General features: G+C 69.2%; 98 protein-coding genes and 1 other RNA gene (2 of these 99 running past the window's edge). 31 read left to right on the forward strand and 68 right to left on the reverse strand.

Features of this window, described 5'->3' with window-relative positions:
• The 4 genes from rsmH to OOT46_RS05845 form a co-directional block, all read right to left on the reverse strand.
• A protein-coding gene (gene rsmH / locus OOT46_RS05830; protein ID WP_265402652.1) for a 16S rRNA (cytosine(1402)-N(4))-methyltransferase RsmH crosses the window boundary here: on the reverse strand, positions 1-47 show its beginning. Its footprint begins 892 nt before the window's first position; 47 of the gene's 939 nt are visible here — the first part of the coding sequence; its start codon is at positions 45-47; its stop codon lies beyond the left edge, outside the window.
• Positions 48-50: 3 nt separating this feature from the next.
• Positions 51-491, reverse strand: coding sequence for a division/cell wall cluster transcriptional repressor MraZ (mraZ, locus tag OOT46_RS05835; RefSeq protein ID WP_265402653.1), 441 nt, complete (start codon positions 489-491; stop codon positions 51-53).
• 540 nt (positions 492-1,031) lie between these two features.
• Positions 1,032-1,781, reverse strand: a complete 750-nt coding sequence (locus tag OOT46_RS05840) for an alpha/beta fold hydrolase (protein WP_265402654.1) — start codon at positions 1,779-1,781, stop codon at positions 1,032-1,034.
• An 82-nt stretch (positions 1,782-1,863) separates the two neighbouring features.
• Entirely contained in the window at positions 1,864-2,589 is a 726-nt protein-coding gene (locus tag OOT46_RS05845) for an acyltransferase (protein WP_322114233.1), read from the reverse strand.
• A gap of 524 nt (positions 2,590-3,113) precedes the next feature.
• Here OOT46_RS05845 and OOT46_RS05850 point away from each other — a divergent pair.
• Together OOT46_RS05850 and OOT46_RS05855 are read left to right on the forward strand one after the other, a co-directional pair.
• Positions 3,114-3,476 (forward strand): helix-turn-helix domain-containing protein, encoded by a 363-nt coding sequence (locus tag OOT46_RS05850; RefSeq protein WP_265402655.1) that lies wholly within the window; start codon positions 3,114-3,116, stop codon positions 3,474-3,476.
• A gap of 162 nt (positions 3,477-3,638) precedes the next feature.
• Positions 3,639-5,753 carry an ATP-binding protein gene (locus tag OOT46_RS05855; RefSeq protein ID WP_265402656.1) on the forward strand — a complete coding sequence of 705 codons (2,115 nt, stop codon included), beginning with the start codon at positions 3,639-3,641 and terminating at the stop codon, positions 5,751-5,753.
• A gap of 116 nt (positions 5,754-5,869) precedes the next feature.
• Here the strand turns inward: OOT46_RS05855 and OOT46_RS05860 are convergent, their stop codons facing one another.
• Positions 5,870-8,467, reverse strand: a complete 2,598-nt coding sequence (locus tag OOT46_RS05860) for an EAL domain-containing protein (RefSeq protein ID WP_265402657.1) — start codon at positions 8,465-8,467, stop codon at positions 5,870-5,872.
• A gap of 292 nt (positions 8,468-8,759) precedes the next feature.
• Here OOT46_RS05860 and OOT46_RS05865 point away from each other — a divergent pair, with 292 nt between their 5' ends.
• The gene (locus OOT46_RS05865) at positions 8,760-9,227 is read left to right on the forward strand and encodes a cache domain-containing protein (protein ID WP_265402658.1); all 468 of its coding nucleotides are present in this window, start codon (positions 8,760-8,762) and stop codon (positions 9,225-9,227) included.
• Positions 9,228-9,327: 100 nt separating this feature from the next.
• Complete coding sequence (locus OOT46_RS05870; protein WP_265402659.1) at positions 9,328-10,887, forward strand: methyl-accepting chemotaxis protein; 1,560 nt, start codon at positions 9,328-9,330, stop codon at positions 10,885-10,887.
• Here OOT46_RS05870 and OOT46_RS05875 read toward each other — a convergent pair.
• A complete protein-coding gene (locus tag OOT46_RS05875) occupies positions 10,867-11,979 on the reverse strand; it encodes a PepSY-associated TM helix domain-containing protein (protein WP_322114234.1) in 1,113 nt (370 codons plus the stop codon). The two genes, OOT46_RS05870 and OOT46_RS05875, sit on opposite strands and share 21 nt — an antisense overlap.
• 10 nt (positions 11,980-11,989) lie before the next feature.
• The gene (locus tag OOT46_RS05880) at positions 11,990-13,999 is read right to left on the reverse strand and encodes a TonB-dependent siderophore receptor (protein WP_265402660.1); all 2,010 of its coding nucleotides are present in this window, start codon (positions 13,997-13,999) and stop codon (positions 11,990-11,992) included.
• Between the two features lie 312 nt (positions 14,000-14,311).
• On the opposite strand from OOT46_RS05880, the gene OOT46_RS05885 reads away from it, so the two are divergent.
• Together OOT46_RS05885 and OOT46_RS05890 are read left to right on the forward strand one after the other, a co-directional pair.
• On the forward strand, positions 14,312-15,415 hold the full coding sequence (locus OOT46_RS05885; RefSeq protein WP_265402661.1) for a patatin-like phospholipase family protein: 1,104 nt from the start codon (positions 14,312-14,314) through the stop codon (positions 15,413-15,415).
• Positions 15,416-15,423: 8 nt separating this feature from the next.
• Complete coding sequence (locus OOT46_RS05890; protein WP_265402662.1) at positions 15,424-17,130, forward strand: RecQ family ATP-dependent DNA helicase; 1,707 nt, start codon at positions 15,424-15,426, stop codon at positions 17,128-17,130.
• A gap of 6 nt (positions 17,131-17,136) precedes the next feature.
• On the opposite strand, the gene OOT46_RS05895 is transcribed toward OOT46_RS05890, so the two are convergent.
• From OOT46_RS05895 to OOT46_RS05940, 10 genes are all read right to left on the reverse strand, one after another.
• On the reverse strand, positions 17,137-17,943 hold the full coding sequence (locus OOT46_RS05895; protein WP_265402663.1) for an SIR2 family protein: 807 nt from the start codon (positions 17,941-17,943) through the stop codon (positions 17,137-17,139).
• A 29-nt stretch (positions 17,944-17,972) separates the two neighbouring features.
• Positions 17,973-20,669, reverse strand: a complete 2,697-nt coding sequence (cphA, locus tag OOT46_RS05900; RefSeq protein WP_265402664.1) for a cyanophycin synthetase — start codon at positions 20,667-20,669, stop codon at positions 17,973-17,975.
• Positions 20,666-21,586, reverse strand: a complete 921-nt coding sequence (locus tag OOT46_RS05905) for a cyanophycinase (protein WP_265402665.1) — start codon at positions 21,584-21,586, stop codon at positions 20,666-20,668. The genes cphA and OOT46_RS05905 overlap by 4 nt, the downstream gene beginning before the upstream one ends.
• 55 nt (positions 21,587-21,641) lie before the next feature.
• Positions 21,642-22,562: an isoaspartyl peptidase/L-asparaginase gene (locus OOT46_RS05910; protein ID WP_265402666.1), complete on the reverse strand. Its 921-nt coding sequence runs from the start codon at positions 22,560-22,562 to the stop codon at positions 21,642-21,644.
• Between the two features lie 221 nt (positions 22,563-22,783).
• Positions 22,784-23,281, reverse strand: a complete 498-nt coding sequence (locus OOT46_RS05915) for a DUF421 domain-containing protein (RefSeq protein ID WP_265402667.1) — start codon at positions 23,279-23,281, stop codon at positions 22,784-22,786.
• A 16-nt stretch (positions 23,282-23,297) separates the two neighbouring features.
• Positions 23,298-23,843, reverse strand: coding sequence for a hypothetical protein (locus tag OOT46_RS05920; protein WP_265402668.1), 546 nt, complete (start codon positions 23,841-23,843; stop codon positions 23,298-23,300).
• A gap of 74 nt (positions 23,844-23,917) precedes the next feature.
• Positions 23,918-25,813, reverse strand: a complete 1,896-nt coding sequence (locus OOT46_RS05925; protein ID WP_265402669.1) for an ATP-binding protein — start codon at positions 25,811-25,813, stop codon at positions 23,918-23,920.
• The gene (locus tag OOT46_RS05930) at positions 25,813-26,397 is read right to left on the reverse strand and encodes a YfiR family protein (RefSeq protein WP_265402670.1); all 585 of its coding nucleotides are present in this window, start codon (positions 26,395-26,397) and stop codon (positions 25,813-25,815) included. The genes OOT46_RS05925 and OOT46_RS05930 overlap by 1 nt, the downstream gene beginning before the upstream one ends.
• A 14-nt stretch (positions 26,398-26,411) precedes the next feature.
• Positions 26,412-28,364 (reverse strand): TonB-dependent receptor plug domain-containing protein, encoded by a 1,953-nt coding sequence (locus OOT46_RS05935; RefSeq protein WP_265402671.1) that lies wholly within the window; start codon positions 28,362-28,364, stop codon positions 26,412-26,414.
• 119 nt (positions 28,365-28,483) lie between these two features.
• Positions 28,484-29,029 (reverse strand): hypothetical protein, encoded by a 546-nt coding sequence (locus OOT46_RS05940; RefSeq protein ID WP_265402672.1) that lies wholly within the window; start codon positions 29,027-29,029, stop codon positions 28,484-28,486.
• A 103-nt stretch (positions 29,030-29,132) separates the two neighbouring features.
• On the opposite strand from OOT46_RS05940, the gene OOT46_RS05945 reads away from it, so the two are divergent.
• Positions 29,133-30,413 (forward strand): SDR family oxidoreductase, encoded by a 1,281-nt coding sequence (locus tag OOT46_RS05945; protein ID WP_265402673.1) that lies wholly within the window; start codon positions 29,133-29,135, stop codon positions 30,411-30,413.
• Positions 30,413-30,877, forward strand: coding sequence for a DUF2269 family protein (locus OOT46_RS05950; protein ID WP_265402674.1), 465 nt, complete (start codon positions 30,413-30,415; stop codon positions 30,875-30,877). The genes OOT46_RS05945 and OOT46_RS05950 overlap by 1 nt, the downstream gene beginning before the upstream one ends.
• A gap of 25 nt (positions 30,878-30,902) precedes the next feature.
• Here OOT46_RS05950 and OOT46_RS05955 read toward each other — a convergent pair whose 3' ends face one another.
• The 8 genes from OOT46_RS05955 to pyrC form a co-directional block, all read right to left on the reverse strand.
• Positions 30,903-31,481, reverse strand: coding sequence for a DUF4276 family protein (locus OOT46_RS05955; RefSeq protein ID WP_265402675.1), 579 nt, complete (start codon positions 31,479-31,481; stop codon positions 30,903-30,905).
• On the reverse strand, positions 31,478-32,680 hold the full coding sequence (locus tag OOT46_RS05960; protein ID WP_265402676.1) for an AAA family ATPase: 1,203 nt from the start codon (positions 32,678-32,680) through the stop codon (positions 31,478-31,480). The genes OOT46_RS05955 and OOT46_RS05960 overlap by 4 nt, the downstream gene beginning before the upstream one ends.
• A 269-nt stretch (positions 32,681-32,949) precedes the next feature.
• A complete protein-coding gene (locus tag OOT46_RS30765) occupies positions 32,950-34,551 on the reverse strand; it encodes a methyl-accepting chemotaxis protein (RefSeq protein ID WP_322114235.1) in 1,602 nt (533 codons plus the stop codon).
• Between the two features lie 143 nt (positions 34,552-34,694).
• Positions 34,695-37,208 (reverse strand): sensor histidine kinase, encoded by a 2,514-nt coding sequence (locus OOT46_RS05975; RefSeq protein WP_265402677.1) that lies wholly within the window; start codon positions 37,206-37,208, stop codon positions 34,695-34,697.
• A 150-nt stretch (positions 37,209-37,358) separates the two neighbouring features.
• Positions 37,359-38,600 (reverse strand): multidrug effflux MFS transporter, encoded by a 1,242-nt coding sequence (locus OOT46_RS05980; RefSeq protein ID WP_265402678.1) that lies wholly within the window; start codon positions 38,598-38,600, stop codon positions 37,359-37,361.
• A gap of 37 nt (positions 38,601-38,637) precedes the next feature.
• Positions 38,638-39,068: RNase P RNA component class A (rnpB, locus tag OOT46_RS05985), an RNA gene on the reverse strand.
• Positions 39,067-39,846, reverse strand: coding sequence for a DUF3025 domain-containing protein (locus OOT46_RS05990; RefSeq protein WP_265402679.1), 780 nt, complete (start codon positions 39,844-39,846; stop codon positions 39,067-39,069). Before OOT46_RS05990 ends, rnpB begins: the two co-directional genes overlap by 2 nt.
• 13 nt (positions 39,847-39,859) lie before the next feature.
• Entirely contained in the window at positions 39,860-40,891 is a 1,032-nt protein-coding gene (gene pyrC, locus OOT46_RS05995; protein ID WP_265402680.1) for a dihydroorotase, read from the reverse strand.
• 158 nt (positions 40,892-41,049) lie between these two features.
• On the opposite strand from pyrC, the gene OOT46_RS06000 reads away from it, so the two are divergent.
• Positions 41,050-41,487, forward strand: a complete 438-nt coding sequence (locus OOT46_RS06000) for a VOC family protein (RefSeq protein ID WP_265402681.1) — start codon at positions 41,050-41,052, stop codon at positions 41,485-41,487.
• Positions 41,488-41,491: 4 nt separating this feature from the next.
• Here the strand turns inward: OOT46_RS06000 and OOT46_RS06005 are convergent, their stop codons facing one another.
• The 4 genes from OOT46_RS06005 to OOT46_RS06020 all read right to left on the reverse strand — a co-directional run bounded on the left by OOT46_RS06005 (position 41,492) and on the right by OOT46_RS06020 (position 49,030).
• Positions 41,492-44,698: an error-prone DNA polymerase gene (locus tag OOT46_RS06005; protein ID WP_265402682.1), complete on the reverse strand. Its 3,207-nt coding sequence runs from the start codon at positions 44,696-44,698 to the stop codon at positions 41,492-41,494.
• Complete coding sequence (locus tag OOT46_RS06010) at positions 44,695-46,101, reverse strand: Y-family DNA polymerase (protein ID WP_265402683.1); 1,407 nt, start codon at positions 46,099-46,101, stop codon at positions 44,695-44,697. Before OOT46_RS06010 ends, OOT46_RS06005 begins: the two co-directional genes overlap by 4 nt.
• Positions 46,052-46,936: a translesion DNA synthesis-associated protein ImuA gene (imuA, locus tag OOT46_RS06015; RefSeq protein WP_265402684.1), complete on the reverse strand. Its 885-nt coding sequence runs from the start codon at positions 46,934-46,936 to the stop codon at positions 46,052-46,054. Before imuA ends, OOT46_RS06010 begins: the two co-directional genes overlap by 50 nt.
• A gap of 138 nt (positions 46,937-47,074) precedes the next feature.
• Complete coding sequence (locus OOT46_RS06020) at positions 47,075-49,030, reverse strand: M61 family metallopeptidase (RefSeq protein ID WP_265402685.1); 1,956 nt, start codon at positions 49,028-49,030, stop codon at positions 47,075-47,077.
• A gap of 300 nt (positions 49,031-49,330) precedes the next feature.
• On the opposite strand from OOT46_RS06020, the gene rpoH reads away from it, so the two are divergent.
• Positions 49,331-50,266, forward strand: a complete 936-nt coding sequence (gene rpoH, locus OOT46_RS06025; protein ID WP_265402770.1) for an RNA polymerase sigma factor RpoH — start codon at positions 49,331-49,333, stop codon at positions 50,264-50,266.
• Positions 50,267-50,333: 67 nt separating this feature from the next.
• Here rpoH and OOT46_RS06030 read toward each other — a convergent pair whose 3' ends face one another.
• From OOT46_RS06030 to OOT46_RS06050, 5 genes are read right to left on the reverse strand one after another with little or no spacing between them, the layout of a single operon-like run.
• On the reverse strand, positions 50,334-50,945 hold the full coding sequence (locus tag OOT46_RS06030) for an SCO family protein (protein ID WP_265402686.1): 612 nt from the start codon (positions 50,943-50,945) through the stop codon (positions 50,334-50,336).
• Positions 50,942-51,847, reverse strand: a complete 906-nt coding sequence (gene cyoE / locus OOT46_RS06035) for a heme o synthase (protein ID WP_416136155.1) — start codon at positions 51,845-51,847, stop codon at positions 50,942-50,944. The genes OOT46_RS06030 and cyoE overlap by 4 nt, the downstream gene beginning before the upstream one ends.
• Positions 51,848-51,852: 5 nt before the next feature.
• Positions 51,853-53,022, reverse strand: coding sequence for a COX15/CtaA family protein (locus OOT46_RS06040; RefSeq protein ID WP_265402688.1), 1,170 nt, complete (start codon positions 53,020-53,022; stop codon positions 51,853-51,855).
• A gap of 4 nt (positions 53,023-53,026) precedes the next feature.
• Positions 53,027-53,734, reverse strand: coding sequence for an SCO family protein (locus tag OOT46_RS06045; RefSeq protein WP_265402689.1), 708 nt, complete (start codon positions 53,732-53,734; stop codon positions 53,027-53,029).
• A complete protein-coding gene (locus OOT46_RS06050; RefSeq protein ID WP_265402690.1) occupies positions 53,688-54,428 on the reverse strand; it encodes an SURF1 family protein in 741 nt (246 codons plus the stop codon). The genes OOT46_RS06045 and OOT46_RS06050 overlap by 47 nt, the downstream gene beginning before the upstream one ends.
• Positions 54,429-54,467: 39 nt before the next feature.
• On the opposite strand from OOT46_RS06050, the gene OOT46_RS06055 reads away from it, so the two are divergent.
• The gene (locus OOT46_RS06055) at positions 54,468-54,689 is read left to right on the forward strand and encodes a twin transmembrane helix small protein (protein WP_265402691.1); all 222 of its coding nucleotides are present in this window, start codon (positions 54,468-54,470) and stop codon (positions 54,687-54,689) included.
• Between the two features lie 110 nt (positions 54,690-54,799).
• On the opposite strand, the gene OOT46_RS06060 is transcribed toward OOT46_RS06055, so the two are convergent.
• The 8 genes from OOT46_RS06060 to OOT46_RS06095 form a co-directional block, all read right to left on the reverse strand.
• On the reverse strand, positions 54,800-55,684 hold the full coding sequence (locus OOT46_RS06060) for a cytochrome c oxidase subunit 3 (RefSeq protein WP_265402692.1): 885 nt from the start codon (positions 55,682-55,684) through the stop codon (positions 54,800-54,802).
• Positions 55,685-55,752: 68 nt separating this feature from the next.
• Positions 55,753-56,001, reverse strand: a complete 249-nt coding sequence (locus tag OOT46_RS06065; RefSeq protein WP_265402693.1) for a DUF2970 domain-containing protein — start codon at positions 55,999-56,001, stop codon at positions 55,753-55,755.
• Entirely contained in the window at positions 55,998-56,624 is a 627-nt protein-coding gene (locus OOT46_RS06070; RefSeq protein WP_265402694.1) for a cytochrome c oxidase assembly protein, read from the reverse strand. Before OOT46_RS06070 ends, OOT46_RS06065 begins: the two co-directional genes overlap by 4 nt.
• A gap of 18 nt (positions 56,625-56,642) precedes the next feature.
• On the reverse strand, positions 56,643-56,756 hold the full coding sequence (locus OOT46_RS06075; protein ID WP_265402695.1) for a cytochrome oxidase small assembly protein: 114 nt from the start codon (positions 56,754-56,756) through the stop codon (positions 56,643-56,645).
• Positions 56,757-56,781: 25 nt separating this feature from the next.
• Entirely contained in the window at positions 56,782-58,413 is a 1,632-nt protein-coding gene (gene ctaD / locus OOT46_RS06080; RefSeq protein WP_265402696.1) for a cytochrome c oxidase subunit I, read from the reverse strand.
• Positions 58,414-58,442: 29 nt separating this feature from the next.
• Entirely contained in the window at positions 58,443-59,615 is a 1,173-nt protein-coding gene (gene coxB / locus OOT46_RS06085; protein ID WP_265402697.1) for a cytochrome c oxidase subunit II, read from the reverse strand.
• A 5-nt stretch (positions 59,616-59,620) separates the two neighbouring features.
• Positions 59,621-60,178, reverse strand: coding sequence for a DUF2244 domain-containing protein (locus tag OOT46_RS06090; protein ID WP_265402698.1), 558 nt, complete (start codon positions 60,176-60,178; stop codon positions 59,621-59,623).
• 286 nt (positions 60,179-60,464) lie between these two features.
• On the reverse strand, positions 60,465-61,247 hold the full coding sequence (locus OOT46_RS06095) for a biotin synthase (protein WP_265402699.1): 783 nt from the start codon (positions 61,245-61,247) through the stop codon (positions 60,465-60,467).
• Between the two features lie 132 nt (positions 61,248-61,379).
• On the opposite strand from OOT46_RS06095, the gene OOT46_RS06100 reads away from it, so the two are divergent.
• Together OOT46_RS06100 and trmL are read left to right on the forward strand one after the other, a co-directional pair.
• Positions 61,380-62,141, forward strand: a complete 762-nt coding sequence (locus OOT46_RS06100) for a ComF family protein (protein ID WP_265402700.1) — start codon at positions 61,380-61,382, stop codon at positions 62,139-62,141.
• Between the two features lie 8 nt (positions 62,142-62,149).
• Positions 62,150-62,620, forward strand: a complete 471-nt coding sequence (gene trmL / locus OOT46_RS06105) for a tRNA (uridine(34)/cytosine(34)/5-carboxymethylaminomethyluridine(34)-2'-O)-methyltransferase TrmL (RefSeq protein ID WP_265402701.1) — start codon at positions 62,150-62,152, stop codon at positions 62,618-62,620.
• Between the two features lie 19 nt (positions 62,621-62,639).
• Here trmL and OOT46_RS06110 read toward each other — a convergent pair whose 3' ends face one another.
• The 5 genes from OOT46_RS06110 to OOT46_RS06130 form a co-directional block, all read right to left on the reverse strand.
• Positions 62,640-63,614 carry a Bug family tripartite tricarboxylate transporter substrate binding protein gene (locus tag OOT46_RS06110; RefSeq protein ID WP_265402702.1) on the reverse strand — a complete coding sequence of 325 codons (975 nt, stop codon included), beginning with the start codon at positions 63,612-63,614 and terminating at the stop codon, positions 62,640-62,642.
• Between the two features lie 55 nt (positions 63,615-63,669).
• Positions 63,670-64,650, reverse strand: coding sequence for an NAD(P)H-dependent glycerol-3-phosphate dehydrogenase (locus OOT46_RS06115; RefSeq protein ID WP_265402703.1), 981 nt, complete (start codon positions 64,648-64,650; stop codon positions 63,670-63,672).
• A gap of 16 nt (positions 64,651-64,666) precedes the next feature.
• A complete protein-coding gene (secB, locus tag OOT46_RS06120; RefSeq protein ID WP_265402704.1) occupies positions 64,667-65,143 on the reverse strand; it encodes a protein-export chaperone SecB in 477 nt (158 codons plus the stop codon).
• Between the two features lie 164 nt (positions 65,144-65,307).
• Entirely contained in the window at positions 65,308-65,574 is a 267-nt protein-coding gene (gene grxC / locus OOT46_RS06125; RefSeq protein ID WP_265402705.1) for a glutaredoxin 3, read from the reverse strand.
• 34 nt (positions 65,575-65,608) lie between these two features.
• The gene (locus tag OOT46_RS06130; protein WP_265402771.1) at positions 65,609-66,025 is read right to left on the reverse strand and encodes a rhodanese-like domain-containing protein; all 417 of its coding nucleotides are present in this window, start codon (positions 66,023-66,025) and stop codon (positions 65,609-65,611) included.
• Between the two features lie 127 nt (positions 66,026-66,152).
• On the opposite strand from OOT46_RS06130, the gene gpmA reads away from it, so the two are divergent.
• Entirely contained in the window at positions 66,153-66,899 is a 747-nt protein-coding gene (gene gpmA / locus OOT46_RS06135) for a 2,3-diphosphoglycerate-dependent phosphoglycerate mutase (protein ID WP_265402706.1), read from the forward strand.
• Positions 66,900-66,968: 69 nt separating this feature from the next.
• Here gpmA and OOT46_RS06140 read toward each other — a convergent pair whose 3' ends face one another.
• The 6 genes from OOT46_RS06140 to OOT46_RS06165 form a co-directional block, all read right to left on the reverse strand.
• The gene (locus OOT46_RS06140; protein ID WP_265402707.1) at positions 66,969-67,703 is read right to left on the reverse strand and encodes a lysophospholipid acyltransferase family protein; all 735 of its coding nucleotides are present in this window, start codon (positions 67,701-67,703) and stop codon (positions 66,969-66,971) included.
• Positions 67,704-67,715: 12 nt separating this feature from the next.
• Positions 67,716-69,023 (reverse strand): dihydroorotase, encoded by a 1,308-nt coding sequence (locus OOT46_RS06145; protein ID WP_265402708.1) that lies wholly within the window; start codon positions 69,021-69,023, stop codon positions 67,716-67,718.
• 7 nt (positions 69,024-69,030) lie between these two features.
• Complete coding sequence (locus tag OOT46_RS06150) at positions 69,031-69,993, reverse strand: aspartate carbamoyltransferase catalytic subunit (RefSeq protein WP_265402709.1); 963 nt, start codon at positions 69,991-69,993, stop codon at positions 69,031-69,033.
• Positions 69,994-70,002: 9 nt separating this feature from the next.
• On the reverse strand, positions 70,003-70,509 hold the full coding sequence (gene pyrR / locus OOT46_RS06155; RefSeq protein ID WP_265402710.1) for a bifunctional pyr operon transcriptional regulator/uracil phosphoribosyltransferase PyrR: 507 nt from the start codon (positions 70,507-70,509) through the stop codon (positions 70,003-70,005).
• Positions 70,506-70,904 carry a Holliday junction resolvase RuvX gene (gene ruvX / locus OOT46_RS06160; RefSeq protein WP_265402711.1) on the reverse strand — a complete coding sequence of 133 codons (399 nt, stop codon included), beginning with the start codon at positions 70,902-70,904 and terminating at the stop codon, positions 70,506-70,508. Before ruvX ends, pyrR begins: the two co-directional genes overlap by 4 nt.
• A gap of 106 nt (positions 70,905-71,010) precedes the next feature.
• Positions 71,011-71,586 carry a YqgE/AlgH family protein gene (locus OOT46_RS06165; protein WP_265402712.1) on the reverse strand — a complete coding sequence of 192 codons (576 nt, stop codon included), beginning with the start codon at positions 71,584-71,586 and terminating at the stop codon, positions 71,011-71,013.
• A 120-nt stretch (positions 71,587-71,706) separates the two neighbouring features.
• On the opposite strand from OOT46_RS06165, the gene OOT46_RS06170 reads away from it, so the two are divergent.
• The gene (locus OOT46_RS06170; RefSeq protein ID WP_265402713.1) at positions 71,707-73,200 is read left to right on the forward strand and encodes a cryptochrome/photolyase family protein; all 1,494 of its coding nucleotides are present in this window, start codon (positions 71,707-71,709) and stop codon (positions 73,198-73,200) included.
• A 28-nt stretch (positions 73,201-73,228) separates the two neighbouring features.
• Here the strand turns inward: OOT46_RS06170 and OOT46_RS06175 are convergent, their stop codons facing one another.
• The 7 genes from OOT46_RS06175 to OOT46_RS06205 form a co-directional block, all read right to left on the reverse strand.
• Positions 73,229-74,260: a GGDEF domain-containing protein gene (locus tag OOT46_RS06175; RefSeq protein ID WP_265402714.1), complete on the reverse strand. Its 1,032-nt coding sequence runs from the start codon at positions 74,258-74,260 to the stop codon at positions 73,229-73,231.
• Positions 74,261-74,322: 62 nt separating this feature from the next.
• A complete protein-coding gene (locus OOT46_RS06180) occupies positions 74,323-80,958 on the reverse strand; it encodes an Hpt domain-containing protein (protein WP_265402715.1) in 6,636 nt (2,211 codons plus the stop codon).
• A 98-nt stretch (positions 80,959-81,056) separates the two neighbouring features.
• A complete protein-coding gene (locus OOT46_RS06185) occupies positions 81,057-83,381 on the reverse strand; it encodes a methyl-accepting chemotaxis protein (RefSeq protein ID WP_265402716.1) in 2,325 nt (774 codons plus the stop codon).
• Positions 83,382-83,435: 54 nt separating this feature from the next.
• Positions 83,436-83,975, reverse strand: coding sequence for a chemotaxis protein CheW (locus OOT46_RS06190; protein WP_265402717.1), 540 nt, complete (start codon positions 83,973-83,975; stop codon positions 83,436-83,438).
• A 60-nt stretch (positions 83,976-84,035) separates the two neighbouring features.
• Complete coding sequence (locus tag OOT46_RS06195; protein ID WP_265402718.1) at positions 84,036-84,401, reverse strand: response regulator; 366 nt, start codon at positions 84,399-84,401, stop codon at positions 84,036-84,038.
• 94 nt (positions 84,402-84,495) lie between these two features.
• Positions 84,496-84,897, reverse strand: a complete 402-nt coding sequence (locus OOT46_RS06200; RefSeq protein ID WP_322114236.1) for a response regulator — start codon at positions 84,895-84,897, stop codon at positions 84,496-84,498.
• Between the two features lie 42 nt (positions 84,898-84,939).
• Positions 84,940-85,092 carry a rubredoxin gene (locus OOT46_RS06205; RefSeq protein ID WP_265402719.1) on the reverse strand — a complete coding sequence of 51 codons (153 nt, stop codon included), beginning with the start codon at positions 85,090-85,092 and terminating at the stop codon, positions 84,940-84,942.
• A gap of 157 nt (positions 85,093-85,249) precedes the next feature.
• Between OOT46_RS06205 and thiD the strand changes: the two genes are divergently transcribed.
• The 3 genes from thiD (at position 85,250) to mpl (ending at position 89,361) form a co-directional block, all read left to right on the forward strand.
• A complete protein-coding gene (gene thiD, locus OOT46_RS06210) occupies positions 85,250-86,170 on the forward strand; it encodes a bifunctional hydroxymethylpyrimidine kinase/phosphomethylpyrimidine kinase (protein WP_265402720.1) in 921 nt (306 codons plus the stop codon).
• Positions 86,160-87,449, forward strand: coding sequence for a glutamate-1-semialdehyde 2,1-aminomutase (gene hemL, locus OOT46_RS06215; protein WP_265402721.1), 1,290 nt, complete (start codon positions 86,160-86,162; stop codon positions 87,447-87,449). The genes thiD and hemL overlap by 11 nt, the downstream gene beginning before the upstream one ends.
• Positions 87,450-88,014: 565 nt before the next feature.
• Positions 88,015-89,361: a UDP-N-acetylmuramate:L-alanyl-gamma-D-glutamyl-meso-diaminopimelate ligase gene (gene mpl, locus OOT46_RS06220; RefSeq protein ID WP_265402722.1), complete on the forward strand. Its 1,347-nt coding sequence runs from the start codon at positions 88,015-88,017 to the stop codon at positions 89,359-89,361.
• A 10-nt stretch (positions 89,362-89,371) separates the two neighbouring features.
• Here mpl and OOT46_RS06225 read toward each other — a convergent pair whose 3' ends face one another.
• A complete protein-coding gene (locus OOT46_RS06225; protein WP_265402723.1) occupies positions 89,372-92,050 on the reverse strand; it encodes a zinc-dependent metalloprotease in 2,679 nt (892 codons plus the stop codon).
• Between the two features lie 241 nt (positions 92,051-92,291).
• Between OOT46_RS06225 and OOT46_RS06230 the strand changes: the two genes are divergently transcribed.
• The 13 genes from OOT46_RS06230 to OOT46_RS06290 all read left to right on the forward strand — a co-directional run bounded on the left by OOT46_RS06230 (position 92,292) and on the right by OOT46_RS06290 (position 104,239).
• Positions 92,292-92,882 (forward strand): YqiA/YcfP family alpha/beta fold hydrolase, encoded by a 591-nt coding sequence (locus OOT46_RS06230; protein WP_265402724.1) that lies wholly within the window; start codon positions 92,292-92,294, stop codon positions 92,880-92,882.
• 45 nt (positions 92,883-92,927) lie between these two features.
• The gene (locus tag OOT46_RS06235; RefSeq protein WP_265402725.1) at positions 92,928-94,982 is read left to right on the forward strand and encodes a ribonuclease catalytic domain-containing protein; all 2,055 of its coding nucleotides are present in this window, start codon (positions 92,928-92,930) and stop codon (positions 94,980-94,982) included.
• Positions 94,982-95,833: an energy transducer TonB gene (locus OOT46_RS06240; protein WP_265402726.1), complete on the forward strand. Its 852-nt coding sequence runs from the start codon at positions 94,982-94,984 to the stop codon at positions 95,831-95,833. Before OOT46_RS06235 ends, OOT46_RS06240 begins: the two co-directional genes overlap by 1 nt.
• Positions 95,834-95,867: 34 nt before the next feature.
• Positions 95,868-96,695 (forward strand): shikimate dehydrogenase, encoded by an 828-nt coding sequence (gene aroE / locus OOT46_RS06245; protein ID WP_265402727.1) that lies wholly within the window; start codon positions 95,868-95,870, stop codon positions 96,693-96,695.
• A 27-nt stretch (positions 96,696-96,722) separates the two neighbouring features.
• Complete coding sequence (locus OOT46_RS06250; RefSeq protein WP_265402728.1) at positions 96,723-97,496, forward strand: transglycosylase domain-containing protein; 774 nt, start codon at positions 96,723-96,725, stop codon at positions 97,494-97,496.
• Positions 97,497-97,558: 62 nt separating this feature from the next.
• Positions 97,559-98,164: a hypothetical protein gene (locus tag OOT46_RS06255; protein WP_265402729.1), complete on the forward strand. Its 606-nt coding sequence runs from the start codon at positions 97,559-97,561 to the stop codon at positions 98,162-98,164.
• On the forward strand, positions 98,161-98,673 hold the full coding sequence (locus tag OOT46_RS06260) for a TlpA family protein disulfide reductase (RefSeq protein ID WP_265402730.1): 513 nt from the start codon (positions 98,161-98,163) through the stop codon (positions 98,671-98,673). The genes OOT46_RS06255 and OOT46_RS06260 overlap by 4 nt, the downstream gene beginning before the upstream one ends.
• Before the next feature lie 123 nt (positions 98,674-98,796).
• On the forward strand, positions 98,797-99,234 hold the full coding sequence (aroQ, locus tag OOT46_RS06265; RefSeq protein ID WP_265402731.1) for a type II 3-dehydroquinate dehydratase: 438 nt from the start codon (positions 98,797-98,799) through the stop codon (positions 99,232-99,234).
• Positions 99,235-99,335: 101 nt separating this feature from the next.
• On the forward strand, positions 99,336-99,806 hold the full coding sequence (gene accB / locus OOT46_RS06270) for an acetyl-CoA carboxylase biotin carboxyl carrier protein (protein ID WP_265402732.1): 471 nt from the start codon (positions 99,336-99,338) through the stop codon (positions 99,804-99,806).
• 94 nt (positions 99,807-99,900) lie between these two features.
• On the forward strand, positions 99,901-101,250 hold the full coding sequence (gene accC, locus OOT46_RS06275) for an acetyl-CoA carboxylase biotin carboxylase subunit (protein ID WP_265402733.1): 1,350 nt from the start codon (positions 99,901-99,903) through the stop codon (positions 101,248-101,250).
• Positions 101,251-101,261: 11 nt separating this feature from the next.
• Positions 101,262-102,167 (forward strand): 50S ribosomal protein L11 methyltransferase, encoded by a 906-nt coding sequence (prmA, locus tag OOT46_RS06280; protein ID WP_265402734.1) that lies wholly within the window; start codon positions 101,262-101,264, stop codon positions 102,165-102,167.
• A 36-nt stretch (positions 102,168-102,203) separates the two neighbouring features.
• Positions 102,204-103,298, forward strand: a complete 1,095-nt coding sequence (locus OOT46_RS06285) for a zinc-ribbon and DUF3426 domain-containing protein (RefSeq protein WP_265402735.1) — start codon at positions 102,204-102,206, stop codon at positions 103,296-103,298.
• Between the two features lie 32 nt (positions 103,299-103,330).
• A complete protein-coding gene (locus OOT46_RS06290; protein WP_265402736.1) occupies positions 103,331-104,239 on the forward strand; it encodes a carbohydrate kinase family protein in 909 nt (302 codons plus the stop codon).
• A 13-nt stretch (positions 104,240-104,252) separates the two neighbouring features.
• Here OOT46_RS06290 and OOT46_RS06295 read toward each other — a convergent pair whose 3' ends face one another.
• The 7 genes from OOT46_RS06295 to OOT46_RS06325 form a co-directional block, all read right to left on the reverse strand.
• Positions 104,253-104,564, reverse strand: coding sequence for a DUF167 domain-containing protein (locus OOT46_RS06295; protein WP_265402737.1), 312 nt, complete (start codon positions 104,562-104,564; stop codon positions 104,253-104,255).
• 59 nt (positions 104,565-104,623) lie between these two features.
• Positions 104,624-105,142 (reverse strand): histone H1-like DNA-binding protein, encoded by a 519-nt coding sequence (locus tag OOT46_RS06300; RefSeq protein WP_265402738.1) that lies wholly within the window; start codon positions 105,140-105,142, stop codon positions 104,624-104,626.
• Between the two features lie 207 nt (positions 105,143-105,349).
• Positions 105,350-106,486, reverse strand: a complete 1,137-nt coding sequence (locus OOT46_RS06305) for a ribonucleotide-diphosphate reductase subunit beta (protein ID WP_416136154.1) — start codon at positions 106,484-106,486, stop codon at positions 105,350-105,352.
• A gap of 436 nt (positions 106,487-106,922) precedes the next feature.
• Positions 106,923-109,835, reverse strand: a complete 2,913-nt coding sequence (locus OOT46_RS06310; RefSeq protein WP_265402740.1) for a ribonucleoside-diphosphate reductase subunit alpha — start codon at positions 109,833-109,835, stop codon at positions 106,923-106,925.
• A gap of 431 nt (positions 109,836-110,266) precedes the next feature.
• Positions 110,267-110,899: a 1,6-anhydro-N-acetylmuramyl-L-alanine amidase AmpD gene (gene ampD / locus OOT46_RS06315; protein ID WP_265402741.1), complete on the reverse strand. Its 633-nt coding sequence runs from the start codon at positions 110,897-110,899 to the stop codon at positions 110,267-110,269.
• A 35-nt stretch (positions 110,900-110,934) separates the two neighbouring features.
• Entirely contained in the window at positions 110,935-112,497 is a 1,563-nt protein-coding gene (locus OOT46_RS06320; protein ID WP_265402742.1) for a sigma-54-dependent transcriptional regulator, read from the reverse strand.
• 10 nt (positions 112,498-112,507) lie between these two features.
• Positions 112,508-114,329, reverse strand: the 3' portion of a protein-coding gene (locus tag OOT46_RS06325) for a sensor histidine kinase (protein ID WP_265402743.1). Its footprint extends 80 nt past the window's final position; only the last 1,822 of its 1,902 coding nucleotides appear in the window; its start codon lies beyond the right edge, outside the window; its stop codon occupies positions 112,508-112,510.

The raw sequence follows: 114,329 nt of genomic DNA on the forward strand, positions 1-114,329 counted from the left end.
TGCAACAGGACGGTGCGGTGCTGCCGGGTGCTGCCCTCAGCGCTCATGGCTCAAAAGGTGAAGTCTTTGAGCACGTCGGGCATGCCTTGCTGCATGACCTCGGCCTCGTGGGCGGTGTAGCGGGCGGCGTCCCACAACTCGAAGTGGCTGCCCATGCCGAGCAGCATCACGTCCTTGGAGAGACCGGCCGCGGCGCGCAGCTCGGGCGAGATGAGCACGCGCGAGGCCGAGTCGATCTCGACGTCCATCGCGTTGCCCAGAAAGATGCGCTTCCAGCCACTCGCGGACATGGGCAAGGCCGCGATCTTGTCGCGGAACGCCTCCCAGGCCGGGCGCGGAAACACCATCAAACAGCCCTCCGGGTGCTTGGTAATCGTCAGCTGTCCGCCGGCCATGGCGGCCAGCACGTCGCGATGGCGCGCAGGAACGGAAAGCCGCCCCTTTGCATCCAGCGACAACGCTGAGGCCCCTTGGAAGACGAAGTTCGACACAAACACCCACTAATCTGCACTTTGTCCCACTTTAACTTGGCGGTCCCGCCGGGTCAAGGCGAGACGTAAAAAATGTCTAATTAAATCAAGCACTTACAACCGGAGCCCGGACCCCCTAGTTTTAAAAATCCGTTCAAAAATAAGGACTTGCGCATTGCACTGAAAGTTTTCGGTGAAATGGCCGGCTCGGAAGCCAGGATCAGAAACGCGAACAAGTTGGCAGGCAAACGGTAAGAAAAAGAAACTGCTGCCAGCGGAAATCGCAGGTTGGAGCGACTTCCCAGGGCCCTGCCGCGTGCGGCGCCTGACACTGAATGTCTGAACAAGCGCGAATCACGACACGGGGGAGCGTTTCCAGCCGTGACATTCCCCAAGCCGGATGTGTTTGTGTGGAAGGTCGGATCCCGGCGGAGCGCGGGGATGGGCGGGCGGACCGGGCCTGTTGCCCGGGCTGCCCGGAGGCCGCGCAGCGAGGGCGGACACGCAGGGGTGCGCCCGAGAATGAGCAAGAGCAGGCCGGCAAGGCCGGCCCCACTCGGTTCAGGCCTCGATCGCGGCCTGAATGGCGGCACAGAAAGCCGCGGGCGCCTCCAGCATCATCATGTGTCCGGTCCCGGGAAGCACCGTGGCGCTGCGCGCCGCGGCCTTCACCCACCCCGGCACGTCCCAGCCGTCGACCGAGCGCTCCCCGGCCAGCAGGTGCAGCGGCGTGCCGCGCTCGACCACCTCCCGCACCCCTTCCAGGTAGCCGGGCAGCGCCGTTTCGCGGACCACCGCGCGCGCCATGCCCTGCACGGTCTCCGGCGGCTGGTTCTGCAGGATTTGTTCGGCCCACGACAGCCGCTCCGGGCTCACCTCCACGCCGCTGCGCTCCAGCCAGCCCTTCGGATCGCCCTGCAAACGCCGGTACTGCGCGGCCCACTCCTCCTCAGCCAGCGGCGCGATGCCGCGACACCAGAAGGCGTCGTTGAGCGTGAAGTTACCTTCGACGCTGATCACGCCCAGCACCCGGTCGGGCGCAAGCCGGGCGACCTCCATGGCGACAGCACCACCGACGCTGTGGCCCAGCACCCAGCTCGGCCGCCCCACCTGCTCGCGGAGGTAGCGGCCGACGAACTGCGCCTGCAGCTCCAGCGACAGAGGGCTGCCCGGCGAAGCGCCGGCGTTGGCGCCGTAGCCGAGCAGATCGGGGGTGAAGGTGTCGAGGCCGGGCAGGTGACGGGAGGGCGAGAAGTAGCTGAGCGAGCCGAGCAGGCCGTGCAGCAGGACCAGGGCGGGGCGCGATTCCATCGAGGTGTGGTGTGATTGGCAGGGACCGCAATGGTATGCCGTATGGCCGTGCGACCTGCACGGTGCCGTGGAGGGAAGCGACTCAGTGCGCGGGGGTCGAATCAGCCCTGCTCAAGGTCCGGACCGGGCGCGCGGGGTTGCCGCCTACGACGGTGTCCGGCGGCACGTCCCGGGTCACGACGGCACCGCTGCCGACGATGGCGCGGTCCCCGATGGTGACCCCCCTCAGGATCGTCGCTCGCGCGCCGATCCAGACGTCGTTGCCGATCGTGACCGGCTCGCAGTTCGTCGCCGGGAAAGGCTCCTTGCGGCGCCGCGCCGCCGCATCGTAGGGGTGCCCGTCGAAGTCGTAGATCCACACGCCTGCGGCAATCAGGCAATGGCGGCCGATCGTGACGGAGGACGCGGCATGCAGCGCGCAGCCGTGGCCGATGAAGGTCCCGTCCCCGATGACGATCAGCGGGTGCTCGCCCAAGCGGTTGCTGAAACTGAAGGTCGACACGCCGGACAGCCGGACCTGCCTGCCGATGCGAAGGCGGCCGCTGCCGCTCACGTCGGGCAGGGTCTCCATCTGAAAACCTTCGCCGACGGCACAACACTGGCTGCGAAGCAGCGGCTCATAGTAGAAAAACCGCAGCATCCACCGGACCAGCTCACGCACCGTGACATGCGCCGTGTAGAGCCCCGCGAAGAGGGGCCGGCTGACGCGGTTGACCGGGAGGTGGAAGCAAAGAAGCCGGCGTGCGAGATTTTTCAGGGCGCCCCAGAGCGGGCCCTCCCCTCTGCGCAGAGCAAGCAGGAGTTTCATCATTGCCGAGACAACAGGTCGTGCGCTCCGGCGCGCCTCGGTCGAAACAGCGTCTCGACCGGCGGCATCGCCTGGCGGGATAAAGCGCGGGCCGGGCCGCGTACGGAAAGTGCGTCGCATCCATGGCAACACCGTCTCGCGACACGCAGCCGGGCCCACGCGCACACCCTAGCAGGCGAGGCATGGCCTTGGACAAGGACCTGCAGACTTGCCCCCCCTGAGTCAGGGAGCGGCCAGCTCCATGCGCCACCTTTTCGCGGCCCATACAGCCGATAAAAGGTGACATAACGATGAAGCAGATAATAGGAAAGATACCCATCGTCCCGCAGCGCGGCAGCCACTCTGGCAACTGCCCCGTAGCCCTAGCGATGGCCCGAAGAATGGCTAACGGCTCGTCCGCTTGGGCGGGGACAGGATGTTCGCGTGCCCGCCGGCCTCCACCCCGTATCCCCGACTACGATAGTCGTAGTAGCCAGGCCGCCGCGATCCCGTGATGCTTGCGCCCACTGAGGGAGCCAGCCACGGTGAACACAACCGACCACATTCCGGCGCGCCGGATCAAGCAGGCGCGCAAGGCCTCGGGCATGAGCCAGCGGCAGCTCGGCATCGCTGCCGGTCTTGATCCTTTCATGGCCTCGACCCGCATCAATCGCTACGAACTCGGCGTCCACAAACCCGACTACCTCACTGCGCGTCGCCTCGCCTGCTGTCTGGATGTGCCGGTCGCTTTCCTCTACTGCGACGACGACGAGTTGGCCGAGATGCTGCTGATGCTGCACCGCCTTCCCGAAGCCGTCCGCCGTGACGCCTTGCAGAAGATCGAAGACTTGTCGGACGACGACGAGCCGCCACCCGGCGCGGCGGACGACCTCCCCGCCATTCGGTAAGCAAACGAAATGTCCGACCCGGCGCCGCCTCGCGACGGGTCTTTCACCCCTCACACTTTTTGCCCCGTCGCAAAAAGGACGCGCTATAGCGCCCACGAGGGAGCCTGGGAGGGCCCCGGCGACTGGACCCGCGACATCAACGTTTCCGGAGAGGGTTCAACCATGAACGACACACCCGATGCGGCCCCTGCCCAGGGGCCCGCAGACCATCACCTGCGCGTTCTCGAACGCGTCGCCACCCTGCTGTCGTCCGAGCAGGCCCCCGAGGACCTGCCGGGGCAGGCCTTGTCCGCTTGCCTGCCCGAGCTGGGCGACTTCGGTGTGATGGATCTCGCCGATGGCGAGCTCACGCAGCGTTTCGTCCGGGCGCATGAAGACCCAGGGGTCGAAGCGCTGCTGCAGCAGCGGCCTCCGGTGTCCGCGAAGCACGCGGCACCCACGCTGGAGCCGGACGACATCGCCGAGCGTGAGCCGGCCACGCACACGGTGGACCTTGAGCTTCCGCTGCCACCAGCGCCCTTGCCGTCCGACTGGCCGCCCGCCTTGGCCTTCGGCTCCATGGTGTCGGTGCCGATCCGCCATCACGGTGGATTGCTGGGCGCCCTGGCGTTGTTCATGGGCCGCTCGGGCCGGCAGCACAGCCCTCAGGACCGCGACTTCGCCGAGTCGCTCGCGACGCTGGTCGCGCCCGCGTTGATCAACATCCGTTTGCGCAAGACGCAGGCATCCACCCAGGCGGCCTTGCAACGCAGCGAAGAGCGGCTGCGCCTCGCGGTGGAGGCCGGTCGCCTGGGGCTGTGGGACTGGGACGTGGTCCAGGGTCGCATCCACTGGTCGGAGCTGGTCTACACGCTCTATGGCCTGCCGCCCGAGGGCTGGACCGGACCCTCCGTGGACTTCCTGACGCGACTGCACCCCGAGGATCGTGAACCGATGAAGCTCAAGGTGCACGAGGCCCTCAGGACCGGTGCCCTGCCCGCCGCCGAGTTCCGCATCCTGCATCCCGACGGACAGCCGCGCTGGGTCGCCATCTACGCCACCATTCACCAGGATGCCGAGGGCCGCCCCTTGCGCATGGTCGGGGTGAGCTACGACGTGACCGAGCGCCTGCAGCTGCTGGACGCAACGCGCCACGCCCGGGCCGATGCCGAAGCGGCCCGGCGTGACGCCGACGCCGCCAACCGCGCCAAGGACGAGTTCCTCGCGATGCTGGGCCACGAGCTGCGCAACCCGCTCGCCCCCATCGTCACCGCGCTGCACCTGATGGACCGGCGCGGCGACCCGGCGAGCCAGCCGGAGCGCGAGCTGATCTCGCGCCAGGTGGCCCACCTCTCGCGGCTGGTCGACGACCTGCTCGACATCAGCCGCATCACGCGCGGCGCCATCGAGTTGAAGCTCGAAGTGCTGGACATCGCCTTCATCGTGCGCCGCGCGGTCGAGCAGGTCTGGCCGGCGCTGGAGAAACGCGGCCTGCGTTTCGACGCCAGCCTGCCTTGCGAAGCCCTGCCGGTGTCGGGCGACGCCACCCGGCTGGTACAGGTCTTCGTCAACCTGCTCGGCAACGCCGCCAAGTTCACTCCCGCCGGCGGACATGTCGCACTGGAGGTGGAGGCCGACGACGGCTCGGTACGCGTGGCGGTGAAAGACACCGGCGCCGGCATCGCGCCCGAGCTGCTGCCGCGTGTGTTCGACCTGTTCGTGCAGCGGCCGCAACCCAGCGACCGGATGGAAGGCGGCCTGGGCCTCGGGCTGACCATCGCGCGCCGCCTGGTGGAGATGCACGGCGGGCGGTTGACCGCGGCCAGCGAGGGGCCGGGGCTGGGCAGCGTCTTCACCGTCGAGTTGCCACGGGCCGCGATCGCGCCGGCCCCTGCCACGCCGCCGATACCGGCAGCGCCCCGGCCCGCGGCCGGTCGGCTTCTGGTCGTCGACGACAACCCCGACAGCGCGGAGATGCAGGCCCAGCTGCTGGCGCTGGGAGGACACGAGGTGCGGGTGGCTTTCGACGGGCCTTCGGCCCTGGCGATGGTGGCCGACTACACGCCGGACGTGGCGGTGCTGGACATCGGCCTGCCGGGCATGGACGGTTATGAGCTGGCGCAGCGCCTGAAGGCCTTGCCTCAGCTGTCCCGGCTTCGGCTCGTGGCCTTGACCGGCTATGGGCGCGAGCCCGACAGGGAACGGGCGCTGCGCAGCGGCTTCGACCTGCACCTGGTGAAGCCGGTCGATCCGGAACGGCTATTGAAGTCGATCCAGGAGCTGGTCGAGGCTCGCTAGGGCCACGCCGCGCGCGACCCGGGCACATGCTGCGCTTGTACGGCCCGAGGGCGTGAGCGGGGGCCATGCAGGACGGCATGGCCTCCAGCCCATGAACGCGCTCGCGCCGTCACAGCTCAGGCCGGCACCAGCGACTTCGGCCGCTCGACGCCGTACCCCTGCACGAAGTCCACGCCCATGACCCGCAGCGCGTCGATGAGCTCCTGGTTCTCGACGAACTCGGCCACGGTCTTCAGGCCCATGCGGTGCGCGATGGTGTTGATCGCCTCCACCATCGCATAGTCCACCGGGTCCTGCAGCATTTCCTTCACGAAGCTGCCGTCGATCTTCACGTAGTCGACCGGCAGCTGCTTCAGGTAACCGAAGGAGGACATGCCGCTGCCGAAATCGTCGAGCGCGAAGCGGCAGCCCAGCCGCCGCAGGCAGGCGATGAACTCGATCGCCAGCGGCAGGTTGGCGATGGCGGCGGTCTCGGTCACCTCGAAGCAGATCGCGCTGGGCTCGACCTGGTACTGCCGGATCTTGTCGGTGACATAGTCGGCGATCGTCGGGTCGCACATGGTGACGCCCGAGAGATTGATCGAGAACTTGAGGCGCTGGCCGAACTCCCGGGCACAGCGTGCGTGCAGCTCCAGCGCCTTGTCGATCACCCACTTGTCGATGCCGGTCATCAGCCCGTAGCGCTCGGCGGCAGGCAGGAAGGCCATGGGCGGCACCACACGGCCGTTCTCGTCACGCAGGCGCACCAGGATCTCGTAGGACATCGACCCGCCCTGCCCTTCGGTCAGCGACTCGATGCGCTGCCCTTCCAGGAACAGCCGGTCCTCGCTGAGCGCGTTCTGCAGTTTCGAGACCCAGTCGATCTCGCCCTGGCGCTGCACCACGCTCTGGTCGGTATCGTCGTAGACATGCAAGCGGTTGCGGCCATGGTCCTTGGCGAGGTAGCAGGCGGTGTCCGCCATGCGCAGCAGGTCGCTGCGGCTGTGGCGGCCGTCCAGGATGGCCACGATGCCGATGCTGACGCCGATACGGAACACCTTGCCCTGCCAGACGAACTGCAGCTCGCTGACCTGCTGCCGCAGGTCCTCGGCCACCCGCAGCGCGGACGGCAGGGGGCAGTCCTCGAGCAGCACGCCGAACTCGTCGCCGCCCAGCCGGGCCAGGGTGTCGTCCTTGCGCACCTGCCGGCCCAGCACCTGGCTCAGCTGCTTCAGCAAGGCATCGCCGGCAATGTGCCCGCAGGAGTCGTTCACCACCTTGAACTGGTCCAGGTCGAGGAACATCAGCACGTGCTGCCGGCCCTGGCGCTCGGCCTTGGCGATGGCGGCATCGAGGCGTTCGTCGAAGGCGGTGCGATTCAGCAGGTCGGTGAGCGGGTCGTGGCTGGCCTGGTAGGACAGCTCGTGCGCGAGCTGCCGGGTGCGGCTCACGTCGTGCATCACCATGACCGCGCCCCAGAGCTGACCCTCGCCGCCAAAGATGGGCGCCGCCGAGTGCTCGATGGGGCGGCGCACACCGCTGCGCGACTGGATGGCGTTGTCCTCATGCCCGGCGCTCGCCGTGCGGCTGGCCATCGCATGCACCAGAGGATCGGCGGGCAGCGGCTGCCCGGCGGCGTCGACGATGCGCACGACCTCGGCCGCCTCGCGGCCCGCCGCCTGCCCCACCGGCCAGCCGGTCATCACTTCGGCGGCCGGGTTCAGGTAGGTCAGCCGGCCACGGGCGTCGGTGGTGACGACGCCGTCGGCGATCGAGCGCAAGGTCACGGCCAGCAGCTCCTTCTCGCGGAACAGGTCCTGCTCGGCCTGCCGCTTCTCGTCGGTCCGGCGCGCGGTCAGTCGTGCCTGCCGCGTCAGGAAGACGGCACTGGCAAGGATCAGCAGGGTGCAGATGAAGGCGGCGGTGAAGATACGTCCTCGCGCGACCCGGAACTCCGCCAGCGTGGTGCTTTCCGGAACCGCCACGACCACATAGAGGTCGTGCTTGCCGACCGGTACGACCGAGTGGAAGCGCGGGACACCGTCGATCGTGCTGACCACGGGGGCCGGCGGGCGCCCCTCGGGCGACAGCGCGAATTCCACGCTGCCCGGCGGGAGCCGGTCGCCCACGCTGTGATGGCCGTCGGCGGAACGCGCGCGGTAGATGCTGTCGCGCCCGATCACCCCGACGAGCGCCTGCGGATGGCCTTTGATCGTGAATCCGCGCGTGAGGAACAGCGGGTCGAAGACGACCACCACGGCACCAGCAAAACTGCCGTCGCCGCGCAGCAGTCCCTTCGAGGACGGCATGACCCAGGTGTGCCGGACCCGGCTCTGCACCGGGGGCGACACGAACAGGGCTGCGCCCGGGTTGCGGCGCGCTTCGAGGAAATACTGGCGGTCGTCCAGCCACACGTCGGGCAGCGGGCCGGTGCTGGAGAAGACACGCCCCAGCTCGTTGACCAGGTGCACGGTCGGCGCGGCGGCCTGGTCCAGGAACAGGTGGTCGCGCTCCAGGCGGTGCAGATCGACGACGCCGTCGCGCTCCTGGAGGTATTTCACCATCGTCGCCGTCTGGTCGACGCGCTCCAGCAGCCGGGCGGTGCGCTCCGCCAGCTTGTCGGCGGCGCTGTCGGCCTGCAGGTAGGCGAACTGCACCGCGGAACGTCGGTTGCCGTCGACCCACAGCAGGGCCGCCGCCCACAGACCGACGATCGAAACCGTCGATGCGAGCACGCACCACGCCAGGATCCGGCGCGGGGCACCCGTGGACGGGAGGTCTATCAGACTTGGCAGCATAGGAAAAGCAAAGCGCCCCGCAAGGCCAGAAGTCGGTATATCGGCCGCCGGAGCCCAACCTTGAGACGTTTTGCCGAGCGCTTGAGGCTTTTTGTCGCGGCGGCAAGCGCTGCGCTTTCTGTCGCATGCGCGACATTTCGCACATCTTTGTGAAATTCCCCCTTCAATTCCCCGTTCCCCTGCCGAAACCACATAAGCCTTTCCCCAACTACCTAGGAAGACTTTTTCCATGTTCAGCAAGTTCTCCCGCACCGTCTCGATCGCCCTCGTGGCCGGTTTCGTCAGCTTCGGCGCCGCCGCCCAGGAACGCGGCACCAAGGAAGAAGCCAAGGCGATGGCTGAAGCGGCCGCCGCCCACGTCAAGAAGGTCGGCACCGAGAAGGCCTTCAAAGACTTCGCCACCGACAAGGCCACCTGGATCAAGAAAGACATGTACGTCTTCTCGCTCGACTTCAGCGGCAACATGCTGCTCCACCCCATCACGCCGCAGCTGGTGGGCAAGAACCTGTCTGCCATGAAGAGCGACAACGGCACGAGCAGCACGGCGCAGATGACCGAGATCGCCAAGACCAAGGGCGCCGGCTGGTACGAATACGACTTCACCCACCCGGCCACCAAGAAGGTCGAGAAGAAGGCCTCCTACGTGATCCGCAACCCGGGCGCGGACTCCTACATCGGCGTCGGCGTCTATCGCTGAACCGTTGCAGCGGCCCGTGTCGCGGCCTGCCGGCCGCCGCACGGGCTTCTTTTCGTGCCCGGCTGTGCCTGCCTGCCGGCTTTCCCCTAGAGACCTGTGTATGAACAAGACCTTGGCCAATCTGCCCATCGGCGTCAAGATCGCCATCGCGCCGCTGCTGGTTGCGCTTTGCCTGCTCGGCGTCAGCCTTCAGAGCTACCTCGGCAACCGCGCCACCGAGGCCGACCTGCAACAGCTGACCCAGAACAGCCTGCCGCGAATCCAGATCGCCAACACCTTGATCAGCCAGGTCGCCTTCGTCGACGGCATGCTGCAGAAAAGCATGCTCTACGAGGAAACCACCCAGTCCAAGCAACAGGTCAAATGGGTCGACGAAGCCATCCGCAAGGAGCTCGGCCTGATCACCACCAATCTCGCCCAGCTCAAGAAACTCGCGGCCTCCGACGCCGCGGCAATGCAGCAGATCACGCAGGCGGAACAGAGCCTGGGCAAGTACCGCAAGGCGGTGGACGACGTGTTCGACATCAAGGCCGCCGGCGTGGCGGCCGCAGCGATGTTCAGCTCGATCGCCGAGCAGCACTTCGAGAGCCTGCGCAAGCAGCTGTCCACGCTGACCCAAGCCGAACTCAAGGCGAGCGAGGTCCAGTCCTCGAACGTCGCGGCCCGCATCCGGGCCACCAATCTCGGCACCGTGATCGCGACGACGATCGCGCTGCTGCTGTCCGCCGGCGCGATCGCGCTGTGCCTGCGGCTGATCCTCACACCGCTGAGCCAGGCTGTGGCCGCGGCCAAGCGAGTCGCCTCGGGTGACCTGGTGCACCAGCACCTGGAGGTCCATTCGGATGCCACCGGCCAGGTGCTGGCCGCCCTGAACGATGTCACCGAGAAGCTCAACGGCATCGTCAGCGGCATCCGCCGCGCCTCGACCGAAATCGAGAGCGCCTCCAGCGAAATCGCCAGCGGCAACCAGGACCTCTCGGACCGCACCGAGCGCACCGCGGCTTCGCTGCAGCAGACCGCCTCGGTGGTCGAGCGCCTGAGCACGACGGTGCAGGACACGGCCGAGACCTCGCGGCTGGCCAGCCGCCTGGCCGCGGAAGCCTCCGAGGTGGCCGGCGAAGGCGGCTCGGCAGTGGCCGAGGTCACCACCACGATGGCTGCCATCAACGAACAGTCGCGCCGCATCGCGGACATCACGGCCGTGATCGATGGCATCGCCTTCCAGACCAACATCCTGGCGCTGAACGCCGCGGTCGAAGCCGCGCGGGCGGGCGAGCAAGGCCGCGGCTTCGCGGTGGTGGCGCAGGAAGTGCGTTCGCTGGCCCAGCGCTCGGCGACCGCCGCCAAGGAGATCAAGTCGCTCATCGCCAGCTCGACCGAGCGGGTCGAGGACGGGACCCACAAGGTGCAGCGTGCGGGCGCGACGATGGAGCGTATTGTCCAGTCCATCCGGCAGCTCGCCGACATGGTCGCCGAGATCTCGACGGCCACCGGCGAACAGGCCGGCAGCATCGAGCAGGTCAACCAGACCGTGAGCGCGATGGAAGCCACCACGCAACAGAACGCGGCGCTGGTCGAACAGGCCGCCGCGGCGACGCAATCGCTGCGTCGCCAGGCCGAGGGCCTGGTGCACGCGGTGTCAGCGTTCCGGGTCGCCTGAGGCTCGCCTCGCCCGCCTCCTGCGCCACCACAGCCACACACCGCTGACGCCGAATCCCGCCAACACCGCCCCGAACACGAAGTTCAGCACCAGCTGCCCGGTGCCGCCCAGGCGTCCGATGTGCAGCGGATAGATCCACGCATAGCCCCGTGCGCCGGGGTCCAGCTCGCTCCATCGATGGGCCGCCAGGATGCGACCGTCGTTCGGGTCGAACCACACCGAGCTGAGGCCGTTGGGATGCGGGTCGTCCGGCAGCCGGAAGCGGATGCGCCCTGCCGCACCGGCGCCGGCCGGCCATTGCACATAGCCGAGCTGCCCCGCGGGAAAAATCGTGCGCGCCTGCTCGACCACGCGCTCCAGTGAGGCCGTCGTCGCCTTGGCGGCAGGGAGCGGCGGCCGCACTGGGGGCGGCTTGAGCGGCACCGCGCCGGCCACCCCCGTCACCCACACCGAGATCGGCCGCCACGCCATGTAGGCACCGGTCAGCACCGACACCAGCACACCCAGCCCCAGCACCGCGCCGCCCACGCGATGCAGGTCGAACAGGCTGCGCGTCAGGCCCGCGACGAGCTTGATGCTGAAGGCATGGCGCCACTTCGAGGGCCACCACAGCACCGCGCCCGTGACCAGCAGCAGTACATAACTCAGCACCGCCAGCGCGAGCAGCGCCCGGCCGGTTTCCTCCATCAGCAAGGTGGCGTGCAGCTCGAACAGGACGTTGAACAGGCCTTCGTGCTCGCCGCGGCGGCCCAGCTCGGTGCCGCTGGCAGGGTCCAGGTGCAAGGTGCCGCTCCAGGGACCGCGCACATAGACGTGCAGCGTCTCGCCGGGCTCGCGGGGCGGGCGGAAGGTGAAGCCGGTGCGGGATCCGAACTCGGCGCTCAGCCGTTCGCGCACGGCGTCCAGCCGAAACACGGCGCCGGGCGGCGCGGCCGGCGCCTGGAACAGTTCCGGGTGCAGCGCCTCGTCCAGCGGCCGGGTCACGGTCAGGGCTGCCCCGGTCAGTCCCGCCAGCAGCAGGAGCAGCCCCAGGCTCAGCCCGACCCAGCGATGCGCCAGCAGCCACAGCCGCCGCGCCTTCAACAGCGCCACGGCAGCCGCTTCAGAAGTCGAACTTCGCCGCCACGCGCAGGGTGCGCGGCAGGCCGGTGCCCAGCAGGCCGTTGCCGGTGGTGCTCCAGTAGTCGCGGTCGGTGGCGTTGTCGAGGTTGGCCTGCACGGTCACCGGCAGGTCGTTGAAGCGGGTCGCATACCGGGTGCCGACGCTCAGCGTGGTGTAGCTGCCAATGCGGCCGGTGTTGGCGTTGTTCACGTAGCGCTTGCCCACGTGGTAAACGCCGGCGTTCACCGACCAGCCCGGCACGGCGGCGACCTTGTGCTCAGCGAACAGGCTGAAGGTGTGCTTCGGCGTGTTCTCGGGGGTCTTGTCGAGCTCGTTGGCGATGCGCGTCTCGGTGATCTCGGCGTCCAGCAGCTGGGCTGACGCGATGAGGGCCCAGCTGGGGCTCAGCTCGCCGCTGGCCGACAGTTCGAGGCCGCGATAGCGGCTGCGACCTGCCAGGATCAGCGCCTTCGTGCTCGGGCCGGAGGGCACGCTCGTGGTCTGCTGACGGTCGATGTCGAACACGGCCGCCTGCAGCAGCAGCTCGCGTGCCACGCGCGCCTTCACGCCCAGCTCCTTCTGCGTGCTCACGGCCGGAGGCAGGAACTCGCCCTCATTGCTGTAGGCCGGCCGGGTAGGCTGTGGCGTCTCCTCCAGGCCCTTCAGGTAGCTGACATAGAAGGACAGGCTCTCGTTGGCCTTGAACAGCACCGAGTAGTTCGGGGTCGTGTGGCGGGTCTTGTAGCGAGTAGCAGGCGGATTGGTGGGGCTCACGATCACCGAGTCGTAGCGATAGTCGGTGTGGCGCAGTCCGGCCAGTACCTGCCAGCGCTCGCTGAGGATCACGCGGTCGGACACGTAGAGGCCGCGATCGACGATCTTGGTGTCGGTGGAGCCGTTGGAGGCGGGCAGCTCCTGCCGAGGCAGCTCCACGGGGTGGTCGATGTTCTGCCGCGAGATCGTTCCGTTGGGATAGTTCAGCCAATCGTCGTGGCGCCGGTTGCGGGTGATGCCGGCGGTCAGCTCGTGCGCGATGCTGCCGGTCGAGAAGCGCCCGGCCAGCTCGGCGCGCTGGTTGTTGTTCGTGAAGGTCTGGTCGTCAGCGAAGGCCTGCGTCACGGTACCCGTGCCGGAGGCCGGATCGGAGAGCGTGAACATCGACAGCCGACGGTCCCGCACCGTGCGCGCCCGGCCCGCCTCCAGCGTCAGCAGCCAGCTGTCCGACAGCGAGATGTCGGCGCGCAGCAGCGCATTGGTCGCCTCGGCCTTGTAGCGCTGCCACTCGCTGCCCAGGTTCTGCGTGTTGTCCGGCACGCGGGGCAGCGGCAGCGGCACCAGCCAGGCGGTCGGCTCGCTGACGTTCTTGCGGTAGTGCTCCAGGTCGAACTTCAGCTTCACGGCCGGCGACACGGTCCAGTCCCAGGCCAGCGAGGCCATCGAGCGCTCGCCGGTCACGTCCTCGATGCCGTTCTCGACCCGGCCGCCCGCCACGTTGACGCGCAGGCCCATGTCGTCCTCGGTGCCGAAACGCCGCCCGATGTCGGCATGCACATCGGCGCCGCCATGGTTGTTGACCGAGGTCGTCAGGCTCGTGACCGGCGTCGCGGTGGCCCGCTTGGTGACGTAGTTGACGATGCCCGAGGGCGGCAGGATGCCGTAGTACAGCGAGGACGCGCCCTTGAGCACCTCGACCCGCTCCTTGTTCTCCAGCGGCACCTCCACCAGGTTGATGACGGGCAGCGAGCCATTGAGCCGGTGGTTGCCGCGGTTCTCGACCAGGATGCCGCGGATGGAGATGTTGTCGTAGGTCGAGCCGTTGAGCTGCGAGCGCGTCACGCCGGCGGTGTTGCGCAGCGCTTCATAGAGGGTGCGTGCGCCCTGGGCGTCCAGCACTTCGCGGGTCACGGCGTTGTTGGTCAGCGGCACGTCCAGCGGGTCCTGGTCGCGGAAGGTCCCGACCTGCACGCTGCGGGAGCTGAAGCTGCGCGCGCGCTGCCCAGAGACCGTCACTTCCTTCAGCGTCGTCGCGGGCTCCGTGGCCGGGGGGGAGCTCTCGGCCTGGGCCGAGACGCCGGTGCAGAACAGGGAGGCCGCAGCAAGGGAGAGCAGGGAGGGAACGGGAGCACGAAGACCCGGACGGCAAGGGCCGACAACGCGACGCATGAGAGATACCATCTTTTACAGAAATGAGAATTGTTCGCATTCTAGGCGGTTTTCTTGCCGCTAAGCTCGCGCACCGCTGGAGGCCTGCTTCTTGCTGCCAGCCAGACGACGGCCCTGGCTGCGGGCCGAGATGGCGCCGTGCGCCGAGGGAGATGGTCGATGAAAGTGGTGGTCCTGTTCCAGGGAGGCGGCTCGCTCGGCGCCTTCGCCTGCGGCGTCTGGAAGGCGCTGGCGCCGCTGCTGCAGCAGGCCGGCGCCCAGCTGGTCGGCGTCGGTGGCGCTTCGATCGGCGCCGTCAATTCCGCGCTCATCGCGCGCCACCATGCCGACCCCGACCTGGGTGCCGGCCGGCTCGAGCACTTCTGGCGCGAGCGCATCGCCACGCCGTCCTTGCCGTTTCTCGGCCCCGCGGGCAACGCGGGCGGGCTGTGGCCTTTCGAGGCCTGGTGGCCCGGCCAGCCCGCGGCGCGCAGCTGGAACGGCGTATTGACCGGGCTGCTGGTCGGCAACCGCGCGCTCTACCGCGCCAACCCGGCCCACTGGACACCCTGGGCCGCGCTGCAGCGGGTGCACCTGCCATTGCTCGACCGCAGCCGCATGTGGAGCACCTTGCACGAGGTGTTCGGCAGTTACCGCAGCAACGCGGTGCAAGCGCCCTGGCTCGGCGTGCCGGCGGTCGACGTGCAGGCGGGCGAGCTCAGGCTCTTCGACAGCGACCGCGAGACCGTCACCCCCGCGCACCTGGCTGCGAGCACCGCCATACCGCTGATGTTCGAGCCGGTCGAGATCGACGGCCGCCTCTACTGGGACGGCGACCTGATCCGCCACTCCATGGTGCCGCTGGCGCTGCAGGCGCTGCACGCGCACGGCCGGCTGCAGGACGGCGACGATACGCTGCTGGTCAGTGTCGAGCAGGTGGCGCGGCGCGCCGCCGCGCGGCCGGTGGCCGGGCTGGAGCTGGCCGCCCGGCTGCTCGACCTGCTGCAGCTCGACAAGTTCTCGGCCGCCGAGGCGGCCCACCCGGGGATAGGCCGCGTGCTGCGCATCCGCCGCGAAGCCTTCCCTCACGACACCATCTCGGGCCACTTCGACTATTCGCCCGAGCGCATCGACGAACTCATTGCGCAGGGCGAACGGCTCGCGCTGCAGGCGTGGCAGGAGCCCGCTCCCGCCGCGCCCGAAGCCGCGTCCGCCGACCCTGCCGCCACACCGCGGCGCCGCTCCGGCAGCGCCGCCTCCCCCACCTCTTCTTCCCTGCGCTGATACTTCTTATGCCCACCCCCAAACCCGCGGCCCCCCGGGCCTGGCGACGCCAGGCCGAGCAGCTGCTCAAGGAAACTTTCCGCCTGCCCCGCCTGCGCGAGGCCCAGGTGGGCGTGATCGAGCGCGTGATGAAACAACGCTCCACGCTGGCGATCATGCCCACCGGTGCCGGCAAGTCGCTGTGCTACCAGCTGCCGGCGCTGCTGCTGCCGGGCCGCACGGTGGTGGTCTCGCCGCTGATCGCGCTGATGAAGGACCAGTGCGACAAGCTGCGCAAGCGCCGCATCGCCGCGGTGGAGCTGCACAGCGCGCTCAATGCCGCCGACACCGCCGAGGCCGAGGCGGCCATCGCCGACGGCTCGGCCCGGCTGGTCTTCACCACGCCCGAGCGGCTCGCGGATCCGGCCTTCATGGAGCTGCTGCAGCAACACTGGGTCTCGCTGCTGGTGATCGACGAGGCCCACTGTGTCTCGCAGTGGGGCCACGACTTCCGCCCGGCCTTCCTGGAGATCGCCAGCGGCTGGAAGGCGCTGGGCCGGCCGACGGTGCTCGCGCTGACGGCCACGGCGACCCCCAATGTGGCCGAGGACATCGTGGCCCAGCTGAAGGTGCCCGACATGGAGGTGCTCAATGCCGGCGCCTGGCGGCCCAACCTGTACTTCAGCGTCGAGCAGCTCACCAGCGATGACGCACGTCACCAGCGCCTCATCGCCCTGGTGGCGGCGGCCGAGGGGGCGGGCATCGTCTACACGGCAACGGTGAAAGCGGTCGACGCAGTCTACGAGGCGCTGCAGGCGGCCGGCATCGCGGCAGCCCGCTACCACGGGCGGCTGGGCTCGCGGGAGCGCCACGAGCAGCAGGACCTGTTCATGAACCGCAAGGCCCGCGTGATGGTGGCCACCAATGCCTTCGGACTGGGCATCGACAAGCGCGACACGCGTTTTGTCATCCACTACCAGATGCCCGGCGGGCTCGATGCGTACTACCAGGAGTCCGGGCGCGCCGGCCGCGACGGCAAGCCGGCAAGCTGCATCCTGCTGTACTACCACCGCGACAAGGCGGTGCAGCAGTTCCTGATGGCCGGCCGCTATCCCGGCGAGGAGGAGGTGGGCCAGACCTGGGATGCGCTGCGCACCGAGCCGCCGCCGCGCACGCTGGCCGAGCTGCAGGAGCGCAGCGGCCTGCCGCGCAACAAGCTGCAGGTCACGCTGAAGCTCCTGCGAGATATCGGCGCGGTGGCGCAGAACCGCAAGCGCGAGCTGCAGGTGCGGCAGGAGCGGCTCGATCCGGCCAGCATCGCCGAGATGGTCGGTGCCTACCGCGAGAAGACCGAACGCGACCGCGAAATGCTGGAGCGCATGGTCTTCTATGCGCGCACCGGCTACTGCCGCTGGAAGGTGTTGCTGGAGCACTTCGAGGAGGAGCCGCCCTTCGAGGACGGCTGCCAGCACTGCGACAACTGCCTGCGTGCGAAAGCGCGCGCCGAGCAGGCCCGCCAGGAGGCGGCTGAAGCGAATGCCGAGCCGCTGCCCAATTCCACGGTGCCGGCCCCGGACTCGCCTCGTTCGGCCTTCCGCCCCGGCGACGCGGTGCGCGTGCCCCGCTACGGCGACGGCGAGGTGGTGGCAGCCGATGCCGAGAGCGTGCGCATCGCCTTCCCCGACGGCCGCACGCGCAGCTTCGTGGCCGACTACGTGGAAGCCGTCGCCGCCTGAACCGGCTCAGGCCACCACCGACTCCAGGAACTCCGCCAGCGCCTCGGTCGGGTCCTTGCGCTCCGAGCCCACCATGCGGATGCCCCACTGCCGCAGCACCGCCGCCTGCACCGGGTTGGGCTGGGCCGAAAAGATGTAGGACGGCGGCTGCGGCACCCCCGGCACCGCCGCATTCCACATCTGCGAGAGGCGGTAGAACATGTAGCGGATGTTGATGTCGGCAAGGCTGTAGCCGATGAACAGCACCGAGCGGCCCAGCACGTCGGCGCGCAGCTTGATGTCCAGCGGCGATTCGAACTCGAGCCGCCGGAAGTAGCTGCTTTCGTCGAGCACGATGGACTCGTCGTTCTCGAAGTCGCCGTGGAACTTGATGATCTGCGGCACGCCGGGGCGGATGCGCGCCAGGTCGGCGACGCTGACGACCTTGACGTAGTCCTTGCGGTAGTGGTCGAAGGCATTCTCCAGCCAGCGGTCGTAGTTGGTGGTGTAGATGAGGTCGAAACCGCCGTGCACGATGAGCTTGTGCACCTTGGAGTGTTTCACCGAGATCTTCTCGCCGTGCCACTGCCGGTCCATCCAGCTGCGCAGCGGCCCGATGCTGCCGTGCTGCAGCCGGAAGTACTCGGCCAGCGCCAGGTAGCTGCCGTACTCGCGGAACTCGGCCGGCTCGTGGCCCAGCTCCTGCGCCATGTGGTCGATCAGCTCGCTCCACGGCGGCAGGCCGAGCGCGAAGGACACGCCGGCGCCGACGAAGAGGATCACGGTGCGCTCGCGGCAGGCCTCGCGCAGTTCCTCGACGTGGCCGGCGGCCATGGTGAGCTGGTTCGCAACCGCCTTCGGGCTCACATGGCCAGCGCGTCAGCCGACCGGCTGTCCTGCCCGCGCTCCGCGAAGCCGGGCCGGCCGGCGTAGGCCCAGGCCGCCTGTGGCAGCTCCAGCACCGGTGCCCCCGCGGCGGCGACGTGCAGGTCTTCGAGCTCCACCGCGCAGCCGTAGACCAGCAGGTCGCCCGGCCGGCAGCGCTGCAAGGCGCGCCGCAGTGCCTGGCGCACCGGCAGCACCGCCTCGGCGACACAGCCGGGCGCCACCTCGCGGGCGCCGGCCAGGATCACCTCGGCCGTCGCCCCGAGCGGGCGGCCGCGGTCCTCGTCGAGCTCGAACACCAGCATCTCGTCCAGGTGGCGGGCACAGATGCGTCCCACCTCGAGCAATTCCTCGTCGCGCCGGTCGCCGGGCGCGGAGATGACGCCCACGATACGCACTGGCCGGAAGTGCCCGGCAGACTGCAGCAGAGCCTCGAAAGCGGCAGGGTTGTGCGCATAGTCGACCACCACCCGCACGCCGGCCACGTCGAAGAGGTTCATGCGCATCGGGTTGCTGCGCGCCGAGCAGCTGAACTCCCCGAGTGCTCGGGCGATCTGGGCCGGGTGCAGCTTGAGCGCCACCAGCGCGGCCACCGCGGCAAGCGCGTTGGCGACGTTGTGCGGGGCGCGGCCACCGAAGGTGATGGGCAAGCCGGCCGCCTCCACCACCGGATGGGCCCAGCCGCGGCCCTGCAGCCAGATGCTGCCCTGGCGCAGCACCACGGCGCGCCCGCCGCCCCTCAGGTGGCGGGCCAGCACCAGGTGGTGAGGGTCCATTGAGTAGTAGATGATCTCGGCGCCCCGGCGTACGCCCTCCGCCATCGCGACGCAATGCGGGTCTTCGGCATTGAGCACCACCGCGCCGGTGGCCGCGTCGGCCACCACGCTCTTCACACGGGCCAGTTCTTCGAGCGTCTCGACGCCGTCCTGCCCCAGGTGGTCGGCCGCGATGTTGAGCACCACGGCCACCTCGCAGCGGTCGAAGCCCAGCCCGCGCTTGAGGATGCCACCGCGCGCCGTCTCCAGCACCGCCGCGTCCACGTCCGGGTCGCTCAGCACCACCTGCGCCGACCAGTAGCCCGAGCAGTCGCCGTCCATGATGCGCTGCCCGTCGATGAAGACGCCCTCGGTGGTGGCGCAGCCGGTGCGCCGGCCGCAACGGCGCAGCACGTGCTCGATCGCGAGCACCGTGGTGGTCTTGCCGTTGGTCCCGGTCACGGCCACCAGCGGGATGCGGCCGTCGTCGTGCGGACCGAACAGCGAGTCGACGATGGCACGGCCTGCTGCACGCGGCGCGCCCTCACAGGGCCACTCGTGCATGCGGATGCCGGGCGCCGCGTTGACTTCGATCAGCGCGCCGCCCTGGGCGGCCAGCGGCTGGCCGATGTCGTGGCACACCACGTCGATGCCCGCCACGTCCAGCCCGATGCGACGCGCCGCGCGCAGACACAGGGCCGCGGTGTCGGGATGCAGCCGCTCGGTCACGTCCTCGGCGACGCCGCCGGTGGAGAGGTTGGCATTGCCGCGCAGGCAGACCGCCCTGCTCGCCTCGGGCACGCTGTCCAGCGTCAGCCCCTGGGCCGCCAGCGTGTCGACGGTGCAGCCGTCCAGCGGCACCTGCGTGAGCGTGCTGCTGTGGCCCTCACCGCGGCGCGGGTCGGCGTTGAGCTGGTCCACCAGGGCCCGGATGCTGTGCCGGCCGTCGCCGACCACGCTGGGCGGCAGCCGGCGTGCGGCCGCGACCACCCGGCCGCCGACCACCAGCACGCGGTGGTCGTCGCCGGCGACGGTCTGCTCGACGATCACTTCGCTGTCGCAGGCCCGCGCACGCTCGAAGGCGTGCTGCAGCTGCTCGGGCGTCTCGACATGGGTGGAGACACCCTTGCCCTGGTTGCCGCCCAGGGGCTTGAGGGTCACGTTGCCGCCCAGGGCATGGGCCGCCTCGGTGGCTTCCTCCAGCGTGCTGACGACACGGCCTCCCGGCACCGGGATGCCGGCCAGCGACAGCAGGCGCTTGGTCTGTTCCTTGTCGCCGGCGATGTCGACCGCGATCTGGCGCGTCTCGCTGGTCAGGGTCGCGTCGATGCGGCGCTGGCGGGCGCCCCAGCCGAGCTGGAAGAGCGCCCCGTCCTCGCCGATCGGCAGCACCGGAATGCCGCGCTGCTCGGCCGCCTCGATCACCGCGCGGGTGCTCGGCCCGGCGGCGTCGCGGTCCTGCAGCTCGCGCAGCTCGCGCAGTGCCGCCTCGACGTCGAAGGGCTGGTCGGCGATGGCCGCCTCGACCAGCTCGACCGCCAGGTCGAGCGCCCTCAGCGCGACCGATTCGACCCGGTAGGCGCACACCACCCGGTAGTGGCGCGGGCGGCCCGGGATCATGCGGGTGCGGCCGAAGCGCATCTCGGGCCCGACCAGCGACTGCAGCTCCAGCTGCACGTGTTCGGTGACGTGACCGATGTAGGTGCCTTCGCGCAGGCGCTCGACGAAGCCGCCCGGGTAGCCCGGCGAGCAGTAGTGCTGGTGCAGGCTGGGCAGCAGGTCGAGCAGGCGATCGACGAAGCCGGGCAAGGTGTTGGAGTCGACCTCGTCGAGGTCCTCCAGGTCCAGCACCGCCTCGAGGCAGGGCTTGCGGGCGTGCAGATTGGGTCCGCGCAGGAGTTTGCGTTCGATGATCTTCATGAAACGGTCTCGTTGCTGGAGAGGATGTCCACGATCTCGTGCAGCGTGGGGGTGAGTTCGCGGCAGACCTGAGCGTCGCTGCAGGCTCCGGCGCGATGGACATAGCTGGCTCCCGCGGGCAGCAGGTGCAGCCGGACGTTGATGAGCTCGATCAGTTCACGCTCGCCGATGTCGAGGAAGTTGGACGACATCTGGCGGCCGTCGACCAGCGTGACCGCGCCGTCGCCGACCACCTCGAAGCCCGAGCCGCGCTCGACCACGAGGGCGGTGTCCTCGTCGATGCCGATGCCGAGCAGGGTCGGGTTCTGTGCCACCACGGCCATCAGGCGGCCGAGCCGGCGGCGCTCGGAGAAGTGCTGGTCCACCACGGCTCGCTGCAGGAAGCCCAGCCCCGCGGCAAAGCTGACGACCCCCTTTTCCGGATGGATGTCGCCCTGGCCCTCCGCGATCATGTGGGCCGACATGGCGGAGGCGCCCGCGCTGGTGCCCGCGATGCAGGTGCCGCGCTCGGTGAAGGCGCGGTGCATCGCGTTGTAGGTGTGGGTGCCGCCCACCATCGCAAGCAGCCGGCGCTGGTCGCCGCCGGTCATGAAGACGCCGTCGGCGCTGAGGATCTCCTCGACCATCGCCGGATGGTTGGCGTCCTCGCGCGAATGGATCGCGAGCGCCTTGCGATGCGTCACGCCCAGCTCGCCGAAGGCCCGGTCGTAGATGGCCGAGACCTCCTCGTGGAAGGAGCTGGCCGCGGTCAGCACGACGATCTTCGGGTCGCTGACGCAGGTCAGCTCGATGAAGCGGCGCAGCACGCGCTTCTCGTGCACCCGGTCCTCGTTGCCGCCGATGATGACGAGGTGCCCGGTGGAGCTGCGACGCGTGCACACGTCGGGCTCGGAAGCGGGATGGCTGTGATCCGACATGGCAGAAGAAGAAGCGAAGGACGGCAGGAGGAGGAGACGACCGGACGGCAGGCGTTCAGGTCAGGACGTGCGCGGCCATGTTCCGGTTGCTGCTGCTGGCCGCCGCGTCGCGCGTGACGCCGATCAGCCCCACGCTGACGCTCCGGTCGAACAGTGCGATGCCGCGGTCCAGCGCCTGCTGCAATGGCAGGCCCTGGCCCAGCCAGTCGTGCACGGTGCGCGCGAGCATCTGGCGGACGATGTACTCGCCGACGCCGGTGGCGGCGATCGCGCCGTGCTCGCCGACGTAGTAGCCGCAGCCTGCGATGGGGGTATCGCCGACGCGGCCCAGCAGGGTGGGTGCCGATCCGCCGGTCGAGGTGGCGACCGCGAACTGCCCGTCGGCGCTGCGCACCACCGCGCCGACCGTGCCGCTGCCATGAGCCTTGACGACCTCGTCCCAGGGCGTGGGGAAGTTCCAGAAGCGTTTGTAGACATCGGCCTTCGAGGCACCTTCGCGATCGTCGGGATCGGCCTGCTCGGGGTCGGCGAATGCGCGCATCAACTGCGCGTGGTAGTCGAGGGCCGCGCGGCTGGGGCCCGCCGAAGCCTCGAAGCCCAGCACGCGCGCGAAGCGACCGGCGCCCTCGCCCGCCAGCAACACGTGGGGCGTGCGGGTCACGGCCTGAGCCACCAGCACCGGGTTCTTGCAGCCTTGCAGGCAGGCCACGGCGCCGAGCAGTCCGCGGCTGTCCATCACCGCGGCGTCCATCTCCAGCGTCTTGCCGTCCAATCGGAGGATGGCCCCGCTGCCCGCGTTGTAGCGCCCGTCGTCCTCGAGCGCGACCACCGCGGCGACCGCCGCCTCCAGGGCCGATGCCCCGGAGCGCGCCTGCTCGCGCGCCAGTGCCGCCGCATGTCGGCAGCCGTCGGACCACTCCACCGGGCTGCCCGAGCCACCGTGGGTCACGATGGCGACGCCGTTTGTCACTTGCATTGCAAGGTCTCCAGTGTTTTTCGAGCTGGCGAAACACAGGCGGCAATCGGCGTGCCAGCGGGGGTGATCGGGCCGCCGGCAAAACGGACCGCAGGGGCAGACAGCGCCGGACCTGCGGCCCGGGCGGTTGCTGCGAGCACGGCGCCGGGTGCCGGCCGGGCTGGCAAGGGTTCTCTCTTACCGCCGGTGCGGAGGCAGCGGTAGGGATTGCTCCCCGGGGCTCAGCGAATCGCGGCCTGCTCCTTGCCGTTGGGCACCAGCCCGACCTTGCTGCGTGCCGCCTCGGTGGGGACGATGGCGATGCTGCCGTCCGTCTCCAGGATGGCCCAGCGCACCTGCTCCAGCCGGTCCAGGCCGGACTTGTGCATCTCGCTGAACACCTCGTCGGGCGAAACCCGGTTGATGTTGAGCACGTGGGGGCGCAGTTGGCCGTCGGCCACCAGCACGCTGGGTTCGCCGGTGATGGCGGTCTCGACCCGACGGAAGCGGTGCATCACGACCGAGGTCACCAGCACCAGCACCAGCAGCGTCGAGACGCCGACCAGCGCATTGGTGAGCGAGTGGTCGTCGCCGGTCAGCGCCTGCGAGACGATCTCGGGAATCATCAACAGGGTCACCAGCTCCAGCGGCGACAGCTGGCCGAACTCGCGCTTGCCCAGCAGGCGCAGCCCGACCAGCACGAACAGGTAGATGATCGCGACACGAAAGACGGTTTCCATCAGGCCTCCTGAGGGTTCAGGGGAACACCACGGTCGCGAAGGCGACCTCCACCGGCGGCGCGCCCTGGCTTGCCTGCGCCGACACCCGCCCGGCATGGCGGCCCCACTCGTCGGCCTCGAGGTGGACGACCAGCTTGCGGCTGGCGCCGGGCGCCAGTTCGCCGAGGTCGACTTCGTAGTGCTCGTCGCTCAGGCGCCCGGGCTCCGGGGTGAACCGGGCCTGCGAGAAGTGGGCGAAATACGGCTCGTCGATGCGCAGCAGGGTTTGCTGCAGGGCCGCGCTCCCGGTGTTCTTGACGCTCACCTCCAGGGTCAGCGAGGTCTGGTGGCGCAGCCGTTCGGGATAGTCGACGCTCAGCTCCAGCCCCTGGCCCGAGGCGCTTTCATGGCCGTGGCGAGGGCCGAGGGCACCGCTGAGCGCCGCCACCGGCAAGGCCAGCAGCAGCAGCAGTCCGAGGATTTGAAGCGGCGCCAGCTCGATGCGCCGGTCGAGTTGCGGCGGAGCCGGCGGCTCGCCGCCGCGTTTTTCCGCGGCGGCTTCGTCCTGGTGGGAGAGCTTCATGGGGGTCCTCCTTGCTGCTCCCGGCCTGGCAAGAAGCGTGCGAGCCCCGCGGCCTCCAGGCAGGAAGGCGCACCTCAGCCCTGCGCGGCCGGCTCCCCGGCCGCGGCGCGCAGCATCGGCAGCACCTGGCTCATCTCGACCGGCTTCACGAGGTGGTGGTCGAAACCGGCACGGCGAGCCTGCTCGCGGTCGCTGTCCTGGCCCCAGCCGGTGACGGCCACGAGCACCGCGGCGCGGGTGCGTGCCTGCTCGCGCAGGCGCCGGGCCAGGTCGTAGCCGTTGAGGCCCGGCATCCCGATGTCGAGGAAGGCGATGTCCGGCGGCTCGTCGAGCGCCGCCTGCAGCGCCGCGCAGCCGTCGTGCGTCACGCGCACCTGGTGGCCCAGCGACTCCAGCATGCTCGCCAGGCTGCTGGCGAAGTCGACGTTGTCGTCGGCCAGCAGGATGTGCAGCGGCGTGTGGTGCAGGGCCGGCTCGTCGGCGTCCGGTCCGGCCGCGGGCGGCGGCGGCGCGACCCCGAGCGGCAGCGTCACGACGAACTCCGAGCCCTGCCCGAGGCCGGCGCTGCGCACCGTGATGCGCCCGCCGTGCAGCTCGACCAGTTGCTGCGCCAGGGTCAGCCCCACACCCAGGCCGGCGCGGCCGCGCTCCAGCGACTTGTCGACCTGCATGAACATGTCGAAGATCGCGGCCTGCATCTCGGGTGCGATGCCGATGCCGTTGTCGCGCACCCGCACCACCACCTCGCCCTCGAGGCTCTCGAGGCCGACCTCGATGTGGCCGCCCGGATCGGTGTACTTGACGGCGTTGTTGAGCAGGTTGGCGAACACCTGCGACAGGCGTGTCGCATCGGCGCTCACCCAGACCGGTGCCTCCGGCAGCGTGACGCTGAGCGCGTGGCCGCGCGTCTGCAGAGCCGGCTCCCCGATCTCCAGCACGCCGCGCAGCAGCGCCACGATGTCCAGCGGCTCGCGCTTGAGGGCCAGCTTGCCGGTGGTGATGCGCGAGACCTCCAGCAGGTCGTCGATCAGCCGCACCATCTGGCGCAACTGGCGCTCCATGATGCCCAGCACGCGGCCGCGCGCCTCGGCATCGGCCTTGGGCAGCTTGAGGATCTCGATGCCGTTGCTCAGCGGCGCCAAGGGGTTGCGCAGCTCGTGTGCCAGGGTCGCGAGGAACTCGTCCTTGCGCCGGTCCGCGGCCCGCAACGCCGCCTCGGCCTTCTGGCGCTCCTCCATCTCGATCGACAGGTCGTGGTTGCTGCGCTCCAGCGCCTCGGTGCGCCGGCCCACCTCGGTGAGCATGTTGTTGAAGGCGTCGACCAGCACGCCGATCTCGTCGTCGCTGTCCTTGGGCACGCGCAGCGCATAGTTGCGCCGTTCCATCACCTCGCGCGCCACCTGCGCGACCGCCAGGATGGGCCGGGTCACCGCATGCTGCAGCCGGCTGAAGATCAGTGCCGCGGCCAGCAGGCTGGTGACGGTCACCGCCGCGAGGATGGCGACGTAGTCGAGCAGGCGTGTGGTCACGTCGTAGCGGGCGCGCAGGTAGACCGTGCCCAGCAGCTCGCCGTTCTGCTCGACGCGCTGGAAGATCTCGAGCTCGCCGTTGCCGATGCGAGCACCCTCGGGGCCCGGTGCGACCGGGAAGCTGGGCGGCACGTCGTCGGCCGCGGCGTAGCTGGCAAACAGGTCGCCGTCCGGCGCATAGACGGCGGCCGCGGCGATCTGCGGGCGGTGCTTCAGGAGCTCCAGGTTCTCGCTGGCGGCGCGCAGGTCGTCGAAGGCGAGCGCCGCCGCGCTGGAGCGCGAGATCAGGTCGGCCTGGGTGGTCAGGTCTTCGATCCACGCGGCGCGGAAGCTGCGCAACTCGTAGATCAGCAAGGCGGTGGCGCTCAGCAGCAGCGCGGCGAAGGTGGTGGTCAGCACCACCAGCAACATCTTCTGGCGCAGCGAGTTGGATGTGGCCATCATCGCGCTCCGATGACGCGTTCGGCGACGCTGAGCATGCGCGAGCTGAGCTTGAGCCCGGCCCGCTCGGCGGCCGGCAACGAGACTTCGAAACGCACCCGCCCGCGCACCAGCGTGAAGTTGATGACGCCCAGCGCCCCCGCCCCCTGCGGGGCATCGCTGACGAACAGGATCGGGCGCTCGCGCCAGCGCGCCAGCCAGGCCTCCTGCGCCGGCCCGATCTGGCGGCCGAGGTAGAGCAGGTGCAGCCCGTCCAGCGCCTCGCCCTCGACGACCCGGCGCGCCTGCAGGGGACGCCCCTGGGCGGTGCGGCCGACCAGGATGTCACGCAGCTCGCCGAACACTTCCTCGGAGCCGGCCACGCCGATCACGATGGGGCTGTCGGCACCGGCAAAGGCCATCGGTGGCCACTCCACATAGTCGAGGAACTTGTAGAGATAGACGGCCTTCACGCTCGCCGCCAGCGCTGTTTCGGCAGCCCGCGCCCGCGCGGGCAGCGCGAGCCCCAGCATCAGCGCCGCCAGCGCGAAGCGGCGCCGCGGCCCGCGAGCGACCCGGCCGGCGTTCCAGGAGTCGGCTGACAAGGGGAGCACCTTCGTCACAGCTGCCACCGGAGCATCAGCGAGGCCTCGCGTCCCGGCTGGACGCCGCTGCTGCGCAGCTGGCGCCACTCCGCATGATGCGCATCGAGCAGGTTGCGCAGCGCCAGCCCCAGCTCGAGGCCGGCACGCGGCCGCCAGGCCAGGTAGGTGTCGAGCCCGGTATAGGCCTCGACACGCGGTTGCGGCCGGGCGCCGGTTCGGCGCAGGCTCAGGTCCCAGCTCATCGCCTTGCCCAGGTCGAGCGAGGAGCGCAGGCTGAGCCAGTGCCGTGGATCGTTGCCCAAGGCCTGCAGGCCGCCGGCGTCCGAGCGGCCCGGGCGCACCCGCAAGTGCTGGCGCAGCAGCACGCCGCCGGCGCCGAGCTTCCAGCGGGAGGTGACCTGCCAGCTGGCCCAGCCCTCGGCGCCGCGGCTGTAGCCCTCGATGTGGTTCTCCAGCACCGCGCCGCCGGCGCGCGGCGTGACGCTGCGCAGGCGGCGGTGCTCATGGTGGAACAAGGTCATCGAATACGAAACAGCCGGTTGCGGCCGGGCGCGCCGGCCCAGCTCGAACACGTCGGACACCTCGGCCCGGAAGTCCGGGCCACCGGCGAGCTGATAGGGCGGCTCGGCCGGCACCCGGTAGTCCCGGTCGATGCGGGCCGGCGCCCGCACCGCGCGCGAGGCCGAGGCCCACCACAAGCCGGCCTTGTCGTCCTGCCAGGCCAGCCGCGCGCTGGGCAGGAACTCGGTACCGGTATAGGGGTTGCGTTCTAGGCTGGCGCCCAGGGTCAGCTGCAGCCCCTCGCGCAACTCGATGCGGTCCTCGGCGAACAGCCGGCTCCAGCTCAGCTCCCGCTCGGCCGGCACGAAGGCGAAGGACGCCGGGTTGCGCACCCTGTCGTGCGCCCGGCGATAGCCTGCACCCGCCATCACCTCGTGCCCCTCGGCCGGCCGGGTCGCGAGCTGCAGCACCGCGTCGAGGCTGTCCAGGGTTTCCTCGAACTCGTCGATGCCGGCGGCCGACAGCACCGGCTGCTCCCGGCGCGTGCGCTCCAGATAGAGCCGAGCCGTCGCCTGGCTGGCCTCGCCCAGGGGCTGCCGCCAGCGGCCCAACAGGTTGCCGCCGGAGACCTGACGCTCGCTGGGCCGCTGCTGCAGCTCGCCCTCGTAGAGGTCGCCCTGCAGGTTGAAGGAGCGGCCTTCACCCTCCCAGGCGGCCCGGAAACCGGCCTGCACACCGTGCGCCTCGTCGCCCGAGTCCTCGCCCGCGCTGCGCCCGCTGTCGGAGCGGTCATGACGGCGGGCATAGACGCGCCAGGCACCCGACCCGCTCCAGCTGCCGCCGTGGCGCACGGCCAGCGAGCGCTCCCGGTTGCCGGCGACGGCCGAGACCAGGCTGCCTTGCGTGTCGCGCGGCCGCCGCGTGAAGACGTGGACCAGACCGTTGACCGCGTTGGTGCCCCACATCGCGCTGCTGGGGCCGCTGATCACCTCGATGCGCTCGATGTCCTCGATCATCAGCTCCTGCGCATCCCACAGGACGCCGGAGAACAGCGGCGTGTAGAGGGTGCGACCGTCGATCATCACGAGCATGTGGTTGGCCAGCAGGTTGTTGAAACCGCGCGCACTGATGGCGTAATGCCCATTGCCGGCCCGCGCGACGTCGAGCGAAGGGGCCAGACGCAAGGCCTCGGGCAGGCTGGTGGCGCCGCTGCGGCGGATGTCCTCGGCGTGAATCACGAACACCGAAGCCGCAGTCGTGGCCAGCGGCTCTTCCCGGCGCGACACGGAGGTGACGACCACCTCGCGCAACTGCTCCAGCGAGAGATCGGCCAGGTCGGCGTGGCGGGCTGCGGCGGGCAGCACGGGCCCCAGTACCGCGCAAAGGTACAAGGGCGTGTGCCGGAGCCGGAAGGCAGGGCGGCTCGGCGCTCCGGGGCGGTCGGGGAACAGGAACAACAGGGGCATCGCAGGCAGCTCACGGGTGTCGTGACACACGGCCCGCAAGCCCCGCGGCAGGACGGCCATCGATGCCGCCACGAAACTACTGCCTGCTCGGGCCAGAGACCGCTGTCGCACCTCGGAACTTACCGCCCTTGGCTGTCGCCCGGACGACTGGCAGTGGGATTTTCCTTCTGACACAAAATTCCCGCCCGAGCCGGCCGTTTCCGGTTCAACGCTGCCGTCCCCGCCGCCAGGCCGGCGGCAAAAGCGCCGTACACCGCAACCAGTTGCCCCGTGCTCAAGTGGCGCTGGAAGCCTGGCGACAGGCGCCACGGCACCACCGCCAGGTCGACCCAGGCCGCGAGCGCCGTCACCACCGCCGCGTCGCGCAGCACGGCAGCGGGCGCTGCCGACAGCCCCCGGCAGCTGGGTGCGCAGCGCTCATGCACCGCGGCCCACAACAATGACGAGGCATGGTGGACGGTGAAGCCGGTCAGGCTGTAGCGCAGGCTGACCCGGTGCTGGCGCAGCGCGGGGTCGCCCCAGAGCCAATGGCTGGGTGCATTCAGGGGCGCGGCCGGACGGCCCTTGCGCCATTGTCCGCAAGCGGCGAGCACCAGCCCGGATGCCAGGCTGGCGAGGCTGCCGCGGACAGCGACGCGCAGAAGAAAGGCGGAGCACGGGCTCATCGAAGCCTCCGGTGGGGGAACGACATTTGCTACAACTGAGGAGAAGGCAAACGCCGTACCTCGGGCCGCGGTCCGCGGCCCCGCACCCAGGGGGAGCTGCTTCTTGATCGTTCTGCTGACCGGCGCGAGCGGCTTTCTCGGCGCTCGACTGACGCGCGTCCTGCTGCAGGCCGGGCACCACGTGGTCTGCGCGGTGCGCCGCCCGCCGCAAGCGGCATCCGACGGGGTGCCGGTGCGCTACGTGGCCGCCGACTTCGAGCGTGATGTCACGGTGGCCGACTGGATGCCCCGGCTGGCCGGCGTCGACGCGGTCATCAATGCCGCCGGCATCCTGCGCGAGCACGGCCGCCAGAGCTTCGCGCGCATCCATGTGCAGGGCCCGTGTGCCTTGTTCGCGGCCTGCGCCGCGGCTGGCGTCTCGCGGGTCGTCCAGATCTCGGCGCTGGGCGCCGACGAGCACGCCGAGAGCGACTACCACCGCAGCAAGAAGGCCGCCGACGACTACCTGCTGGGCTTGCCGCTGGACTCGGTGGCGGTGGTCCAGCCCTCGCTGGTCTACGGCCCTGGCGGCACCAGCGCCCGCTTGTTCACGATGCTGGCCAGCCTGCCGGTGATCGGGCTGCCGGGGCGCGGTGCGCAACAGGTGCAGCCCATCCATGTGGACGATGCCGTCGAAGCCATCGCCGCCTTGCTGGCGCAGCCGCAGGTGTGTGGTCGCGTGCCGCTGGTGGGCCCGCACCCGGTCTCGCTGCGCGACTTCCTCGCCACGCTGCGGCAGGCGCTGGGCCTGGGCCGGCCGCGTTTCCTGCCGGTGCCCGCTGCGCTGGTCGGCCTGGCAGCACGGGTCGGGAGCCACCTGCCCGGCAGCCTGCTGGACCAGGACACCTGGCGCATGCTGCAGCGGGGCAACACCGGCGACGCGGGGCCCACGGCCGCCTTGCTGGGCCGCCCGCCGCGCGAGGTGGCGCAGTTCGTCGAGCCCGCCGCGGTGCCCGAAACCCGGCGCACGGCGCAGCTCGCCTGGCTGCTGCCGCTGGCACGCTGGAGCGTGGCGCTGGTCTGGATCGTCACCGGCATCGTCTCGCTCGGCCTGTTTCCGGTCCAGCAGAGCTACGAGCTGCTGGCGCGTGCCGGCGTGCCGGGGCCGCTGGCCCCGCTGATGCTCTACGGCGCGGCGCTGCTGGACCTCGCCCTCGGCATCGCGACCTTGCTGATGAAGCGGCGCCGGCCGCTGTGGCGGGCCCAGATCGCCTTGATGGGCTTCTACACCGTGGTCATCACCGTGCGGCTGCCCGAGTTCTGGCTGCATCCCTACGGCCCGATCCTGAAGAACCTGCCGCTGCTCGCGCTGCTGTGGCTGCTCTACGAGATGGAGGAGCGCTGATGGAATACCTCGTGGTCAAGTGGCTGCACGTGCTGTCGTCCACCTTCCTGTTCGGCACCGGGGTGGGCTCGGCCTTCTACCTGCTGTTCGCGAGCCTGGGCCGCGACGCCCGGGCGGTCGCGGTGGTCAGCGGCCTGGTGGTACGGGCCGACTGGCTGTTCACCTCCACCACCATCGTGTTCCAGCCTCTCAGCGGCTTTTACATGATGCACCTGGCCGGCATGTCCTTCGACGCCGCCTGGATCCGCTGGTCGCTCTGGCTCTACGTCATCGCGACGGCCTGCTGGCTGCCGGTGGTGTGGCTGCAGATCGTGCTGCGCCGCATCGCGCGCGACGCGGCCGCGCGCGGCGCCCACCTGCCCGCGATGTACTTCCGCCACCTCAAGGTCTGGGTGGTGCTCGGCGTACCGGCGTTTTTCGCCTTCGTGATGATCTTCTACCTGATGGTGGCGAAGCCGGCATGAGGACTCATGCGGAGCTCCGGTATCGCTAGAGCGCGGCTTCCACGACCGAGCACAGTCGGCGCATGGAACGACTGCGACGAGCTGCCTCGTCGATGTCAAAGATCGCAGTCATTGCTGCCTGATCCAGGACCTCGTGGTAACGGCCGCCGGGCATCCGCTGGCTCAGCCAGCCCTTAGCGTTCCGCAAGGCGTCAGGATCTGCCGGAGGCTGGAGCTCCGGCGAAAGGCCGCGCTTGCCCGCGAGGGAATCGGCAGCAGCAAGGAACCAGGCTTCGTACTCGCGATTGGCGATGACCACCGAGATGGTCTTGTGCGGTGCGACCGCTGAAGCTCGCTCCCCGATCGCCCTGGCCAATTCCACCGGGCAATCATCATCAGCGTCGAGCAATATAAGGATGACGCCCGCCAATCCCGCCTTTGCAGCCGCCAACAAGACCTTGCGTTGAAACTCGTCCTGCCGCTGGATGAACTGATCCCGGTGGACACGGATGGGCACCGGGACGTCGAGGTCGTAAACGCCGTGCGACTCTGCGATACGCCGGAGCAGGATCGGTACTGCTTTGACCTCCCCGTCACCTTCGACGATCGTCACTATCGTCGTCATACGGAGACTCCGAACAGTTTCAACTGCTGGGTCTCGGGGTCGATGAATCGATCGCTATCGGGCGAGAGCTGATTCAGCTTCAACAGTTCGCCGGCAGTGTACAAGCGATCCCGCATGACTTTCCGCGCCCCCTCGTCGATCGGCGCAATCTGGGTGACACCACCTTCGGAAGAGACGGCCAGCAAGCTGTCCACGCCGATGTTGACATCGTCGAGGAGATCGGGGCTGTGGCTCGTCACCAGGACTTGGCTGCGCTCCGAGGCGCGGCTCAATGCCTCGCGCACGACAGCGGCAGCTGCAGGATGCAGCGCGACCTCCGGCTCCTCGATGCCGATCAGGCTCGGCCTGCTCTGATCACCGCCCTGGAACAGAGCGACGAGAATACCGAGTGCGCGAAGCGTTCCGTCAGACATGCTGTTGGCGGCAAACCTCCACGGGTGTTTGGAGCCAGCCGTGTCTTGCCTGAACTCCACGGTCTCCATGTGGCCCACGCCTATCCGCTCCACGCCGTGCACCGATGGGACGACGAGATTCAGATATTCCTCGACCAAAGCTTTTTGCCGAGGCGCGTAACGTTCGAGAAAAGAAACGACGCTCGCGATATTTTCGCCAACCGGCTTCAAAGTCGCCCCGTCCTGCGGCTTCTGCAGGTCACGCATCACCCGCGGATTGAGGTTGTAGAAATTCATTCCCACCAGTGCATCGAACACGGGTCGGAATGCCGGTAAACCAGCGGCGTTCACAAGAGCCAGCCGATCCGGCGTACTGACGGGAAATACGTCTTCGCTCGTTTTCTCCGGCTTGCCCTGCGCCACGACATAGGACGGCCCCATGCCCGCCTCTCCTATGGCGCATTCCTCTCGCAGCACTTCGAATCCGCCGGCAGGCTTGGAGCCGACATTGAATGCATAGTAGCCATGACGCCCGTCCGGCAGGTGAAAATCCAGGCGAACCCCAAAATGAGTCGGATGCCCCCCCGAACGGCGCCTCACTTCGGACAAGCCGCCGCGCAGGTGCAGGGCATTCTCCAGCGAGCCCTCCAAGGCGTCCCTGACGAAGTGAAGTGCGTCGAGCAAATTGCTCTTTCCCGATCCGTTGGGACCAACGAGGTAGGTCAGCGGCCCCAGTTCGACATCGCAGGCCGCGATACTTTTGAAGTTCTTCGCTCGTACCCGGCGTATGAAAACCGTGGAACTCATCACCGCTCCTGGAAACTCTGGTTAGCCGGCTGAGACCAACCGCCGGCGCCGCCGGCAGCGGTCCTTCACCGGGCTGAATGCGCTTCTGTCGCCACTGGCAGACCGATCGAGGAACTTCCCCGCTTACACCGAGGCGTACGGGTCACTAGTCTTGCACAACTTCCACCGGGTTCGGCCTGCAGGCGGTCCTCAAGAGTCAGCTCCTTGTCCGCCATAAGGCAAGCTGTCCCGGACAGCAGCGCCGGCTACGGCCACATGGACCCGAGGGCTCAGGCCGCTGTCCGATTGTCGGAGCGTGATTCGCCCTCGCGCAGCCGGAAGGTCGCCACCATGCCGGCCAGCTGGCCGGCCTGCTCGCGCAGGCTCTGCGCCGCGGCGGCCGACTGCTCCACCAGGGCGGCGTTCTGCTGCGTCATCTGCTCCAGCTGGCCGACCGACTGGTTGATCTCCCCCAGGCCGCCGGACTGCTCGCTCGAGGCGGTGGTGATCTCGCCGATGATGTCGGCCACACGCTGCACGCTGGCGACGATCTCGGTCATGGTCTCGCCTGCGTCCTGCACCTGGCGGGCGCCCGCCTCGACCTTGTCGACCGAGCTGCCGATCAGCGCCTTGATCTCGCGCGCCGCGTCGGCCGAACGCTGGGCCAGCGAACGCACCTCGCCGGCCACCACCGCGAAGCCACGGCCCTGCTCGCCGGCGCGCGCCGCCTCGACGGCCGCGTTGAGCGCCAGGATGTTGGTCTGGAAGGCGATGGCATCGATCACCGCGATGATGTCGCCGATCTTGCGGGAGCTGGCGTTGATCTCGTCCATGGTGCTCACCACCCGTCCGACGGCGTCGCCACCGCGCATCGCGACCGCCGAAGCCGAGACGGCCAGCTGGTTGGCTTGCGAAGCCGCCTCGGCGTTCTGGCGCACCGTGCCGGTGAGCTGATCCATCGAGGAGGCGGTGCGCTGCAGGCTGACAGCCGCCATCTCGGTGCGCTGGCTCAGGTCCTGGTTGCCGCTGGCCACCTCAGCGCTGGCGAGTTGGATGCTGTCGGCCGACTGGCGGATCTGGCCCACCAGCGTACGCAGCCGGTCCTGCATCGCCGCGACGGCGCTCAGCAGGCGTCCGATCTCGTCCTGGTCGCCGACCTCGACGCGGGTCGCCAGGTCGCCCTCGGCGATGCGCTCGGCCAGGCCGATGGCACGGTCGATGGGGCGCTTCACGCTGCGTATGAGGCGCCAGCCGAGCAGCGCGCCGGCCAGGACGGCGAGTACCACCACCACGCCGGCGACGCCGAGCGCACGCCGCTGGCCGGCCGGCGCCTGCTGGTAGGCAGCCTGGTTGAGCCGCTGCTCCAGCACGATCAGTTCGGCCACCTTGCGCCGCCAGGTCGCCTCCAGCGGACGCACCTCCACCAGCAGGGTGCGCGAGGCCTCGGCGGTGGCGCCGTCCGCGCCCTCCTGCGCAGCGCGCAGCATCAGCGGCACGGTCTGCCGGGCCGCCTCGGCCAGCTCCTTCAGCAGCTGTTGCTCCTGCGGCCCGGCGCCGGCCGCCTTCAGGCTGTCGGCAAGGGCCTGCTCGGCCTGCCGGTAGGCAGCCTGCGAGGCCTTGATCGCCGCCAGCTCCGCGTCGATCTCCTTGATGTCGGTCAGCAGCGCCAAGGTGCGCGTCTGCAGTGCCAGCTCGTTGATGTGGTTCAGCATGCGCTGCGCCAGCGCGCTCTTAGGGTCGTTGACTTCGACGATCTGGCGCAGGCTGGCCGCCATGTTGCGGAACTCCAGCCCGTTGAGCGCCGCGACCCCGAGCAGCATCAGCACCAGGCTGGAAAAGCCGAAGGCCAGCCGTCGGGCCACGGACAGGCGGAAGAAGGACATGAGTGGCATGGCGGAAACTCGATGAGCCAGGCGACGAGGGCACCGGGAGCGCAACAAGGCATGCGGCACATATCGGTCCCGCGCGGCCGTTCTTGAGCGATTTCCTGCGGCAATGCAGCACGTCGGCGCAATTTTCCGGCCCCACCGCCGGGTCAATGCCGCTGTGTCGCCCCCGGCCCCTGGCGCCCGGCGGCGCGCAGCACCGCGGTGAAGGTACTGCCCTGCTCCGGCGTGCTGCGCACCTCGATGCGCCCGCCCATCATCTCGATCAGCTTCTTCGACAGCGACAGGCCGATGCCGGTGCCCTCGATGTCGCTGTGCTCGCGGCCGAGTCGGCTGAAGGGCTTGAAGAGGTCGTCGAGCTGCTCGGGACTCATGCCGAAGCCGGTGTCGCGCACCTCGATGGCGAGGTCTTCGTCGTCGTACTGGCTGACGCCGACCTCGACATGGCCTTGCGGCCGGTTGTACTTGATGGCGTTGCTGAGCAGGTTGACCAGCACCTGGCGCAGCCGGCCCTCGTCGGCGATGACCAGCGGCGTGGCGTCCGGCGGCGGCGGGGTCACCTGCACCGTGATCCCCGCTGTCTCGGCTTGCGAGGCCACCAGCTGCACGCTGTGTTGCAGCGAGGCCTCCAGGTCGACCGCGCGCATCTGCAGCTGGGTCTGGCCGGCCTCGATGCGGCTCAGGTCCAGCAGGTCGTTGATCATGGCCAGCAGGTGGTTGCCGGCCTGCAGGATGTAGCCGGCGTACTTGTGCTGGGTCGACCTGGGGTCCTGGGGCGGCGCGGTCGCCAGCAGCAGCTGCGAAAAGCCGATCACCGCGTTCAGCGGCGTGCGCAACTCGTGGCTCAGGTGCGAGAGGAACAAGGACTTGGCGCGGCTCGCCTCCTCGGCGGCGGCGCGGGCGCGTCGCTCGGCTTCCAGCGCGTGCACCTCGCTCATGTCGCGCAGCACCAGCGTGAGCAGGCGCACGCCGTCGGATTCGACGCGCGACACCGAGGCCTCCAGCGGGAACTCCTCGCCGCCGGAACGCAGCCCCCGCAGTTCCGGCCCCGCACCGCCCTCGTGCTGGCCGGCGGCGCTCTGCTCGAACAGCGCCACGGCCTCCTCGGGTCCGCCCCTCAGCCGCTCGGGCAGCAGCAGGTCCACGGTGCGGCTGAGCATGCGGTCGGCGCTGATCTGGAACATCTTTTCCGCCGCGGCGTTGAACAGCACGATGCGGTGGCTGGCATCCAGCGAGATGATGGCGGCCGTCACCGAATCGACGATGGACGCCAGCTGCTGGCGGCTGGCCTGCAGCGCCAGCGCGGTCGACTTGGCATCGTGGATGTCGGCGCCGGTGCCGACATAGCCCGCAAAGCGCCCCGGCCCCTCGAAACGCGGCGTGCCGGTGGCGACGATCCAGCGCCAGGCCCCGTCGCTGCGGCGCAAGCGGTACTCCTGCTTGAAGGTGCGCCGGCTCTGCAGGGCCTGGCGGAAGCCTTGCGCGACGCGCTCGCGGTCGAGCGGGTGCACGCTCTGCAGCCAGCCCTCGCCGGTCTCCTGCTCCATGCGGCGGCCGGTGAACTGCAGCCAGCTGCGGTTGACGTAGTTGCAGTGCCCGTCGACATCGGACATCCAGATCAGGGCCGGCGCCGCCTCGGCCATGAAACGGAAACGTTCCTCGCTTTCGCGCACGCGCTCGATCGCCTCGGCCAGCTGGGCGGTGCGCTCGACCACACGCTGCTCCAAGGTCGCCTGGCTGGCCCGCAGCGCCGCCTCCAGGCGGGCGATCCAGCGGGCACTGAGCAGCGCCACGCCGACGAACATCAGGGTCGAGGCGAGCACCATCCAGATCAGGCCCAGTTCGAAGCCCAGCCAGCCACTGCGCTGGCCGACCACCCGGAACCACCCGGTCAGCGCCGGGAACAGCAGCGCCACCGGCAGCACGGCGCGGAAAAAACGGCCCCCAGCGCTGTCCGCGGCCAGACGCTGCAGCAGGTCGGCGCGCGGCGGCTGGACCGCGATACAGGCGGTGCCGAGCATCAGCATCGCGGTGGCCGAAGGCAGCGACACGCTGCCGAAGTCGGACCACACGCTGCCCTGCCAGTCGGTCTCGTAGAGCAGGCCGATCGACGCCACGTAGCCGACCCCGATGCCCAGCAGCGCGCCGCCCAGCGCCACGTGGCACAGCAGCGAGCGGCGGCGGCCGCGGCAGGCGTGAGTGGCAGCCAGGCTCACGGCCAGCGCAAGGATCGTGAAGGCCCCGAGCAGCGGCATGCGCAGCAGGGGCTCGGGTCGTGCGCCGTCGCCGGGCGTCGGGTTCCAGGGCGCGAACCCGAGATCGAGGTCCAGCCCCGACGCATGAGGCAGCAAGGTGAGACCCGCCACCAGCATGGCGAGCCCGGCCAGCCAGGGCACGTGGCGGGGCGACCGGCCCGGCGCGGCGGTGGCGAGCCCGAACAAGGCGACCGCCAGCAGGCCCAGGCCGATCGCGGCGCCGGGCCGCATCGAGACCAGGCCCTGCGGTGCCGCGTCGGCAGGAGGCCAACCGACGCTGCGGACGATCAAGGCGGCCAGACAAAGCAAGGCCGTCGCGGCACTGCAGACGCGCGCATAAGCACGCCAGCGCCGCGGGTGAGAAACAGCCGGCGCGGCATGCGCGCCAAGGGACTTGGATGGTTCCATCTCAACTGACTGCCAAATTCCGGCAGGTCACCGACCACCCATCTTGACCTGCTTGACGTAGCCAGTCTATGCGGCTTTCTCAGTGGGCTCGATTGTGCTGTCAGGCCGCCTTGCAAGGGGGCGGTGGTCCCGACAGAAGTGCGGACAATTTCACGATCGGGGCACGACGGCCAGCGAGCGCACGGTCGCTGGCCAGCGCCGCTTCAGCACCAGCCAGGCCACCAGGCCCACGCTCATCATCCCCAGCGAGGCGAGCGCGAGCGACCGGGTCGAATGCATCACCAGCGGCGCGATCACGCCCGCCACCACGCCATTGGCCAGCGAGCCGATCACCGCCTGCAGCGAGGATGCCAGGCCGCGGCGCTCGGGGAACAGGTCCAGCACCATCAGGGTCACGACCGGCACCATCAGGGCCCAGCCGAAGCTGAAGATCGCGATCGGCAGCAGGGCCCATGACACATGGGCGGGCAGCAACAGGTTGGCGCTCACATTCAGCAGCGAGGTCGCGGCCATGATGGAGAAACCCCAGCGGATCTGGCGCCGCGGCTCGATCTTGCCGGCCAGCCGACCGCTCAGCCAGGCGCCGCCCATGATGCCGCCGATACTGAGCATGAAAAACCAGAAGAACTGGGTCGGTGCCAGCTGCAGGTGCTCACCCAGGAAGGCGGGCGCCGACAGCACGTAGAGGAACAGGCCGTTGAAGGGCACGCCGCTGGCCAGCGCCAGCAGCAGGAAACGCGGGTTGGCGCCGAGCGCCCAGTAGCCACGCAGCAGGTTGCGGGCGTTGAAGGGCTGCCTGTGGCTGGCGTGCAGGGTCTCGGGCAGCAGGCGGAAGTTGGCGAACCAGAGCAGCGCGCCAACCCCGGTCAGGAACCAGAAGATCGCGTGCCAGTCGACCTGCACGAACAGGAAGCCGCCGATGATGGGTGCCACGGCCGGCGCGACCCCGAAGTAGATCGTGACCTGCGCCATCACGCGCTGCGCCTCGGCAGGCGGGAACATGTCGCGGATCACCGCGCGCGAGACCACGATGCCGGCGCCCGCGGACAGGCCCTGCAGCGCGCGGAAAAACACCAGCGCCCCGATGTTGCCCGCCAGCGCGCAGCCGGCCGAGGCCAGCGTGAACACCGCCACGCCGGTCAGCACCACCGGCCGGCGGCCGAAGCTGTCGGCCAGCGCACCGTGGAACAGGTTCATGAAGGCGAAGCCGAACAGATAGGCCGACAAGGTCTGCTGCATCTGCACCGGCGTCGCATCGAGCGAAGCGGCGATGCCGGCGAAGGCCGGCAGGTAGGTGTCGATCGAGAACGGCCCCAGCATGCCCAGCGCCGCCAGCAGCACCGCCAGCGCCCAGCGCGGCGCCTGCCAGATCTTGTCTGCGTCAGGGTTCATGCCGGGTCGCCTTCTTGTTGTTGGGAAAGAAATTAAAGAGTGAAGCAAACCGATAGGCCGGATTCTGTGCGCCGGGTCGCCCCGGCGTGACCGCCATTCCTCTGGGCCGCCCCTCGCGGAAACGGCTCGATGCCACCTACCCGCACACTCCCCGGGCCGGATCGACGTGTGCCTATTTGGTGTTGCTGCGCGTAGAGATTGCCCGTTTCACCCGGTCCTTGGGGTTGCGCCCCAAGTCCCGCAGGGCTTGCGCCCTGCCGTCCCGGCTCGCCCAGGAAGGTCGCCCTTCCTGTTGGAACCTTTGCAGGGTCGCTTGCGCGCCCCTGCAGGACCGACCGACTCGTCTCTGTTGCTCTGATCCTCGCCTCACGGCGGACAGGTGTTACCTGCTACGCTGCCCTGTGCAGTCCGGACCTTCCTCCAGTGCACCCTTTCGGGTCTCGCACCGGCGGCGGTCTGGCTTGCTTCACATGGCAATTATCCGGCCTGCGGAGGAAAGCTGCTCGCGCGCCGGCCGAAAGACCTGGGTGTCGTCGTAGAAGCCGGGCTGCTGGTTGCCGGGCCACCAGCCCGGCACGCCGAGCACAGGCAAGGGCAGGAAGGGTTTGAGCGCCAAGGCCGGGGCGCTCAGGCCGGCGGCCAGGTCGCCGTCTTGCGGCACGACATACACATGGGCCGTGATGGCCTTGCGCGGCGCCACCAGCTTTTCCATCAGCGCGTGGCCGAACAGCTGCAGCCGTGTTTCGCGCCAGAGCGGCCGCAGCTCGACCCCGAGGCGCCGCCACTCGCGCCGGCGCAAGGCGTCGAGCAATGGGGCAGGCGCGTTGAGCAAGGCACCGTTTTCGTCGAAAACGGTCAGGGCATCGCGGACCGGCCCGCGCGTCGCGGCCACGCCCCCGGCCTGCGCGATCTGCCCGGCCTGCAGCTCGTGAAGGCGGCGCTTGAGCGCCGGCTCGGCCCACCAGACCAGGCCGTTGAAGAAGTCGTGCAGGTTGTCACGCGTCGGGACGCCGGCGGTGCGGCCGATGTAGGCCTCGTAGGCCTCGCCCTCCGGCAACTCGTCCTGCGCCACGAACACCAGCTTGCCGGCCGGCAAGCTCGGCGGCTCGCCGAAGGCCGCCTCCGCGTTCAGGGACTGTGCGACGCTCGCACCGTTCGCGATGCGGGCCGCCACGCGCTGCCCGCGTTCGGCGTACGGCGCGAGCCAGGGACGCGACCAGTCGACCGCGTCCAGCCAGGCCGCCATCAGACTCGCCGCGTCAATCCAGGCGCCAGGCCAGCGTCTCGCCGCCGCGCAGCGGCTTGAGCTCGGCCTCGCCGAAAGGCAGGGTCTCGGGCGGCGTCCAGCTTTCCTTGCGCAGGGTCACGGTGCCGGTGTTGCGCGGCAGGCCGTAGAAGTCCGCGCCGTGGAAGCTCGCGAAGCCTTCCAGCCGGTCCAGCGCGCCAGCCGCCTCGAAGGCCTCGGCATACAGCTCCAGCGCGGCATGCGCGGTATAGCAGCCGGCGCAGCCGCTGGCGTGCTCCTTCAGGTGCGCCGGGTGCGGGGCGCTGTCGGTGCCGAGGAAAAACTTCGGCGAGCCCGAGGTCGCGGCCGCCACCAGCGCGCGGCGGTGCTCCTCGCGCTTGAGCACCGGCAGGCAGTAGTAGTGCGGGCGGATGCCGCCGGTGAAGATGGCGTTGCGGTTGTAGAGCAGGTGGTGGGCCGTGACGGTGGCGCCCAGCCTCGCATCGGCCTCGCTGACGTAGTCGGCCGCTTCCCTGGTGGTGATGTGCTCGAACACGATTTTCAGCTCGGGAAAGTCGCGCCGCAGCGGAATCAGCTTCGTGTCGATGAACACCTTCTCGCGATCGAAGACGTCGATCTCGGCGTCGGTGACCTCGCCGTGCACCAGCAGCGGCATTCCCAGCTGCTGCATCACCTCCAGCGTCTTGTAGGTCTTGCGCAGGTCGGTCACGCCGGCATCGCTGTTCGTCGTAGCGCCGGCCGGGTAGAGCTTGACCGCCACCACGCCGGCGTCGCGCGCGCGGCGGATCTCGTCGGCCGGCAGCTTGTCGGTCAGGTAGAGCGTCATCAGCGGCTCGAAGTCGCCGCCCTCGGGCACCGCCGCGAGGATGCGGTCGCGGTAGGCCAGCGCCTGCGCGGCCGTGGTGACAGGCGGCCGCAGGTTGGGCATGATGATTGCGCGAGCGAACTGGCGTGCGGTATCCGGCACGACGGCCAGCATGGCGGCACCGTCGCGCACGTGCAGGTGCCAGTCGTCGGGGCGGGTGAGGGTCAGCGTAGCGGTCATGGGAAGCGATTGTCCCACTGGCGGGGCCGTTCGGCAGCCATCACTCTGCAACACATCGGGCACCGCGCCGACCGCCGAACTCCTATGCTGTGCCTTCGCTTTGGGCGCCGGGCCGCGGCCGCGCCCGGGTCGCACGCCTCAACCTTGGGAAACTGCATATGAACGAGATTGCGAAGAACACCCGTGCCACCATCATTCCCTGCCTGCGTTACCGCAATGCGCCGGCGGCGATCGACTGGCTGTGCGAGGCCTTCGGCTTCGAGCAGCAGAAGGTGGTGCCCAACGACAGCGGCGGCGTCCTGCATGCCCAGCTGGTCTTCGGCAACGGCATGATCATGCTCGGCTCGGCCGACAACGAGTCCGAATACGGCGACCTGGTCAACCTGCCGGACCAGGTGGGCGGTGTCGAGACCCAGAGCCCCTACCTCGTGGTGGCCGACCCCGACGCGGTCTATGCCCGCGCCAAGGCCGCCGGCGCGCAAATCGTCGTCGAGATCAAGAACGAGGAGTACGGCGGGCGCGGCTTCACCTGCCGCGACATCGAGGGGCGGCTCTGGAGCGTCGGCAGCTACGACCCCTGGGCCGCCGCGGCTTGAGACCCTAATGAAAATCCCGGCTTCCGGTGGCGAGTCGGCCCAGCAGCGGTGTCAGGTCCTCGAGCCGGCGCGCCAGCAGATGGGCCACGCCCTCGCGCTGCTGCCACACGCCGTGCACCGCCAGCAGCCGGGCATGCAGCAGCGCCTCGCGGAAGGCCTCGCGCACGCGGGGCCAGACGATCACGTTGACCGAGCCGGTCTCGTCCTCCAGCGACACGAAGACGGTTCCGCCCGCGGTGCCCGGCTGCTGGCGCATCGTCACGATGCCGCAGGCGCGCGCCGCGCGTCCGTCGTCCAGGGCGCTCAAGGCCTGGGCTGACTGCAGGCCGCGCGCGCCCAGCAGCGGCCGCAGCAGCGCCAGCGGGTGGCGACGCAGACTCAGCTTCAGCGCCGCATAGTCGAACACGATCTCCTCGCCTTCGGGCGCCTCGAACAGCTCCAGCGCCTCCTCGCGGATGGTTGCGTCCTGCAGCAGCGCACCCGGCGCCTGCCAGGCCGCCGCCTGCCAGACCTGCTGGCGGCGGTGGCCGGCCAGGCTCCTGAGCGCGTCGCCCGCGGCCAGGCGCCTCAGGTCGGCGGGCTGCAGGCGGGCCCGCCGCGCCAAATCCTGCACATCCTCGAAGGCCCGTTCGCGACGGGCCTCGGCGATGCGCAGCGCCGCCGCCTCGGGCAGGCCGGCCACCAGGGCCAGCCCCAGACGCACCGGCGGCTGCGTGGTCGGCCCGGTGAGGGCCAGGTCCTCCAGCGTGCAGTGGTAGTCGCTCGCCTGCACATCGGGCGGGCGCACTTCGACGCCGTGGCGCCGCGCGTCCTGCACCAGTTGGCCGGGCGAATAAAAGCCCATCGGCTGGGAGTTGAGCAGCGCGGCCAGAAAGGCGGCCGGCTCGTGGCACTTGATCCAGCTGCTGTCATAGGCCAGCAAGGCGAAGGACGCGGCATGGCTCTCGGGGAAGCCGTAGTCGCCGAAACCCTTGATCTGCTCGAACAGCTGCTCGGCGAACTCGGCCTTGTAGCCGCGCTCGGTCATGCCGCGCAGGATCTTGTCGCGGAAGGGCAGCACGTCGCCATGGCGCTTCCAGGCCGCCATCGCGCGGCGCAGCCGGTCGGCCTCGCCCGGCGTGAAGCCGGCGCAGAGGATGCAGAGCTGCATCACCTGCTCCTGGAAGATGGGCACGCCCAGCGTGCGGCCGAGCGCCTCCTCGAGCCCGGGCGAGTCCAGCCGAGGGCGCGGCAGCCCGGCACGGCGGCGCGCCTCGTCCTTCTCGCGGCGCTTGAGGTAGGGGTGCACCATGCCGCCCTGGATGGGGCCGGGCCGCACGATCGCGACCTCCACCACCAGGTCGTAGAACTGGCGCGGTTTCAGGCGCGGCAGCATGCTCTGCTGGGCGCGGCTTTCGATCTGGAACACGCCGATGGTGTCGGCGCGGCAGATCATCTCGTAGGTGGCCGGGTCCTTGTCGGGAATGTCCTGGAGCCGGAACGGCCGGCCGCGCCGCTGGCCGATGAAGTCGAGCGCGCGCCGCAGCACGCTGAGCATGCCCAGCGCCAGCACGTCGACCTTCATCAGGCCCAGGGCATCCAGGTCGTCCTTGTCCCACTCGATCACCGAGCGGTCCTTCATCGCGGCGTTCTCGATCGGCACGATGCGGCTGAGCTTGCCGCGCGCGATGACAAAACCGCCGGTGTGCTGGCTCAGGTGACGCGGAAAACCTCGCAGCTGCTGCGTCAGCTCGATCCACTGCAGCACGCGGCGGTCGCGCACGTCCAGGCCGTGGGCGGCCAGGCGCTCGGCCATCACGTCCAGGCTGTCCCACCAGTGGTGGTCCTTGGCCAGCAGGTCGATGGCGGCGGCCTCGAAACCCAGCGCCTTGCCGACGTCGCGGATCGCGCTGCGCGAGCGGTAGCTGATCACCGTGGCGGTCAGCGCGGTGCGCTCGCGGCCGTATTTCGCGTAGAGGTACTGGATCACCTCCTCGCGCCGCTGGTGCTCGAAGTCGACATCGATGTCGGGCGGCTCGTCGCGCTCCTTGCTGATGAAACGCTCGAACAGCAGGTCGGCACGCGCCGGGTCGATCTCGGTGATGCCGAGGCAGTAGCAGACCGCCGAGTTGGCCGCCGAGCCGCGGCCCTGGCAGAGGATGCCCAGCGAGCGGGCCTGGCTGACGATGTCGTAGACGGTCAGGAAGTACTTCTCGTAGCCCTTGTGGGCGATGATCTCCAGCTCCTTCTCGATCTGGGCCTCGACCTTGCCGGGCAGGCCGGCGGGGAAACGCAGGCGCGCGCCCTCGAAGGTTTTCCGGCGCAGGAAGGACGCCGGCGTCTCGCCGGGCGGCACCACTTCCTCCGGGTACTCGTAGCGCAATTCATCCAGCCGGAAGCGGCAGCGCGCCGCCACCTCCTCGGTGGCCTGCAGCAGGTCGTCCGGGTAGAGCTGCGCCAGCCGCAGCCGCGAGCGCAGGTGGCGCTCGGCATTGGGCTGCAGCGCGGTGCCGCACTCGGCCACCGGCCGGCCCAGGCGGATCGCGGTCAGCACGTCCTGCAGCGGCTTGCGCGAGCGCAGGTGCATGTGCACGTCGCCCGCCGCCACCAGCGGCACGCCACCGAGCCGGCTCACCTCGCGCAGCTTGTGCAGCCAGCCGGCATCGTCGGCCTGCTGCAGCAGCTCCACCGCGAGCCAGCCGCGCCCCTCGAAGTGCTGCCTGAGCCAGCAGGCCTGGGCGAAGACGTTCTCGAAGCTGGCCTCGCGTCCGGGGGCGAGCAGCACCACGCAGTCGCCCAGCGCTGCGCCCGAGACCTCGCTCCAGTCCAGCCGGTAGCTGCCCTTGGGGCTGGCGCGGCGCAGCCGCGTGATGAACTCGCTCAGGTTGCCGTAGCCCTCGCGGGTGCATGCCAGCACCACCAGCCGGAAAGGCGACGCGGCCTGCACGGCGAACTCGCTGCCGGTCAGCAGGCGCAACGACGGCTCGGGCAGCCCCTGCTCGCGGGCCTGCTGCTGCAGGTCCTGCAGCGCCTGCCAGGCGCGCACCACGCCGGCCAGCGAGCATTCGTCGGTCAGCGCCAGCGCGCTATAGCCGAGTGCCTCAGCGCGCTCGACCAGCTCGCCGGGGTGCGAGGCGCCGCGCTGGAAGCTGAAGTTGCTGAGGCAGTGCAGCTCGGCATAGGCCGGCAGCCGACCGGACGGCGCCCCGCCATCCTCCACCCGGACGTTCATCCGAACACCCCATGCAGGAACCAGCCGCTGTGCCCCGGACCGGGGGTCGCCGCGCCGACTCCCTCGCGGTAGACCCAGAGCAGCCCGGCCCGCTCGCTCCAGGCGATGAAGTAGTCGCGCGCCACCGCCCCCGGCCCGCCCTGAACTTCCCACCAGCCGGCCTCGACGCGATGCGGCCCGCTGAGCAGTTGCAGGGGCGCGCCGGCATGCTGGGGCCGCTCCCGCTTGAGCGGCAGCGGCAGGGGCTCACGCACCAGCCAGCCGGGCTGCGGCGCACGCGAGGGCGCCGCCTCCGTCGGCAGCGCAGCGGGAGGCTGCCAGGCGTCGGCCGGCAGCCAGCGCTGCATCGCCTCCGGCCGGTGGTCGGACTGCGGCACCGGCCGCAGCACCCGCTCGGCGCCGAAGCGGGCCGTCAGGCGCTCGACCAGCTGGGCCAGCGACTCGCCCTGTTCGCGGGGGGTGAGGCGGCCGGCCTCCAGGGGCAGCGTGCGGGTGCCGGACGCCAGCGGCTCGGTCGCGTCGGCCCGCAAGCCCAGCTCGCCCACCGGCCCGGCCAGCGCGACGCGGGCCAGCAGCTCGCCGAGCAGGCGGCAGAGGTGCTCGGGATCGCGGGTGGTCTCGGCGGTGCGCAGCTCCAGCTCGCCGGCGTCGTCCACGCCGGGGCGATGGAAATCGTGTCGCCAGCGCAGCACGCAGCGCCGCACGCCCGCCTGGCGTGCCGCCAACCAACCGCACAGCTGCAGGAGCAGGCGGCGCGCAGCGAACATCAGCGCGCCGGCCTCCTCGATCCGGCCGGGCAGTTCCAGCCGGGCGTCGAAGACCTCGGGCAAGGCCAGCCAGTCGCAGCGCTCGGGCCGCTCGCCATAGGCCTGGTCGAGCGCCTCGAGCAGCTCGGCGCCGCAGCGTCGGGCCAGGCCGGCCCGCGGCAGCGCGCGCAAGTCGCCGAGACGGCGGCAGCCCAGGCGTTCGAGCAGGCCCTCGTGCCACCCGGTCGCGCTGAGGGCGCTCAGCGGGGCCGCGTCGAGCCGGGCGACCCAGCCGCGCGGGGCGGCCCCGCCCGGCTCCGCGCGTTGCGCACCGACCGGAACACGCCGGCCGGCCCGGGCAAGGGCCAGCGCTGCCAGCGCGGTCGGCGCCCGCGCCACCGCGACGCAGCCCAGCTCGCGCGCCTCGGGGCCGACACGCTTGAGCAGCGCCCGCGCGCCGCCGAACAGCCGCAGGCTGGCGTGCACCTCCAGCAGCACCGCTTCGTCGAGCAGGCAGACCCGCGGTGTGAACTGCAGCGCCCACCAGCCCACCGCGAGCTGCTGCTGCGGGTCCTGGGCCGCCGGCGCGGACCCGGCCGGGCCGGGCTCACGCGGGGACGACGACGCGGGGCACAGCAGCGCGAGCCAGTAGGGCATCGGCCAACTCCTCGGATGGCGAGCGCGCCATCGCGCCGGAGGCCGCCGCGACGCCGGCGCGTTCGTTCAGCAGGCTGGCGCGCAGCTTGACGGCCATCGCGGGCGCCAGGCCCGGCGGCAGGGCCGGCAGCTCCAGCGTCTCATGGCAGGGCGGGCCGCGGCGCTTGAGCAGCCGCACCCGCAGGCTCCAGGCCCGGCCCGGCGCGACGTGCAGGCGCAGCGGGGCGGCCGAGGCCTGTGGCGGCTCGGCCCCAGGTCGGAACACGAAAAGCGGTGTCCCGGCCGACTGGGCCTGGGTCTGCAGACGCCGCAGCGCCTCGGGCCGGACTTGCGGCAGCCAAGCCAGCACGGCCCCCGCGTCGCGGCAGTGCAAGGCCTGCTCGACCGCCCACAAGGCCTGCGGGCCGGAGACCCCCGAGACCCACAGCAAGCGCCCGCAGGCCAGGCCCGCCGCCTGGAGGGCGGGCAGATGGGGCTGCAGCGCCGTCTCCACGGGAGCGCTGGCGCCCACCAGCACCAGCGTTCGGCCGCCCTCGCACAGGCGCGGCAGGCCGGGGCCGAGCAGGCGCCACTCGCAGGCGGCACCGGGCGGAAGCAGCACTTCCGTCAGCGATCGGCTGGGCCAGCCGCCGCCGGGCAGTTCGGCATCGAGCATGGCATGGCCGGTCGGCAGCGCCGGCTCGCTGCCCTCGGCGAGCTGGTCGCCCCGCCACATGACCGGGCCGAGACGGCGCTGCAAGACGTCCAGCGACAGCCGCGCAGGTTCCGGCGCAGCCGCGTCCGGGACGGTCGGAGAGAGGAAGGTCGGGTCCTGCCCGGAGGTGGATGCGGACATGGCGGCACAGCGGATACTGTATATATAAACAGTATACGACCGACCGCCGTGGCCGGCGAGACCCGCGGCCTCGCTCGCAGGGGCGAAAGGGGCAATGGGACCGCACGGTGGCGGTCCGTCCTGTGCCCCGGGCCGGCCTCAGCGTGGCGCCAGGATCTGCCCGAGCCGGTCGGGCGTGCCGGCGATGCGCTCCAGACGCGGATAGCGCAGGCCGCCGCGGTACTCCACGCGGGCGATGTGGTAGCGGTCGCCCTGCTGGAGCAGCAGCTCGATCGGCGCCGTGTCCTGCCCGCGCGCCGCGGTGATGGCCTGCTGCAGCACCTCGGGCTTGTAGGCGCGCAGGTTGACGGCGAGCAGCTTCATCCCGGGCGCAACGCCGGCACTGAAGGCCGGCCCCTCCCAGGCGACTTCGGCCAGGGTGCCGTCCTCGCGGATCAACAGCCCGATGGAATAGAGCAGGTTCGTCACCTTGGCCTGCCCCTCCTCGGCCTTGAAAAACGGGCTCGGCTTGTCGTCGTAGACCAGCTTCCAGCCGGCGCGCGCCAGGCCGTCCAGCGGCGCCACGGGCTCGTTGCTGTCCAGGCGCCGGCGCAGGAAGGCGGCCCAGTCGTGCGGCTGCACCTCGTTGAGCGTGCGCACCACATCCTCGAAGGTGTAGGTGAGTGGCTCGATGCGACCGTCCTCGACACCGAAAAAGCGCTTGGCGAAGTCGTCCAGTGAACGCTTGCCGCCGGAGCGCTCCCGGATCAGCGTGTCGACATCGAGCCAGATCAGCGTGGCTTCGTCGTAGTAGTCGCGCATGCGTTGCCAGTCGGGCCAGTCCTTGGGCCGGCGCGCACTCATCAGGTTGTCCTGGGTGGTGTCCTGCAGGTTGCGCCAGCGCCGCCCGCTGCGGTGGTCGAACACCGCAGCGAGCTGGGCCAGCGCATCGCGCCCCTGCTCGACCGTCGCCAGCCCGCTGCGCACGGTCAGCATGTGGCCCCAGTACTGCGTCTGGCCTTCGTAGACCCACAGCAGGCTGGTGCGCATCGGCACGTTGTAGGTCGGCGTCCAGAGCTCGGCCGGACGGCGGAACTTGCCGTTCCACGAGTGCACGTACTCGTGCGGCAGCAGGTCGCGAGACTCGATGCTCTTGTCCCAGTCCTTGAAATACCCGGGCTTGACCGCGTTTTCGCTCGACTGGTGGTGCTCCAGCCCGATGCGCCCGAAACTGTCGCTCAGTGCCAGCAGGAAGTCGTAGTGCCCGAAGTGGCGCGCGCCGAACAGCAGGTCGGCCTGCCTCACCAGCTGGCGATGCGCGGCCAGCTGCGTTTCGCTCGCGTTGAGCTGCTCGGGCTCGTCGGCGACGATATTCAGCATCACCGGGCGCGCCCGGCCCGGCGCGTCCAGCGGCACACGTTTCATGTGACGGCCGGCGAAGACCGGGGCATCGACCAGGGTCTCCAGGTTCACCTCGCCATAACGCACCCAGCCCTCGCCGTCGGGCTGCGGCGCGCTGCCGTCAGGGGCGCGCAGGGCGGCGGCCTGCTGCCAGCCGGGCGGCAGCCGCAGGCTGGGCCGCACCGCGATGCGGCGGGTGTAGTGCCCGGCCGGGTAGACCACCACGGTCTCCCATTGCAGCCCCAGGATGGAGTGGCTGATCGCCACCCGCCCCGAGCGCTCGCCGAGCGGCGACAGGTGCTGGAACTCGAGGTCCAGCGTGGTGCCGCCGAGGGGTACCTCGAGGTGGAAGGCGAAGGGATCGAGCGGGTCGCGTGTCCAGGGCACCGGCTGCCCGGCCGCGTCCGAAATCTTCAAACCCGCCAGGAAGTTGACGTCGCCCGAGGGACCGTGGGTGCCGGGCAGCCAGCGCGGGTAGAGCAGGGTCAGCGGTCCGGCGGCGGCCGGCAGGCGCTGTCGCACCCGCACCACACGGCGCTGCAGGTCGCTGGCGTCGACCTGCAACTCGATCACGCCGGGGTAAGGCGTGTCCTGAGGGTCGGCGACGGCCCGCAGGCGATCGCGGGCGGGGGTATCGGGGCCGGCGGCGGCCACGGCGTGCAAGGTCCAGAGGCCGGCCGCCAGCAGCAGCGCGACGAGTGAAACAGGTTTCATGACGGCGCAACGAAATGGAGGAAGCCCGACGATAGAGGGAGTCCGGGCGTCGCCGCGTCTGTAGATGTTTACAGGCTCAGGGCCGCCCGCTCCGCTGCGGCACCGCGCGCGCTGGAACAAGGTTTGCACGCCATGTGGGTCGCAAGGCCGCCTGGATTTCGCGCCGTTCGGCCGCCCTCGGCGGAACCTTGATAGCTTTATCGAATCACATCAGGAGTTGCAATGTTGTTCACCCGCCTTTAGCACTCTGTATCATCGAGTGCTAGCATTCAGGGAACAAAAGGAGGTTCTGGGATGTCTATGGCTTCTATGAACGTCTCACCCGCTCACGCCCTTGCCGTCCGTGACCCCTGGGCCCTGGTGCCCTCGCTGGGGAACCTGGACGCCTATATCTCCGCGGTCAACCGGCTGCCGATGCTGACGCTCGAAGAAGAGCAGAGCTACGCTCGCAAGTTCCGCGAGCACAACGACTTGCAGGCCGCCGGCAAGCTGGTGCTGTCGCACTTGCGTCTCGTGGTGTCGGTCTCGCGCCAGTACCTGGGTTACGGCCTGCCGCACGGCGACCTGATCCAGGAAGGCAATGTCGGCCTGATGAAGGCCGTCAAGCGTTTCGACCCGGACCAGGGCGTGCGCCTGGTCAGCTACGCGCTGCACTGGATCAAGGCCGAAATCCACGAGTACATCCTGAAGAACTGGCGCATGGTCAAGGTCGCGACGACCAAGGCCCAGCGCAAGCTGTTCTTCAACCTGCGCTCGATGAAACAGAGCCTGAAGGAAGAGGCAAGCGACGCCGAGGTGCACCGCAGCACCCTGACCGACCGCGAGATCGAGGCGGTGGCGCGCGAGCTGAACGTCAAGCGCGAAGAGGTTGCCGAGATGGAAACCCGGCTCTCGGGCGGCGACGTCGCGCTGGAGCCCAGCGTCGACGACGGCGAGGAAAGTTACGCGCCGATCGCCTACCTGGCCGACGAAAGCAGCGAGCCGACCCGGGTGATGGAGTCGCAGCGCCGCGACGTGCTGGCCAGCGACGGCATCACCAGCGCGCTCAACGCGCTGGACGACCGCAGCCGCCGCATCGTCGAGGAGCGCTGGCTCAAGGTCAACGACGACGGCTCGGGCGGCATGACGCTGCACGAGCTGGCGTCGGAATACGGTGTCAGCGCCGAGCGCATCCGCCAGATCGAAGTGGCCGCGATGAAAAAGATGCGCAAGTCGCTCGGCGAGTACGCCGCCTGAAGCGGTCGCCGGCAAGCACCAAGCCGCCCACGGGCGGCTTTGCTTTTTGGGGGATCCGCGGACCGGATCAGGCGGGCAGCAGTTGCCTCAGGTCCGAGGCCAGCGCCTCGGCACCGCCTCCATGGCGTGCGAACAGCCGGATGCGGCCCTCGGTGTCGAAGACGTACACCCCGGCGGTGTGGTCCATCGTGTAGGACTCCGGGTTGGTCTTGCCCGGCACCTTGGCATAGAACACCTTGAACTCCTTGGCCACGGCCGCGGTCTGCTCCGGCGTGCCGCGCAGGGCCAGGAAGCTGGGGTCGAAGCCGCTCATGTAGGCCTTGAGCAGCTCGGGCGTGTCGCGCTCGGGATCCACCGTGACGAACAGGCCCTGCAGCTTGTCGCCCTGCGGGCCCAAGGCCTGCTTGACCTGGGCCAGCTCGGCCAGCGAAGTGGGGCAGACGTCGGGGCACTGGGTGAAGCCGAAAAACACCGCCACCAGCTTGCCCTTGAAATCGGCCAGCGTGCGCTGCTTCCCGTTGTGATCGGTCAGCGAGAAGTCGCGCGCATAGCCGGCGCCAGTGATGTCGATGCTGTTGAACTTCGCGCCTTGTGCCGGAGCGGCCGCGCCGGGGCCGCGGTCGCAGGCGGCCAGCAGCGTTGCGGCGGCACCGAGCAGCAGGAGGGATCGACGTTTCATGGCAGCCAGGGCCTCGTGTAGTGGTCCACCAGCAGCGCCGCAAACAGCAGCGCCAGGTGCAGGATGGAAAAGCGGAATGTGCGCCGCGCCAGCTGGTCCGAATACTGGCGCCACAGACGCCAGCCGTAGGCGATGAACCAGCCGCCCAGCACGATCGCCGCCGCCAGGTAGATCCAGCCGCTCATCCCGTAGACGAAAGGCAGCAGCGTCGCGGCGAACAGCACGAAGGTATAGAGCAGCACATTGAGCCGGGTGAACTCCGAGCCATGGGTGACCGGCAGCATCGGCAGGCCCGACTTGCGGTAGTCCTCGGCGCGGTAGAGCGCCAGGGCCCAGAAATGCGGCGGAGTCCACAGGAAGATGATGAGGAACAGCATCAGCGCCTCGGGCCCGACCTCACCGCGCAGCGCGGCCCAGCCCAGCACAGGCGGCATCGCGCCCGAGGCGCCGCCGATCACGATGTTCTGCGGCGTCAGCGGCTTCAGCACCACGGTGTAGATCACGGCGTAGCCGACGAAGGTGGCGAAGGTCAGCCACATCGTCAGCGGGTTCACCAGCAGGTAGAGCAGCGCCATGCCCAGGCCGCACAGCACCGCCGAGAACAGCAGCGTCTGGGTGTTGGTCAGCTCGCCCTTGGCGGTGGGCCGCCAGGCGGTGCGCTGCATCTTCGCGTCGATGCGCTGCTCCACCAGGCAGTTGAAGGCCGCGGCAGCGCCTGCGACGAGCCAGATGCCGACCGTGGCGGCCAGCGCCGGACGCCACTCGGGCAGCCCCGGCACGGCGAGGAACATGCCGATGACGGCGCAGAACACGATGAGTTGCACCACACGCGGCTTGGTCAGTGCATAAAACTGCGCGACACGTGAAGGCGGCGGGTGGGAGCTGGCGATCGTTGCAGGCATGGCGGTCATCGTGAAGGCATGGATTCTAGGGGGCCCGCCGGGGCGCGGCCGGGTCGCAGAGCGGCCGCTTCGCGCGGGACCAGGTGGGACCGTGCCAGCACGACGGTCAGCACGCCGATCAGCAGGGCCGCGCCCGCGGTGTGCAGCACGGCCGCGGGCAGGGGCCAGCCCAGCACGACGTTGCTGATGCCAGTCGCCGCCTGCCACAGCGCGCAGCCGACCAGCGCCCAGGCATAACGCCGGGCCTGCGGCGCGAGACGGCCGGCCGCGTGCAGCCGCCACGCCAGCAGCCCGAGGGCGAGGAACACCGCGTAGGCCGTGAGGCGATGGGTGTAGTGGATCGCGGTCAGCGCCGCGAAGGGCAGAAAACCGCCGTCGCGGCCGGCGCCCAGTTCCCGCACGATCGCGAAGCCGTGCTCGAAGTCCATCTCGGGCCACCAGCCGCCCTGGCAGGTCGGGAAGTCGGTGCAGGCCAGCACCGCGTAATTGGTGCTGACCCAGCCGCCCAGCGCGATCTGCAGCCAGGACAGCGCATACACGAGCCAGACCCCGGTACGCAGGCCCTGCCGCAGCCCCAGGGCCTTGCCCCGGTAGAACTGGGCCTGGGCGGCCAGCAGCGCGAGCAGCACCAGGCCGCCGAGCAGGTGGGCGGTCACGATGGCGGGATAGAGCTTCCAGGTCACGGTGAGCGCGCCAAAGGCCCCCTGGATGCAGACCCAGACCAGCGTGGCCGTGGCCCACCAGGGAGACAGGGGCTGGTGGCGGCTGGCCAGCCAGCTCGCAACGGCCAGCACGGTGATCAGCACGCCCACACCGGTGGCCAGGTAGCGGTGCACCATCTCGATCCAGGCCTTGCGGTGGGTCACCGGCCCGGTCGGCATCTCGGCCTCGGCGGTACTGATCTCCTGGTGGGCACCGAAGGGACTGGCCTGGCCGTAGCAGCCGGGCCAGTCCGGGCAGCCGAGGCCCGAATCGGTCAGCCGCGTGAAGGCACCGAAGAGGATCAGGTCAAAGGTCAGGAACAAGGTCAGCAGGGTCAGCGCGCTCAGCCGCCGGCCTGGCTCGCCGCCGCGATGCCGCAGCCACACCCAGGCCAGCGGCCCGAGCGCCAGCACGACGCCCAGCAGCGCCATGCGCAGCACCGGTGTCAGGTCGTAGAGAGCGGGACCGTCCATCGCCCTAGTCCCGCCCCGCGCGGTCCCAGTGCTGCGAGGCGCGCAGCAGCTTGACCAGGTCGCGCTTGATCTTCGTGGGGTCCGCATCGGCGGGGAAACGCATCATCCAGTTGCCGATCGGATCGACCACGTAGAGATGGTCCTCGAGCTGCTGCCCTTCCGCCGGTGCCAACCAGCGCGCCAGCTCTTCGCGCGCGACGCGCAGCACCTGGGCCCCCTCGATGCCCCGCAGCACCTCGGGCCGCACCGGGCCCGCATCGGTGACGAACCAGACCTTGTCCAGCCGGTCGCGGTCGCGCCCCAGGGTCTCGCGCAGCTGGCGCTGCAGGTAAAGGCGGCGCTCACAGCCGGCGTCGCAGCTGGCAGGCGCCGCCGTCACCAGCAGCCATTGATCCTTCAGGCTGGCCGCCTCGACCGGCTTGCCGTCCAGCGTGCTGAGCGCGAACGCCGGCAGCGGCCGCTGCGGGCTGATCAGCACCCCGTAGTTGGTGCGGCCCTGCGGGCGGATCACGTAATAGGTGAAGTAGGACGCGATCACCGGCGAGGCGCACACCAGCAGCACCAGCAGCATCTTGATGCGCCCGATGCGCGTGCGCCTGCTGTCCTCGACATCGAGGCGGGGCAGGCTGTGCACGGTGAAGTTGAGCGGCTCGGCCGCGCCGTGTTCAGCGGGCGCGATGGAGTCGCGGCCGAAGGAGTTGGAACCAGACATACAGACCTGTCATCAGCGCACTCATGGCGAACCACTGGAAGGCATAGCCATGGTGCTTGTGAACGTCCACCGCGGCCTGGGGCCAGTCGCGCGACAAGCCGTCGGGGGCAGCACCGGCCGGCGCGACCTCGACGAGCGAGACGGGCCACAGGCGCGTGCGGATCTCCCCCTCGAACGCGGAGACATCGAGATTTTGCCGGATGGGCCCGCTGGCGGCGCCGGCGAACTCGTATAGCTTGACCGGCGGCGGGGCAATGCGGCCACGGACGCTGACGACGCCGGCGGGCGTGACCAGCGAGGGCAGCCGGGTCCGGTCGCGCACATCGCGCGGCACCCAGCCGCGCTGCACCAGCACCGCATCCTGCCGGCCCAGCGGACGCAGCGGGGTGACCACGTAGAAGCCGGGGCGGCCGTACATCTGCCGGTTGTCGAGGAAGACCGTGTGCTCGGACAGCCACTCGCCGCGCAGCGTCGCCGGCCGCCAGTGCATCGCAACCGCCGCCTCGGGCTCCACGCTGTTGAGGTCCACCGACGGCCGTCCGGCCTGCGCCTGCAGCGCAGCCTGCAGCGCTTCCTTCTGTGCCGCCCGGTCGAGCTGCCAACGGCCCAGCGAGGCAGTGAGGGCCACGCCCGTCACGGTCGCAAGCAGCACCACCCGGCGGCGCCACGCCGGCCTTGCTGCAAATGTCGTCATCGCCAGGGGCCGCGCGGGCCGGGTGGGATAATCGCTGACATGAAACTCCTCATCGGCCTGGCCTTCTTGCTCATCATCGGCAGCCTCGCGTCGGCGCTCGTCTTCATGATGCGCGATGGCCGCGACGGCAAGCCGAAGACCAACAACATGGTGCGCGCACTCGCACTGCGGGTCGGATTTTCCATCCTGCTGTTCGTCTGCATCCTGGTCAGCTACAAGATGGGGTGGATACAGCCGACCGGGCTGCCGGTGGTCCGCTGAGATCCGCCGGGCCCGGACCCACAGCCGCAAAACAAAACAAAACGCCGCATCCGCGGCGTTTTTTCATCGTGCCGGCCGGGCAGGCCTTCAGGCCTGCCGCGGGCGCCGGCTTACATCCAGTAGACGACGACGTAGAGGCCCAGCCACACGACGTCGACGAAGTGCCAGTACCAGGCCGCGCCTTCGAAACCGAAGTGGCGCTCGGCCGTGAAGTGGCCCTTTTGCAGGCGCAGCGTGATGAACAGCAGCATCAGCATGCCGACAAACACGTGGAAGCCGTGGAAGCCCGTCAGCATGAAGAAGGTCGAGCCGAAGATGCCCGAGCTGAGCTTCAGGTTGAGGTCCTGGATGGCGTGGGCGTATTCATAACCCTGCAGTCCCAGGAACACGATGCCGAGGATCACCGTCAGCCACATGAAGCCGATGGTCTTGCCGCGGTGGCCTTCACGCAGCGCATGGTGGGCGATGGTCAGCGTGACGCCGGAGGTCAGCAGCAGCGCGGTGTTGATGGTCGGGATGGGCCAGGGACCGACGGTCTGGAAGGGCTCGACGATGCCGGCGGGCGAGCCGGTGATGCCGGGCATCTCGCTGGGCCAGATGGCCTTGAAGTCGGGCCACAGGATCTGGTGCTCCAGGTTGGCCAGCGAGGGCAGCGTGAAGGTGCGGGCCCAGAACAGCGCGCCGAAGAAGGCACCGAAAAACATCACCTCGGAGAAGATGAACCAGGCCATGCTCCAGCGGTAGGACACGTCGATGCGATCGCTGTACAGGCCGCCTTCGCTCTCGCGGATTGCATCGCCGAACCACTGGAACAGGATGAAGGCCCACCAGAGCAGACCGAACAGCAGGGAGTAGGCTCCCCACTGGTGGCCGTTGACCCACTGGCCCGCGCCCAGGATCACGAAAAACAGCCCGAAGGCGGCCATCGCCGGGTGCCGCGAGGGGCTGGGCACAAAGTAGTAAGGCGTTGCGCCGTGATGTGTCGCTGCCGACATGTTTTCTCCTAAAACCTGAACTGCTGTTCTCTAATGCTTTTGAAGCTCGCCTGCCCGCCGCTGCCGGCTCAGGCCGCCACCCCGCTGCCGATGACCCAGCGCACCAGCAGCACCAGCGCGATCACGAACACCGCCGCGCCCAGCAGGCCGGCAATGATGAGGTGCAGCGGGTTCAGCTGGCCCACGTCCTTCTCGTAGTCGGACGACTTGCGCACCCCGAAAAACGACCACGCCACCGCCTTCAGCGTCTGCAGGAAGGAGCCCTTGCGGCGCACCGCGGACTTCAGGTCCTCGCCGGGCCGCTGCTGCTCGTTCATACCGCAGGCTCCATGCGCCCTGGCGTCGCGGCGGCGTGCCCCGCGGGCGCGGCCGGCACCTTGCCGCCCACCTCGAAGAAGGTGTAGGACAGCGTGATGGTGGTCACGTCCTTCGGGAGCTTGGGATCGACCACGAACACCACCGGCCAGTTTTTCACCTCGCCAGGCTGCAGCGTGTACTCGTTGAAGCAGAAGCACTCCAGCTTGTTGAAGTGCGACATCGCCTGCTTGGGCGCGTAGCTGGGGATGGCCTGGGCCGCCATCGCGCGGTTCTGCACGTTCCTGAACTCGTACATCACCGTGGTCATCTCGCCGGGGTGCACCGTCAGCGAGCGCACCGCGGGCTTGAAGTCCCAGGGGCCGCGCACATTGGCGTCGAACTCGATCGTGATGCGGCGTGAGGTGTCGATCTGGGTGTTCGCCCCGGCGCCGTGCGACATGCCGGGCAGCAGGCGCTCGCTGCGCGACAGCACGTTGATGCCCAGCGCCGTGCAGATGGCGTTGTACATCGGCACCAGCGCGTAGCCGAAGGCGCCCATCAGGGCCGCCACGACCACCAGCTTGCCCAGCATGCGCAGGTTGTCGCTGCGCACTCCGGGGTCTTGCCGCTGCTTGTCGCTCATGGCTCGGGTCGCTGCGCTTCAGCCGCCGAAATACACCATGCGGACGATGAAACCGACGAAAAAGGCCAGCACCACCGACACCAGGATCAAGGCCAGGCGCAGGTTCTGCTTCTTTTTCTCTTCGGTCGTCATCGTCGGCTCCGTCGTGCGCCCGGCCTCAGCCGATCACCTTGGTGGCGTTGGCGTTCAGCTTGGGCGGGTTCTCGAAGGTGTGGAAGGGCGCCGGCGACGGCACTTCCCACTCCAGGCCTTCGGCGCCCTCCCAGGGAAGGGTCGCGGCCTTCTCACCCTTGCCGCGCATCGCGGGCAGCACCACAAACAGGAAGAAGTACACCTGCGACAGGCCGAAGCCGAAGGCACCCACCGAGGCCCACATGTTGAAGTCGGCGAACTGCATCGGGTAGTCGGCATAACGACGCGGCATGCCGGCCAGGCCCAGGAAGTGCATCGGGAAGAAGGTCACGTTGAAGGTGATCAGCGAGGCCCAGAAGTGGAACTTGCCGCGCGCCTCCGAGTACATGACCCCGGTCCACTTCGGCACCCAGTAGTAGAAGCCGGCGAACAGCGCGAACAGCGACCCCGCCACCAGCACGTAGTGGAAGTGCGCCACCACGTAGTAGGTGTCCTGCAGCTGGATGTCGATCGGCGCGACCGACAGGATCAGCCCAGTGAAGCCGCCCATCGTGAACACGAAGATGAAGCCCACCGCGAACAGCATCGGCGTCTCGAAGGTCATCGAGCCGCGCCACATCGTCGCGATCCAGTTGAAGATCTTCACGCCCGTGGGCACCGCGATCAGCATGGTCGCGTACATGAAAAACAGCTGGCCGGTCACCGGCATGCCGGTGGTGAACATGTGGTGGGCCCACACGATGAAGGACAGGATCGCGATCGAGCCGGTCGCGTACACCATCGAGGTGTAGCCGAACAGGCGCTTGCGCGCGAAGGCCGGCACGATCTGGCTGATGATGCCGAAGGCCGGCAGGATCATGATGTAGACCTCGGGGTGCCCGAAGAACCAGAAGATGTGCTGGTACATGATCGGGTCGCCGCCGCCGGCCGGGTTGAAGAAGCTGGTGCCGAAGTGGCGGTCGGTCAGCGTCATCGTGATTGCACCCGCCAGCACCGGCATCACGGCGATCAGCAGGTAGGCCGTGATCAGCCAGGTCCAGGCGAACATCGGCATCTTCATCAGCGTCATGCCGGGTGCGCGCATGTTGAGCACCGTGACGATGATGTTGATCGAGCCCATGATGGAGCTGGCGCCCAGGATGTGCATCGCGAAGATGCCGGCGTCCATCGACGGGCCCATCTGCAGGGTCAGCGGGGCGTACAGCGTCCAGCCGGCGGCGGGCGCGCCGCCGGGCATGAAGAAGGACGCCACCAGCATGATGGCCGCGGGGATCATCAGCCAGAAGCTGAAGTTGTTCATCCGCGCGAAGGCCATGTCCGAGGCGCCGATCTGCAGCGGCAGCATCCAGTTCGCGAAGCCGACGAAGGCCGGCATGATCGCGCCGAACACCATGATCAGACCGTGCATGGTCGTGAACTGGTTGAACAGCTCGGGGTTGACCAGCTGCAGGCCGGGCTGGAACAGCTCGGCGCGGATCAGCAGCGCCAGGATGCCGCCGACCATCAGCATGGTGAAGCTGAACAGCAGGTAGAGCGTTCCGATGTCCTTGTGGTTGGTCGCGAACACCCAGCGGCGCCAGCCGTGGGGGTGGTCATGCGCGTGGTCGTGGCCGTGGTCGCCCGCAGCGTGACCGTGTGGGTCGAGGACTGCACTCATGTCGGTTCCTTTTTCAATTCTGCCCGGGCTTACTTGCGGGCTGCGACGATTTCAGACGGCTGCACCAGCTGGCCGGTCTTGTTCGTCCACGCGTTTTTCGTGTAGGTGATCACAGCGGCGATGTCGGTGTCCGACAGCTGCTTCCACGCCGGCATCGCACCGTTGGCGGCACCGTGCAGCACGATCGCGATCTGTTTGGCCTTGTCGGCGTCCTGCACCACCGGCGAGCCGGCCAGCGGCTTGATCGGGCCGGCCCCGGTGCCGTCGGGCTTGTGGCAGGCCGCGCAGTTGGCGGTGTAGACCTGCTGACCGCGGGCCGACAGATCGGCCAGCTGCCACACCTTGTTCGGATCGTCGGCCCTGGCGGCCATTTCCTTCTTTTTGCCCTCCGCCCAGGCGGTGTACTCGGCGTCCGAGACCACCTTGACGTGGATGGGCATGTAAGCGTGCTCCTTGCCGCACAGCTCGGCGCACTGGCCGTAGTAGTCGCCCACCTTCTCGGCGCGGAACCAGGTGTCGCGCACGAAGCCGGGGATCGCGTCCTGCTTGACGCCGAAGGCCGGCACCATCCAGGCGTGGATCACGTCATTGGCGGTCGTGACGATGCGAATCTTCTTGTTCACCGGCACCACCAGCGGGTTGTCCACGCGCAGCAAGTAGTCGTCGCCGGCCGGCGTGCCGGCGTCTGACAGCTCGCGCTGCGCGTTGTCCAGCGTCGACAGGAAGGAGATGCCCTCGCCTTCGCCCTTCAGGTAGTCGTAGCCCCACTTCCACTGGTAGCCGGTGGCCTTGATGGTGAGGTCCGCGTTGGTGGTGTCCTTCATGGCGACCACCGCCTTGGTGGCCGGCAAGGCCATCAGGATCACGATGATGAAGGGCACCACGGTCCAGGCGATCTCGACCTTGACGCTCTCGTGGAAGTTGGCCGACTTGGCGCCCCTGGACTTGCGGTGCTTGATCAGCGAGTAGAACAGCACGCCGAACACCGCGATGAAGATCGCGACGCAGATCCACAGCATCATCTGGTGGAGAAACTGCTGCTCGGCGGCAATCTTGGTGACCGGCGGATGCAAGTCCGTCTGGCGCACCGCGGGGCCGCCGGGCAGGTCGTTGACCGCCATCGCGCACGTGGTGGCCAGGGCCGCCCCCAACCCGAGGCTCAGTTGCCCCGCTTTGTGCCAAAGAGCTTTCAAGGTCTTCATCGTGGTCACTTCAGTTTCAAACTCTCTATCAACGACGTCGCGGCGGCCTCCGCCTGCCACTGCAGGGCGGGTTCACGGCGCAACGCGATGCGCAATTCCTCGGCCAGGCGTGGGCGCAGTTCAGGACGCAGATGCCGCCCGATCGCGACGCTGCGGCCCTGGCCGCTCAGCAGCACCAGGTCGCCGCTGCCGTGCCGCGGCCCTATCCTCACCCAGGCCGGCGTGAACTCCACGCACTCCAGCCGTGTGCCGACGCGGCGCTCGATACGCAGGCAGCCGGCACTCAGCTCGATCCGCTCGCGATCCGCGGCATGCCTCGCATACAGCCACACGGCCAGCATCAGCGCGATCACCTCGACCCAGGCAAAAGGCATCACCATCGGAGCGCCCAGCACCCAGAAGAAGCCGGCGATACCGAGGGACAGCGTGCACAGCGAGCCGATCACCGCTACCAGCTGCCGCGGCGACATGGAGCAGTTGCGCTTCAGCACCCATTCCATGCCCCAGCCGCCGTCGCGCCGGACCAGCCTGCCGAGCTGCGCGGGATCCGATAAAGGAGGCACGGGGGACGGATTACTTGCCATCTGAGCCCTCCCCCTCCGAGCCGTTGCCACCCTAGCCCTTGCTATCCGTGCTTCTGCTCCCAACACCTGAGCCAGGCAACTCCGTGGCGCCGTCGCGTTGCCGCGACCCGAGACGACTGCAGAACCTGCCCAACCAAACCGACGGATTTTAGCCCAGCGCAAAGATCGGTCACAACGGGCGTCAGGCAGATCCCTAAGGGACCGTGGATTGTGGTATCGGAGGGGCTTACAGGCTGCCTGGCGCGCGGCGGCAAGCCGACCCGCCTCAGCGCGGCTTGCCGCTGCGCATCATGGAACGCATGTCGGCCAGCGAGACGCGTGTCTCGTCCGCCACCCGGGCCCGCGGCACGGCCTTGAAGGCATGCCCGTAGATGATCTCGAAACGCATCGCGATGCGCCCGCCGCCCCCCTGCAGCGCCTGGCCCAGCGCACGCTTCCAGCGCGGCGTGCGCAAGCCGGGGTGGCGCTGCGGATGGGTGTTGCGGCCCAGCGTGCGCAACTCCTGCAGCAATGCATCGGCCGAGTCCCAGGTCAGTGTGAGCGGCTCCATGTCCATCACCGGGTCGGCGAAACCGGCGTGCACCAGCATGTCGCCCAGGTCGTGCATGTCGATGAAGGCCGGCGTCGCCGGGCCCCAGCCGTGACGCTCGTAGACCGTGCGCAGTTCGCGCAGCGTGTCGGGCCCGAGGCAGGAAAACATCAGGAAGCCGTCGACCGCGAGCGCCCGCTGCCAGCGCGCCAGCTGCGCGGGCGGGTCGGGCGCCCAATGCAGCATCATGTTGGCCCACAACAGCTCGGCGCCGGCGCCTTCGCCCGCCTCGGCCTCGGTCATCGCCGCGTGCGCCGGGCCGCGCCAGCGCGATGGCGACCACCAGGGGGTGCGCAGGGCCTCGGCGGCCCGCGCGGCAGCGGCCTCGCCCGGTTCCACGGCGACCACTCGGGCGGCCGGATAGTGCTCGCGCAGCAGCGCCAGCGAACCGCCCTGGACGCTCCACCAGTCGAGCACCTCGCGCGGCGTGCGCTTGACGATCGCCAGCCGCTCGCCCATGCGCCGCGCCACCTCGGTATGCAGCCAGGGCGCGCTGTCCGGCAGGCGGCGCTGCCAGGCCTGCAGCGCGGCGGGATCGTGGAGGAGGGGGGGGTCGGGGGCACGGACATGGCCGGCAGTATATTGAGCGCCATGCCCCTGCGCCTGCCGCTCCTTGCCGGCCTTGCCGCGGCCTTGCCCAGCCTGTGCGCGGTCTGCCGTGCCTGGCAGTCGCGGCGGGTCTGCGCCGACTGCGTCGCGCGTTACTCACGGGCAGCGCCGCGCTGCGGACGCTGCGCCGCGCAGGTGCCGGCCGGCGTGAGCCGCTGCGGCGCCTGCCTGAAACACCCGCCGGCCTTTGACCACACGGTCGCCGCCCTCCCCCATGCCTATCCCTGGCACCGGCTGGTCGCGGCGCTGAAGTTCGAGGCCGCGCTCGACCTGGTGGGGCCGCTGGGCGAGCGCCTGCTGTGCGCGCTGCAGACGGACGGCGCCGGGCCGGCGCCGGCGCGCCCGCTGCCCGATCTGATCCTGCCCACCCCGCTGTCGCGACAACGCCTCGCGCAACGCGGCTACAACCCGTCCTGGCAGATCGCCCGCTGGCTGGCCGCCCGCCTGCAGCTGCCGGCGCGCGCGGACCTGCTGCTGCGCCACCGCGACACCCTGCCGCAGCTGAGCTTGCCGCCGCGCCGGCGTGTCGCCAATGTGCGGGGCGCCTTCGAGGCAAGCGCGGCAGCCCGCCCGGTGCTGCAAGGCCGCCAGGTCGCGCTGGTGGACGACGTGATGACGACCGGCGCCACCGCGGGCGAGATGGCCCGGGTGCTCAAGGCGGCGGGTGCTGCCGGTGTGCAGCTGTGGGTGGTGACGCGCACCGCGTTGGAGGACGGTCGGCGCGCGCCACGCGCTCGGGAATAATCCGGCCGATGTTCCGTATCGTCCTCGTCGAACCCGAAATCCCGCCCAACACCGGCAACGTGATCCGGCTGGCGGCCAACACCGGCTGCGAACTGCACCTCATCGAGCCGCTCGGCTTTTCGATGGAAGACCGCCTGATGCGCCGCGCCGGGCTGGATTACCACGAGTACGCCGAGGTGCGGCGGCACGCGAGCTGGCCGGCCTTCCTCGAGGCGCAGGCACCCGACACGACCCGCCTGTTCGCCTTCACGACGCGCGGCAGCCGGCCCTTTGCCGACGTCGCCTGGCGGCCGGGCGACTGGCTGGTGTTCGGCGCCGAGACACGCGGGCTGGCGCCGCAGCTGCGCGAGAGTTTCCGGGCCGAGCAGCGCGTGCGGCTGCCGATGCGCCCGGGACAGCGCAGCCTCAACCTCTCCAACAGCGTCGCCGTCGCGGTGTTCGAAGCCTGGCGGCAGAACGGCTACACGGGCGGCGCCTGAAGGCGGGCGGTGCCGCGCTTCACTCCGGCTGGACGCCGGCTGCCTTGATCACGCGTCCCCAGCTGTCGCGCTCGCTTTTCATCAGCGTCGCGAGCGCCTCGGGCGCGGTGCCCGCCGCGCTGAAGTAGTGGCCCAGCATGCGCGCACGCACCTCGTCGCTCTTGATAATGCGCACCAGCTCGCCGCTCAGGCGCTCGACGATGGCGCGCGGCGTGCCGGCCGGCGCCAGCACTGCCTGCCACGAGACCGCCTCGAAGCCCGGGTAGCCGAGTTCGACGAAGGTCGGCAGCTCGGGCAGCGCGCTGCTGCGGCCCAGCGTGGTGACGCCCAGCGCCTTGAGCTTGCCCGCGCGGACCTGCCCCATCGCGATGCCCGGCACCATGAAGGCCGCCTGGACCTCGCCCGAGAGCAGGGAGCCGACGATTTGCGGGAACCCCTGGAAGGGCACGTGTTTCAGGTCCAGCCCGGCACGCGCCTTGAAGGACTCCATGGCCAGGTGCGAGGCGCTGCCCTTGCCGACCGAACCGTAGTTGAGCTGGCCGGGCCGGGCCTTGGCGACGCGCACGAACTCGGCCAGCGAGGCCGCGCCCAGCTGCGGCGACACCACCAGCACGTTGGGGCTGGTCGCCACCAGGCTCACCGGCGCCAGCTCCTTCACGGGGTCGTAGGGCAGGCTGTTGCTGAGCAGCGGCGCCGTGACCAGCGGGCCCTGGATGGTGAAAAGGAAGGTGTAGCCGTCGGGCGCGGCCTTGGCCACCAGCCCGGTGCCGATGTTGCCGCCGGCGCCGGCACGGTTCTCGACCACGATGGTCTGGCCGAGCGCCGCGCCCAGCGGCTCGGCGATCACGCGGGCGATCAGGTCGGGCGAGCTGCCGGGCGGGAAAGGCACCAGCAGCTTGACCGGTCGCGCCGGCCAGGCCTGCGCACCTGCGGGGGCGGCGAGCGCGGCCACCGAGGTGGCGGCGAGGGAACAGAGGATCTGGCGGCGTTTCATCGGGGGGTACTTCCAGAAAGCGGCCGCCCGCGGCGGCCGGCGGGACGGGACGGGCTCACCACTCGGGGCGTGCGCCGCGGCCCATCAGTTGTTCGAGGGCCTGCACCGGCGTCAGTGCACCCTCGATGACCTGCACCACGGCATGCGTGATCGGCATCTCGACGCCGCAGGCGCGGGCCCGGCGCAGCACGGTCGAGGCGCTGTAGACACCCTCGGCCACGTGCCCCAGCTCCTGCAGGATCTGCGGCAGCGGCTTGCCCTCGGCGAGCTTGAGGCCCACCTGGCGGTTGCGCGACAGTTCGCCGGTGGCGGTGAGCACCAGGTCGCCGAGGCCGCTCAGGCCCATGAAGGTCTCGGCGCGCGCCTGCAGCGCCAGGCCCAGGCGGGTGATCTCCGCCAGGCCGCGCGTGATCAGCGCGGCGCGCGCGTTGTACCCGGCCTGCATGCCGTCGGCGATGCCGGTGGCGATGGCCAGCACGTTCTTGACCGCGCCGCCGACCTCCACGCCCACCGGGTCGGCGCTGGTGTAGATGCGCAGCGACTCGCTATGGAAAGCCTCGACGGCACTCTCGCGCAGCGCCGCGTCGGCGCTGGCGGCGACCAGCGCGGTGGGCTGGCCGCGCGCCACCTCGAGCGCAAAGCTGGGGCCGGACAGCACGCCGGCGCGCGCCTGCGGCCGCACCTCGCGGGCCACCTCGTGGCCAAGCAGGCCGGTACCGGCCTCGAAACCCTTGCAAAGCCACCACACCCGGACCTGCTCGGGCAGCAGCGACAGGGTCGCGCGCAGCGCCGCCATCGGTGTGGCGACGACCACCATGCCATCGCGCGCATACGCGAGTGCTGCGCCCAGGTCGGCGCTGATCTCGAGCGCCCCCGGGAGCTCGACTTCGGGCAGGTAGCGGGCATTGCGGCGCCCGCTGCGCATTTGCTCGGCCTGGGCCGCGTCGCGGGCCCACAGCAGGGTCGGGTGACGGGGCGCGGTGCTGATGGCCAGCGCCGTGCCCCAGGCGCCAGCCCCCAGGACAGTCAGGTTCATCCGCGGCGCAGGAACTTCAGGCCTTGGTGATGATCTGCGAAGCGCCGTTGCCGGCCTGGGCCTGCTGCTGTTGCTGCTGCGCTTCGTACATGGCCTGGAAGTTGACCTCGGCCAGGTGCACCGGCGGGAAGCCGGCACGGCTGATCACGTCGGCAACCACGGCGCGCAGGTAGGGATAGACGATCTGCGGGCAGGCGATGCCGATGATGGGGCTCAGCTGGTCTTCGGGGATGTTGCGGATCTCGAAGATGCCGGCCTGCTTGGCCTCGACCAGGAACAGGGTCTTGTCCTTGATCTTGGTGTGCACGGTGGCGACCACCGCGACTTCATAGATGCCGTCGGCCACCGGCTGGGCTTCCAGGCCCAGGTTGATGTCGACCTGCGGCTGCTCCTGCTCCAGCAGGATCTGCGGCGAGTTGGGCTGCTCCAGCGACAGGTCCTTCACGTAGACGCGCTGGATCTGGAACACGGGATTGCTTGCTTGTTCGGCCATGGTGTGTCGTCTTCCTCAAACGAAAAGCCCGCAACCGAAAGTGGTGCGGGCTGCAATCGAGCATTATGGCCGAGGCGCCCCGCGGCCGGCTGCAAGGTGTATCCGGCGCGGGGGGGCGCCGCCCCTCGCGAGGACGGTCGCCGGTATGCGGCCAGGGGGTCGGCTCAGGCGGCGTCGCCGTTGAGCAGCGGCATCAGACCGCCACGCTGGTCGAGCGCGATCAGGTCGTCGCAGCCGCCGACGTGGGTGTCGCCAATGAAGATCTGCGGCACCGTGCGGCGCCCGGTCAGGTTGATCATGTGATCGCGTTCCCCCGGGTTGAGGTCGATGCGGATTTCCTCGATGTCACCGACGCCGCGCTGCTTGAGCAGCATCTTGGCGCGCTGGCAGTACGGACACACCTGGGTCGTGTACATCTTCACAGCTTGCATGCGCAGTCCTTCAGTCTGAGTGCGAAGAAAACAGTCAGGACGCCGACTTCTCGATCGGCAGATTGGCTTCACGCCAGGCGGCCAGGCCGCCCGCCAGCGGGACGACCTTCTGATAGCCGAGTTTCTGCAGCGTAGCGACGCCACGCGAAGCGCGTGCACCGGTCGCACAAACCAGGATCAGCGGGAGGGCCTTGTTCGACGGCAGCTCCTTGCCGGCCGACTCCAGGCTAGCCAGCGGAACGTTGCGCGAACCGGCGACATGGGCCACGGCGTACTCCTTGGGCTCGCTGATGTCGACCACCACCGCCTTCTCGCGGTTCATCATCTGCACCGCCTGCCCAGGCGTGACGCCGCCTCCGCGTGCGCCACGGCCCACCGAGGGCCAAAGCAGCAGGCCGCCGGAGACGAGGGCTGCGAGGATGAGGTACCAGTTGTCGATCAGGAAGTTCACTTTGGAAGGGCCCAGCCGGTTGAAGAGGGTCTGTAACGGGCCTGGATTATAGAATTTCAGGCTTTGCATCTCTGGTCCAACGGACCGGCGCGGCACCGAGATCCTTCTTTCCTGCCTGGAGACCCGCATGTACAAGCTCGTCCTCATCCGTCACGGTGAGTCCACCTGGAACCTTGAAAACCGCTTCACCGGCTGGACCGACGTCGAACTCACGCCCACCGGCGTGGAGCAGGCCAAGGAGGCGGGCCGGCTGCTCAAGGCCGAGGGCTACGACTTCGACCTGGCCTACACCTCGGTGCTCAAGCGCGCCATCTGGACCCTGTGGCACGCCCTCGACCAGATGGACCGCACCTGGCTGCCGGTGGTCCATTCCTGGCGCCTGAACGAACGCCATTACGGCGGGCTGCAGGGCCTGAACAAAGCCGAGACGGCCAAGAAGTACGGCGACGAACAGGTGCTGGTCTGGCGCCGCAGCTACGACACGCCGCCGCCCCCGCTGGAGGCGAACGACCCGCGCAGCGAACGCGGCGACCCGCGGTATGCCAAGCTCAAGCCCGAGGACATCCCGCTGACCGAGTGCCTGAAGGACACGGTGGCCCGCGTGCTGCCGTTCTGGAGCGAGTCCATCGGCCCGGCCATCAAGGCCGGCAAGCGCGTGCTGGTGGCGGCCCACGGCAACAGCATCCGCGCGCTGGTGAAGTACCTGGACAACATCTCGGACGACGACATCGTCGGCCTGAACATTCCCAACGGCATCCCGCTGGTCTACGAACTGGATGCCGACCTCAAGCCCATCCGCCACTACTACCTGGGCGATGCCGAAGCCGCTGCCGCAGCCGCGGCAGCGGTCGCCAAGCAAGGCAAGACGGCTTAAAGGCTGCGCGCTCCCCTGCTCCGGCCGCCTCCTGAGCGCTCGCGGCAGGGGCGGCCGGGGCGCGGCTCCTCAGGGCAGCAGCCCTGCCGCGATCTTCTCGCGCACTTGCTCGGACAGCACCCGCCGCTCCGCCCCGGCCGTGCCTTCGGCCGGCAGCAGCCGCACCCGCACGACCAGGCCCTCGGCGGTCAGGACCTGCCACAAAGAGCTCACCAGGTTGGTGTCGCCCACATAGGCGGCCGCGGGACTCACCGCGTGTCCTGCATCGCTGTAGCGCAGCGCGACGGGCTGCACCGGCGTCGCGGTGGCGATCGCCGCCTGCAGCAAGTTGGCATGGAAAGGCAGCACGTGCCGGCCATCGGAGGTCGTGCCTTCGGGGAAGACGGCGACCGTGTCACCCGCCTGCAGCGCCTCGGCCACCTGGTGCACGACGCGCAAGGCGTCGCGCCGGCGTTCGCGCTCGATGTAGAGCGTGTCGGCCGCATCGACCAGCCGGTTCAGCAGCGGCCAGCGCTTGACCTCGGACTTGGAGACGAAACGTGCCGGCGACACCGCGTTGATCGCGACGATGTCAAGCCAGGAGACGTGGTTGGCGACATACAGCTTGGCACCCGGATGCGGCTGGCCGTCGACCCGCAGCCCGACACCCGCCAGCGCGAGCAGGCGCTGAGACCAGCGCAGCACGTGGCCGCGCCGGCCGGCCGCGTCCAGCCCGCCGAACAGCAGCAGCACGATGGCCAGACCACGCAGGACATGCAGCACGACCCGGCAGAGCCGCCAGGCCGCGAGAACGGCAGACTTCACTGCGGGCTGCTCTCAGGCCGCCGCGTCGCGGGCTTCGAAGGCGACCTGGCCGGCCACCACGGTCCAGCGCACCCGCCCCGGCAGCTCGTAGCCGGTGAAAGGCGTGTGTTTGCCCTGGCTCTGCAGCATCGCCGGCGCCACCTGCCAGCGCGCCCCGGGATCGAACAGGCAGAGGTCGGCAACGCCGCCCTCCACGAGCCGGCCCGTGCTGGAGGCGAGCGAGCCCAGCGCCTCGCCAATCACGCGCACCGGCTCGCTGGTGAGCACCGCGAGCGAACGCAGCAGGCCCACCCCGGTGTCCTGACCCCACTTGAGCGACAGACTCAACAGCAGCTCCAGCCCGGTGGCGCCGGGTTCGGCTTCGCCGAACGGCAGCGTCTTGGCGTCCTCGTCGACCGGCGTGTGGTCGCTGACCAGTGCATCGACCGTGCCGTCGGCCAGCGCAGCCCGGATCGCGTCGCGGTCGCGCTGCTGGCGCAGCGGCGGGTTCAGGCGCATGTCGGCATTGAAGTAGCCGATGTCGAGGTCGGTCAGGTGCAGGTGGTTGACACTGACGTCGCAGCTCACGGGCAGGCCTTCGTCCTTGGCGGCGCGCACCAGCTTGAGGCCGGCGGCGCTGCTGAGGCGGCACAGATGCACCCGCGCGCCGGTCGCGCGCATCAGCTCGAAGATGGTGTGCAAGGCGATGGTCTCGGCGGTCACCGGGACACCCGACAGGCCCAGGCGGGTCGCCACCGCGCCGCTGGCGGCCACGCCCTGCCCGAGGTGCGGGTCCTGGGGGCGCAGCCAGACCGTGTAGCCGAAGGTGGCCGCGTACTGGAGCGCGCGCTGCAGCACCTGGGTGTTGGCCAGCGGCACCTCGGCCTGCGAGAAGCCCACGCAGCCGGCCTCGGTCAGCTCGGCCATCTCGGTCAGCGACTCGCCCTTGAGGCCGCGCGTCAGCGCGCCCAGCGGGTACAGGCGCGACTGGTTGAGGTTGCGGGCGCGGAACTTGAGCATCTCCACCAGACCCGGCTCGTCGAGCGCCGGGTCGGTGTCGGGCGGGCACACCAGGCTGGTGACGCCGCCGGCCACCGCCGCGGCCATCTCGCTCTCCAGCATGCCCTCGTGCTCATAGCCGGGCTCCCGCAGGCGGGCCGCCAGGTCCACCAGGCCCGGGGCCACGACCAGGCCGGTGGCGTCCAGGCTGCGATCGGCCTGGAAGTCGGGGCTCACCGAGCCGATCGTGACGATACGCCCGGCGGCGATGGCGACATCGGCAGCGCCATCGCGGCCGGTCGCGGGGTCGACCAGTCGGCCGTTCTTGATCAGGATCTTCATAAACTCGTCAGGCCTCGTTACCCGCGATGATGGACATCACCGCCATGCGCACCGCGATGCCGAAGGTCACCTGCGGCAGGATCACGCTCTGCTTGCCGTCGGCCACCGCCGAGTCGATCTCGACGCCGCGGTTGATCGGCCCCGGGTGCATCACGATGGCATCCGGCTTGGCCAGCGCCAGTTTCTCGGGCGTGAGGCCGAAGTTCTTGAAAAACTCGCCCGCCGAGGGCAGCAGGGCCCCGTTCATGCGCTCGTTCTGCAGTCGCAGCATGATGACGACGTCGGCGTCGCGGATGCCTTCCTTCATGTCGTGGCAGACGCGCACGCCCATCTCCTTGAGGTCGCCGGGGACCAGGGTCTTGGGGCCCACCACCCGCACCTCGGGCACGCCCAGGGTGGTCAGCGCATGGATGTCCGAGCGCGCCACGCGGGAGTGCACGATGTCGCCGACGATGGCCACGGTCAGCCGGGTGAAGTCCTTCTTGAAATGCCGGATCGTGTACATGTCCAGCAGACCCTGCGTCGGGTGCGCATGGCGGCCGTCGCCGGCGTTGACGACGTGCACGTGCGGCGCGCAGTGCTGGGCGATCAGGTAGGGCGCGCCCGACTCGCTGTGGCGCACCACGAACATGTCGGCGTGCATCGCGCTGAGGTTGGCGATGGTGTCGAGCAGGCTTTCGCCCTTGGCCGTGGAGGAGCGCGCGATGTCGAGATTGAGCACGTCGGCGCTGAGGCGCTTGGCGGCGATTTCGAAGGTCGTGCGGGTGCGGGTGCTGTTTTCGAAGAAGAGGTTGAACACGCTCTTGCCGCGCAGCAGCGGCACCTTCTTGACCTCGCGCTCGTTGACGCTCAGGAAGGTCTCGGCGGTGTCGAGAATGTGGTGGATCACCGACCGGGGCAGCCCCTCGATGGACAGCAGATGGATCAGCTCGCCGTGTTTGTTGAGCTGGGGGTTGCGCTTGTAGAGCATGGAGGCCTCTTAAAGCTCTAGGGTCTTGATGTCGAAGCTGAAGCGGCCGTGCTCGTCGCGCACGAGGGACAGGCGCTGGGTACCGGGCAGCGAGACGCGGGCCGCCGAGAACGAGGGCTGGATGGGCAGTTCGCGGCCGCCGCGGTCCACCAGCACCGCCAAGGTGACGCTGGCCGGGCGGCCGAAGTCATAGAGCTCGTTGATCACCGCGCGGGTGGTGCGGCCGGTGTAGAGCACGTCGTCGATCAACAGCACGTGGCGGCCGTCCACCTCGAAAGGCAGCCGGGTGTGGTCGGCGCCGCCGGCGAGACCGCGCGAGTTGAAGTCGTCGCGGTGCAGTGCGCTGGAGATCACGCCCGGCTCGCCGTCCAGGTGCAGGTCGCGCTGCAGGCGCTCGGCCAGCCAGGCGCCGCCCGACCAGATGCCCACCAGCGCCGTGCCGGGCCGCAGCAGCGCACGCACGCCGGCTTGCAGGTCCACGTACAGCGCCTCGGCATCCAAGTGCAAGGTCGTCATGAGGAGGTCCGTTCTCTGAAGAACTGTTGAAGGATGATGCAGGCCGACACGGCATCGGCATCGCGCGCGCCGCTGCCCAGCGCCTCGGTGGTGGTGTAGCGCTCGTCGACTTCGTGCACCGGCAGCCGGAAGCGGCCGTGCAGCTGGCGTGCGAAACGCCGGGCCCGCGCGGTGTTCTCGTGGGCCGCCCCGTCGGGGTGGAACGGCACGCCGACCACCAGGGCATCGGGCTGCCATTCGGCGAGCAGCTTGGCTATGGCCGCGAAACGCGCGTCGCCCTCGGCGGCGATGGTCCGCAGGGGCTGTGCGTTGCCGGTCAGCGAGTTGCCGGTGGCGGCGCCGACACGCTTCAGGCCGAAGTCGAAGGCGAGATAGCTCCTGGGTTGCGATGTCACGACAGCACCCCGCTGGTCGGGTACGGCAAGCGCCCCTCCGAAAGGACCCGGCCTTGCTTGAGGTGCCCCGGCGCGGCCCGCGGACGAGAGCTTGGCACTGGCTGGCTCACGCGTGCCCGGCCTCCTGCGTCAACATGCTCGGGTGGATGCCCAGCAGCGCAAGCGCGCGTTCGTAGCGCCGCTCGACCGGCGTGTCGAAGATGATCTCGGGCGCCGCGGACACGGTGATCCAGCCGTTGCGGCCGATTTCCTCCTCCAGCTGGCCGGCGGTCCAGCCGCTGTAGCCCAGCGTGACGATCACCCGCCTGGGGCCGGCACCGGCCGACAGCGCTTCCAGCACGTCCTTGCTGGTGGTCATCTCCAGGCCGCCGGGGATGGCCAGCGAGGAGCTGTAGTGCTCGCCCACCGGCTCGTGCAGCACGAAGCCGCGCTCGGTCTGCACCGGACCGCCGAAGTAGACCGGGGCTTCGGCAAGGTCTTCGCGGTCGAGGCTCAGATCGACCTTCTCGAAGAGGTTGCGCAGCTTGATGTCGATGGGCTTGTTGATGACCAGCCCCAGCGCGCCCTTGTCGGTGTGCTCGCACAGGTAAACGACGGCACCCGCAAAGGTGTCGTCGGCCATGCCCGGCATGGCGATCAGGAACTGGTTGGTGAGATTGATGCTCGCAGATTCGGCCGCCATGGGCTGATTCTAGAGCCTGTCGGGGCCTCACCCCGCTGCGTTGCGCCCTGGGCGCTTTGGCGGGGTGGCCCGGCCAGGTGCTCGCGGCACGCCGGCCCGTCCTCTGCGAAGATCCGGTGCATGGAGAAGTCCCTGGATGCAGCTCTGGTGTGGTTCCGTCGCGACCTGCGGGCCCACGATCATGCGGCGCTCTACCACGCGCTCAAAGCCGCGCGGCAGGTGTGGTGCGTGTTCGTGTTCGACCGCGACATCCTCGACCCCCTGCCGCGGGCCGACCGACGTGTCGAGTTCATCCGTGACAGCCTCGCGGAACTCGACGAAACGCTGCGCCGCCTGGCCGCGGAGGCCGGTGTCCCGGGCGGCGGCCTGATCGTGCTGCAGGGGCGCGCGGAGGAGGAGATCCCTCGCCTGGCCGACGCGCTGCATGTGCAGGCGGTCTACACCAACCACGACTACGAACCGGCTGCGCGCGAGCGCGACGCCCGCGTGCTGGGCCGGCTGGCCGATCTCGGCATCATGCTGCACACCTCCAAGGACCAGGTGGTCTTCGAGACCAGCGAGGTGCTGACGGCGGCCGGGACCTGCTACAGCGTTTTCACGCCGTACAAAAACGCCTGGCTGAGAAAGCTCGACGCCTTCTATCTGCGCCCCTATCCGGTGTTGCCCTATGCCGACGCCTTCGCCCCGCTGCCGGAGGGCCGCCGGCACGGCGTGCCGACACTGGCGCAGCTGGGCTTCGAGCTCACCAACCTGCGCAGCCTGCAACTGCCCACCGGGACGCACGGAGCGCTCGAGCTGCTGGACGATTTCCTCGAACGCATCGATCGCTACGACGAGGCGCGCAACTTCCCGGCGCAGAAGGGCCCGAGCTATCTCTCGGTGCACCTGCGTTTCGGCACGCTCTCGATCCGCGAGCTGGCCCGGCTGGCCTGGGACCGCATGCGTGCCGGCTCGCGGGGGGCCGAGACGTGGCTCTCGGAGCTCGTCTGGCGCGACTTCTACCACCAGGTGCTGCACCACCATCCCCAGGTGGTGCAGCACAGCTACAAGCCCGAGTACGACGCGATCCGCTTCGAACACGGCAAGCACGCCGACCGGCTCTTCGCCGCCTGGTGCGAGGGCCGCACCGGCTATCCCCTGGTCGATGCCGCGATGCTGCAGCTGAACCAGACGGGCTACATGCACAACCGCCTGCGCATGGTGACGGCGAGCTTCCTGGTCAAGGACCTGGGGGTGGACTGGCGCCGCGGCGAGCGCTACTTCGCGCTGAAGCTCAATGACTACGACCTGGCCGCGAACAACGGCGGCTGGCAGTGGGCCGCCTCGACCGGCTGCGATGCCCAGCCCTACTTTCGCATCTTCAACCCCGTCAACCAGAGCCGCAAGTTCGACGCCGAGGGCCGTTTCATCCGGCGCTACCTGCCGCAACTGGCGAAGCTGCCCGACACCGCCCTGCATGCGCCGTGGATGGCGCGGCCGGTGGAACTCGCCGCCGCCGGCCTGGTGCTGGGCAGCGACTACCCGGAGCCCATCGTCGCCCACGAGGAGGCGCGCCAGCGGACCCTGCTGCGGTACGCGGCGGTGAAGTCGGTGGCCCCGCCGATGCGCGGCTGACGGGCCGAGTGCGGCGCGGCGCCAGCGCTCAGAACAGTTCGATGTCGCCGACCTTGGCCGAGTCCTTGAGCAGGCCCCGGCGCACCAGATCGCCATAACCGCAGACCTGGTTCCGGCCGTGCTGCTTGGCGTAGTAGACCGCCTGGTCGGCGCGCTCGAAGGCGGCGGTGGGGGCGTCACCGGGCTGCACTTCCGTGAAGCCGATGCTCGCAGTCACCCGCCCGACCTGCGGGAAGCCATAAGTTTCCATATTGAGGCGCAGACGCTCGAAGGCGCTGGCGGCGTCCTCCTCGCTGGTGCAGCGCAGCAAGGCGACAAACTCCTCACCGCCGAAGCGGTAGAGGCGGTCCTGGAAGCGGAAGGTGCTGCGCAGGATGCGTGCGACCAGCAGCAGCACTTCGTCGCCGATCAGGTGGCCGTAACGGTCGTTGACCAGCTTGAAGTGGTCGATGTCGACCACCCCCAGCCAGTGCCGCGGGACGGGCGCCTCGCTGCGGCGCTCACCGTTGCCGGTGCCGGCGGCCGGATTCTGCGCGTGGGCCGTCTTCAGGAAGGCTTCGTCGAAGGTCTTGCGGTTGAGCAGGCCGGTCAGGGTGTCGCGCTCGCTGTAGTCGAGCAAGCCGTGGAAGTTGCGGTAGATGCGCAGGATGCTGTTGACCATGCGCTGGGTCGGCTCGGGCAGCGGCTGCGGCGTGCTGACCTCGATCGCGCCGATCGCGTCGGCCTCGGCGAACAGCGGGAGCAACAGCAGGTGCCGGTCGCCGCGGACACCGGCCACCGGCGCCTGGCTCTCCACGCATTGCTCACGCAAGGGCTCACTTTCGCGGGCCGGCAGGTCCTCGAAGGCCACCCAGGGCGGATCGGAGACCGCCGTCACCTGCCCCTCGTCCAGGCGGGCACGCAGCAGCCAACGCTGCTGCCCCGGCTCGCCGACGAGCTTGTGGACCTGCACGCTGCACGGAGACAGCAGGTCCATCAGTGCATGCGCAAGTGTCACGTCGAGCAGGTCCCGATCGCGATAGCCGGTCAGCGCGGCCAGGTGGTCGATGGCGGTCGTCATGGGCAGTATTCAGCGTAACGACAACGGCGCCGGGACGGCTGCACGAACGAGCTTCGTTTGCATCAAACCGCAACAGACGCCGCCGTCATGTCCGCAGTGTAGCGACCGATGAGCGCCAGCAGTTCTTCTTCGCTGTAGGGCTTGCCCAGGTAGTGGTTCACCCCCAGCTCGGCGGCATAGTCGCGGTGCTTCTGCGCGATGCGGGAGGTGATCATGATGACCGGCAGGTGGGCCAGGCGCGAATCGCCGCGGATGTTGCGCACCAGGTCGAAACCGTCCATGCGCGGCATCTCGATGTCGCTGAGCACCACGGCCGGCCGCTCGTCGGCCAGACGCTCCAGCGCCTCCAGACCGTCCTTGGCAAGCGACACGCGATAGCCTTCGCGGGTCAGCAGGCGCTGCGTCACGCGGCGCACCGTCAGCGAATCGTCGACCACCAGCACCAGCGGGGTGAGCGGGGTCTCGGGCTGGACCGGCTGGGCCAGCAGCGCCGCCTGGGCGGCCGCCTCGCCGGCCGGTGCCTGCAGCGTCGCCTGGGTCATCGCGCGGGCCGCTTCGCCGTACACGGTCGCCAGCGCCACCGGGTTGTAGATCAGCGAGACCGCGCCGGACGCCAGCAAGGTCATGCCGGCCAGGCCGGGCAGGCGCGAGAGCTGCGGGCCGAGGTTCTTGACCACCACTTCCTGGTTGCCCAGCACTTCGTCGACGTGCAGCGCGACGCGCTGCTGCGCGCTGCGCACCACGATGATGGGCGCCGAGCGGCCGATCTCGGCGCCGCGGCCGCTGGACTGCAGCAGCGCCCCCATCCAGAAGAAGGGGATCAGCTGCTCGCCCATGGCGTAACTGCCGGTCTCGTAGCCGCGTGCCAGCTCGGTGAGGCTGCCGCGGCGCACGATCTCGACCAGGTGCGAAGGCACGCCCACCACCAGCTGGCCGCAGCGCAGCATCACGATCTGCGTGATCGCGGTGGTCAGCGGCAGCACCAGTTTGAAGCTGGTGCCCTGGCCGACACTCGTGGCCGTCTCGATGCGACCGCCCATCGCGTTGACGTCGGAGCGCACCACGTCCATGCCGACCCCGCGGCCGGCCAGCTCGGTCACCGTCTCGGCGGTCGAGAAGCCCGGCGTGAAGATCAGATTGGCAAGTTCGGCGTCGCTCGGCTCGCTGCCGGCCTCGACCAGTCCCATGCTCAGCGCGCGCTGACGGATGCGGCCGAGGTGCAGACCGGCACCGTCGTCGCGGAACTCGATCGCGACTTCGTTGCCTTCCTGCTGGACGGCCACGACGATCGTGCCGACGGGGTCCTTGCCGGCCTCGGCACGCACCTGGGGCGATTCGATGCCGTGGGTCACGCTGTTGCGCAACAGGTGCTCGAAGGAGCCGGTCATCCGCTCCAGCACGCCGCGGTCGACTTCGATCGAGCCGCCGACGATGTCCAGCCGCACCTGCTTGCCAGTTTCCTTGGCCGCCAGGCGCACCACGCGGTAGAGGCGCTCGGACAGGCCTTCGAATTCCACCATGCGGGTGCGCAGCAGGTCGTCCTGCAGGTCGCGCGTCAGGCGGGCCTGGGCGGCCAGTTCGTCTTCGGCCGTTTCCAGGGTGCGCTGCAGCGTGCGCTGCACGGTGGCGACGTCGTTCACCGACTCGGCCATCATGCGGGTGATTTCCTGGAAGCGCGTGAAACGATCGAACTCCAGCGGGTCGAAGTTGTTGCCCTCGGCCTTGGCGGCCTCCATGCGGGACGTCATCTGCGTCTCCGCCTGCAGCTCGATGTCGCGCAGCTGCTGGCGCAGGCGCTCCAGGTTGTCGGTCAGGTCGGACAGCGAGCCCTTGATCTGCGCCACTTCGGATTCCAGGCGGGCCCGGGTGATGCTGACCTCGCCCGCCTGGTTGACCAGGCGGTCCAGCAGCTGGGCGCGCACGCGCACCGCAGCGTGGCTGGCGCCGCCGGCGGCACGCACGGCCACGCTCGTGACGGCGCCGCTACCAGCGGCAAAACGCGACCAGTCGATCTCGGCCGCATGAGCGGTGACGGCGGGCTCCTCGCGCTCCTGCACGGCGGCGGGCGCGGGAACCGAGGTGGCAGACAGCGCCTCCACCGGCGTGGCAGGCGCCGCCGGGGCCTGCGCCGCCGGCTGGGCCGGAACCACCGCGGGAGCCGGCGCCGGTGCCGCCACCGGCGTCGTCGGGATGGAGGCGGTCGCGTCGGCATAGGCCTGGGCGTCGTTGGCTCGCAGCGCCTCGAACACGGCGTTCAGCGCATCGACCCGGGCCTGCAGGGGCTCCAGGTCGGCGCCCTGGATCTCGCCGCGCACCAGCAGGCGCTCGATGCCGGTCTCCAGCCGGTGCGCCATCTCGCCCAGACGCATCGCGCCGGCCAGGCGGGCACCGCCCTTGAAGGTGTGCAGCGTGCGCATGCAGGCATTGGCATGCTTCAGCTCGTCGGGTGCGTCGACCCAGTCGCGCATCTGGCTGGCCAGCTGGGGCAGCAGATCCTGGCCCTCTTCCTCGAAGATCGGGAAGAGGTCGGCGTCCACGGCATCGACCTGGTCGATGTCGTCGTCGATGTCGATGCCGCCGGGCAGGCCGGTGACGTGGGTCGGTACGGCCGTCGTGCGGCTGTCGAAGGCGGCCAGTTCCTTGAACTCGGTGCGGCCGAGCTCGATCGGCGCCACGACCGGCGCGGGCTCCGCATAGGACGGCGCCGGCGCCACCTCAGCGACCGGCGCCGACGGGGGCTCGGCCAGGGCATCGGCTGCGGATTCGTCGAGGGCCGGCTCGTCTTCGGCCGACAGCAAGGGCTCGGGCGCGGGCTCGGCCACGGGCGCTTCGGCCTCTGCCGGCGCTTCGGCGGCGGGCTCGACCGGCGCCTCAGCGGCCGGCGCCCATTCGACTGGCAGCTGGGCGCCCGGCTGGTCGGCCGGCAACTCCACCGCCATCGGTTCGACCGCCAGGGACTCGGCATCGGTGACCGGGGGCAGCACGTCGCCCTCCTCGATCGGCAGCGCCGCCTCGGCGTCGGACTCTGCCGCCGTCTCTTCCAGCGGCAGCGGCTCCAGCAGGCCTTGCGCGGTGTCGAAGCCCACGGTGGTCGATGCACCGGAGTCGCCCCTCAGGCGGGCGTTCATTTCCTCGAGCTGGCGGGCCGACTCGATCTCGTGGGCCGCCAGGCGCTCCAGCAGCGCGGGTGTCGGCTCTTTCAGGAAACCGGCAGCGAACTGGTGCAGCAGGTGGCGGATCTCCTCGGCCACGTCGACGAACAGGCGCGCCTCGTCGGTCGAGCCGGTGCCCAGTGCCTGGGCGCGCATCAGTGCGTGCTCCAGCTGGCGCGCCAGCTGCGAGAGGTCGGTAAAGCCCACCGTCGCGGAGCTGCCAGCCAGGGAGTGGGCCAGCGCGATCGGCGTCTCGCCGATCGGGCGATGCAGCTCCATCGCCCATTCGGCGACCTCGGTGGTCAAGCGGCGCGACAGCTCGTCGGCCTCGGTGAGGTAGATGTTGAACAGCGGGATGCTGATGCGCAGCGGGCCGACCACCTTGACCTGGTCGCTGATGGCCTCGGCGGACGCGGGGGTCTCCTCGCGCTCGGTGCGGGTCACGGGCAGCGGCACGACGTTGTCGGGCAGCGCCTCGATGTCCTCGGCACCCTCTGCGGGCCGCTGGGCCTGGGCATTGCGCAGCGCCGCCACCAGGTCGGCGCCGGCACCGGCCGCGAACTCGGCGCTGGACGCTTCCAGGCCCGGGAGGTCGAGGTCGAAGTCGATGTCCAGACTCGGCATGCCGGTGTCCGGCTGGCCGTCCTCGCGACGTGCCTCGACCGGCTGGGCGGCGTCGAAGGCTTCCAGCGCGTCGAGCGGCAGCTCCTCGATCTCGGCCGCCGGCACGTCGGCCTGGGCCTCGCCCTCGAGGCGGATCTCTTCGCCGAGCGGCGGCAGCTCGGGCGCCAGCGTCGGTGCCGGCGCGGCCGCGCCGCCCTCGAAGGCCGACAGGTCGATCCCCAGGTCGGCGATCTCGGGCAGGGCCGGCGCTTCCTCGGCCGGCACCCCTGCACCGGACTCGGCCCGGTGTTCGTCGGCGGTCCCGGGTTGCTCGGCCGCCGGCGCGACGACGATCTTCTGAGCCGGCACGGGAGCCGGCGCCGGGTTCGCAGCGACTGCGACGTCCAGGGGGATGCGCCGGCCTTCCAGGCGCAGCGTGTCCGCCACCTGGCGCACCGGGGCGCTGTGGTGGGTGGGCGGCGTGACGCGGGCGGCGATCTCGTTGATCCAGGAGGCCAGGTAGACCAGCACCTCGCCGGTGAGCTCGCGCAGGTCGTCGTCTGCCGGGCGCTGCTCGGCCAGCCACATGTTGTAGAGCTGCTCGCAGGCCCAGCCGGCTTCGCCGAAGTCGTTCAGGCCCACCATGCGGGCACTGCCCTTGAAGGTGTGGAAGGAGCGGCGCACCACGGTGAGCTGCTCGATGTCGTCCGGCGTGCTGACCAGACTGTCGAGGGCCTCGCTGGCGGCGGCCATGACGTCGCGCGCCTCTTCGAGGAAGATCTCGCGCATCTCGTCGTCTTCTTCCAGGCCGGAGCTGGTGGCCGGCGCCGGCGAGGGACGCGGGGGCGGGGGCGCGATGGGCTCGGGTTCGAGCGCGACGGGTTCGGAGGCGGTCGAGACGAAGTCGGCCATCGCCTGGGCCACCTGCTCGCGGGCCTCCTGGACGTCGGCCTCGCCGGCCTCGACCTGGGCCACGGCTTCCTGGGCGCTCGACAGCGTGGCGATCAGGGCCGGCTGGTCCGCGACGATGGCTTCCTGCGAGAGCTTCTGCAGCTCGGCCGAGACGGCCTCCAGCGGCACGTCCTCGCGCACCGCTGCTTCGGCCAGGGCCTCGGCCTGCTCGATCAGGCGCGGCTCGACCAGCATCAGGTTGGCAGTCCCGCCTTCCTCGGCCGGGACCGGCGCACCGGTATCGCTGCGGCCCATGACGGGCTTGAGCTCGCCACGCTGCGCGTCGAAGACGAACAGCGACTTCGCCATCTGCGGCTGGTAGCTGAGCATGTCGATCAGGAAGCCCAGGGCACCCAGGTTGCCGGCCAGACGGTCGAAGGTGCCGGCCTCGGCGGCGCGTACCGGATCGACCTCGGTGGCGATCAGCTCGTCGACCACCTCGCGCATCTTCAGCACCGCGTGCGAAGCCTGGTCCAGACCCAGCACCGACAGCACGCCGCGCATCGCGGCGAGCTGGTTGGGCACCGGCATCAGGACGTTGCGGTCGGTCGGGTCACGGAAGAACTGGTCGATGTTCTTCTCGGCCTCGGTCAGCGAGTTGCGCAGCTCCTGGACGACGCTGCCCATGGTCTGGCGGTCGGACACCCGGCGGTAGAGGTCCTCCATCCAGGGTTCCAGCGGCTCGGGCGGACGGCCCTTGCGGACCGCCTCGATGCGCTGGGCCAGGCGGCTGGTGCGGGCTTCCTGCTCGGGATGGTCGAAGTCGACGTCTTCGAGCGAGGCTTCGAGGTAGAGCACGCTGGTCGCGACTTCCATCGCAAGCGGCGGCACCGGGCTTGCATGGCTCTCGACGGTCTGCTGGACCGCATGCTGCAGGGCATCGGCCAGCGCTTCGCCGGCCGGGTAGATCTTGCGCAGTGAGTCGCCCACCAGGCTGAACTGCTCGTTCAGGCTGGGCAGGCGGTGCATCTCGCCGCCGGCCACGGCAGACCAGGAGTCCTTGGCAGCCGCAACGCGTTTGCGTGCCTGCACCAGCTGGCCCGGGTCGAAGCGGCCGAGCTGGGACACCTCGTAGTTGACCACCTGGTCGTCGCTCAGGCCATAGGCCTTGCGCACCGCGGCCAGGCGCGGCGCAACACGGTCATCGGGCAACGGGCACTGGGCACAGAAGAACAGCAGGTCCTGGGCCAGGCGGTCGCTAACGGCGGACTCGCCGCGCTCCAGCATCGTGAACTGAGCCAGGATGCGCGAGGCCACGCGCTTGCTGTAGACGTCGATCTTCAGCAGGCCCTTGGCCTGGGCTTCGAAAAAGGCGGACGCCAGCTTCCAGAAGGTGGAGACCTGCGGATTGGCGGCGCTGGCGCCGAGGCCGGCGCAGACGTCGCTCATGCGCGTCGCGGCCGCCGGCGAGACGCCGCGCATCAGCGTGAGCAGCAGGCGCTCGAGTTCGGAACGGGTGGCATCGTTGGGCTGCCGGGCCGCGGCATCGCCCGTCGCAGGCAACTCGACCCATTGCCAGTCGACACTCCACAGGTCGGCCGGGTGAACGCGGTCGGCGCCGGCCAGCTCCTGCACCGCGCGGTACTGCGGGAACAGAGCGACCGGGGAGATCTTGCGGCCGGCCAGCACGCGCGACAGGTAGTCGAGCAGGCCGAAGGACGCCTTCTCGATCGCCTCGACGGCCGCCGGGGTGAGCTTCTGGGGTTTCTGGACAAAACGCTGCACCGCCGCTTCGGAGGCGCGCAGTACGCTGGCCGCGGCCGGCATGCCGACCAGCTCCAGGGCGCCGACGCCCTGGTGCAGTTGCTGGCGGGCAGTCCGCAGCACGGCCGGGTCGACATCGTCGACATCCGAGCCGACCACACCCTCGGACTCCTTCAGAAAACGTCTGAGCGCCTTGTGCGCTGACTCGAGCGACTTGCGCAACTCCTCCTGCACCCAGGCCAGGGAGCTCAGGTCGTCGCTCTTGATCGTGTCGCGGTTACTGTCCATCCAGTGCCCCGTCGGGAATGGTTCCGGGGCCTTGCCCCGAAGTATCTTGTCCAAATGCACGCAGGGGCGGCAGCGCCGCCCCCTTTAAGCTCGCGGCCTCAGCCGATCTTGAATCGTGACACAGACTGCTTCAGTTCTTCCGCACTCTTCGACAGTTCGCGCACCAGCTGGGCGGTGGAGCGTGTGCCCTCGCCGGTCTGCTCGGTCACGGCGAAGATGTGCTGAATGTTGCCGGCCACCACGTTGGCCGACTCGGCTTCGCGGGAGGCCTGCGCCGAGATCTGCTCGATCAGTTCGGCCAGCTGGCGCGACACCTTGTCGATCTCGCCCAGCGCGGTACCGGCCGCGTCGGACAGTCGGGCCCCTTCGACCACACCCTGGGTGGAGCGCTCCATGGCGCCCACCGCGTCCTGGGTGTCGGTCTGAATGGTCTTCACCAGCGCCGCGATCTGACGTGTCGCGTCGGCGGAGCGCTCGGCCAGCCGCTGCACTTCCTCGGCCACCACCGAGAAGCCCCGACCGGCTTCACCGGCGGAGGCAGCCTGGATGGCGGCGTTCAGGGCCAGCACGTTGGTCTGCTCGGTAATGTCGGAAATCAGCTCGGTGATTTCGCCGATCTCCTGGGACGACTCGCCCAGCCGCTTGATCCGCTTGGAGGTTTCCTGGATCTGGTCACGGATGGCGTTCATACCGCCGATGGTGTTCTGCACCGCGGCCAGGCCCGATTCGGCGGCATTCAGCGATTGGCGTGCCACCCGGGCCGAGTGCTGCGCTTGCGCCGACACTTCGTTGATTCGGCCGGCCATCTGCAGCACCGACTCGCCGGTGTCGCGGATCTCGCGCAGCTGCTCGGTCGAGGCTGCCAGCAGCTCGGTCGACGTGGCTTCCACCTGCTGCGTGGTCTCGGTCACGCGAGACACCGTGCCCTGCACCTGCGACACCAGGTTGCGCAGCTCTTCCACCGTGTAGTTCACCGAGTCGGCGATGGCGCCGGTGATGTCCTCGGTCACGGTCGCCTGTTGCGTCAGATCGCCCTCGGCCACCGTCTGAAGTTCGTTCATCAGGCGAAGAATAGCGGCCTGGTTGGCGTCGTTGACGCGCTTGGCCTCTTGCTCCTGACGCTCGGCTTCCTGGCGCTGCTGGTCGGCGATCAGGGCGCGCTGACGCTCGCCCTGCAGGTAGACATAAGCGAGGCCGCCAATACCCAGCAGCGAGAGCGCCACCGAGACGAGCAGCAGGGCCACATTCAGGGCACCGAAACCGGCCTCGCCGGACAGGCGTTCCTGCACGGTTTCCAGGCCTTTGCGCAGCGGTTCGCTGTCGGCAATGATGGCCGCCTGGGCTTCACGCGCAGACACCAGGCCCTGCAGGTTGCCCAGAATGGCACCGGCCTGCGTGCGGGTTTGTTCATACAACTGCAGCAGGGCATCCAGGCGCTCCTTGGTCTGCTCGTCCTTGGTGCCGGGCAGGCGCAGCTCGGGGCTGCCTTCGGCCAGGCCCTGGGCAATCTCGCGGAAGGAGTTCAAGTCCTTGCCCAGCAGGAACACCGCCTCGGGGCTGACGCCTTCCATGGTCAGGAACTCGTTGGCCGATTTACCGATACGCTGGGTCAGCATCACGAGCTGGCCGGCCGCGGAGATTTCGGCAGCGGAGGCGTTCTGCTGCAGCTTGAGGGAGGCGATGGTCTCGGCGATTTCCAGCAGGTCGGACGACTGGCGGTTGATGGCGCGCAGCGCCTGGCCCACCTGCGTCAGGATCTGCTGCTGCGAGAGCACCGTGTTGGCGTTTTTCTCGGCGCGGTCGACCAGCGGGATCAGCGGCTCGATGGAGATCTGCACGTCGGCCGACGCGGGTTTCAGATCGGTAGCGGCATCGCCGCTCTGCAGGCCGCGCACGTCGCGCGCCAGCACCGAAGTGCTTTCCTTCACCTCGGGGAAGGCCTGCGGGCTGCCGATCAGCGCCTGCGACACCGACTTCGCCAGACGCTGCGACTGCATCAGCGCCTGACCGGAGGCACGCACCTGTTCGGCGACCTTGTTCGCGGAGGTCTGCGACATCACGGTCACCGCCACCAGGCCTACCAGACCGGCGAAGGTGAAGCCGCCCAGCAGACGCTGCTGCGTGGCCGGCGGCAGGTGACCGATCAGGGGCACCGACACGCGCGGGCCGGCGGCGTCCAGGCCACCGTGCTGCACGCGGGTCTCGGCGAACTCGCCGGGCATTTCCGAAGGCGCCGCCTCGGAGATGATGGAGGAGTCCTGGCTCAAGGTCGATGCGCCGGCACGGTCGAGCGCGAGCGAGCCGTCGGCCCCGGGCAGCGGGAGATCGTCCAGCCGTGGGGAGACCTCATCGTACGCGGCATCCGGCGAGATGCCTGACGAGGACTTCTTGCCCGAACCCTTAAATTTGTTGATGAAACCCATATGTCCCTCTAGCTCACGTCCCTGGGCCTCGGCCCACAATCTTCACCCTGGGCCTCAGCCCACAATCTTCAAAAAGGCCTCGTCGGCAGCCAAGGCACCGAGGCTCAGTTCCTGCCACTTGCGTCCCTGACCATCGCGGTAGAGCCCCCCCACGAAGGACGGCTTGCCGCGCGTCTCCTCGGGTTCCGGCTGCAGCTGTTCCTTGCCGCGCAGGCCCGAAAGCCGCTCCACCAGCAGGGCACAGTTGACCTCGAGCATCGGGTTGAAGGCCACCAGGCGGGCCTGATCACGCACGTTGTCCGTCGGCGCCACGGAGGCGGAGGTGTTCTTGAAGCCGAGGAAGCCGGCCAGGTCCACGACACCGTGCAAGCCGCCGCGCAGGTTCGCCACACCGACAAACCACGATGCAGTGTGCGGCACCGGTACATACCCCGCGAAGGGAAAAATCTCGCCCGCATCCGACAGGGGCAGCAGGAATCCATGGCCGGCAGACTCCACCGCCAACCAGTTCGCGGTGCGGGCCTCGGTGCGGGCCGCCTGCAAACGCTCGGCCAGCCGGCTTTGCAACTCACGCAGCGCTTCTTTTTTCGCCATTCGTCTTGCCTGTGTCCCTGTGTGGTCCAGCGCCCGGCTTCAGCGTGCCGGGCTGCCGACTCAGTCGAAAGCGCGGATCTTGGAGATCAGCTCGTCGGCATCCACCGGCTTCACGACGTAGTCGCGCGCGCCCTGGCGCATGCCCCAGACCTTGTCGGTTTCCTGGTTCTTGCTGGTGCACATGATCACCGGCACGTCCGCGTAGTTGGGGTCGCGGGTGATGGCGCGGGTCAGCTGGAAGCCGTTCTGGCCCGGCATCACGACGTCCATCAGGATCAGGTCGGGTTTTTCCTCACCCAGGCGGCGCATTGCTTCCTCGCCGTTCTCGGCGGTGCGCACCGTATAGCCTTTTTTCGTCAGCAATTCCGACAGGTGGTGCAGTTCGGTCTTCGAGTCGTCGACCAACAGGATCTTCTTGACTGGCATGGCTCTTTCCTCGCTCCGGCCACCCACGGGCGGCCTGTACTACTTCAACGGTTTGATGCAGCAGGGCGCCCGCCGGGCGCCCCTTGATCCGGTCTCAAGCCACCCGGCTGTACTGCTCCACGGCCTGGAGCAGCTGATCCTTGGTGAACGGCTTGGTCAGGTAATCTTCCGAGCCCACCATGCGGCCGCGGGCCTTGTCGAACAGCCCGTCCTTGGAGGACAGCATGATGACAGGCACCTGCGCGAACTTCGGATTGCGCTTGATGATGGCGCAGGTCTGGTAGCCGTCGAGGCGAGGCATCAAGATGTCGCAGAAGATCAGCTGCGGCTCATGGTCGTTGACCTTGGCCAGCGCATCGAAGCCATCCTCGGCCAGCACCACTTCATATCCCCCCTGTTTCAGGAAGATCTCCGCACTGCGGCGGATGGTGTTGCTGTCATCGATGACCAGCACCTTGGTGGCTGTATCCACCGATGTAGCGTTGTCGCTGCTCACTGAGCCCTCTCCTCAACGACTGCCGAAGCCTGCGTGTTCCAATCAGATCTGCACCATCTCGAAATCCTCCTTGCGCGCGCCGCATTCCGGGCAGGTCCAATTCATGGGGACGGCAGCCCAGGCGGTCCCGGGCGCGATACCATGCTCCGGGTCGCCAGCGGCCTCGTCGTAGATCCAACCGCAAATCAGGCACATCCAAGTTCGAGACTCGCTCACTTTGTATCAGTTTCACTACAATGATGCGAGTCATTGTAGCCTTACGAAGACACCAAACTACCTGGGTCTGTGCGAACTTACACGTGATTGTTCACGTAGACTTTGTAACCGCCACCCCCCGCCGAAGCGGCTGCTCATGACCACCGATCCGAATCCCTCCGACCTCACCCAAGACGACACCCAGGACATGACCGGGCCGGCTTGCGTGATGACCTTCAACGCGAACGACCCGAGCGGTGCCGGCGGGCTGGGCGGCGACGTCGCGACGATCTCCGCGATGGGAGCCCACGCGCTGCCCGTCGTCACCGCCGTGCTGCTGCGCGACACCGCCGAGGTCTTCGACCACCAGTCCATCGACGAGGACGCCATTGTCGAGCAGGCCCGCAGCATCCTCGAGGACGCCGCCATTTCCGCCTGGAAGGTCGGCTTCCTCGGCAGCGCGGAGGGCGTCAGTGCCGCCGCCGAAGTGCTGAGCGATTATCCCGATGTCCCGCTGGTCTCCTACCTGCCCAATCTGTCATGGATGGAGGAAGCCGACCACGAGGCCTACCACGAAGCGTTCCGTGAACTGGTGCTGCCCCAGACCGAAGTGCTGGTCGGCAACCACAAGACGCTGACCGATTTCCTGCTGCCGGACTGGGAGGCCGACCGGCCGGCTTCGCCGCGCGAGCTGGCGGGCGCGGCGGCCGAACACGGTGCGCGCTTTGTGCTGGTGACCGGCGTGCAGTTGCCGGACCAGTTCGTCGACAACGTGCTGGCATCCGCCGAAGGCCCCATCACCGGCGAGAAGTTCGAGCGCTTCGACACCTCCTTCGTTGGCGCCGGCGACACGCTGGCCGCAGCACTCGCGGCGATGCTGGCCAACGGCGCCGAGCTGCACATGGCCACCGCCGAAGCGCTGGCCTTCCTCGACCAGACGCTGGACGCCGGCTTCCGCCCGGGCATGGGCTCGGTCGTGCCGGACCGTTTCTTCTGGGCCCAGCCGCCTGCCGAAGACGAGGAACTGCCGCCGGGCGCCGACGTCGATGCGCCCCACGACCCCCGACATGTCCACTAACCTCGCCCTGTTCGAACGCGCCCAGCGCGTCATCCCGGGCGGTGTCAACTCGCCGGTGCGCGCCTTCCGCGCGGTCGGCGGCACGCCGCGTTTCATCCGCCGCGCCGAAGGCGCCTACCTCTTCGATGCCGAGGGCCGGCGCTACATCGACTACATCGGCTCCTGGGGCCCGATGATCCTCGGCCACGGCCATCCGGCCGTGCTGGAGGCGGTGCGCGAGGCGGCCGGCGAGGGTTTGTCCTTCGGCGCGCCGACCGAGCGTGAGATCGAGCTCGCGGAGGAAATCCTCAAGCTGGTCCCCTCGATGCAGCAGCTGCGCCTGGTCAGCTCGGGCACCGAGGCGGCGATGAGCGCGATCCGGCTGGCCCGTGGCGCCACCGGCCGCGCGATGCTGATCAAGTTCGAAGGCTGCTACCACGGTCATGCCGATGCCCTGCTGGTCAAGGCCGGCTCCGGCCTCGCCACCTTCGGCAACCCGACCAGTGCCGGCGTGCCGGCTGAGGTGGTGCAGCACACCCTGGTGCTGGAGTACAACAACCTCCAGCAACTGGAAGAGGCCTTCGCGCTGCACGGCAAGGCGATCGCCTGCGCGATGATCGAGCCGATCGCCGGCAACATGAACTTCGTGCGCGCCGGCCTGCCTTTCATGAAACGGCTGCGCGAACTGTGCTCCCAGTACGGCGCGCTGCTGGTGTTCGACGAAGTGATGACCGGCTTTCGCGTGGGGCTGCGCAGCGCCCAGGGCCTCTACGCCGACCAGTTGCCGGGCTTCCAGCCCGACCTCAGCGTGTTCGGCAAGGTGATCGGCGGCGGCATGCCGCTGGCGGCCTTCGGCGGGCCGCGCGAGGTGATGCAGCAGCTCGCGCCGGTCGGCGCGGTCTACCAGGCGGGCACGCTGTCGGGCAATCCGGTCGCCACTGCCTGCGGCCTGGCGACCTTGCGCGAGATCCAGAAACCGGGCTTTTTCGACGCGCTGTCGGCCAGCACCCGCTCGCTGGTGGACGGGCTGAGCCAGGCGGCGCGCGCCGCGGGCGTGCCCTTCGCGGGCGACTGTGAAGGCGGCATGTTCGGCTTTTTCTTCGCCGACGCGCTGCCACAGCACTACAGCCAGGTGATGGCGACCGACAAGGAACGCTTCAACCGCTTTTTCCACGGCATGCTGGAGCGGGGCGTCTACCTGGCACCCGCCCTCTACGAGGCCGGCTTCGTCAGTGCGGCGCACAGCCGGGCCGATCTGGACGTCACCGTCGCGGCCGCCGCCGAGGCGCTGCGGGCCTGAGGCGGCCCCTCTCCATCAGCGGGCCTTTCGGGGCCCGTTTTTTTGGTCTTCAACAAGCTCCGCCGGAAGTGCCTGTCAAACAAGGCGAGGCAGGTGGAGGGCTGGGCCTGCAGTTCCAGCGCATCTTTCTCGCTCGCATACATGAATGTGTCGCCGAGGTGCTGGAGGTGGGCGAAGGCGTCACCGACACGCGCGTGGGAGATGTCGTGGCCGTGCCCTTAGCAAGGCCGGCTGGCCCTGGCACGCGTCACGACCCGCCTTGACGCCTGGGACAACGCCATCGACGCGTTCCTGTCGCAAAGCAACAAGATCATTGTGAGCCGGCCGAGGGTCGGCCCGGCGCCCACAGCACCTGCATGACAGCCTGCCTCAGCCCTCAGTGCGCCAGGCGCCCGGCCTCCCCGGGTTCGATCGCATGGCACGCGATCACCTGGCTGAACCCGTGGTCGCTGTCCTTGGGCGGCAGCCGTCAGAACAAGGGTTAACCCGAGCTGCACGCCGCGCCACCGGACCCGTGAAACGAGCCGCGCACAGCTTGGCCGCGCGACGCTTCTAGAATCCGGCGATGCACATTCACATCCTCGGCATCTGCGGCACCTTCATGGGGGGCCTCGCCGCACTGGCCCGCGAGGCGGGCCACCAAGTCACCGGCTGCGATGCGGGCGTCTACCCGCCGATGAGCGATCAGCTGCGCGCGCTGGGCATCGAGCTGATCGAGGGTTACGGGCCCGAACAGCTGAAGCTCCAGCCCGATGCCTGGGTGGTCGGCAACGTCGTGTCGCGGGGCAACCCGCTGATGGAGGCGCTGCTCGAGAGCGGCGCCCGCTACACGAGCGGCCCGCAATGGCTGGCGGAACAGGTGCTGCAGGGCCGCCACGTGATGGCCGTCGCAGGCACGCACGGCAAGACGACCACCACCTCGATGCTGGCCTGGATCCTGGAGCACGCGGGTCGTCAGCCGGGATTTCTGGTCGGCGGCGTGCCGCACAACTTCGGGGTGTCGGCGCGCTTGGGGCACGGCGCGCCTTTTGTGATCGAGGCAGACGAATACGACACGGCGTTTTTCGACAAACGCAGCAAGTTCGTGCACTACCGGCCACGCACCGCCGTGCTGAACAACCTGGAGTTCGACCACGCCGACATCTTCGAGGACCTCGCAGCGATCGAGAAGCAGTTCCACCACCTGGTGCGCACCGTGCCGGCCTCGGGCCGACTGGTCGTCAACGGGCGCGAGGAGAGCCTGCAGCGCGTGCTGGGGCGCGGCTGCTGGAGCGAGACCGCGAGTTTCGGCGTCGCCGCGGGTTGGAACGCGGCCGGCGAGCCGCACGCCTTCGACGTGCTGAAGGCCGGTCAGAAGGTCGCGCGGGTGGAGTGGTCCCTGCTGGGCGAGCACAACCAGCTCAATGCGCTGGCCGCGATCGCGGCGGCCGACCATATCGGCGTGACACCCGAGGAGTCGGCGCGTGCACTGGCCGCCTTCGGCAATGTGCGCCGGCGCCTGGAGCTGCGCGGCGAAGCCGCCGGCGTGCGGGTCTACGACGACTTCGCGCACCACCCCACCGCGATCCGCACCACCGTCGACGGCCTGCGCCGCAAGGTCGGGGCCGAACGCATCCTGGCGATCTTCGAGCCGCGCTCGAACACGATGAAGCTGGGCACGATGAAGTCGCAGCTGCCCTGGTCGCTGGAGCAGTGCGACCTGGCGTTCTGCCACAGCGGCGGGCTGGGCTGGGACGCGGCCGAGGCGCTCGCGCCGATGGGCGCCAAAGCTTTTGTCGACGACAGCATCGACGCGCTGGTACAGCGGGTGGTGGCGGCCGCGCGACCGGGCGATCACCTGCTGTGCATGAGCAACGGCAGTTTCGGCGGCGTGCACGAGCGCCTGCTGAAGGCGCTCGCCGCCCGCTCCTGAAAGAACCCGCTCAGCCGCGTGTCATCGTCGCGCGCAGGGCCTCGCTGAGCATCGCGAGGCTGTCCTGCAGATGCGCCTGCGATTCCACCGAGAGGCGGCGGTTGGCGGCCGCGGTGCGCAGCTGCTGCTGCAGCTCGGCGGCGTTCAGGCGCATCAGGCTCAGCGCGTCGGCCGGCAGGCTGGCCGAGCCGCGCGTCAGCAGCGTCACGACCCGCTTGAGGTGCTCGCGCTGCAGGTTGCGGCGCACCCGGTCGATCTCGCCGCCGCGGCGCGTTTCGCTCCACACCGCGTCCTGCAGGGTGCGGTAGACCTCCTGCAGCGAGATGACGTGTTTGGCCGCCGGACCGACATAGTGCGGCAGGTCGAGCAGGCGGGTCGCGACACCCGGGCTCAGCAGGCGCTCCAGTGCCGCGCTCTGCACGTTCAGCACCGCATTGGGCACGCTCACCGGCCCGACGCTGTCGCGGTCGAGGTAGTCAGGCGGCAGGCTGCTGAGGAACTCGGGCCGGAAGCGGAAGCTGTCGGCGCTGAAGATGCCGCGCGCCAGCAGCTGCAGCGCCTGGCGCTGCTTGGCCGGGTCGACCGGCGTGTAGGTGCGGCGTTTGGTCGTGCCGGGCAGGTCACGCACCTGCACCATGCCACCGATGTACTTGCTGGCCAGCTCGGTGGTGCGGTTGAGCTGGCGGAAACCACTCATCAGCAGGCGCCGCTGCAGCAGCGGGTCGCCCTCGCCCTGTGGCACCACACTCTGGGTGCGCTGCCACAGCTCCTGCGAGAGCTTGAGGCGCTTCTCGGCATAGGCCAGCGGGTCATCGCCGAGGTCGAAGCGGTTGGCCAGCGGGTCGATGCCCTCGAAGCCGGCGAAACCGCCGGCGTCGTAGTCGTCGGCATAGGCCAGCGCCGGCTCGGTGCTGCGCGCAGCGATGCGGGCCAGCTCGCCAGCCTCCTGCTCGGGGGCGAGCGGCTTGTAGGCGTATTCAATGGCCCAGTAGTCGTAGGGGCCGAGGCTGTTGTTGTTGTAGGCGCCTTGCTGCTCGCCCTTGAGCGCGAGGTTGAAGGCGTTGTAGTCCATCACGGAACCCGACACGCCGTGCTCACGCGTGTAGCGGCTGTCACCGAGCAAGGAGCGCCTGACGGTCGTCGAGGCCTTGAAGTTGTGCTTGAGTCCGAGCGTGTGGCCGACCTCGTGCATGATCGTGTCCTTGATGACCGACTGGACGAAGGCCTCGGCCTCGGGGCTGTCCGGGCTCAGCTCGCCGCGGGCTTCCAGCGTGTCCATCACGAAGTCCATCTCGGCGGCGTTCTCGAGCGCGTAGTTGCAGTCCTCGTGGCGTTCCTCGTGGCGATGCGCGGCCCCGGCAGCCGGCTCCTGGCGCGACGCCACCGCATGGCCCTTCTCCTCCACGATAAAGCGGCGCGCGCTGCGGCTGAAGACATCGGCCATCGAGATGTCGGCGTCCAGGATCTCGCCGGTACGCGGGTCGGAATGGTGGGGGCCGCGGGCGAAGCCGGCATCGGCGCCGACATACCAGCGAATCGAGGCATGGCGGCTGTCCAGCGTGTCCCAGTCGGCATCGTCAGGCTGTTGCTTCACGACGATCGCGTTCTTGAAGCCGATGCGCTCGAAGGCCTTGTTCCACTCCAGCACGCCGGCTTCGACCGAGGCGCGGTAGCGCTGCGGGATGTTCTTGTCGAGCCAGTACACGATAGGCGTCGTCGGCTCCGAGAGCGCAGCCGTCGGGTCCTTCTTCTCGAGCCGCCAGCGGTTGATGTGATGCACCCGCGGATTGGACTTCAGGTCGGTCGAGACGTCGGTGTAGGCGTCGGTGAAATGGCCCAGGCGCGGGTCGGCCAGGCGCGGGCGCATGGGTGTCTCGGGCAGGCGCGTGAAGTTGTAGACGAAGCCGACGAAAAAGCTGCGTGCGTCCGGTGTGGTGGACGGCGGCGTGGCGCCGCCGCCGGGCAGCCGCGGCGTGGAGAAATGCATGCGCACATTGAGCGTCGTCGCATCGGCGCTGACCCAGCTCTGCTCGAAGAAGGAATTGGCCCGGTCGAAGCTGTAGGAGGTGCGGAAGGCCGACTCGATGCGCGAGGAATAGCCCGAAATGTCGCCGAGCAGGAAGCTCGCGTCGACCAGCACCGAGCGACGCTCCGAGTGCTCGGCGCTGACAACCGGCGTGGCGCCGAGCAGGCTGTCGGAGAAACCCTGAGCGAGGGCCCGCGCCAAAGGCTGGTTGCCCTCGGCGCGGTAAGCGGTGTTGCGCGCCAGCAGCTGCATCTGGTTGCCCACGCGGCGGAAGCTGGCGACCCAGCTGTCGCCCATCTGGCTGGCGTAGAGACCACGCTCGCCCACCGAGCTGTGCACGTTGACGGACAGCAGGAAGGGCTGGTTCAGGCGGGACTCGGGGATCTCGAGCCAGACCTTGTCGTCCTTGCGCCAAAGCGGGAAGTAACCCTCGCTCGCCGTGGCGCCGCGGATCACGTCCGAGAAGGCGCGCAGCCCCGAGTTGTCGGTGCGCATCGGCGAGGGGGCGACCGGGCGGGTGGCGGCCGCCGTCTCGGCCGGAGCGGGCGGGTGCACGGCCCCCGGCTGGGGCGCGGGCGGCACCGTCATGGTGGCGCAGCCCCCAAGGCTCAGCAGGGCGAGCAGCCCCACGCGCAGCGGCCAGCGCATCAATTTCTCGTTCACGTTCCAGACCCTCTCACAACCCGGTGGCCGAAGCCCACCCATGACGAGTCAGTATAGAAATCCGTCCGCGGCGCAACACATCCCTAGAACCCCCGATCACACGCCGGCGCCGGGTGCGTGCGGAAGACCACGAACCGCAAGCCCGCTAGACTGCGGCCTTTCCCCCCTTGTTCCGGGCTTACCCGGCCACCCCCCCGAACGAGGGACGCGGGTCGCCCCTCAGCGTGACAAAAGCCGCACCGTGACGCCCACCCATCTGCTCTACCTGCACGGCTTCCGCTCCTCGCCCCTGTCAACCAAGGCGGGCCAGGTCGCTGCCCGCGTCGAGCGCTTGCAAGCCTCGGGCCAGACGCTGCACTGGCACTGCCCGCAGCTGCCGCCGTCACCGGCGCAGGCGGTGCGCGAGCTGCTCGCCAGGCTGGCCGACTGGCCGCTCGAGCGCAGCGCGATCCTCGGCAGCTCGCTGGGCGGTTTTTATGCCACCGTGCTTGCCGAACGGCTCGGCTGCCCCGCGGTGGTGCTCAACCCGGCCGTCGACCCGGCGCGTGACCTGGCGCGCCACATCGGGGAGCAGCGCGCCTGGCACAGCGAGGAACGCTTCTACTTCCGTCCGGAATACGTCGATGAACTGCGTGCCCTCACGCCGGGGCGGCTGACCCGGCTGGAGCGCTACTTCGCCGTCATTGCCAAGGGTGACGAATTGCTCGACTGGCGCGAGATGGCGGCCCGCTACCGGGGCGCGCCGCAGCGCGTCATCGACGGCAGCGACCACGCCCTGTCGGACTTCCCGGCCCACATCGACGCGGTGTTCGCTTTTCTCGGGCTGGGCTGAGGCCCTGCACGCGGGACGGCGCGCGACTCGGGTGACAATGTCTCCATGTTCGCCCTATTTGAAGAAGCCGGAAAATTCCTCGCCGGCCGCGTCATGTCGGAGGCCGACAGCTCGATGCAAGTCGAGCTCGACTCCGGCAAGCGCGTCAAAGTCAAGTCCGCCCATGTGCTGCTCCGCTTCGAGCAGCCCCAGCCCGCCCAGTTGCTGGCCCAGGCGCAGCCGCTTGCGGCCGAAATCGACCTGGACCTGGCCTGGGAGTTCGCGCCCGCCGAGGAATTCGGCTTTGCCGACATCGCGCGCGACTATTTCGACGCCCAGGCCACGGTGGTGCATCAGGTTGCCGCGCTGCTGCGCCTGTTCGAGGCCCCGCACTATTTCCGCCGCGTCGGCAAGGGCCGCTTCAAGAAGGCGCCCGAGGAGACCGTGAAGGCCGCGCTGCTCGGCATCGAGCGCAAGAAGCAGCAACAGGCGCAGATCGAGGCCTGGGCCGCCGAGCTGAGCGCCGGCACCTGCCCCGCACCGATCCGCGAGCAGCTCTTCCGCATCCTCTTCAAGCCCGACAAGAACGCCCTCGAGTACAAGGCCGTGGTCGAGGCGGCGCAGCGCTCGCAGGCCGCGCCGCTGGACCTCCTGACTCGCGCCGGCGCGATCGACAGCCCTTACCAGTTCCACTGGCGACGTTTCCTGTTCGAGCACTTCCCCAAGGGTTACGGCTTCCCGGCCCTGGCCGCCCCCGCGATCAAGGACGATCTGCCGACCGCGGCGGTGCAGGCCTTCAGCATCGACGACTCGGCCACCACCGAGATCGACGACGCGCTGTCGGTCACCGGTCTGGGCAGCGGTACGGTGGTGTTCGGCATCCACATCGCCGCGCCGGGCCTGGCGATCGCGCCCGGCAGCCCGCTGGACCAGGTGGCGCGTACGCGCTATTCCACCGTCTACATGCCAGGCTACAAGCTGACCATGCTGCCGGACGAGGTGGTGCAGACCTACACGCTGCAGGAAGGCCGCGACTGCCCCGCCGTCTCGCTCTACGTCACGATGGACGAGGCGACCCTGGAGGTGAAGGGCAGCGAAACCCGGCTGGAGCGGGTGCCGATCGTGGCCAACCTGCGCCATGACCGGCTCGGCGATGTCGTCACCCAGGCCGCGCTGGAAGACCAGGACCCGGCGGACTTCCCCTTCGCCACCGAACTGCGTTTCGCGTGGCGGCTGGCGCGCCATTTGAAGGCGCAGCGCGAAATCGTGCGCGGCAAGCCCGAGACCTTCACGCGGCCCGACTTCAGCTTCAAGCTGCAGGGCAACGGCGAGGCCGAGCCGACCGGCGCCGAGATCGTGCAGATCGGCATCCGCAAGCGCGGCGAGCCGCTCGACCTGATCGTCGCCGAAGCGATGATCCTGGCCAACAGCACCTGGGGCGGCTGGCTCGGCGAGCTGGGCGTGCCGGGCATCTACCGCGGCCAGGCCAGCCTGCTGCCGGGGGTGAAGGTGCGCATGGGCACCAAGCCGATGCCGCATGCCGGCATGGGTGTGAAGCAGTACACCTGGGCCACCTCGCCGCTGCGCCGTTATGTCGACCTGGTCAACCAGTGGCAGATCATCGCCTGCGCCCGGCATGGCCGCACCGCAGCGCTGGCCGCCCCCTTCAAGCCCAAGGACGCCGAGCTGTTCTCGGTGATCTCGGGCTTTGACGCGGCCTATTCGGCCTACAACGACTTCCAATCTGGCATCGAGCGCTACTGGACCTTGCGCTACCTGGAGCAGAACGACATCCGCGAGCTGGACGCCAGCGTGCTCAAGGAGGGCCTGGTGCGTGCCGAGAGTCTGCCGCTGGTGTTCCGCGCCACCGGCGCCGAGCGCCTGGCGCGGGGCGCCCGCGTGCGGGTGCGCATCGCCTCGGTCGACGAGCTGACGCTGGACGTCTTCGCCACTGTCACCGAACGTCTGGACGACAGCGCCCCGGCCGATGCCGCGACGGAGGAAGAGGCCGACGAACTGGAGCCGGCAGCCGGCCCGCTGGCCCTGGCGATCGACGTCAACGAGGCCGAGGCTCAACAAGGCGACAATAACGCCGGCTCCGCTCCCGCCCCTGCTGCCTGATGCTGAAGAATTTCTCGACCCTGCACATCGCGCTGGCCATCTCGGTCGGCCTGCACCTCGTCCTCGGGACGATGCGTTTCGTGGACCCGGAAGGTTTCAACCGGCTCTTTGAGGACACGCCGCTGGAAGTGGTGCTGGTCAATGCGCGTTCCAACGAGGCGCCGGTCAAGGCCCAGGCCATCGCCCAGGCCAACCTGTCCGGTGGCGGCGAGGCCGAGAAGGGCCGCGCCACCTCGCCGCTGCCGCCGTCCGAACTGCAGGCCGTGGGCGACGCGATGGAGGACACGAGCAAGCAGATCGAGCAGCTGCAGGAGCAGCAGAACCGCCTGCTGACCCAGGTCAAGCGCGACCTCGCCGCGCTGCCGCCGCCCGATCCGCAGCGCGACGCCGGCACGCCCGCGAACAAGGCTCAGGAGGAAAGGCGCCGCCAGCTGCTGCGCATGCTGGCCGAGATCGAGAAGCGCATCAACGAGGAAAACGCCCGCCCCAAGCGCCGCTACATCAGCCCGAGCACGCGCGAGGAGGTCTACGCGGTCTACTACGACCAGCTGCGCCGCAGGATCGAGGACCGCGGCACCCGCAACTTCCCCGAGCACCAGGGCCGCAAGCTCTATGGCGAGCTGACCATGATCGTCACGGTGGACGCCAACGGCCGTGTGGTCGACACCGAGATCGTGCAGCACTCCGACTCGCCGATGCTGGACCGCCGCGCCATCGCGATCGTCGAGGCGGCCGCCCCCTTCGGCCCCTTCTCGGCCGGCATGCGCGCCAAAGCCGACCAGATCGTGGTCGTGTCGCGCTTCCGCTTCACGCGCGAAGCGTCGCTCGAGACCACGCTGACCACCAACTGAAGCCCCGCCCTTCACAAGAACCGTCCCCCAGACCATGGACCGCTACGCCGTCGTCGGCCATCCCGTCGAGCACAGCAAGTCACCTTACATCCACGCCCGCTTCGCCGCGCAGACCGGCGAGCGCCTGAGCTACGACCGGCTGCTGGTGCCGCTCGACGGCTTCCTGCCGGCCGTGCGCGAGTTCGCGGCCGGTGGTGCGCGCGGCTGCAACATCACGGTGCCCTTCAAGTTCGAAGCCTTCGCCGCCGCCGGTCGCCGCAGCGAGCGCGCCAGCCTCGCCGGGGCGGCCAACCTGCTGAGCTTCGAGGGTGAGCAGTGGTATGCCGACAACACCGACGGCGCCGGCCTGGTGCGCGACCTGCAGCACAACGCCGGCTTCGAGCTGGCCGGGCGGCAGCTGCTGCTGATCGGCGCCGGCGGGGCCGCGGCCGGCGTGCTGGGGCCGCTGCTGGAGGCGCGGCCGCGCCGCCTCGTGCTCGCCAACCGCACCGTGGCAAAAGCCGAGGCGCTGGTGCAGCAGCATGCCGCACTGGCCAGGTCGGCGGGCGTCGAGCTACAGGCCGCCGGGCTCGATCACTGCGGCGAGGGCCATCAGCTGGTGATCAACGCCTCGGCGAGCAGCCTGGCCGGCGCGGCGGTGCCGGTGCCGGCTCGCGTGCTGGCGCCCGGCGCGCTGGCCTACGACATGATGTACGGCCCCGCCGCACGCGGATTTCTCGACTGGGCCGAAGCCCACGGCGCGACCGGGCGAGACGGCTTGGGCATGCTGGTCGAGCAGGCGGCCGAGGCCTTCGCGGTCTGGCGCGGCGTGCGTCCGGACACAGCCCCGGTGCTCGCCGCCCTGCGGACCGAGCAGGGCTGAGGCCGTGACGGGGAGTCCGCGAGCTTGATGAAACGCGTGCTGTCGATCGCGGGGCGCTGGCTGGCGCTGTGCGTGCTTTCGGGCATCGCCCTGCAGCTCTACTTCGTATTGCGAGTCGCCCTGATGCTGGTGATCGACCCGCAGTCCACCACCTTCCAGCGCGCCGAGGTCTGGCGCATCGCCACCAGCCAGGGCACACTTCCCTGGCGGCAGGAGTGGCGCTCCTACAACGAGATCTCGCCCCACCTCAAGCGGGCAGTGATCGCCTCCGAGGACGCCAGCTTCACCGAACACGAGGGGGTGGACTGGGAGGCGCTGGAAAAGGCCTACGACCGCAACCTCAAGGCCCGGGAGCGCGCCGAGCGGCACAACGAGCGCCTGCAGAAGCGCTCGCAGCGCCATCCCGAGCGGCCGGTGCAGATGCGCCAGGCCAAGGTGGTGGGCGGCTCCACCATCACGCAGCAGCTGGCCAAGAATCTCTTCCTCTCCGGCGAACGCAACCTGGCGCGCAAGGCGCAGGAGTTTGCCCTCACCTTCGCGCTGGAGGCCTTGCTGAGCAAGGAACGCATCCTGGAGATCTATTTGAACAACGTCGAGTGGGGCGAAGGCGTGTTCGGCGCCGAGGCCGCGGCACGGCACTATTTCCGTGTCGGGGCCGACCAGCTCACGCCGGCGCAGGCCGCCCGGCTGGCGGTGATGCTGCCGGCGCCCAAGCGATTCGAGAAGCGCCCGCACTCGGCCTATGTCGCAGGACGGGCGGCCACGGTACAGGCCCGCATGCGCGCGGTGCAACTTCCCTGAGCGGCAGGCACCCCGTCTGCCCCGGTCCTAGAATCATTGCTCCTCCCGACGCGAGCCTGCCGATGCCCTCGAACGCCACCCTTGCCGCTGAGATCGCCGCGACGGCTGCGCGCCTGATCGTCGAAGAAGGCATGGAATACGGCCCGGCCAAACGCAAGGCCGCCAAGCTGCTGAGCAAGCGCGGCCTGGGCAGCATCGACCTGCCGGGAAACGAAGCGATCGAGGACGAAGTACGCGCCTACCTCGACATCTTCTGCGCCGACACCCAGCCGACCGAGCTGGCGGCGCTGCGGCGTGTGGCACTGCGCTGGATGGAGCGGCTGGCGGAGTTCCAGCCCCACCTGGCCGGCGCGGTGTGGCGTGGCACCGCGACCCGGCTCAATGACGTCTGGATCAATCTCTTCTGCGACGACCCGAAATCCGCCGAGATCCTGCTGATCGGCCGGCGCGTCGACTACGACGTGGGCAGCGTGAATGGTTTTCGAGGCGACCCCGTGGACGTGCTGACGCTGGCCGACCGGGACGCCGATTTGGGCGGCCCGGTGCTGATCCACCTGGTGGTCTACGACCGCGACGACCTGCGCGGTGCCCTGAAGCCAGACGCACAGGGGCGCACCGAACGCGGCCCGACCGAGGCGGTGCGGGCCCTGCTGGAAGGCGGCCGATGAAGCGCCGCCGCCTGCTGTTGGCCGCAGTGGGCACGGCAGCGGCGGCCGGCGGCGCCGCCCTCGCCTGGCGGCGGCTGCACCCCGAGGCGCCCGCCCACCCGCTGTGGTCGCTGCGCCTGCCCAGACCCGACGGCGGCGAACTGGTGATGCAGGACTACCGCGGGCGCCCCTTGCTGATCAACTTCTGGGCGACCTGGTGCGCGCCTTGCGTGCGCGAGATGCCGCAGGTCGACCGCTTTTTCCGCGATTTCGGGCCGAGCGGATGGCAAGTCGTCGGCATCGCGGTGGACAACGGACCGAAGGTACAGGCCTTCCTGAAACAGGTGCCGGTCAGCTTCCCGAGCGGCATCGCCGGCTTTGCCGGGGTCGAGTTGTCGAGGTTCCTGGGCAACAGCCAGGGCGGGCTGCCTTTCACGGTCGGCTTCGACCGCGACGGGCGCCTCGCGCACCGCAAGGTGGGCGAAACCAGCTACGAGGAGCTGGCCGGCTGGGCGAAGATCGCCGCTTGAGCAGCCCGAGCGCCCGATCGGGCAAGCCCTTCGGGCTGTGAAACAATTTCTCGACATTTGCTCCGATTTGCGCGTAAAGTCACGGCTTCTCAATTCGAGGGCCCTTTTGGGCCCTCTCTGACGATGTCCATTCTTGTCCTGCACGGTCCCAACCTGAACCTCCTCGGCACGCGAGAGCCAGGAGTTTATGGTTCGACCACGCTGGCCCAGATCAACGCTGATCTGGTGAAGAAGGCAGCAGATCGCGGCGTCAAGCTGGATCACTTCCAACACAACCATGAAGGTGCGCTGATCGACCGGGTCCATGCCGCTCGCGAGGACGGAACCCGCTTCATCATCATCAACCCGGCGGCCTACACGCACACCAGCGTGGCGCTGCGCGATGCACTGGCCGCCGCGGCCCTGCCCTTCGTGGAAGTGCATCTCTCGAACGTGCACCGGCGCGAGCCCTTCCGCCACCACTCCTACTTCTCGGATCTTGCCGAAGGCGTGATCTGCGGGCTCGGAGCGAGCGGCTATCGGCTGGCACTGGAGTACGCGCTGGAGCGACTGGACATCTAGGCGCGGATAATCGCGCCCACCCAAAAACATGAAGGAGCGCCGGCGGCCCATGCACCGGCCTCCGCCTGAATCGGCGGCTCACGCCGCTCTTGGAGAGCACCATGGACTTACGCAAGCTGAAAACTTTGATCGATCTGGTGTCCGAGTCGAACATCTCGGAGCTGGAGATCACCGAAGCCGACGGCAAGGTGCGCATCGTGAAGTCCGACGGCCACGGCGCTGCCGCGGCCCCCTATATGGCGGCCCCGGTCGCCCAGCTGCCCCCGCAGGCGGCCGGCGCCGCGCCCGCCGCCGCGCCGTCGGCACCGGTGGTCGCCGCGGCCCCGGCCGAGCTGAGCGGCCACGTCGTCAAGTCGCCGATGGTGGGCACGTTCTACCGCTCCTCCAGCCCGGGCGCGAAGCCCTTCGCCGAGCTCGGCCAGCAGGTCAAGGAAGGCGAGCCGATCTGCATCATCGAAGCGATGAAGATCATGAACGAGATCGAGGCCGACAAGTCCGGCACGGTCACCAAGATCCTGTGCGAGAACGGCCAGGCCGTCGAATACGGCCAGCCGCTGTTCATCATCGAGTGAGATCGCCCGGTGCCGTTGCGGTCGCCACACCCTGCCGCGTTCCGCGGCGCCAATGACGCCGCGCGCCTCGTGCGCGGCCATCGAGCCGATCAAGATGTTTAAGAAGATCCTCATTGCCAACCGCGGCGAGATTGCGCTGCGCATCCAGCGCGCCTGCCGCGAGATGGGCATCAAGTCCGTCGTCGTCTACTCCGAGGCCGATCGCGACGCCAAGTACGTCAAGCTCGCCGACGAGGCCGTCTGCATCGGCCCTGCCCCCTCGGCACAGAGCTACCTCAACATGCCGGCCATCATCTCGGCCGCCGAGGTCACCGACGCCGAAGCGATCCACCCCGGCTACGGCTTCCTGTCGGAGAACGCCGACTTCGCCGAGCGCGTCGAGAAAAGCGGCTTCGCCTTCATCGGGCCGACGCCCGAGTCAATCCGCCTGATGGGCGACAAGGTCTCGGCCAAGAACGCGATGATCAAGGCCGGCGTTCCCTGCGTGCCCGGCTCCGAAGGCGCCCTGCCCGAAGACCCGAAGGAGATCATCAAGATCGCCCGCACGGTCGGCTACCCGGTGATCATCAAGGCCGCTGGCGGCGGCGGCGGCCGCGGCATGCGTGTCGTGCACACCGAGGCGGCGCTGATCCACGCGGTGCAGACCACCCGCAGCGAGGCGGGCGCGGCTTTCGGCAATCCGTCGGTGTACATGGAGAAGTTCCTCGAGAACCCGCGTCACGTCGAAATCCAGGTGCTGGCCGACCAGCACCGCAATGCGGTCTACCTGGGCGAGCGCGACTGCTCGATGCAACGCCGCCACCAGAAGATCATCGAGGAGGCCCCGGCCCCCGGCATTCCGCGCCGCATCATCGAGAAGATCGGCGCGCGCTGCGCCGACGCCTGCAAGAAGATCGGCTACCGTGGCGCCGGTACCTTCGAATTCCTCTACGAAAACGGCGAGTTCTATTTCATCGAGATGAACACGCGGGTGCAGGTGGAGCACCCGGTGACGGAACTGGTCACGGGCATCGACATCGTGCAGATGCAGATCCGCGTCGCGGCCGGCGAGAAGCTGCCCTTCGCGCAGCGCCACATCACGATGCGCGGCCACGCGATCGAGTGCCGCATCAATGCCGAAGATCCCTACAAGTTCGTCCCCTCGCCGGGCCGCATCACGATGTGGCACGCGCCGGGCGGCCCGGGCGTGCGGGTCGACTCGCACATCTATACCAACTACTTCGTGCCGCCCAACTACGACTCGATGATCGGCAAGGTGATCGTGCACGGCGACACCCGCGAGCAGGCGCTGGCGCGCATGAGCATCGCGCTGTCGGAGACGCTGGTCGAAGGCATCCAGACCAACATCCCGCTGCACCGCGAGTTGATGGTGGACTCGAAGTTCGTCGAGGGCGGCACCAGCATCCACTACCTGGAAGGCTGGCTGGGCCAGCACAAGCGCTGAGGCGGCGCAGCATGTTCGAGCTTGTCCTGCTGGCGCGCGAGGCCGACGTCGAAACCGTCTCCGAGGCCCTGATGGAGCTGGAGGCGCTGTCGGTCTCGGTCGAAGACGCGGATGCCGACACCGAGGCCGAGCACGCCTTGTTCGGCGAGCCCGGCATGCCCGCCCCGCGCGAGGGCTGGGACCGCTCGACGCTCAAGGCCTTGTTCGAGACCGAGCCCGAGGCCACCGAAGCGGCGACGCTGTTGCTGGCGCAGGATTGGGCGTCGGACGTGCACGTGGTCGCCATCCAGAAGATCGAGCCGCAGGACTGGGTCCGGCTCACGCAGTCTCAGTTCGCGCCGGTCGACATCACCCCCCGGTTCTGGATCGTGCCGACCTGGCACGAGCCGCCGGCCCAGGCCAGCCGGGTGATCCGTCTCGACCCGGGGCTGGCCTTCGGCACCGGCACCCATCCCACCACCCGCATGTGCCTGCGCTGGATCGCGCGCCAGGCCGAGGCCGGCCACGGCAGCTGGAGCCGTGTGCTCGACTACGGTTGCGGCTCGGGCATCCTCGCGATCGGCGCGGCGCTGCACGGCGGGCAGGCGATCGATGCAGTCGACATCGACCCCGCCGCGGTGGAGTCGACCCGCGCGAATGCCGCCGCCAACGGCGTGACACTGAAGGCCGGCCTGCCCGAAATGGCACAGGGCCGCTATCCGGTGGTGCTGGCCAACATCCTGGCCACGCCGCTGAAGCTGTTGGCGCCGCTGTTGAGCGGCCACGTCGCTCCCGGGGGCCATCTGGTGCTCGCCGGCATCCTGCAGCGCCAGGAAGAGGAACTGAAACAGGCCTATGCCCCCTGGTGTGCGCTGCAAGTCAGCGACAGCGAGGACGGCTGGATCCTGATGACTGCCCGACTCGATGCCGCCGCCTGAGCCGCGCGGCGCCGAGCTGATGGCATCATTTGCGCAATGAGCCTGGCCACCCGCTGTCCCGCCTGCCACACGACCTTCCGTGTGGTGCAGGACCAATTGAAGGTCTCCGAGGGCTGGGTGCGTTGCGGCCGCTGCAACGAGGTCTTCAACGCGATCGAGGGCCTGTTCGACCTCGACCGCGATGGTGCGCCGACCCCACCCGGCGTCATCACGCCCGAGCTTCGCAAACCCGACGCCAGCAGTCACCCGCAGCCGGCGCCGCCTGTGCCGCCGCCTCCCGCTCCCGCGCCGCCGCCCCTGCCGACCTTCGTTGCCTTCGAGCCGCCGCAGGCCGGGCCCTTCACGCCGGTGCCGGCACCCTCCCCGAGGCCTGAAGAGGCGGCGCCGACCGCCTACGAGGTGCTGGACTCCCGCTTTCTCGACCGCAGCACCTACGGCCCCGAGCAGAAGCCCGAGTTCGACGACGGGTTTGCCGATGCGCGCTACGACAGCACGCTCGAAGGGCACGAACTGGAGTCGCAGGCAGTGGCCGCCGGCGCGCCGGTGTGGCAGCCGCGCGCCGCCGACACCCGGAAACGCTCGCGCAAGGGCGCACCGCGTCGCAAGGACGAAGACCGCAGCGGCCCCGAGTTCCTGCGCCAGGCCGAACGCCAGGAGCGCTGGCAGTCACCCGGCGTACGCCTGGCGCTGCTGGCTTCCGTCCTGCTGTTCGCCGTCGTGCTGACCCTGCAGGCGGCCCTGCACTGGCGCGATACGATCGCCGCTCACCGCCCTGCCCTGCGGCCGCTGCTGAGCGGCTTGTGCAAGGTCGCCGGCTGCCGGGTCGGGCCGCTGCGCCGCATCGACGACGTGCTGGTGGACAGCAGCAGCCTGGCACGCGGCAACGGCGTCGACAGCTACCGGCTCACGGTGCTGGTGCGCAACCGCGGTGCGGTGCCGCTCGCCCTGCCCCATATCGATCTGAGTCTCACCGACGGCAGCGGCGAGCTGGTGGCGCGCCGCGCCCTCTCACCCGCCGACTTCAACGCGGCCGACACGATCGCCGCGCGCAGCGAGGTCTCGCTGACGCTGGACCTCACAACCCCCGGCCACCGGGTCACCGGGTTCACGGTCGAAGCGTTCTACCCCTAGCCCTTCCCTCCGATCCTTCAAAGGAGCACTTCATGTCTGCCTTGATCTGCGGTTCTCTAGCGTTCGACACGATCACCAACTTCCACGGACGCTTCAAGGAGCAGATCCTGCCGGAGCAGATCCACATCCTGAATGTCTCCTTCCTGGTGCCCACGCTGAGGCGCGAGTTCGGCGGCTGCGCCGGCAACATCGCCTACACGCTGAAGCTGCTCGGCGGCGAGCCGCTGGTGATGGCGGCGCTGGGCGCCGACGGCCAGGATTACCTGGACCGGCTGCGCAGCTGGGGCGTGACGACCGAGTACGTGCGGGCGGTCCCGCACAGCTACACCGCGCAGGCCATCATCATGACCGACGTGGACAACAACCAGATCACCGCCTTCCACCCCGGCGCGATGCAGTTCGCCCACGAGAACGAGGTGCAGCCGCGCGAGGACCTCAAACTCGCGATCATCGCGCCGGACGGGCGCGAGGCCATGCTCGACCATGCCGAGCAGCTGGCGACCGCGGGCGTGCCCTTCATCTTCGATCCGGGCCAGGGCCTGCCCATGTTCACCAGCGACGAGCTCAAGCGTTTCGTCTCGCTCGCCACCTGGGTCGCGCTGAACGACTACGAGGCCAAGCTGCTGACCGAACGCACCGGGCAGAGCCTGGAGACCCTCTCGCGCTCCCACCTGCAGGGCATCGTCGTGACGCTGGGTGCCGAGGGCTGCGAGGTCTGGACACAGGGCGAGGTCGAGCGGGTGCCGGGGGTGAAGGCCAGCGCCGTGGTCGACCCGACCGGCTGCGGCGACGCCTTCCGCGGCGCGCTGCTCTACGGGCTGGAACGCGGCTGGAGCCTCAAGCGCTGCGTCGAGCTGGGCAACCGCGTCGGCGCCATCAAGATCGCCTGCAACGGCCCGCAGAACCACACGCTGGACCGCGCGGCACTCGGGCTGGAGTAAGCGCCCGCGGCACTCAGCCCCCGCCGGGCTGCAGGCGCTCCAGCAGCGCCTGCGCGTCCCCGTCGAACTGCACGACGACGGTCTTGCGCCGCGAGGTCTGCCCGCGCAGCAGCTCCAGGCGGCTGCGCGGCAGCTCCAGCCGCTCGGCCAGCCAGCGCAGCAGCGCCTCGTTGGCCTTGCCATCCACGGGCGGCGCCTGCAGCCGCAGCCGCAAGGCCCCGTCGTGCAGGCCGATCAGCTCGGTGCGCTTGGCATTCGGGATGACGCTGAAGTCGAGCTCCCACGCCGCGCGACCGCGCCTCAGGTAGGACGGCAGATCCGCCATCGGGCTTCCCCATGAAAAAACCCGGCCGGAGCCGGGCTTGGAGTGCGCAGTGTGCCGAGTCAGGGCTTGGCGCCGGTCGGGAAGGGCCAGGCCGCCTGAGGGCTGAGCGTGGTCTTCGCGGCAGGAGCGGCCGGCTTCGCAGCAGGCGCAGCAGCAGGCGCGGCAGCAGCCGCCTTCTTTGCAGCGGGCTTTTTCGCCGCCTTCTTGGCAGCGGCCTTCTTGGCAGCCGGCTTCTTGGCGGCGGCGGTCTTGGTCGCAGCCTTCTTGGCGGGTGCGGCCTTCTTCGCGGCGACCTTCTTGGCCGGCGCTGCCTTCTTCGCAGCGACCTTCTTCGCCGGTGCCGCCTTCTTCGCGGCGACCTTCTTCACGGCGGCCTTCTTGGCCGGCGCTGCCTTCTTGGCGGCGACCTTCTTGGCCGGTGCTGCCTTCTTGGCGGCGACCTTCTTCACAGCGGCCTTCTTGGCCGGTGCTGCTGCCTTCTTCGCCGGAGCGGCCTTCTTCGCAGCGGCCTTCTTGGCCGGGGCTGCCTTCTTTGCGGGAGCGGCCTTCTTCGCGGCCGATTTCTTTGCAGTTGCCATATCGATTCTCCTTGATCAAGTTGCAAAGATCACTGCGCCGCTCGATACAGCGCAGCGATTCACCGCCCGTTGGACTGTCTTGGAGAGACGCCCTGGTACGGTGAATGGGGTGACAGCCAGTGCCTGCGGCTTCTTGGTCCGCGGGTCACTGTCTGCGAATCTTGATCTCTTCATCATGACCTGGAGAGCAGCGTTCGTGCCCGCGCTTCAGTCCCAGGAGAGCGCGCCACCGGACTGGTACTCGATGACGCGGGTCTCAAAGAAATTGCGCTCTTTCTTCAGGTCGATCATTTCGCTCATCCAGGGGAACGGGTTCTCCTCGTTCGGGAAGAGCTCCTCCAGGCCGATCTGCGTCGCGCGCCGATTCGCGATGTAGCGCAGGTAGCCTTTGAACATCGAAGCGTTGAGGCCCAGCACGCCGCGCGGCATGGTGTCCTCGGCGTAGCGGTACTCCAGCTCGACCGCCTTCAGGAACAGGGCCTTGATCTCGGCCTTGAAGGTGGCGGTCCAGAGATGCGGATTCTCCAGCTTGATCTGGTTGATCAGGTCGATGCCGAAATTGCAGTGCATCGACTCGTCGCGCAGGATGTACTGGTACTGCTCGGCCGCGCCGGTCATCTTGTTCTGCCGCCCCAGCGCCAGGATCTGCGTGAAGCCGACGTAGAAGAACAGGCCCTCCATCAGGCAGGCGAACACGATCAGCGACTTCAGCAGCGTCTGGTCGTTCTCCGGCGTGCCGGTGCGGAAGTTGGGGTCCATGATCGCGTCGATGAACGGGATCAGGAATTCGTCCTTGTCGCGGATCGACGCCACCTCGTGATAGGCGTTGAAGATCTCGCTCTCGTCCAGGCCCAGCGACTCCACGATGTACTGGTAGGCGTGGGTGTGGATCGCTTCCTCGAAGGCCTGGCGCAGCAGGAACTGGCGCGCCTCGGGCGCCGTGATGTGCCGGTAGGTGCCGAGCACGATGTTGTTGGCGGCGAGCGAATCGGCCGTCACGAAAAAGCCGAGGTTGCGCTTGATGATGCGGCGTTCGTCGTCGCTCAGGCCGTTGGGGTCCTTCCAGGTCGCGATGTCGCGTGACATGTTGACCTCCTGCGGCATCCAGTGGTTCGCGCAGGTCGCGAGGTACTTCTCCCAGGCCCACTTGTACTTGAAGGGCACCAGCTGGTTAACGTCGGTCTGGCCGTTGATGATGCGCTTGTCGGCCACGTTCACGCGGCGCTCGCTGCCGGACTGCACGGTGCTCGCAGTGTCCGCTGCAGGAGTCGGCAGCGAAGCAGCAAGGAAGCTGGAGGAGGGGGAGGAGAAGGAGGACACCGCTTGTTGGGGCGACGGGGGCATGGCCCGCGCTTCACTGGAGAGATTTTGCGCGGTGCTCGTCGAGTGCTTTTTCGAGGGAGTGACTTCTTCTTCCCAGACCAACATGGTGGACATCCTGTAGCGGTGAATTATGAGAGTGTTGTGTTCAAACACCAAGCACTTCTTGACATTCGTGCGACGAACTTGTTGCGGTCGTGCATCGCTTCAAGCACTCGGGTGAACACGGAGAAGAGGCAAGTGCTGCTGCATGCATCGCCTCGCAGACAACACAAGGGGCATCGTGTCGCGCCGACCGACCGATCGACCCATCGATCGATCGCCAAGCATCGTGTCGCTGCTCATCACGCGCGGCCCCTCTGGTGAAAACCACGAGCGAGCGACACACACGAGAGGCATCGCTCGCCTGGCAGCGATCGGTGCGAGGGTCTTCTGCCTGCACCGATCGCCCCCGGTCTGTTTACTGGCACGCCTCGCAGGTCGGGTCGTCGATCGCGCAGAACTTCACGTCGGTGGCGGGATCGCTCGCCGCCGCGACCTGGGCTTGCGCCGCGGCCGCCGCCGCCTCCATCGCCGAGAGGCCGCCCGCGTTGCCGCCCTGGGTCGGCACCGCGTTGAGCTGGCCCGCCTTGACGGTGGACTTCTCGGCGTGGGTCGCGCCGATGGTGCGCAGGTAGTAGGTGGTCTTCAGGCCGCGCGTCCAGGCCAGCTTGTAGGTGTCGTCGAGCTTCTTGCCGGAGGCGCCGGCCATGTAGATGTTGAGCGACTGGGCCTGGTCGATCCACTTCTGGCGGCGCGCCGCCGCTTCCACCAGCCAGGTCGGCTCGATCTCGAAGGCGGTCGCATAGAGCTGCTTCAGCTCCTCGGGCACCCGGTCGATGCGGCGCAGCGAACCGTCGAAGTGCTTCAGGTCCATCACCATCACGTCGTCCCACAGCCCCAGCTGCTTCAGGTCGCGCACCAGGTACTCGTTGATGACGGTGAACTCGCCCGACAGGTTGGACTTGACGGACAGGTTGCCGAAGCAGGGCTCGATCGACGCGTCCACGCCAATGATGTTGGAGATGGTCGCGGTCGGCGCGATCGCCACGCAGTTGGAATTGCGCATGCCGTGCTGCTGGATGCGTGCGCGCAGCGCGTCCCAGTCCAGCGTGCGGCTGCGGTCCACCTCGACGTAGCCGCCGCGCTGCTCGGCCAGCAGGTCGAGCGAGTCGATCGGCAGCACGCCGCGGTCCCACAGCGAGCCCTTGTAGCTGGAGTAGCGGCCCCGCTCGGCGGCCAGCTCGGTCGACGCCCAGTAGGCGTAATAGCACAGCGCCTCCATCGAGCGGTCGGCGAAGTCCACCGCCTCCTGGCTGGCGTAGGGGATGCGCAGTTCGTACAGGCTGTCCTGGAAGGCCATCACGCCCAGGCCGACCGGGCGATGGCGCATGTTGGAGTCGCGCGCCTTCTTGACGGCGTAGTAATTGATGTCGATGACGTTGTCGAGCATGCGCATCGCCGTCGCCACCGTCTTCTTCAGCTTCTCGTGGTCGATGCCGCCGTCCTTCAGGTGCTGCGACAGGTTGACCGAGCCGAGGTTGCAGACCGCGATCTCGTTGTCATTGGTGTTCAGCGTGATCTCGGTGCACAGGTTGGACGAATGCACCACACCCACGTGCTGCTGCGGCGAGCGCACATTGCAGGCGTCCTTGAAGGTGATCCAGGGGTGGCCGGTCTCGAACAGCATCGACAGCATGCGGCGCCACAGGTCGACCGCGCGCACCTTCTTGAACAGCTTGATCTCGCCGCGGGCGACCTTGTCCTCGTAGCGGGTGTAGGCTTCCTCGAAGGCCTTGCCGAACTTGTCGTGCAGGTCCGGGCAGGTGGCCGGGGAGAACAGCGTCCACTCGCCGTTTTCCATCACGCGGCGCATGAACAGGTCGGGAATCCAGTTCGCCGTGTTCATGTCGTGGGTGCGGCGGCGGTCGTCGCCGGTGTTCTTGCGCAGCTCCAGGAACTCCTCGACGTCGAGGTGCCAGCTTTCCAGGTAGGCGCACACGGCGCCCTTGCGCTTGCCGCCCTGGTTGACCGCCACCGCGGTGTCGTTGACGACCTTCAGGAAAGGCACCACACCCTGGCTCTTGCCATTGGTGCCCTTGATGTGCGAGCCCAGCGCACGCACGCGGGTCCAGTCGTTGCCCAGACCGCCGGCGAACTTGGACAGCAGCGCGTTGTCCTTGATGGCCTCGTAGATGCCGTCGAGGTCGTCGGGCACCGTCGTCAGGTAGCAGCTGGAGAGTTGCGAGCGGCGCGTGCCGGAGTTGAACAGCGTCGGCGTGCTCGACATGAAGTCGAAGCTGGACAGGACTTCATAAAACTCGATCGCGCGCGCTTCGCGGTCGATCTCGTTGAGCGCCAGGCCCATCGCCACCCGCATGAAAAATGCTTGCGGCAGCTCGATGCGCTGGCTGTCGATGTGCAGGAAGTAGCGATCGTAGAGCGTCTGCAGGCCCAGGTAGTCGAACTGCAGGTCGCGGTCGGCGTCGAGCGCTTCGCCCAGCTTCTTCAGGTCGTACTGCAGCAGCTTCTCGTCGAGCAGCTCGGCCTCGACGCCGCGCTTGACGAAAGTGGGGAAGTACTCCGCATAACGCTGGTGCATCTCGGCATGCATCACCTCCTCGCCGAGGATTTCCTTGCGGATCGTGTGCAGCAGCAGGCGCGCCGTGGCGTGGGTGTAGCCGGGGTCCTTCTCGATCAGCGTGCGGGCAGCCAGGATGGCGGCCTTGAAGACCTCGTCGATCGGCACACCGTCGTACAGGTTGCGTTTGGTCTCGGCGAAGATCGGCTCGGGCTTGACGTCGGCGCCGAGGCCCGCGCAGGCGGACTCGATCAGGGCCTGCAGCCGGGGCAGGTCCAGCGGCACGCGGTGGCCCCGGTCCAGCACCGTCAGCGCCGGCTCGACGACGGCGGCGGGCACCTCGCCCTGGCGCGCGCGCTCCTGCGAGCGGCGCTCGCGGTAGAGCACATAGGCGCGTGCGATCTCATGGTGGCCGCCGCGCATCAGCGCGAGCTCGACGTGATCCTGCACATCTTCAATATGGAAGGTACCGCCGCTCGGGCGCGAGCGCAGCAGGGCCCGCACCACGCTCTCGGTCAGACCGTCGACGGTCTCGCGCACGCTGGCCGAGGCCGCGCCCTGGGTGCCGTGCACTGCCAGGAAGGCCTTCATCATCGCCACGGCGATCTTGTTGGGCTCGAAGGACACCACCGCGCCATTGCGACGAATGATCTGATAGGCGGCATAGGCCGAAGCCGGCGGCGTAGCCGGGCGGCTTGCACCGGCCCCAAGGCCCGTGACCTGAGGTTCGACGCTGGTCGTGACGGTCTGCATGAATACCCCTTCTGTCTGCTTGACTCTGCGAATATCGAAAGCATCGCGGCCCATCTCCACGCAGGCGCGCGGGGGGCTGGTCGTGCTGGTGTTTGTCTTCAGCGCCCGACGCCGGCAGGGCCCCGTGCGTGGCACTGTCGGACCCCCTGCCGGCCTGCTGTCGGACCGCTTTTTTTGAGAGGGCGCGAGGATAACACGAACACTATAGCTAGCGGCTCGCGCCACTTCAACACGCTAGCGATAGCGTCGCGGTGAGGAATGCAGGGGTTGACGCGCGACGCATTTTTTGTCTGTGAAACGCCGCCGCGGCACTCACTTCCGCGCCAGCCCGCGCCACGCCTTGCATGCGGGTACGCATCCCGCGCCGATGCTTGGGATGCGAAGGTTTTCGCCTCACGAGGCGCATCGACGCTGAACGCCGGGATGCGGCTTCAGCGATCTGTGTGGCGTGTGGCGGACGCGACGTGCGCGGGGGTCGTGGGTGATGCCAGGGAAAGGGGAAAGGCGTCGGCCCCCCACCCCAGCGCGAGCGCCACGCCCTGCCAGTCGAAGGCAGCGCCGGGGTCGCGCTTGCGGCCCGGCGCGACATGCTCGTGGCCAGCCAGGTGCGTGATCGGATAGCGCGCGCGCAAGGCCTGCAGCAGGGCCACCAGGCAGGGATACTGCGCTGCCGCGAAGGGCTCGTCCTCGAGTCCCTCGAGCTCGACGCCGATCGAATAGTCGTTGCAGTTTTCACGCCCTCGATACGAGGAGCGCCCCGCATGCCAGGCGCGCTCCTCGCAGGAGACGAACTGCAGCAGTTCGCCGTCGCGCCGAATGACGAAGTGCGAGGACACCTCCATGCCGCGGATCTGCTGGAAGTAGGGATGTGCGTCCCAGTCCAGCGTGTTCGTGAACAACTGCTCGATCTCGGGGCCGCCGTAGCGGCCGGGCGGCAGGCTGATCGAATGGATCACGACCAGATCGATCAGCGAGCCTTCGGGCCGGGGACCGAAATTGGGCGAAGGCACCGCGCGTGCGCCCTCGAGCCAGCCGTCCCGCCAGGTCGCCGCGCTGCCTTGCATGCCTGGGCCTCGTGGTGCGCGTCCGCCGCCGACCCTCAGGCCTCGTCGGGCTCGACGGCGACGCCGTGCTCGGCCACCAGCACACCCAGCCGGGCCATGCGGTAGCGCATCTGCCGCAGCGAGAGCCCCAGGCTGGCGCCGGCCGCGGTGCGGTTGAAGCGATGGCGCTCCAGTGCGCGGATCAGGATGTCGCGCTCGACCGCGTCGAGGTAGGCCGCGAGGTCGCTGGGCAGCGGCACCGCGGCCGCCTCGACCGGAGCCGCCGCCGGCGCCAGGATGAGGGGCTCGGCAACCGGCGGCGAGGCCGGCACGCCCAGGGTCTCGGGGTCCGGCCCTGTGAGTTCGGCGAAGACGGTGTCGGGCAGCGCAAGGTCGGCCTGGTCGATCCACTCGCCGCCGGACAGCGCGACCGCGCGGTGCAGCAGGTTCTCCAGCTCACGCACATTGCCGGGGAAGGCATAGCGGCTCAGGTGGCCCAGCGCGGCGGGGGTCAGGCGCGGCGGCGGCCAGACCTCGGCGTCCTGCGCAATGCGCTCCAGCAGGCGCTCACAGATCAGCGGCAGGTCCTCGAGGCGCTCGCGCAAGGCCGGTACGCGGATCTGGATCACGTTGAGGCGGTAGTACAGATCCTGGCGGAAACGACCGCCCTGCACTTCCGAGGCCAGGTCCTTGTGGGTGGCGCTGACGATGCGCACGTCCACCGGGGTCTCGACCACCGCGCCGACCGGGCGCACCGCACGCTCCTGGATCACGCGCAGCAGCTTGGACTGCATCGACAGCGGCAGGTCGCCGATCTCGTCGAGGAACAGCGTGCCGCCGCGCGCGGCCTGGAAAAAGCCCTCGCGGTCCTCGGCCGCGCCGGTGAAGGCGCCCTTGCGGTAGCCGAAAAACTCGGCCTCCAGCAGCTGCTCGGGGATGGCGCCGCAGTTGACCGCGATGAAGGGCTGGGCGCGCCGGCCGCTGACCTCGTGGATGGACCGCGCGACCAGTTCCTTGCCGGTGCCGGACTCGCCTTGCACCAGCACCGGGGCCATGCTGCGGGCGACCTTCTCGATCATGCCCCGCACATGCAGCATGGTGGCCGAGGCGCCGGCCATGCGGTCTATCGTGCCGCTGCCCCCGGTGACCACGACCGCGGGCGCCGCGGCGCGCACGCTGCCGCGCGAGGCGGCCGGCGCCGGCACCGCGGAGCTGGCCGCGACCCCGGCCGGCGGCGCCGCGCTGGGCCGTCCGAGCGCGGAGGCCACGACGGCGCGGAACTGCTTCAGGTCGACCGGTTTGGTGAGGTAGTCGTAGGCCCCGGCCTTGAGCGCCTCGACGGCGTTTTCCGGCGAGCCGAAGGCCGTGATCATGATGGCCTTCTCGCGCCGCCCGGTGTCCTCGAGGCGGCGCAGCAGGTCCAGCCCGGTGCCGTCGGGCAGGCGCATGTCGGTGATCACCGCGCTGTAGGTGCGGTCGCGCAGGCGCGACCAGGCGTCTTCGACGGTCGCCGCGGTCTCGACGTCGTAGCCTTCACGCAGCAAGGTCAGTTCGTAGAGGGTACGCAGGTCGGGTTCGTCATCGACGACCAGCAGGCTGTAGTGGGAGGCAGAAGTCATCTGGCGAGGTTCAAGCTGGCAACGGGGCTTCGATGGCACCCAGGGGCTCCAGGCGCATCACGACGAAGAACTCATTGCGAGCAACATGCTGGGGGCCCCGCAGACGGTAGTCGATGGTGGCGCCATAGCGCTCGCACAGCTCCTTGCAAATATACAAGCCCAGGCCGGTGCCCCGGCTGCGGGTCGAAAAGAAGGGCTCGAACAGGAAACGCTCGACGTCGGGCGGAATGGGGGCGCCGTCGCTCGCGACGCTGAGCGAAAGCACCTGGCTCTCGACGCTCAGGCGCAGCTCGACGCTGCCCGGCGTGCCGGAGGCATGGCGGTAGGCGTTGTCGAGCAGGTTGATCAGCACCCGCCTCAGGTGCTCGGCGTCGAAGGCGGCACCGCAGGGCTGCGGCGGGAAGGCCACCCGCAGCGCGCTGCGCTCGCCCAGCGGCAGGCGCACCGTGCGCGCCCATTCACGGCAGGCGGCGTCGACCAGGGCCCGCACGTCGATCACGTCGGCGCGGATCGGCGCGCCACCGGGAGCGACCTCCATCACGTCGTCGACGATACGCTTCAGGCGTTCGACGTTGTCGGCCACCATCTGGGTCAGCTGGCGGTGCGCCGGCAGAGCGACGTCTTCGGCCAGCAGGGCATTGGCCTGCGCGATGGCGGACAGCGGATTGCGGATCTCGTGCGCGATGCCGGCGGAGATGCGCCCCATCGCCGCCAGCTTTTCCTGCCGCATCCGGGCCTGCACGTCGCGCAGATCTTCGAGGAACAGCACACACAGTTCCTCCGAGCGCTCGCGCTGGCGCCGGCGGGTGAAGCGCATGCGCACCCGCAAGGCACGCGACTGCCCCGAGGCGAACTGCAGGGTCAGCTCGCGGCCTGCCTCGGGCGAGCGCCCCTCGGCGAAGGCGCCTTGCGCGGCAGCGGCCAGCGGCGCCCACACCGGATGGCTGTGCAGGTGAAAAGGCGCCGGGCGCACCAGGCCTTCGTCCGCGATCAGCCGGCGTGCCGCCGGGTTGGCGGCGCGCACGCGGCCGCGCCGGTCGACCACCAGCACACCGTCCTGCATCTCTTCGATCACCAGGCGGTTCAGCTGCGCCTGCTGGCGCGCCAGCTCCATGCTGCCGCGCGCGGCGAGCTCCTCGCGAGCCAGCCGTCCGGCCAGCTCGCCGGCCAGGATGGTGACGACAAAAAAGCCCGTGCCCACCAGGCCCGCCTGGGTCATCAGCGGACCCAGCTGCCCACCCTGCAGCGCATGCAGCCAGGCCTCGCCGAGCAGCAGCAAGGTCACGGCCGCGGCAACGGCCAGCGCCGACAGCCGCGGCGTCAGCACGCCTGCCATCAACACCGGCAGCACCATCAGCGGCACGAAGTTGATGTTGGACACCGAGGTCAGCAGATGCAAGGTGCCGAACACGGCCAGATCCATGCCGATGCTGGCGGCCCACTGGCGGCGCAGCAGCCGGCTGGAGGACAAGGGCTCCTTGGCTTCGGCGCGCGAGCGTGCCAGCCACCAGGTGGCGAAGGCCGTCACGGCATAGCCCACATAGATGGCCAGCGGCCAGGGCGGCAGCCGGTTGGCAGCGGTCAGCAGCGGACCCAGCTGGGTCACCAGCAGCAGCAGGCCGACCGCGGCGCGCGCACCGAGGAAGGTGCGGTAGATGCGTTGAAAGGACGGCAGGCCCACACCCAGCAGGCGCTTGGCCTGACGCGACAGGAAACGCGAGTCGTTGCCCTGCGGCGCGGCCCAGCCGGTGTAGCGCGACTCCCTGCCGTCGCCGCGATCCTCGCCGAACTCGGTGTCCTGGGCCACGCCCAGCGCGGCGAACCACGACTCC

Origin of the sequence: Aquabacterium sp. A7-Y (assembly GCF_026153205.1) — a bacterium.
GTDB lineage: Bacteria > Pseudomonadota > Gammaproteobacteria > Burkholderiales > Burkholderiaceae_C > Caldimonas.

Bases quoted from the DNA above. Each gene is read 5' to 3' on its own strand.
- OOT46_RS06235 (WP_265402725.1), top strand. From the start codon at position 92,928: ATGTTCGCCCTATTTGAAGAAGCCGGAAAATTCCTCGCCGGCCGCGTC.
- OOT46_RS06240 (WP_265402726.1), top strand. From the start codon at position 94,982: ATGCTGAAGAATTTCTCGACCCTGCACATCGCGCTGGCCATCTCGGTC.
- rpoH (WP_265402770.1), top strand. From the start codon at position 49,331: ATGGCTTCTATGAACGTCTCACCCGCTCACGCCCTTGCCGTCCGTGAC.
- OOT46_RS06185 (WP_265402716.1), bottom strand. From the start codon at position 83,381: ATGGGTTTCATCAACAAATTTAAGGGTTCGGGCAAGAAGTCCTCGTCA.
- accC (WP_265402733.1), top strand. From the start codon at position 99,901: ATGTTTAAGAAGATCCTCATTGCCAACCGCGGCGAGATTGCGCTGCGC.
- OOT46_RS06285 (WP_265402735.1), top strand. From the start codon at position 102,204: ATGAGCCTGGCCACCCGCTGTCCCGCCTGCCACACGACCTTCCGTGTG.
- accB (WP_265402732.1), top strand. From the start codon at position 99,336: ATGGACTTACGCAAGCTGAAAACTTTGATCGATCTGGTGTCCGAGTCG.
- OOT46_RS06115 (WP_265402703.1), bottom strand. From the start codon at position 64,650: ATGAACCTGACTGTCCTGGGGGCTGGCGCCTGGGGCACGGCGCTGGCC.
- OOT46_RS05910 (WP_265402666.1), bottom strand. From the start codon at position 22,562: ATGCAAGTGACAAACGGCGTCGCCATCGTGACCCACGGTGGCTCGGGC.
- OOT46_RS05920 (WP_265402668.1), bottom strand. From the start codon at position 23,843: ATGAAGCTCTCCCACCAGGACGAAGCCGCCGCGGAAAAACGCGGCGGC.
- ampD (WP_265402741.1), bottom strand. From the start codon at position 110,899: ATGCAAGGCAGCGCGGCGACCTGGCGGGACGGCTGGCTCGAGGGCGCA.
- ctaD (WP_265402696.1), bottom strand. From the start codon at position 58,413: ATGAGTGCAGTCCTCGACCCACACGGTCACGCTGCGGGCGACCACGGC.
- OOT46_RS06260 (WP_265402730.1), top strand. From the start codon at position 98,161: ATGAAGCGCCGCCGCCTGCTGTTGGCCGCAGTGGGCACGGCAGCGGCG.
- OOT46_RS05935 (WP_265402671.1), bottom strand. From the start codon at position 28,364: ATGCCCCTGTTGTTCCTGTTCCCCGACCGCCCCGGAGCGCCGAGCCGC.
- trmL (WP_265402701.1), top strand. From the start codon at position 62,150: ATGTTCCGTATCGTCCTCGTCGAACCCGAAATCCCGCCCAACACCGGC.
- OOT46_RS05980 (WP_265402678.1), bottom strand. From the start codon at position 38,600: ATGAACCCTGACGCAGACAAGATCTGGCAGGCGCCGCGCTGGGCGCTG.
- OOT46_RS06255 (WP_265402729.1), top strand. From the start codon at position 97,559: ATGCCCTCGAACGCCACCCTTGCCGCTGAGATCGCCGCGACGGCTGCG.
- OOT46_RS06075 (WP_265402695.1), bottom strand. From the start codon at position 56,756: ATGACGACCGAAGAGAAAAAGAAGCAGAACCTGCGCCTGGCCTTGATC.
- OOT46_RS06165 (WP_265402712.1), bottom strand. From the start codon at position 71,586: ATGGCGGCCGAATCTGCGAGCATCAATCTCACCAACCAGTTCCTGATC.
- OOT46_RS06195 (WP_265402718.1), bottom strand. From the start codon at position 84,401: ATGCCAGTCAAGAAGATCCTGTTGGTCGACGACTCGAAGACCGAACTG.
- OOT46_RS06060 (WP_265402692.1), bottom strand. From the start codon at position 55,684: ATGTCGGCAGCGACACATCACGGCGCAACGCCTTACTACTTTGTGCCC.
- cphA (WP_265402664.1), bottom strand. From the start codon at position 20,669: ATGAAGATCATCGAACGCAAACTCCTGCGCGGACCCAATCTGCACGCC.
- OOT46_RS30765 (WP_322114235.1), bottom strand. From the start codon at position 34,551: ATGCCACTCATGTCCTTCTTCCGCCTGTCCGTGGCCCGACGGCTGGCC.
- OOT46_RS06205 (WP_265402719.1), bottom strand. From the start codon at position 85,092: ATGTGCCTGATTTGCGGTTGGATCTACGACGAGGCCGCTGGCGACCCG.
- OOT46_RS06050 (WP_265402690.1), bottom strand. From the start codon at position 54,428: ATGACGACATTTGCAGCAAGGCCGGCGTGGCGCCGCCGGGTGGTGCTG.
- OOT46_RS05940 (WP_265402672.1), bottom strand. From the start codon at position 29,029: ATGAGCCCGTGCTCCGCCTTTCTTCTGCGCGTCGCTGTCCGCGGCAGC.
- OOT46_RS05865 (WP_265402658.1), top strand. From the start codon at position 8,760: ATGTTCAGCAAGTTCTCCCGCACCGTCTCGATCGCCCTCGTGGCCGGT.
- coxB (WP_265402697.1), bottom strand. From the start codon at position 59,615: ATGAAGACCTTGAAAGCTCTTTGGCACAAAGCGGGGCAACTGAGCCTC.
- imuA (WP_265402684.1), bottom strand. From the start codon at position 46,936: ATGTCCGCATCCACCTCCGGGCAGGACCCGACCTTCCTCTCTCCGACC.
- prmA (WP_265402734.1), top strand. From the start codon at position 101,262: ATGTTCGAGCTTGTCCTGCTGGCGCGCGAGGCCGACGTCGAAACCGTC.
- OOT46_RS05890 (WP_265402662.1), top strand. From the start codon at position 15,424: ATGCCCACCCCCAAACCCGCGGCCCCCCGGGCCTGGCGACGCCAGGCC.
- OOT46_RS06180 (WP_265402715.1), bottom strand. From the start codon at position 80,958: ATGGACAGTAACCGCGACACGATCAAGAGCGACGACCTGAGCTCCCTG.
- OOT46_RS05955 (WP_265402675.1), bottom strand. From the start codon at position 31,481: ATGACGACGATAGTGACGATCGTCGAAGGTGACGGGGAGGTCAAAGCA.
- OOT46_RS06065 (WP_265402693.1), bottom strand. From the start codon at position 56,001: ATGAACGAGCAGCAGCGGCCCGGCGAGGACCTGAAGTCCGCGGTGCGC.
- pyrR (WP_265402710.1), bottom strand. From the start codon at position 70,509: ATGACGACCTTGCACTTGGATGCCGAGGCGCTGTACGTGGACCTGCAA.
- OOT46_RS06310 (WP_265402740.1), bottom strand. From the start codon at position 109,835: ATGCAGACCGTCACGACCAGCGTCGAACCTCAGGTCACGGGCCTTGGG.
- OOT46_RS06100 (WP_265402700.1), top strand. From the start codon at position 61,380: ATGCCCCTGCGCCTGCCGCTCCTTGCCGGCCTTGCCGCGGCCTTGCCC.
- OOT46_RS05990 (WP_265402679.1), bottom strand. From the start codon at position 39,846: ATGGCGGCCTGGCTGGACGCGGTCGACTGGTCGCGTCCCTGGCTCGCG.
- OOT46_RS06170 (WP_265402713.1), top strand. From the start codon at position 71,707: ATGGAGAAGTCCCTGGATGCAGCTCTGGTGTGGTTCCGTCGCGACCTG.
- OOT46_RS06320 (WP_265402742.1), bottom strand. From the start codon at position 112,497: ATGACTTCTGCCTCCCACTACAGCCTGCTGGTCGTCGATGACGAACCC.
- pyrC (WP_265402680.1), bottom strand. From the start codon at position 40,891: ATGACCGCTACGCTGACCCTCACCCGCCCCGACGACTGGCACCTGCAC.
- OOT46_RS06070 (WP_265402694.1), bottom strand. From the start codon at position 56,624: ATGAGCGACAAGCAGCGGCAAGACCCCGGAGTGCGCAGCGACAACCTG.
- OOT46_RS05975 (WP_265402677.1), bottom strand. From the start codon at position 37,208: ATGGAACCATCCAAGTCCCTTGGCGCGCATGCCGCGCCGGCTGTTTCT.
- OOT46_RS06145 (WP_265402708.1), bottom strand. From the start codon at position 69,023: ATGAAGATCCTGATCAAGAACGGCCGACTGGTCGACCCCGCGACCGGC.
- OOT46_RS05840 (WP_265402654.1), bottom strand. From the start codon at position 1,781: ATGGAATCGCGCCCCGCCCTGGTCCTGCTGCACGGCCTGCTCGGCTCG.
- OOT46_RS05950 (WP_265402674.1), top strand. From the start codon at position 30,413: ATGGAATACCTCGTGGTCAAGTGGCTGCACGTGCTGTCGTCCACCTTC.
- cyoE (WP_416136155.1), bottom strand. From the start codon at position 51,847: ATGCCTGCAACGATCGCCAGCTCCCACCCGCCGCCTTCACGTGTCGCG.
- OOT46_RS05895 (WP_265402663.1), bottom strand. From the start codon at position 17,943: ATGGCCGCCGGCCACGTCGAGGAACTGCGCGAGGCCTGCCGCGAGCGC.
- OOT46_RS05925 (WP_265402669.1), bottom strand. From the start codon at position 25,813: ATGGCCACATCCAACTCGCTGCGCCAGAAGATGTTGCTGGTGGTGCTG.
- OOT46_RS06095 (WP_265402699.1), bottom strand. From the start codon at position 61,247: ATGGGCGAGCGGCTGGCGATCGTCAAGCGCACGCCGCGCGAGGTGCTC.
- grxC (WP_265402705.1), bottom strand. From the start codon at position 65,574: ATGCAAGCTGTGAAGATGTACACGACCCAGGTGTGTCCGTACTGCCAG.
- OOT46_RS06000 (WP_265402681.1), top strand. From the start codon at position 41,050: ATGAACGAGATTGCGAAGAACACCCGTGCCACCATCATTCCCTGCCTG.
- aroQ (WP_265402731.1), top strand. From the start codon at position 98,797: ATGTCCATTCTTGTCCTGCACGGTCCCAACCTGAACCTCCTCGGCACG.
- OOT46_RS06175 (WP_265402714.1), bottom strand. From the start codon at position 74,260: ATGACGACCGCCATCGACCACCTGGCCGCGCTGACCGGCTATCGCGAT.
- aroE (WP_265402727.1), top strand. From the start codon at position 95,868: ATGGACCGCTACGCCGTCGTCGGCCATCCCGTCGAGCACAGCAAGTCA.
- OOT46_RS05915 (WP_265402667.1), bottom strand. From the start codon at position 23,281: ATGGAAACCGTCTTTCGTGTCGCGATCATCTACCTGTTCGTGCTGGTC.
- OOT46_RS06150 (WP_265402709.1), bottom strand. From the start codon at position 69,993: ATGCTCTACAAGCGCAACCCCCAGCTCAACAAACACGGCGAGCTGATC.
- OOT46_RS06020 (WP_265402685.1), bottom strand. From the start codon at position 49,030: ATGAAACCTGTTTCACTCGTCGCGCTGCTGCTGGCGGCCGGCCTCTGG.
- hemL (WP_265402721.1), top strand. From the start codon at position 86,160: ATGTCCACTAACCTCGCCCTGTTCGAACGCGCCCAGCGCGTCATCCCG.
- OOT46_RS06055 (WP_265402691.1), top strand. From the start codon at position 54,468: ATGAAACTCCTCATCGGCCTGGCCTTCTTGCTCATCATCGGCAGCCTC.
- OOT46_RS06010 (WP_265402683.1), bottom strand. From the start codon at position 46,101: ATGCCCTACTGGCTCGCGCTGCTGTGCCCCGCGTCGTCGTCCCCGCGT.
- OOT46_RS06300 (WP_265402738.1), bottom strand. From the start codon at position 105,142: ATGGCAACTGCAAAGAAATCGGCCGCGAAGAAGGCCGCTCCCGCAAAG.
- secB (WP_265402704.1), bottom strand. From the start codon at position 65,143: ATGGCCGAACAAGCAAGCAATCCCGTGTTCCAGATCCAGCGCGTCTAC.
- thiD (WP_265402720.1), top strand. From the start codon at position 85,250: ATGACCACCGATCCGAATCCCTCCGACCTCACCCAAGACGACACCCAG.
- OOT46_RS06005 (WP_265402682.1), bottom strand. From the start codon at position 44,698: ATGAACGTCCGGGTGGAGGATGGCGGGGCGCCGTCCGGTCGGCTGCCG.
- OOT46_RS06295 (WP_265402737.1), bottom strand. From the start codon at position 104,564: ATGGCGGATCTGCCGTCCTACCTGAGGCGCGGTCGCGCGGCGTGGGAG.
- gpmA (WP_265402706.1), top strand. From the start codon at position 66,153: ATGTACAAGCTCGTCCTCATCCGTCACGGTGAGTCCACCTGGAACCTT.
- OOT46_RS06040 (WP_265402688.1), bottom strand. From the start codon at position 53,022: ATGGACGGTCCCGCTCTCTACGACCTGACACCGGTGCTGCGCATGGCG.
- OOT46_RS06030 (WP_265402686.1), bottom strand. From the start codon at position 50,945: ATGAAACGTCGATCCCTCCTGCTGCTCGGTGCCGCCGCAACGCTGCTG.
- OOT46_RS06305 (WP_416136154.1), bottom strand. From the start codon at position 106,486: ATGCCCCCGTCGCCCCAACAAGCGGTGTCCTCCTTCTCCTCCCCCTCC.
- OOT46_RS05845 (WP_322114233.1), bottom strand. From the start codon at position 2,589: ATGAAACTCCTGCTTGCTCTGCGCAGAGGGGAGGGCCCGCTCTGGGGC.
- OOT46_RS05905 (WP_265402665.1), bottom strand. From the start codon at position 21,586: ATGTCGGATCACAGCCATCCCGCTTCCGAGCCCGACGTGTGCACGCGT.
- OOT46_RS05960 (WP_265402676.1), bottom strand. From the start codon at position 32,680: ATGAGTTCCACGGTTTTCATACGCCGGGTACGAGCGAAGAACTTCAAA.
- OOT46_RS05885 (WP_265402661.1), top strand. From the start codon at position 14,312: ATGAAAGTGGTGGTCCTGTTCCAGGGAGGCGGCTCGCTCGGCGCCTTC.
- OOT46_RS06250 (WP_265402728.1), top strand. From the start codon at position 96,723: ATGAAACGCGTGCTGTCGATCGCGGGGCGCTGGCTGGCGCTGTGCGTG.
- OOT46_RS06110 (WP_265402702.1), bottom strand. From the start codon at position 63,614: ATGAAACGCCGCCAGATCCTCTGTTCCCTCGCCGCCACCTCGGTGGCC.
- mpl (WP_265402722.1), top strand. From the start codon at position 88,015: ATGCACATTCACATCCTCGGCATCTGCGGCACCTTCATGGGGGGCCTC.
- OOT46_RS06290 (WP_265402736.1), top strand. From the start codon at position 103,331: ATGTCTGCCTTGATCTGCGGTTCTCTAGCGTTCGACACGATCACCAAC.
- OOT46_RS05855 (WP_265402656.1), top strand. From the start codon at position 3,639: ATGAACGACACACCCGATGCGGCCCCTGCCCAGGGGCCCGCAGACCAT.
- OOT46_RS06045 (WP_265402689.1), bottom strand. From the start codon at position 53,734: ATGTCTGGTTCCAACTCCTTCGGCCGCGACTCCATCGCGCCCGCTGAA.
- OOT46_RS06190 (WP_265402717.1), bottom strand. From the start codon at position 83,975: ATGGCGAAAAAAGAAGCGCTGCGTGAGTTGCAAAGCCGGCTGGCCGAG.
- OOT46_RS05870 (WP_265402659.1), top strand. From the start codon at position 9,328: ATGAACAAGACCTTGGCCAATCTGCCCATCGGCGTCAAGATCGCCATC.